This window comes from Paenibacillus eucommiae (genome assembly GCF_017874215.1).
GTDB lineage: Bacteria > Bacillota > Bacilli > Paenibacillales > NBRC-103111 > Paenibacillus_AI > Paenibacillus_AI eucommiae.
In genome coordinates, this window is the sequence record NZ_JAGGLB010000017.1 from 115,343 (window position 1) to 208,707 (window position 93,365).

Consider the following 93,365-nt stretch of genomic DNA (forward strand, 5'->3'; position numbering starts at 1 on the left):
GAGCGGAAGTCTGGCAGCATTGGGCTTGGTCTGTCCATCGTGCAGCACATCGTTCATCAGCATGGCGGAACCATCGAAGCGCAGAGCCGGCCGGGGGTGGGAACCACATTTGTGGTGCGGCTGCCGGACGAGTAGTAGGGAGATGCTAAGTATGGCGGTGTAGAGCAAGGATTTGCCGCAAGTGTATACAGCTTTCCCCAAAAGTGAGCGTTTGTCCCGAGCCGATCTGACCTTGCCAGAAGGCTCGCGCCCGCGCTTGCGCTCAGCGGTTTATAAGGCTATTTTTGTGTTGACCTTTAATTAGTGATTTGTTATACTTTAATTGGTTAGACCATAGTATGTTTATGGTTGGATTTGGATGGATTTGCAGTACGTTATAATCAATAACAGCAAGCGCAATCATATTTGTATAATGGGAGATGTTAACGATGAAAAACGGATTTTATCCGGCGTTAGGAACGCCACTGGACGAGAATGGAAATGTGATTGCATCAAGCTTAAGCTTGCATGTGGAGGATCAGATCAAGGGGAATGCAGCGGGCTTGCTGGTAATGGGATCCATGGGGAACCAGTCAAGTATTAAAAATAGTGAATACGCCAAAGTGGCACAAATTGCAACAGAAGCAGCTAAAGGGGCATGCCCTGTGTTTGTAGGGGTTATGGATAACTCCATTGATAGAGTGCTTGAACGTATTGAGAGCCTTAAGGGATTGAACATTGATGGCGTGGTTGCTACTACTCCTTTTTATTACGGGCTGAATCAGAGTGATGTGAAAAGATTTTTTGAAGGCATTGCCGCAGCATCACCGTTTCCGGTGTACATGTACGATTTGCCTGGAGTAACCAAAACGAAGATTGATGCTGGCACAGCAGCGCAATTGATGACCGTGAACAATATTGTCGGCATCAAAACTGGCGATCTGCCAACAGCAAGAGTGCTGCACCGTCTGCAGCCTGAGACGAATCCGAACTTCGACATCTTGTTTAGCGGCTTGGATGTATTTGATGCTGCTTACGGTTTTGGATTAACGAAACAGCTGGATGGTATGTTTTCTTCTACGACGCCGATCAACGCGAAGCTGTATGATAGTCTTGCGCAAGGTGATATGGCCACTGCCAGTCAATGTTTGGACGACATTTTATTACTGAGGAATACTTTTATCAGCGTAGGTGTGTTCGCGGGCTTCTCTTATTCGATGAATTTGCTAGGCTTCTCAGGCAGCTTTGCTCCTGATTATTCGGCTGTATTGGATGACGCGCAGAAAGAAACGGTTAAACAGTGCATGACGCAGTTAAAATTAATTTAATAATACGGTCTCTATGTACACACGAAGATGAAATTAACAAAAAATCCTTATCTGCTGATGGCCTTATTGTTAACGCTCTGGGGATCGTTTGCGGTTGCGAGTAAGTTCGCGCTGCAGTCCCTTGACAACTTTCAATTGCAGTTTTACATGTTTGGCTCGGCTATCATTGTGCTTACCCCGTTATTCATAATAAGCGGAAGAATGAAGCGGCTGCTTGCCCTTCCCCGCAAGGAAGCCGGCAAGCTGGTCTTGTATGGTGTACCCTCTTACTTGTACTATTTGTTTTATATTTTGGCGCTGAATCTGATTCCGGCCATCGAAGCTTCGATGCTGAACTACATGTTTCCGATTCTGATCGTCGTCCTGTCGGTTCCGATGAATGGGGAGAAGCTGACTGGTGCTATCGTGCTGGCAGCCTTGCTTGGCTGTGCAGGTATGATCTTCATTGTAACAGGCGGATCTTTGGCTGAGCTGCAGTTAAGTAATGTTGCCGGGGATTTGTTTGCTCTGGGGGGCGCGTTTTGCTGGGCGTTATTTTCTAACCTGGGCAAAAGAAACCACGTGGATGCCGACCTGAGCAACTATGTCTACACATTGACAGGCTTCGTATTATCAACCGTGACCTTATTGATCTTCTCGAAATTTACACTTCCTGACTGGACGTCGTCGGCATGGGTCATTTGGCTAGGTGTCAGCAATATTGTACTGGCTTATTATTTATGGTTTAGGGGGCTGCAATCTTCCTCGGCATCATTAATTGCCAGCCTTTCGTTCCTGGCACCATTCTTTACGCTGATGTTTATCGTTATTTTCCTTGATGAACAGTTAGCGGCCGGTCAATTTTTTGGCTTGCTGCTCATTATGACCGGGATTGTCATTCAGGTGGCGAGTGAGAAGCGGGGAAAACGAAGTGTTTCCATGTGACGGTAAGGGTAAGTGTTAAGGTTATTGGCTGTTTTTAGCCAGTAGCCTTTTTTTTATGAAAATAATGGGAAATAAGTTTGGGAAGAAGCCTGAAGTATGGGAGCAAAGTAGTGGCAAAGTGCGAAAGCTGATCGTTACGGACATGAGGGCCGTTATTTGTGTCAAATTCCCCTATTTAGGGAAGCTTACGGACCTCAGATCCTTTATTCGCCTTGGCTGGGGGTTTTTGGTCTCCTTTTGATTCAAATAAGGGATCTGATGTCCGTAGCGATCCCAAAAGGACCTTAATTATCACAAATAGCGCATCTCATGTCCGTAAGCTGCTTGGGCTTGCTTCCGTCATGGTCTGAACGCCTCCAGTCTCTTCGTTTTGTCCATTCCTACTGCATATCCTCACTGTGCAGTCTCCGGAATTCGCTGGGGGGAATGCCGGCGCATTTTTTGAACATGCGGATAAATGAGTTGGCATTTTGATAGCCGACTTGCGATGCGATCTCATGAATTTTATATTCGGACTTACGCAGCATGTCCTTGGCTTTAGTGATGCGTATATCATTCAGGAATGTGCTGAAATTTACCCCTTTTTTCTCCTTAAAATAAATCGACAGGTACCCGCTTGATAAGTTTAATTTGTTAGCAATCAGCTCCAGAGAGATATCTTCGCCGTAATGATTGATCAAGTAATCGGTGATATAATCGATGATCGGTTCTTTCTCCGATTTTTTGCTGGCTATCAATTGAACGGCCTCGGCCAGAAAATGTTCAAAAAATACTTTGTAATCCTCAATGGTAGTAAAATCTTTAATTTGTTGATAAGGCGAGTTAGCCGCGAGCAGCGAGCTGACCTGCACATTTTCCAGAATAAGCGTTTTCAACACTTTGGAGATGACTTCCTCAGCAAATTGATTGTATTGATAAGCAGACGCTTCCTTTTTACTCATCTTGTCCAGTAATTGCCCAACCAAATGCACTACATTCGCTACATTCCCCGCCTGTAAATGAACAGTTAATTCCTGCTCCTGAGCTGGTGTATAAAGCAGCTCGAAATGTGCCGGACTCAGCTCGGTCATGATTTGCGTTTCGTCGTTCAGCTTTCTTTGCCGGACGATCTGCACGCATTGCTCGTAAGATTCGCTCAGCTCCAGCGACTTCTTTTGTTCAGGATTAACAGCTATCGTCAGAAAGCAGTATTCCTTGTCTCTATCGAACATCTGCTTGAAGGACTGCAATGCCCCGATCATTTGTGCAGCGAGCTGTTCCTCAAAAATAAGCGAGACGACCTGATTTTTTTCGACCGGAAAAGTAACGGAATCACGAAAATGCTCGTTTATGTTCACATAAATGAATTCCCGGATAAAGTTGGATGCCTTGCTATGTTCCTCTGCTGTATGGCTAATCTTAAACTGTCGGGTGAAGGTTAGCTCGAACAAAATGATATAGAAAGGTTTTGTGTTACTAATCAATTCCTGAATCTCATGAAAGTTGGAGCCTATGCTCTTGATTTTGTTCATATAGCCGTAATGGATCAGCAAGGAGTTCTTGCGCTTCAGATCTTTACGGAGATCCTCGATGGAATGAATGATTTTCTGGACTGGATTGTTGAACTTCATGCTGAGCACTACAGAAATAACGATGCTGATAACCAGTGTAGCAATAAAAATAAGGATGAACACAAATTGCAGCCGAAACACTTCATCGGCGATTTTCTGGTTCGGGATAATGTTCATATAGGTGAACCCTGTGCTTGGTCCCGTCTTGTAAAAGTAGTAATGCTCATCTTTTTTGACATATCCAGATGGTTGGTTGGGCCAGGCTGCATCTATGCTGCTTCTGTTCCCGATCGGTTCGCTGGTCGAAGCAAAGAGGTAGTCGTGCTTGCTGTTCATAATAAAAAAACTGTCGCTGGATGAGATATGGAAATTAGTGAAGACATCTGAGGCGTCCAGCATGGCGATAATGGATACCCGGTTGTCGATATTATTCTTGATGAAGATGGGGAAAAGGGTTCCTTTGGCCAACTTTTTATCATATTTGATTTCACTGAATTCAGCTGCCGGAAACAGTTTAAGATGATAGTTTTCCTGGAATTGTTTTTCCCAGAATGAAATGTCATAGTCGGGAGTGACGTAATAGTTGCCAAACATTTGGCTGACGCTGCTCTTTCCGCCCTTATCAATGATAGAGTCACTTTCTTTAAAATAAATCAGAACATTGTCAAGGTACAAATAGGGATTGGATATGAGCGTGTTCAACTGATCAGTCAACTGGTTGATGAGTTCGGAATTAGCTGCATTCATTTCCCGGTCTGTGAGCAATTCGACTACCGGATTAAACTGGAGCCCCGTCAAGAGGTTGTCGATCAATTCCAGATGCCCCTCGTAGCTATCCACTGTTTTTTTTAAATTCAGGCTGTTTTGTTTAATAATTTCGTTTTGAATGTTATTTTTGAAGAAAGACAAGGAGAGGAAATTGAACGACAGCAGCAGGATGGTCAGAAGCAGAAAGCTGGACAGCAGCTTGACGAACAATCCATTTTTTTGAAAACGAGACAGGTGTGATTTGAGCATGCATTCCATTCCTCCCGATTGTTTATGCTTGCAGGGGGACCTAAATTGAATGTAATCGAAAAGCCTCTGTAATACAAGGGTGCGGTATATTCTTTTTCTTATGCGGTATACAATTTTTTATATTTATAAGTCACAGCTAGCCTTATAAAGAGATGCAACTATCTTTCTTCTGTGGATTTATATATATTGGCCTTGTAAGGAAATTCAGGAATTTAAAAGGAGGTCATTCAGTGTTTATTGACATTCATGCACACGCTTACAGAAAGCCGGACCCTTATTTTCGTTTTGGTACAGCAGAAGATTTAATAAGAAAGTATGATGAATTGGGAATTGAAAAAGGGGTCGTGCTCCCGATTGTGAGTCCGGAAATTTATATGCCTCAAGCTAATGAGGACATCCTGGACATGGCAGAAGCTTACCCGGACAGATTGATCCCGTACTGCAATGTGGATCCGCGCGCTTTGACCAATTCTGCGGATGCTCCGCTGGATAAGGTGCTTTCCTATTATAAGGAAAAGGGCTGCAAAGGCGTGGGGGAAGTGATGCTGAATCTTCCGCTGATGGATCCGCTCGTTCAAAATTTGTTTCGGCATGCGGAGAAGGTAGGGCTGCCGATCGTGTTTGACGGGACGGATCAGATTGGCGGCGACTTCGGCCTGTATGACGATCCCGGCTTGCCTCAATTAGAGCATACGCTGCAAAGGTTCCCGGATCTGCTTATTTTTGGCCATGGGCCAGTATTCTGGTCAGAAATCGGACGGCTGGAGACGCCAGGCGAAAGAGCTATTATTTATGATCTGAAGGGTCACCAAGTGGGGCGCTTGCCGGATGGTCCGATCAAGGAAGAAGGTGTCGTGCCGAAGCTGATGCGAAGATACCCGAATCTTCGCGGCGATCTGGCCGATGGCACAGCGTACAATGCGCTTAACCGCGATCACGAATACGGTCCGAAGTTTCTTGAGGAGTTTCAGGACAGAATTTACTTCGGCACCGATATTATTTCCCCCGGTTCAGTCGTTCATCTGGTTGATCTGCTTATCCAGTGGAGGGATTCTGGCAAGATCAGCGAAACTGTATTTAATAAGGTGGCCAGAGAGAACGCTAAAAAATTGCTCGGACTTGAGTGAACAAATTGCTGTGAGGTGATAGCCCATGATGGAAAGAAATTATGAGTTTCGACGACGGCTGAATGTGGTCCATCGGCCGGACCGCCGCGATTATGAGTTACATGCGCAGCCGGATGACATTGTCATTGATGGTACCTGGAGTATTATCGTTGACCAAAAGGCGAGTCCGCTTGTGCTGAATGTCGCCAAGGATTTACAAGACTATCTGTTCACCAGTATGCAGATATCTGTATTGCTGCGCAAAGTACCCGATGTTACGGTTGCAGCACATTCGCAGGCTAAAGTAATTGTGCTGGCGACCCGTGATGAGCTGCGGGAAACCGGCGCCGCACTCTCGGTATCCCGCAGCTATCGGGTGATCATTGCCGATGATCGTGTGCTGATATGCGGCTGCGATGCTCACGGAGCTGCACAGGGCAGCTACTACTTGGAGGATCTGATGAATTTGCGGGAAAGTCCGTTTCTGTCCCCGCAGGATGAGATACGCGAGCCGATTTTTTCCCCCCGCATGGTTCATTCCGGCTGGGGACTCGACCAGTATCCGGATTCGCATCTGAATGCGATGGCACATAGCGGCATAGATGCGATTCTGCTTTTTGTCAGCGGGGTGGATCGTACCCCCACAGGATATATGGATTTCAACGAGCTAGTGGATCGCGCTGAAACTTTTGGACTTGATGTATATGTGTACAGCTACCTGGAAAGTGCCCTACATCCTTCTGAGCCCGAGGCAGAAGCCTATTACAACAGCACCTATGGAGAGATATTCCGGCACTGCCCCCGGTTCAAAGGTGTCATTCTCGTTGGGGAATCCTGCGAATTTCCCAGCAAGGATGAGCATACAACGAAGGCGCTGCGGAAGCATGCTCCTCCGAACAGTTCCAAACCAAGCCCGGGCTGGTGGCCTTGCTACGATTATCCGGAATGGCTGGAGATGATCCAGAGAACGGTTCGCCAGCATCGCCCGGATGCGGATATCGTGTTCTGGACCTACAATTGGGGCTGGGCGCCGGAGAAGGACCGGCTGGCTCTGATTCGGCAATTGCCGCAGGATATTACCTTGCAGGTGACGTTTGAAATGTTTGAGCAGATCAAGCGTGAGCAAATTACAAGTGTATGTGTGGATTATACGGTCTCATTCGAAGGCCCGGGTCAATATTTCAGCAGTGAGGCCAAAGTGGCGCATGAGCGGGGGATTAAGCTGTACACCATGTGCAATACAGGCGGATTGACCTGGGATTTTGGCGTTATTCCGTATGAGCCTGTGCCCTATCAATGGGCAAGAAGGCATGAGGCGCTTCATAAAGCACACCAGGATTGGGGCTTGTCAGGTCTGATGGAATCGCATCATTTTGGCTGGTGGCCTTCCTTTCTGAGCGATTTTGCGAAGCAGGCCTATTGGAGTCCGCGCGCAACAGCGGAGGTAATTGACGAAGCGATTGCCTGCCGCGATTACGGTATCGCCGCGGCTCCGCTGGTGCTGGCAGCCTGGCAGGATTGGAGTGAAGCGATTCGGGACTATATTCCGACCAACGAGGATCAATATGGCCCTTTTCGCATCGGGCCGTCATATCCGCTTGTGTTCAAGCGGGAGGCTACACCACCCGCGGCCTGGCATGCGATGTTCGGAACTTTGATCCTGAATACCAATTATCAGCCGACGGAAAGTCCCCGGAAATCTCCCGGGGTACAGCGGATCGATGTTGAAATGAGCAGCCTGCAGCGGATGAAGGAGCGTTGGCAGAAGGGACTGCTTGCTCTGGAGCAGGCCGAAGCGGCTGCCGTGGCGAAGAAGAGGGGAGCGGTGCAGGAGCTCCACCGCCTGGGGGCTTTCATCCGGTGCTGTCTGCAAACGACCTTGCATGTGAAGCAGTGGTGGAAGCTGAAGCAGGCCCTGCCTCTGCAAACCACATCAGAAGCAGCGAACGGGATATTGGACGAGATGCAAGAGATCGCTGAGCTGGAAATCGCGAATGCGGAGGCTGCTATTCCTTTGGTAGAAGCCGACTCCCGTCTGGGATGGGAGCCCAGCATGGAATATATGACGGACGCCGCTCATTTGCATTGGAAAATAGAGCAGGTCCGTCATGTGATCGATACGGAAATTCCTGCTTATCGCCAATCGCTTCAGCTAAGCGATACTCACTGATGATGTTCCGAAGCCTTAGAATGTAGGCGGAAAACCAGGAGCCGTCTGCTGAGCGTACGGCTCCGAAAAATACATGTACCGGGAGGGCAACGATTTATGAAAAACCGTGTCATGCCAATCGTATTGTCGTTGATCATGGTGTTGACGATCCTGCTAGCCGCCTGTTCATCCAAAACTGCGGACCCGACAACAAACCCGACAACAGACCTGAACACAGTACCCTCAACCAGCACGAATTCCCCTGGAGGCGTGAAGGGGAAATATGACCCGCCGATCGAATTGACTACCGTTATGTACAATTTCAATTATCCCAAGTTCGGCGAAGGGGACAGCCTTAACAACAATCCGTGGACGCGATATTTGCTGGAGCAGGATGGCATCAAAGTGAATCATCTCTGGGATGTGGCATCCGCGCAATATGAGCAGAAGGTTAACCTGATGATCGCCTCAGGCAATATCCCGGATTTTTTTGCGGTTAGCCCTTTGCAGTTCAAGCAGCTGCACAATGCAGGGCTTATTGAAGATTTGACACATTCTTATGAACAATATGCGACAGAGGAAACGAAGCAGGTGATCCAGGATGCGGGGCCGGAGGTTATCCAATCCGCTATTATTGACGGAAAACTGATGGCCATACCATGGTCAGGTGAAAATCTGGTGTATTCGCCTTCGGTATTATGGGTGCGCAGCGATTGGATGGAGCAGTTGAAGCTGTCGCCGCCGCAATCGATGAACGATGTGCTGCATATTGCCGAGGCTTTCACCAAGCAGGATCCTGACGGCAACAAGCAGGACGACACCTTCGGACTGGCCATGGACAAAAATTTCGACATGATGACCGGCTTCTTGAATGCGTATCATGCTTACAAAGGAATCTGGATGGAGGATGGGGCCGGACGACTGGCTTACAGCAGTATTCAACCGGAAATGAAAACAGCATTGGCCAAGCTTCAGGAGATGTATGCAGCCAGACAGCTCGATCCCGAATTCGGCATCAAAGACTATGCCAAAGTGGAGGAAAGCATAGGTTCCGGCAAAATTGGCCTGATCTTCGGAAATATCGGCACCTCTGAGCTTACACAAAGGCTGACACCGGCCATCGACTGGATACCGTATCCTGTGCCCTCCATCGATGACAAGCCAGCGCTGATGCAGCATCCGCTTAACATTGCGGGTTACTATTGGGTCGTCAAAAAGGGTACTAAAAACGTCGAAGCGATCTATCAGATGATTCAAGTATGGCTGGATCTGTTCTACAACAATACTTCAGATGAGATGTACGCGCAGTACAACGCGACCAGCGACACCGGGTACTGGATGAACGCTCCAATCCGTATTTACAAAACGTTCAAGGATGTTGATATTTACCGTCATCTGAAGCCGCTGCTGGAAAGCAGTGATAAAGAACATGCAGATGTAAGCGAATTAACGCCTGAGGAGCGCGACTTCTACGCCAGGATTCTGGATTTCGAAAAAGGAAATTCCGACAACCGGTGGGTATATTGGAAGGAAGGGCTGAACAGCAGCGCCAAAGTGATCGATGGCTATATAACTAACAAACAGTATCAGCCAGATAAATTCATTATTACGCCAACACCTGCAATGATTCAAAAAAAGCCGAATCTGGATAAAATGGAAAATCAAATGATCAGCAAAATTATACTCGGCGGTTCTCTTGACGAATTTGATAAATTTGTGAGTGAGTGGAAAAAACTCGGAGGAGACGACATTACGAAAGAAGTCAACGATTGGTATGCCAATAAATAAAGGCCGCCATCGTCCTTACGTCACTTCTTAAGGAGGAGTCGGCTTTGAATAAACGTTTTACGTCTGAAATGCCGCTGCACCTGATGATTTTACCCGGATTTATCCTTGTATTTATTTATCAGTATATTCCTATGTACGGTGTGCTCATGGCCTTTCAAAACTATATACCGGCCAAAGGCATATGGGGCTCTGAATGGGTCGGGCTCGATAATTTCAAATATATCTTCAGTCTGCCTGATACCATCCAGGTCATTTGGAATACGATATTTATCGCAATGCTGAAAATTGTAGCAGGTCTGGTCGTTCCCATCGTTACTTCGATCATGTTGAATGAAATCGGCAGAGCGTACTTCAAGCGCATGCTGCAGACTTTAATCTACATTCCCCATTTCTTATCGTGGGTCATTTTGGGCGGCATTCTGATCGATTTGTTGTCGCCCTCCCAAGGGCTGGTCAATCAGTTTTTGACGGGGATTGGGCTGCAGCCGATTTTTTTCCTGGGTGATAATACATGGTTTCCGTATACCCTGATGATATCAGATACCTGGAAGGAGTTCGGTTTCAGCACGATTGTGTATTTGGCGGCACTGGCCGGTATCAATCCTTCCCTCTATGAAGCGGCAGTTATTGATGGAGCCGGGCATTGGAGAAGAACATGGCATATTACTTTGCCTGGTCTTAGGCCGATCATTGTACTGCTTGTTACTTTAAGTCTGGGGCAAGTTCTGAATGCCGGATTCGAGCAGGTTTTCGTCTTATATAGTCCTCAAGTATATGATAGCGGAGATATTCTGGATACTTTGGTGTATCGCATGGGCTTAGTGGACTTGAATTACAGCATTGCAACGGCAATTGGGTTGTTTAAATCTGTCGTATCGCTCTTGTTGATTGGTGCTTCTTATTGGCTGGCTTATCGCTGGGCGAACTACCGGATCTTTTAGAGAGGAGACCTGATCCGCCAATGGTTGAAGATACATCCTTATTGCGAAAACTGTTTATGGGGTTCAATTACACCTGGTTGTGCATCATGGCCTTTCTCTGTCTGTTCCCTATTATTCATGTGCTTGCCCTTTCACTGAGCTCGGCAACAGCCGTTTCTTCGGGAGCAGTTACATTCTGGCCCGTAGATTTCAATACAAGCGCTTATGAATATGTGACACGCAACAATGCATTCATAGCGTCATTCACGGTTTCGGTCAAAAGAGTTGTGCTGGGCAGCGGGATCCAAATGGTATTGATTGTGTTATTGGCTTATCCGCTGTCCAAGGAAACCAAAGCGTTCCGTTTTCGCACCGCATACGTCTGGTACTTTTTTATTACGATCATCTTTGGCGGGGGGCTTATTCCAGCTTATATGACTGTGCAGAAAACAGGTCTGATCGATTCGATCGGAGCCCTTGTTATTCCGACTGCGGTTCCAGTGTTCAGTGTCGTGCTTTTGCTGAATTTCTTTCGCGGGTTGCCTAAGGAATTGGAGGAGGCGGCCTTTATGGATGGAGCAGGCTATTTGACAACATTGCTGAAACTCTACATTCCTTTGTCCAAGCCTGCGCTGGCCACGCTGCTGCTCTTCTCCATTGTAGGTCATTGGAATTCCTGGTTTGACGGAATCATCTATATGAATCATACGGAGAATTACCCTTTGCAGAGCTATCTGCAGTCGATCGTCATTGCGGGCCGGGATGTTGCCTTGTCATCGATGGAAAGCAAAATTTACCTCCAGCTGACGAACCGTTCGCTGAATGCCGCACAAATATTTTTGGGAGCTTTGCCGATTTTGATCGTTTATCCTTTTCTACAGAAGTACTTTATGAAGGGGATCGTGCTGGGGAGCATCAAAGAATAGATCCTATAGGATCGTATAGGAACCGTTAATTAATGGGTATTGTTTGGGGATTGTTGGCCTAGCCATTATTGATGGCTGTGCGTAACGATCCCTTATGTGTTTAGCGGCGTAATCGCCGACTATACACTCAAAGCTCTTGACTTAGGCTCCAGTGAGATGATAAATTCATGAAAATAACCTTGAGCAGGAGAAGAATGATCATGATCAAGCAAGCGCTAAGAGTCGCTGTTCTGCATCCGGATAAAATTGAGGAATATGAGAGGCTTCATAACGAGATTCCTGAGCAAATTGAAAGGCATATGAAGGAAGCCGGATGTAAAAAGCTGCACATATTTCGTCAGGGCACGCATCTTTGGATGTATGTGGAGCTGGACGAATCAGAGGCAGTGGCCGGGAGAATCGTAGATGAAGAGATGGAACGGGAGTGGCATGCCCTGACCGGAGATTGTTTTGTGAATATGTGGCAGGAGGTGCCGATGGTTTACAGCTTTATTTCGGAACAACAAAGTGGCCATACCGATTAAGGGGGAAGCGCAATTGAATGAGAACCAAATGAATGAAAACCGAATGAATGAAAAACAAGAGATACAAGCTTTGAAAGAACGGATTTTTGCACTGGAAACAAAAGTGGATAGATTAAGTGAGAGCTCCAAAGAACGGCCGTTTTTGATCAATGTACTCGTTGGCTTTGTCGTGGTATTAGTTTTGATTCTAGTCGTCATTGGTGTATGGGAGATGTTCCCTTTTTAAAATCGCCTATATTCCAATTAAGAATTATAGTACGTCGTCGTTCCCAAGTATACCGGACGGTAATTACACCATCCGATTTACAGCTACGAATCCAAGTGGAAATCAGAAAATAAGGATGTGGTGATACGGGTAACAAATCTCTAAACTTTTCATAGGTACTTAATAATTCATCTCTTAAAACAGGCAAAACTCCATCATAATCAGCAGGATGTTCCAGATTTCCTTCTAAAAATAGCTGAGATTTAATGTTCATTTCCGTAAGAATTTCATGAACTAGACAATCGAAGCCAGTTCTATAACATAACTTATAACGTCTTCCTTCTTCGCACCATATTTAATCATACCCATGGTACCTCCATTCACTATTAGGAGGATAAGCAGGTAAGAATCAATAGAGCTGCTGTTTCCCACAAAATAAAAGTGGATCAAAAGTCATCCTTATGGGATTATTTACATACATATAAGCCAAAAAGCCACTCGTATTGATAGAGTGGTTTCTTTGGGTCTAAAAAAAATATATCATTAAATGATTAGGGTGGTAAAGTTTATTAATAGGCTCTATTAGATGGAGGGAAAATAATGGGTGAAAGCGAAAATATTAAAATTCTTCTATTAACAAATGCGATACTAAAAGATAATCAGCTTTCACTTAAAGCCAAGGGACTCTATTTCAATATGATTTTCTTAAACGAAGAACAGGATCTAACCATGGACATGATTAAGAAAATGAGTCAAATCGATAGTGATCGTTCTATTAAGATGGGCCTGACCGAGCTTGAAAAAGGTGGTTATATCATTCGAAAAACACTTCAAAATGGAGAAACTAGTTGGGATTTTAATAGTACAAGCAATATTATAAACAATTATGAAGCAACAGTGAAAACCGTAGAAGAAAAGAAAAAAAATCAAACGAATATGCCAATAAGAAAAAAGGTGCAACCAAAGAAGAAAACAAAAACAATGAAAAAAACAAAACAAACCGGCTTGAATCGTGCTTTGAGCAATTTCTTTAAAGAATTCTTTTGATACACAAAGGAGTGCATGCATCATGACGAATGTCTACCTCAACATGTATATCAAGTAAAGCTGGAAGGCAGTTGCTCCTTGTTTTCATTAAGCTAACGGGTAGTTTAACGCAAAACAAGAGGTTATCGTAACTTAGCAGCCGTTTTGTAAGGATAATTGAAACGGAGGTCAGACAGACGTGATAATAATAGAAAAGAGAGAAACAAAGTTACCCAAAACAAAGGGAGGCAGGAGAACGTGTCGAACACGGACAAGGAGAAACAGGCTCTAGAGAAAGCGGAAACGGTCTATGAAACAGGAGAGATTGTAACGACGAAAGTGTACAAGGTCAGTCCGGAGCAGAAAGAGGAACTCGATCGTCTATCAGCTGAGAGGCTCGAAAAGTTACGCGAGGAAGCAATACCGAAGATCCGCGAGCGGTACGAGCAGTTGGTCAAGCTTCGGCAGCAACAGCCGAAGGCCGACGATAATGGCAAGCCTCCAAGGGGATTCCGCTAACGTCTAACGATAGTTGAGGAGCTTGCATTGCCGCAGCTCCTTTTTCATTTATTAAGCTAACGGGCAGAATAGTTCCATACGAGGCTGCCGCAGGAAAGATCGGCAGCCCGCTAAGCTATTCGACAAGTTAAGCTAATCTAACGAAACGTTTGGAGATCTTCAGAAAACATAAAATGAACGAATTGACGCAGGTCGGATATGGCGTCCGATGACCGACCAATGAATTTAGTTAGATGCTGTTGAAGCCGTCGCGGCATTTTCAGACTTTCTGCGTGTTGCCGTTCACAAAAGCGATATCCGCAAGGATGCTGTTCAGACAAGTGTTTATGCGCCCCAACCGCTCCCGGTCGCCGATCCGGGCTTCGATTCCAAGGAGACGAGTTTGAATATTTATTATTTCTCTCCGATAGATTTCTCGGCCTGGGGCGTCCATAAAGGTCCACTGCAGCTCAGGTGAGTGCGCCAGATAGGTGGGTGCCCCCGGTTCGGTCCCGAAGAGTGATGTTATATGGAGCTGTCTTATTTCCCTCTTGGGCATCTCGGGCGTATCGTACCAGTTATCAAAATAGGCGGTTTCGGCTTGCTTGAAAAGAGCGGCCAGTTCATCCCGGGCATCCCGATCATCCGGCTGATACAATTCCGTGACGATCTCATTCAGAATGTCGTCAGGATCCCGGTCGACATCGGCCAGCAGCTTGCCGCCGAAGGCGATATTGACCTCGACCCCCGGGTTGAGGTCAGGTCCCATATAGTATTCAATGGCACGTCCCCCGTCTTCATATAACTCCTTTATATGGGCGGCTGTTCTTTGGGTATAGGGAAGAAACCAGCGCAGCCGGTCCCATCTTTGGGGAGGATAAATCCATATGCCGCCTGATGTTCCGTAATCGCAATGGAGTTCGGCCACAACGCGGCTCCTGGTCGATTCCTCGAAGAAATGGCCATAATGACCGCCATCGATCAAATAATCGATATGTTTGCTGAGTTCGATGAAATGCTTGATCTCATCGGACGCGATTTTTTGGTCGTAAGGCATGTATCCGCACAAGCTGACCATAACCAGATTGTTATTGTTTTTGCTGCGTAAATATTGAGCGGCCCGGGCATTGATGATGCAATGATACTCAATGTCGCCCAGAACGTCACAGGAGGGACAGTTGCAGCGTCCCTGATCCGCAGACTCCAAATGCAGACCGTCGAAGTTAAATCTTGTGAGCACAAAATCCATGATCTTCTTCACCCACTCCCAAGACTCATCGCTGGAAGCGCACATGGCATGGGGATTTGTTCCACGGACTCCGGGACAATGTTCAATGATGCTGTCGAACCCCCAGCTGTATATTCCGATGCCGGTAAGGATCCGGACCCCGCTATCCTTCGCTGCCTGTATGATCCGTTCGATCCGTTTCGCCCGCTCCTCATCCACAGAACTGACAAGGTCCAGCGACCAGGAGTAGGTGGCGAACAACCCCCACAGCACGAATTCGTTATACCCCGATTGGCTCATGAGCTGGATGCAGGCAATAATATCCTTCTCAGTTATTTCGTCAAGTCGGACGCTTGGCCATTCTTCGTAGGGAAGAGGGCTGTTTCTCATGTCATTAATCCATACGCCGTAGGCGGCGCGGTGCGTAAATTGACGGACCATTGCGGCATTCCTCCCTATTTGATTCAACTATAATGCATAATACATTATGTATAATATTAAATCATTGGTGGCGTGTCAACCCTTGCGCTGCAGGATCCGTTATCGAAGGTATATGAGGTCACTTTTCAGGTAAGCTATCAGAAATATGCACATTTCTCGCGGATTTTTCGTAAATATACCGGATATTCGCCAACGGAATACCGCAAGATTACAGGCAATAACTAATAAAGATGAGTCAAGATAAATCATCACTTTATAAAAAATATCATATCACCATTTGTATTCGCACCCCATAATAAAGTCAGGACATCCCGTTGGAGCAAGGAGCATTCATTGCTCATATGGCCCCCGCTTATTTCAGTCATATGTTCAAGAAAGAGGCTGGCTAAATATTCATCGACTTCGTCAATGAAGTAAGAATTGAAAGGGCCTTGGAGCTGATTCGACGCAATGCTCATACAATTACACAAATCGCTTTTCAGGTCGGATTCCATCATTTAAGCCACTTTATCTGTACATTCAAGAAGCGGACGGGCATTACACCCTCAGAATATAAGAAGACATTCAGTGATAACCAAGGGTAAACAGCTAGACTTTCGAAAATAAAATTGCATCCATTAATATCAGGAAGAGGTTGGAAATCGAATGAGCGCAAAAGTATTAAGAGTAGGGATTATCGGGCAAGGGCGCAGTGGACGCGATATCCATGGCAAGGAGCTAGCCAAAATGTCGGAGCAGTATATGATCCGAGCAATAGCGGATTCGATTGTTGATCGGCAAGAACTGGCCAAGAGGGAATATGGCTGCAATGCTTATGGCACCTGGCAAGAGATGGTGGAAAATGAAGAGCTTGATCTCGTTGTGAATGCTTCTCCGAGTCATCTTCATTATCAAATTACGCAGGAGCTGTTGGAAAGAGGGCTTAATGTGCTTTGTGAGAAGCCGCTTGCTAAATCGCCTGAAGAGGTTGACCGTCTAATAGAGCAGAGTAAGCTTTCAGGTAAGACGTTAGCTGTGTTTCAGAATTCGCGTTACCAGCCTGCATTTATCCAAATTCGCAAAATTATCGAATCCGGTATTCTTGGACGCATTGTCCAAATAGATTTCGATTACAATGGATTCGCTCGCAGATGGGATTGGCAAACGCTTCAAAGCAACAATGGAGGTAATCTAATGAATACGGGACCGCATCCAGTCGATCAAGCACTCCAGCTTTTTGGCACGGATATTATGCCTCAAATTACTTGCATTATGGATCGTGCGAATACGTTTGGAGATGCGGAAGATTACGTGAAGTTAATTTTGAGAGCACAAGGGCGGCCGACGATTGACTTGGAAATTTCATCCTGCAGCGTATTTTCACATGAAATATTTAACATTCAAGGAACACTTGGCGGTCTTCACGGCAGTACGGAAAAACTGGAATGGAAATATTATATCCCTGAAGAAGCACCAAAGCAGCAGCTTATCCAAGAGCCATTATTCAAACAGGATGGAACGCCGGCTTATTGCAGTGAGAAATTGAATTGGCATACAGATCAGTGGGAATTATCACTACCGCCAGATATTGAGGCATTTGATTATATGACGGGCAAGCTCTACAGCATGCTTTATCGGACATTGGTAAATGGGGTTCCGCTCGAAATTACAGCGCAGCAGGTACGGCAGCAAATGGCGGTAATGGAAGAGTGTCGTCGCCAAAATCCACATATATATACAGTTTAAATGAGATGATGGAGGCATATTTGACAACCAAAAGGATAAACATCGGAATGATTGACTAGACACATCACATGCTGTAGCTTTCACTAAGATTCTTAATGATGAAAAAACCCTTTATTATACTAAAGTTGGAACCATAATAATCCTCTTCTGTAGGAGATACAATATAAATTGTACTTACAACACGAAGGAAGGTTATTATGGTTTTAAACTTAGTTTATCTCGTTTACAGGTTTCCGCATGATAACCCCTCTTTTTTGGTTGATTTGGTTGGTACCTTAATTACACCAAAAACCGAGGTTTCATGCGGGAATTTCTATATTTTAGAGACTATTTCGGACCCTAAAAATGGCGGTTTTATTGGGTGCGAAACTTTAGCGGGATAAAGCCCCCACTTTGAAACAAAGTGAGGACTTGAATATGCTTACTACCTGCAGGATGGTGCGGCTGTGAGCTGATGATAGCTGAGAGCAGATGGAATTACACTAGATAGTTTAAATATTTATAGTAGGGGCGGCGGATTTCTGTGCCAACTGTTCCGATTTGGAAAGATTGATGTCGGCAATGGCGATCGCATTGAATCCCGCCCTCTTGGATAGTGCTGTAAATGATAATCTCCGATTGCACCTGCGCCAATTAATGCTATACTCAATTCCATATCTAGTTGTTCCTGCCCCCATAATTTTTATTAACAAAAAAATAACAAACTCCCTTGAATAAAGATAGATCTATAAAGTGTCTAAATATCAGTTACAGTGAATTCTGTTTGCGGGGGGGACGATTATGAAACGTGGGTTTCAATGGCAATTCTCGATTAAATCCAGGCTAGCTTGGTCAATTATTCTGTTCCTGTGTTTACCTTTTTTTGTGTTGGGAGTGATCTGGTACACTATCTCCAGCAACTCGATTACCAACAATGCGAAAGATTATAATACATTGCTTCTTCAACAAACGTTTAGCTATCTGGATTCCTATTTTTTTGATTTGGAACGCACTACGATTCCTCTGGTGATGAATTCTCCGGTCAGCAATCAGATTGTGAATGAGTTCATGAATATGGATCCCGAAAACTATTATGACAATTTTACAATCAAGACGAAGCTCCGCAGGGATTTTCTTGACAATATCATTTTTGGCAGAATGGATATTGAGAATATTACCTTGATTTCGAGTAAAGGCAATGTTCTGAGCTCGAGTAAAGGCAATGTCCTGAACTCGATAAAAGGCAATGTCACGAGCGGTGCAGTTACCCGGGAGTCGGAATTACAGCGTTATGAACACTATTATTCTAAAATCACCAAAGGAGGAAATGAGGAGCTTTATCAGATTATGGGCATCTCCATCATCCGGCAAAGTCCGCTGCTCTCGATCTATCGGTGTTATTGCACAAATACGGCTCAGAGCTCTAAAGGCGCGATTATCATTGATTTAAACCTGAGCTCCATCGCCAAAATTATGGAGAATATGCAGTTCGGCAAGGCAGGTTTGTCGTGGCTAGTGGATGATGAAGGCACATTTATTTATCATTCAGATCGAACTAAAATCGGAAAAAAAGCGGATGCTGCTTATCTTGAAAAAATCAACAGAGCGAAGGATGCGTATTTTATCGATCATACTGCGGCGGACCCAAGCTTGGTTGTTTTTCAAAAATCGGCAATAAACGGTTGGCTAATGGCATCTGATGTTCCCTTGCATGAATTGACGGCAAACTTAAACAGAGTAAAGAATTTGACCATTCTGATTATGGGTGTCATTGTGATCTTAAGCTTCCTGATTCTCGGCGGCTTTACCTATTATTTAACGAATTCTTTGTTGCTGTTGCAAAGACTGATGAAGCGCGCGGAGAATGGCGATCTGATTGTGCGTGCGCCAGAGCACAGGAAAGATGAAATTGGCAATCTGAACCGCAGCTTTAACAGCATGGTCAAGGAAATACACAGGCTCATTGAAGTAGAGCATCGGGCTCAGATCAGGGAAAAGGAAGTGAAGATCAAGCAGAAGGAATCGATGCTATTTACGCTGCAATCCCAGATTAATCCGCATTTTTTGTATAATTCACTGGAAGTGATTAATTCTTATGCCATTGTTGAGGGTGTGATGCCGATCAGCAACATGGCTGCCGCAATCGCAGACATCTTCCGCTACAGCATAAGCTCGCATAATATGGCTTCCCTGAAGGAAGAAATCCAATATATCCGAACTTATTTTGATATTCAGAAGGAGCGGTATGATTCCATTTGCATTGAGTTTACGTTTGATCTCCTTATTGATTTGGAGAAGATTAGTTGTCCCCGCTTAACCATTCAACCGATTATCGAGAACGCTTTTATTCATGGCTATGAGAAGAATCAACTGCAGCCTGAGTATTTTGCCTTGGTTGGAGAAGCGATGCTGGATTATTACGCCCTGCGTGTGATCGACAAGGGGAAAGGCATGCCTGCAGAATTAATCGAGAGCTACAATCTGGCCTTTACCCGGGATTATTCCGAGGAAAGGTTTGAGGATGAATGGAGCTCTCCTTTTCAGAGAATTGGCCTGTGGAATGTCCATAAGCGAATCCGTGTTACTTTGGGTGAGCCTTACGGACTGTATATTCTCAAATCGGACGAAAGCGGCACAGTTATGGAAATCAGATTGCCTTATGATCAATCGGAATTATTAATCTTGGAGGGATAACGATGTATCCTGTTTTATTAGTGGATGATGAAATTATGATCAAGAAAAGCATCCGTAAAATGATTGAATCCGGGCATGGCCCTTTCGTGGTCGCGGGCGAGGCGAAGAATGGTCAAGAGGCACTGGAGCTGGCAGAGCGCGTTTCACCCCGATTGATCATTACGGATATCCGCATGCCGGTGATGGACGGGCTGCAGTTAATCGAGGAAGCGCTGAAACGGTGGCCGCACATCGAATTTATTATTGTGTCCGGCTATAATGATTTTGCCTACGCTCAGAGAGCTTTGCAATTAGGTGCATTCGATTTTCTGCTTAAGCCCATTCGACCGCAAGAATTTATGGAAACCCTAGGCCGCATTCAAAGCCGCTTAGTACAGGAGCATAAAGAAATGGAGGAAAGGATTCTTTGGCTGAAGCGCTGCAAAAGTCATTGCCCTCAATTGGTAGAGGCCGTCTGGCTGTTGGATGAAGTTAACGCGCTCAGCAATTGGAAGCGAATCTTTAACGAATTCACTGCGGTGCAGATAAAATACTTGGCGGTCGAAGAAATTTTCATGCATCTGCAATCCTTTCTCGAGGAGGAACTAGCGTTAAAGAATGCTGAAGTATGGAGCCTGCCGACGGAAGGCGTATGGAATTGGTCGGGAGAATGGCAGAATAATGACTCCCTGATGGAAACCTTTTTATTGGAATTGATCAGCGGTCTGCGTAAAACAAGAAATTTCGGGACCAATCATTTTGTACGCAAGGCTCTAGAATATACGGCTGAGCATTACAACAAGCACTACCTGACCCTGCAAAGCGCAGCTGTGTTTATCGGGATTACCGCTCCCTACTTAAGCCGCTGTTTCCGCGAGGAAACAGGACAAACCTTTATCCAGTACCTCACGAATATTAGAATGGAGAAAGCAAAGCGGGCGCTGCAGGATCCGTTATCGAAGGTATATGAGGTCGCTTTTCAGGTGGGCTATCAGGAATATGCGCATTTCTCGCGGGTTTTTCGTAAATATACCGGATATTCGCCAACGGAATACCGCAAGATTACAGGCAATAACTAATAAAGATGAGTCAAGATAAATCATCACTTTACAAGAAATATCATATCACCATCTGTATTCGCACCCTATAATAAAACTTGTAAGCGCTGTTAATTAATATTGAGGGGGAAGAAAAATGCAACAACGAAAATGGTTTGTTCATGTATTAGTCCTGGTATTAGGTTTGTCCACTCTTCTTGCAGCTTGTTCAAGCAAGGAGAAAACACCTGCCGAGACCACAGCTGCGCCAAGCACATCCGTGGCTACCGAAGCTACGGAAGCACCTACACCGAAAGAGCCGGTTAAACTCAGCATTCTCACCACAAATGCCAACGCACCTTATGCGGCAACAGTAACGAATTGGGCAGAAGATCCCTATGTGAAGGAATTAAGTAAAATTTCCGGTTATGATCTAAGCTTTGATTTCTTGAGCTGGGACAACTTGGCTACCGATACTACGGCCCGATTTGCTTCAGGCGACCTGCCGGATATTGTCCGTACGGAGGGTATTGAATCCGCTAATCATCAAGGCGCCGTGGAAAATGGAGTATTCACGGATTTGACGGAATTAATTGATCAGTATGGTCCGAATTTAAAGAAAATGATTCCGGAATATGCCTGGAGATCACCAGATGTAAACAAAAATGGAAAAATATATGCAATACCGGGACTTGTACCAAATGCCAACACAAGAGCGTTATTTATTCGACAGGATTGGTTGGATAAATTAGGGCTTCCGATGCCCAAGACACTCGACGATTGGTTAGCTTACTTTGAAGGCGTCAAGAATACGGATATGAACGGCAACGGCAAGAAGGATGAATACGGCTTCCTTGTAAGACAGGAGCTGGCAAACAGTGAAGAGTTCATGTATGAATTCGGCGTATTCCCATATTGGTGGAAGATGGTAGACGGCAAATTCACACCGACGGTGATCATGCCGGAAATGAAAGAGGCAATTAAATTCTGGAAGAACCTGTATGACAAGGGTTATATTAATCCGGATGCCTTTACTACGGCTTCTGCGGATTGGGGTGCCAGCATTCAAAATGGGAAAGCCGGAAGCTGGGGCCATTATGTGGATAACTATGCTACCCACTGGAATGCCAGCTTTATGGTTAATCAGCCGGACGCTAAGGTCGCCTTCGCAGAGCCACCTGTAGCTAAAGACGGAACCCAAGCCTTTGGAAGCCAGGGCGCTGGGACATACTACGTCTGGGTCATTCCAACCAAATCGAAAAATGCGGTAGAGGCGATTAAATTCTTCGACTGGGCCTGGTCCAATCCGGATGCGCAAAACTTCTTTAAATTCGGAATTAAGGACAAAAACTTTACGATGGATGGCGATAAAGTCGTCTATAACCCGGATGATGCAATTAATAAGGAGAATTCGGCCTCTCAAGTCTATCAGCTTATCTTGAACATGACCGGACACGCCTTGAATTCTGTGGAAACTCTTCCAAAAACGCCAATTGGCGAGGAAATGAAGAAAGGCTTTGAAATTTCCAAGAAGGCGGTCTTTACCAATGATGTGATGTATATGCCACCGCTTCCGGCGATTACAGAGCATCCGGAGCTGCAAGTAGGCTTTACTTCGGGCTCCCTATTGCTGGATATGTTCGCTAAAGCGGTTACGGGAAGGGAAGATGTGGATAAAGCATTCGACAACTTCGTAGCGGAGTGGAAAAAACGCGGCGGAGACGAATGGATCGCACAAGCAACTGAATGGCACAACCAGAACTTTAAATAATCTGTAAAGAATGCAAGGTCAGCTTGTCTACTTCGGTTGGCCTTTTCTTACAAGTAAGGAGCTAAGATAATGAAAAAAAGCTGGAATCTGAGTAATGATGCTTGGATATTATGGCTGATGGCACTTCCTGGAGTCGCCTATTTTATCATTTTCAAGTATACGCCGATGCTGGGCAATGTAATCGCCTTTCAAGAGTATAATATTTTTCAGGGTATCTTCAATTCACCCTGGGTAGGATTCAAGCAATTCATCAAAATGTTTGAATATCCTGAGTTTATGCAAATTTTTAGAAATACGCTGATTCTCAGCTTTTATACGATCGTGTTTGGCTTTCCCGCCCCTTTGCTGTTTGCGCTTCTATTAAACGAAGTACGTTGGATGTTTTTCAAGCGGGTTACGCAAACGCTGGTTTATCTCCCGCATTTTTTATCATGGGTCATTGTCGGCGGGATTTTCATTAATTTATTGTCTTATGACGGAATAATCAATACAGTTCTTGCCGGTTTTGGCCTGGAGAAACCGATTGATTTTATTACACAGTCCCATTATTTCCGCGGAATTCTTGTTATAACGGATACTTGGAAGGAAGTAGGCTGGGGCACCATTATTTATTTGGCGGCGATCACAGCTGTCAATCCTAATTTATATGAAGCAGCTATGGTGGATGGAGCAGGCAGATGGAAGCAGATCTGGCATATTACGCTACCATCGATCATGAGCACCATTATCGTTTTATTCCTGCTCAAAATCGGGACGTTTATGGAGAGCAATTTCGAGCAAATTTATATTTTTCTCAATCCGCTGGTTCGGGATGTCGGAGAGGTGATCGATACGTATGTGTTCCGTGTAGGTTTTCAGGGCAGCAAGTTCAGCTATACCACAGCTATCGGCATATTTAAGTCCATCATTGGGCTCGTTCTGATTGTCAGTCTTAACAATATCAGTAAAAAAACAACCGGCGAAAGCCTGTATTAAAGGGAGTGCGGCATGCCTAACTATAACAAAGACTGGATATTTCAGCTTATTAACAACTCGCTGATCTTGATCCTTAGTGTTACTATGCTGGCCCCATTAATCCATTTGCTGGCGGTTTCCTTGAGCAATCCGCTTTATGCAAGCGCCAAATTAGTCTATTTCTGGCCCAAGGGGTTCCAAACCGATGTATATGAAACAATATTGGGCATGAAGCTGCTGTGGAGATCAATGGGCAATACGATCTACATTACCGTGGTAGGGACAGCCTTAACCCTGTTCATCGGAACCATGCTTTCCTTTGCTTTATCCCGGCCGGCTATGAAAGGAAGAAAGCTCATACTCAAGGCGATTGTGCTTACCTTTATTTTTTCGGCGCCGTTAATTCCTTCCTATCTGACCGTCCGTGAGCTGGGATTAATGAATACCCTTTGGGCTTTAATTATTCCCGGAGCACTCAGCGCATTCTATATCATTATCTTTAAGACCTTCTTTCAGGGAATATCCAGTGAGCTGTTCGATGCCTGCAAAATGGATGGCTGCTCCGAGTGGCGCATTTATTACCGCATCATCCTGCCCTTGTCCAAGCCGGTATTGGCGACCATTGGCATGTTCCATGCGGTAGGCCAATGGAATTCTTATTTCGGTGCGATGCTGTATATCAGGGATCTGGGGAAACAACCGCTTATGCTCGTGCTGCGCAGCCTGGTCGTGGAGGATGATATGAACAAGCTGGTCAATATCTCCAAAGCCGTGCAAATGGCTACGACGCCGACGCAATTAAAAGCGGGCATTATCCTATTCTCGATCCTGCCGATTCTATGTGTTTATCCCTTTCTGCAGAAGCATTTTGTGAAAGGCGCACAGTTGGGTTCATTAAAAGAGTAATGATACAGGGGTAACCACTATTTGCAAACAGATTTAACGGCACTTGGAAATTGGCTGCATTCCTGGGTTCAACCCAGCGGAGCACTATAAGGCTTTAACAACCATACGGTTTGGGTGAGCAATCCTTACCTCAATAGCAAAGCAAGAAAAGGGGAGTTCAAAGGCCCAGTGCCGCCATATGGCAAGGTGAAAGCAACAACAAGCAAAGCCTAAAGCAAAAAAAAACCTGTTTACCAGCTACTTACATTGTGCCTATCTAGGTACAGCAAGGAACTCGTGCGCGAAATGGTGTTCTACGACAAGCAAGATCCCGGATTCCAGCGACGGATCGGACAAATTTTGTGAGAGGCAAGGTAAAGCAATGAAACGAAAAAAACGAGTAGCGGTCATCATCACGGAGTACTGGGAAGATTCGCATGCCGATGTGTTTATTACCAAAATGATTAAAGGTTTCTCGGTTAATGGGGTGAAATATGAATCGACACTTGAAATTGCCGCCATGTATGTGGATCTGTTTCAGGAAACGGACTTGAGCCGCGATTTGGCCGTCCAGTACGGCATACCTATGTTTTCGACTGTGGAACAGGCATTAAAATGCGGCGGCGACACCTTTAACTTGGACGGCATTGTCATCATCGGCGAGCATGGAGAATACCCAACCAATGAATTCGGGCAAATGATGTATCCCAGACGGGAGTTTTTTGAAATTTGCTTAAACGTCATGCTGAAGGCAGACCGTATCGTCCCGGTTTTTACCGACAAAGGATTTGCAATTGTACGAGAGGACATCGAATGGATGTATGAGCAAGTCAATAAGCATGAAATCCCATTTATGTCCAGCTCATCCATTCCGTTCTGTTTCCAATATCCGACCCAGTTACCCATCCCGTCCGGGGCACCATTGCAAAGGATGTTCGGCTTTATTCTTACCGATGTGGAAAAGTACGGCTACCATACGCTGGAAATGCTGCAATCGATTGCGGAGCGGCGAGCCTATGGAGAAAGCGGCATAAAGTCCATTGTCGCCTATGAAGGGGAGAAAGCCATTGAACATTTATTGAACGAGGAATGGCTTGCCATTTACCGCGCTTTAGGCGGATTCATTAATTTGAACGATGTGGATGCATTCCCGCACTCGCTCGATCGCCCCGTATTCATCGTGGTCAACTATGCCGATGGATTGCAGGCCGGCATGCTCTATGCAAACGAGGAAATAAACAAATTTGCGGCCGCCTTTCAAATTTACGAAACCGAACAGCCGTTATGTACAGAATTTTACTGCCAGTGGCAAAAGCCATTTGTCCATAGCGCGATCTTTGTGTTGGAGCTGGAAAGGTTTATACACACGGGCCGCACCTTATATCCACTTGAGCGATCTTTGTTAACCACAGGTGCCAATGACGCGATTATGAAATCTTTATACTATAAGAAAGAAATCGAAACGCCGTATTTGCTGGTTAACTATTAAAGTGAAAGGAGGTATCAGCTAGCAAAAATAGATCTGCATTGCTACCGTATGAAGAACGGAAACTTAATAAATTAGGGATGGAAAGGATGAACAACAGATGCGGAAGAAACTCATCTTACTTATGATGATTTTGGTTCTCCTGGTTCATGGATTTTATTTTCCTTCGCCAACGGTCGAGGCAACTGGTGGTGGACAACCTGGGGGGGAACTGACTTTCGAGAGCAGTACGGTTGCGCCCTCCAACAGCTATACCTTGTCCTTGCCGGCGAAGCCTGACGGGGCCGATCAGCCGATCTCTCTCGGCCTGGACATGTTCCATGAACGTCCCAGTTATGCCGGGGCGAATTACAATGTGACTATCAAGGTCAATGGAACGGTAGTCAATGCTGTATATGGCCTCGATGTGCCGAGGCTGATGAACCGGGACCCGCAGTTTGAGCTGTTGAACAATCCCGGTCTTGTTCTGGATGTACATCGCACTGGAAAATGGCTAACGATCTTCGCCCCAGATGTGCCGACAGCGAACAGCGGCAGTCCGGATCACGATGCAGCCGAGTTTTTATTGTACATCTCCGATTTGCTGGATGCGGAAAATCCAAATGAAATTGAAATTATCAATGAGCATCCAAGCTTCGAAATGAAGATAAGCAATGTCAAGGTGACCGGTTATCCTACAAATCCCGAGGAACCGATTGACTATTATGATTTTGATGATCAAAACGTTTCCTTTTCTGATTCCTACATCATTTCCTTGCCCGCCATGCCTCCAAGGGGAGAGCAGCCGATCGTGCTCGCTTTGCGCATGTTTCATGAGGCTGTCATGTATAGCGGGGCTCAGTACAATGTGACGATCAAGGTCAATGGAACGGTAGTTAATGCTGTAAATGGCGTCGATGCGCCGCGCCTGATGAATCGGTATCCGCAGTTTGAGTTGTTGAACTATCCCGGGCTTATACTGGATGTACATCGCGCTGGAAAATGGCTAACGATCTTCGCCCCGGATGTGCCGACAGCGAACAGCGGCAGTCCGGATGGCGATGCAGCCGAGTTTGTGTTGAACCTTTCGGATTTGTTGGATGCGAACAATCCGAACGAAATTGAGATCATCAACGATAGTCCTGGCCAATTCGAGATGAAGTTAAGGGATATTCGCGTCAGTTGGTATGATCCGGATCAATCGCCTTTCAACAATTCGGATGGTTCCGGGGGGCCTGGAGACTATCCCGAACAGGGAGAAGGACCGGGAATTGTGTTGGAAGACGAGAGCACGCTTGCCGATCAAATTTTGAAGGGAGGGGAGACCAAAACCATCCTGTTTCCGGTGATGCCTGCCAAGACTGACAAGATCGCGGTGATGTCGTTTAATATGTATTCCAGATTTGAGGTTCAGGACGGAGCGAACTGGAATGCGAAACTGATGCTGAATCAGAACCCGATCAGACAGACGACTGCTTTTGGCGATGAGCGGTTAGTTGATCGAGACTCTTCTTTAGAATTGACGAATTATAATTTGACATTCAATATTTTCAACAACGATGCGATCATGACGGTGTTTGCCCCGAACATTGAACTTGCTAACGCCCATACCTACGACGGCAAGGGCTCTGAATTTGTCCTGAATGTTTCGGATTTGGTTCGCGGGGTCGATGGCAATGAGCTGACGATTCAAAATCTGATCGGCTCGGAGTTGATTATTCGAAACCTGTGCTTCGGCTGGCTTGACGTATCCAACCTGCCGCTACCGCTTAATGAAGTGCCCGAGCGCGGATCGATCGCCGACTCCGTAACGGTAGGAGAATTGACTCTGCTGCAAGGAACAGCCGGAGGCTTTGCCGTACAGCTTGGCAATGGCGAGATGGTACGGGTGGAGAGTGCCATCGGGATGCGGCTGCGGCCAGAGGCACAATCGATGATTCGGGCGGAGGATGGCGAGCCCGGCCCGGATATTTCCGACTTGACCGTGCAGAAGCTCACGGATCAGACTGGCTTCAGCCTGCAGGCGAGCTGGAATTCGTTTGAGCTGGAGCGAACGATACGGATTGAGCAGGGGCGAGTCGTGTGGCGGGAGACGTGGACGAACCACGGCGAGGAGAACGCAGGCTTGCCCTTCCGCCATCGGCTGTTTATGGAGGAGCCGGCAAGCTTTGTGCTCGGCGGAGATTTCAATGCTTCCGGTAAAGAGTCAATGTCGGCAAATCCAACCGTATTCATCGGCGAACAGCAGGATGGTTTCGGTTATGGATTTGTCGCCGAGAGCGATTGGCTGCGTCTGCTGCTGGAGTCGCGTACAAAGGGAGGCGTCGGAGAGCTGTATACCCGGACGCTAGCCTTGGCGCCGGACGATTCGATCGAGTTCGAGCTCTCTATTGTTCCGGTTCAAGAGGGGGGCTATTGGTCCATGGTCCAAGAGGTGCGTGAGCGCTGGGGGGTGAATGGCCTGGCGCTCGATGCCCCGACGATTTGGTATTATCAGGAGGCTGACGGAGCGACGCCGGAGGAACGTCTGGTCAATTCGCTGGGGAATTTGGGGCCGATCAACCTGGCTGTCTATCCGTGGCAAAGGCTGGAGTTTGACGGCGATACGATCCATGCCCAGGCCTACCCGAAGCTGCCTGAAGGCGCGCCGCCAACCGTCGGAGGAACGCCTGATCTCGATATCGATCAGTTTTTAACCTTCGAGCATCGGGAACCGATTTGGGACGATCTGAAAACCCGGGTCGATCGCATTCATAATACGCTTCCCGGTGTCAAGGTGATTCAGACCACGCACCCGGCGATGGAAATGATCTATAAGCCGCTGCAGCATATGTGGCCCTACGATCAGGAGAAGGTGCTGCTGCCCGACGGCTCGCCCTTCGAGTCGGCCGTCTACTCCAGCTCCTGGGCCGGAGGGATGGTAAACAAGGGCTGGGGTGTTTTGTACTACGTCCCCAGGGAAAACTCGCCTTACTTGGCAGATCGCTTGGATGACCTAACCTATTTCATGGACGAAATAGGGGGCGACGGGATTTATATGGATGAGTTTTCATGGGCGTTTACCCGAAGCGGATATAGTCGCTACGACTATCGAGGATGGGATGGCCGCTCGGCGGATCTCGACGAAAACGGGGCAATTATACGGCTGAAGACGGATAACGCTTATGTGACGGAGACCGCTCAACTGGAATTTGCGGAAACGGCAATTTCCCGGGGCAAGTTTTTTCTCCATAATTCATCGCCGGCGTTGAAAAGCGTCAATCAGCTGCCGACGGTCAATTTTGTTGAAGCAGGCAACGGAATCGGCCCGATGGGCGACACTCATTTGACCCGTGTACCGCTCGTGCTCGGCAATTTTGGAGATCGTTCCTCGACGAAGGGAGTGTTCGAAGCGACGCGTGTTGTCTTATCGCGAGGCGCGATGTATTCGCCGTATGATGTCAATCTGCATTTGAACTGGGAGGATAACTTCATCAGCCGGATGTATCCGATGACGGTGAAGCGGATCGGCGAAGGTTTTATCGTCGGGGAGGAGCGCGTCGTCACGATGAATTCCGGAACCTTCGATTTGCCGGCGGAGGACGGCAAGTCGAACATCCGTCTGTATCGTTATAACGAAAACGGCGCTTTGTTGGATAAAGAGGTGTATTCTCATCTGTCAGCCGAGGTGGCGATTGAGGTTCCGGCCGGCGGCCTCGTCATCGCGGAGCGAACCGAGGCGGAGCCGACGATCGGGGTCACCGGCATCCGGCTTGACGGAGGGATCTCGCCGGCCATGGCGGGTACTGCGGGGCAGTTGGCCGTCAGCGTGGTCGCGGCCGGGAGCGGACACACTGGCAACGGCTCGCAGGGCGCGGCTAGCGAGACCGACGTCACCGCCTGGGCGTCGTTTACGAGCTCAGACAGCTCGGTGGCGGAAGTGCTGTCCGGTGGCGTGATCGTGTACAAGGCGGCGGGCACGACGATCATCGGCGCGATATACGGCGAGCTGACGTCGGAGCCGATCACGGTCGAGGTGGTCGGGACGGCGGCGAGTTCGGCAGCGCCGGGCAAGCCGGTGCTGTCCGACGACAACGGCCATAATACCGGCTTGTTGGACGGCGATTACAACTTGACGATGAACCTGTGGTGGGGGAGCAACGGTACGGTGTATCGGCTGTACGAAAACGAAGTGCTCATCGAAACGAAGCTGCTGAACGATCAGTCGCCGGAGGCGCAAACGGTCTCGACGGCGATTAGCGGCCGGGCGAACGGCGTCTACACGTATCGCGCCGAGCTGATCAACAGTCACGGCATAACGACGAGCGATCCGCACGTTGTGACGGTGACCGACGCAGCGCCGGGGATTCCAGTGCTGTCGCACGACAACTGGGACGGCGGCGGCACGTACACCGTGACGATGAACCTGTGGTGGGGGACGAACGGAACGGCGTACCGGCTGTACGAGAACGGCACGCTGGTCGATACACAGCCTCTCGCCGCGGCAACACCCGGGGCGCAGACGGCTTCAACGGCGATTAGCGGCCGGGCTCCCGGCACCTACGAGTATCGCGTCGAGTTGGTGAACGGTGCGGGCGAGACGTCAAGCACGGTCATGGCGGTGAAGGTCACCGGGACATAAGGCGGCCGAAGTGGATCGACGGTATAGAGGGGCCAACGCCAAGCTTAGGGACGCGATTGCCAAAGAAGGACAATAAAATAAGATGAAGGTTTCGCTGGTAGAGGGCCCAGCCCTCTACCAGTGAACTTATAGACCGGAATGAATTCAGAAGTGGGCACTTACTTACCTGGAGATCAAACATCTTGTATAAGGACTTGAAGGAGAGAAGAGTGCAATGAGCCATACATTATTCAATAAGGTAATCCTTATTACCGGCGCCAGTGGTCAATTGGGATGTGCGGCAGCAAAGCTGTTTTTGGAAAAAGGTGCGATCTTGGTGGCCAATGACATAATCGATTTTTCCCAATCTGGAGAGATGCAGGAGTTAGCGAAGGAGTATGGAGCGGAGCGATTTGAATTTATCCAATCCGATGTGAGCTCCGAAGCGGATGTGGTGTTTCTGGCGGAGGAAATTCATCAAAAGTTTGGCAGACTGGACGGCTATTTTCATAATGCGTATACGGCAATCCACAAGTCGGTTTTGGAACAAACTTTGGCTGAGTGGGAGTCAGTTATTTTAGGTACATTAACAAGCACTTTCCTGGTTTGCAAATACATGCTCCCGTTGCTGATCAACTCGGGCGGTGGTTCGATCGTCAACACTTCTTCTATCATGAGTCAAGTTCCTGCGGCATCGAATGCTTCTTATGGAGCGGCAAAATCCGGTGTCAATCAATTTACCAGGGTCGTGGCACATGATTACGCACCCTTAAATATACGGGCGAATGCTATACTGCCTGGTTATTTTTTCTCACATAAGCAAGCAGCTGATTTATCAGATGAGACACGCAAGCTTGTCCGTGAAAATTGCTTGCTTGAGAGAAGCGGGACACCAGATGAAATAGCCGAGTTGGCAGCGTTCCTCTTATCGGATGCAGCATCTTACATTACAGGTGCGCTAATGCCGGTTGATGGTGGCTATCATATGAGAAATTAAGCGGATTGATGCGACTGAGCTGTAAAATGGCAGTAACCTTTGCTTACGCAAACGTATGCACGACGGCGAGAGGACATACTCAGATTGCAAGCTTTAAAATGTATGCATGGGAATGCTAAATTAATTTTTATCAGAATGAAATTATCGGAAGGGGTTTATGTTGAATGAATATTTTGGCAATCGTAGCGCATCCGGATGATGTGGAAATAAATTGTTTTGGTACTCTCCTGAAGTACTTCAAGCAAGGTCACAAAATTTTTATTGCGCTAACTACCAGTGGAAACCAAGGTTCCAATTTATATAATAGAGAAGAGATCGGCGCAATCAGGGAACAGGAGCAGATTGATGCGGCTAAATTCCTTGATGCGGAAATCAGATTTTTGCGGTTTGATGACCAGAGATTGATCGATTCGCTTGAACTCCGAAGAGACGTTATTAATGCAATAAGATGGGCAAATCCTGATGTTATTTTTACTCATTACATCAATGACGTCAGTCTGGACCACGCAGTTACGGGAAAGGTAGTGACCGAGGTCATGTTATCCTTGCCGGGCAAGAATATTATGGCCGATGAACCACCGATCAGCAAAGCACCGTCTTTATTTTTCTTTGATACGGATGTGGGTCTTAATTTTCAACCTGAAATATATGTAGATATTTCAAATGAGATGGAATCGAAGCGAGAGGCGTTTTCCAAACATAAGAGTCAGAATGAATGGATGGAAAACTTTATGAAAGATACAAGGTTTGACGCATTCATGGAACAACTTTCGGCATTTAGAGGACTCCAAGCCGGCTTCCCATATGCCGAAGGCTTCATCGGGCACAGGATACATGGATATTTGCCTAACTATAGGCTGCTTCCCTAGTTGATCAGCTTTTTTTCGTTCATATTTCGAACTTATAGGGGCTTTATGCTGCAGAGAGAGGAGTAGTGCGAATATGACAATAAGTCGAGCGGAAATAGATGATTTGCAACACAAGCGGAAATCGAAGGAAATCCGATGAAACGTTTGGGTATACCACAACAGATAGGGGATGCCGTTGCTTTTCTCGCCTCTGAAGGCGCGATGCAGATCAATGGTCATCTATTGATGGTGGACGGCGGCTTAAGCGTCAAAGCGGCTGAACCGGCAGATCATATGGCAAGAAGCTATTCCTAGACGAGTCCGAGAAGGGACTTCCGCCGATCGCGTCGCGAAGCTGCCGGACAACCTGGAGTTCCCGCAGCGCCATCTGCAAGCCAAAGCCGGTATCGGCATCGTTAGCGCGGCCTGTCGGGCAAAACCTTGGGCGTTCCTGTATACCGGCTGATCGGCGGCCAATACCATGCGGATCGCGCGCAAAGCGTGCGTCTAGAGAGCGGAGGAGAGCGATGGGAAAACAGGCTGTTCATTCCGGGCGGGTTCCGACCGCCTTCGGCAACTATTCAACGGCAATTCGGCATGGCAATATGCTGTTCCTTGCGGGTCAAGGGCCGTTCGATCTCGAGCGGCGGCTCGTCGGGGAGGGCGATCTCGCGGTGCAAATCCACCGGACGATGTATAATATTCGCTGTCTACTGGAAGACAACGGCTTCGGACTGGACGATATCGTGCGCTCGACGGTGTACCTGAGCGATATCGCCGATTGGAGCGCGTTTAACGAGATTTACGGTACGTATTTTACGCCGCCCTACCCGGCCCGCACCGTCGTTGCCTGTCAATTGAACGGTTTTCTGGTCGAAATCGAGTGCACGGCCATCAGAGATTGAGATGGTTTGCGTCTCACGAAAGAAATTGAATCGGCGATCCGGCGCAACGGCAGCCGGATCCAAGGAGGGAGACAACATTGATGTTCGACTGCCATACCCATCTGTTCGGTCCCGGCCAGGTCGACGGTCCGTTTATGGCCGCGGCGAGAAGCGCCTGGGGCGACCAATTCGAGTTGGTTGCGGAGCCTGCGGACAACCTGGAAAACGCGAAAAATGCCGCGGGAGCCATCGTGCTCGCTTTCGATGCGCCCGCCACCGGCGTGCAGGTGCCGAACGAATACGTCGCGGAGTACGTGTCGAGGCATCCGACGCGCCTCTTCGGCTTCGCCAGCGTCGATCCGAACCGGCCCGGTGCCGCCGGCTTGCTGGAACGGGCGATCCGGGAATTGAAGCTGTCGGGCCTGAAGCTCGGACCGATCTATCAGAATTTTTATCCGGACCGGCAGGAGCACTGGGAGCTGTACGCCCGCGCCAATGCGCTCAAAATTCCCATTCTGTGGCATCAGGGGACCTCGTTTATCCCGGAAGGCTTCCTGGACGCCTCCCGGCCGGCGGCACTGGATCCGATCGCGCGCGCTTTTCCCGAGCTGAAGATGATCATTGCCCATATGGGCCATCCGTGGGTCGAGGAGTGCATCGCGGTCGTCCGCAAAAACAAAAACATGTACATGGACATCTCGGCGCTCGGCGCGCGTCCGTGGCAATTTTACAACGCGATGGTGCTGGCCCACGAGTACAAGGTGACGCACAAAATTTTGTTCGGCTCCGACTTCCCGTTCTTCACGGCCGAACAGACCGCCGAACACCTCATGGGCATTAATCGGTTGACGGAAGGCACGGCGCTTCCCCGCGTTCCGGAGGACGTGGTGGAAGGGATCATTCATCGCAATACCCCGGAGCTGCTGGGTTTGCGGTAACTGGGGGCCCATTCCCCATCGTTCAGGAAGGAGAACGCCCATGCGATATATGGAATTGACCTGGGAGCAAATTGAATCGCTGGACAAAAGGGACAAACGGGTCGTGCTCCCGCTCGGCGCAGTTGAACAGCACGGCCTTCATCTGCCGCTTGGCGTCGATTATTTTCTGATTCATGCTCTGGCCGCGGAGGTCGAACGCCGTCTGCCGGATCGGCTGCTGCTGCTGCCGCCCGTATGGCTGGGCCATTCGCCGCATCATCTTTCCTTTGCCGGTTCCCTCTCCGTCGATCACGCTGCCTATGCGGAGATGCTGGTCGGCATCGTCCGTTCCGCCATCGGCGCCGGCTTCGTCAACTTCGTTTTGCTGAACGGGCACGGCGGCAACCAACTGCCGATGCAGATGGCGCTGCAGGAGTTGAAAAATCTGTATCCTTCCCGGGACGATTTGTCGATTTGCGGCTTCAGCTACTGGAACGTGGCGCGGGAAGAAATTGGCGCCATCCGCGAATCTTCCTTCGGCGGCATGGGGCATGCCTGCGAGCTGGAGACCTCGCTGATGCTGTACCTTCATGCCGCGCTCGTGCAGTCCGACCGGATTCGCCGGGACGGGCTTCAGCCCGCAATGCCGTCCCTACGCCTGGATATGTTCGGCGGTTCGCCAGTATCGACGGTCCATAACTTTCGGGAAATATCGGAGACCGGCACCTTCGGCGATCCGACCACGGCTTCCGCAGCCAAAGGGGAGCAATTTTTTGAAGCCATTGTCGCGGCGGTCACAAGCTTCCTCGAAGAGTGGCCGGTCCGAAATATTCGGCAGCGAATTTTACAGGATTGAAAACGTCATTCTGGAAAGGGGATTTTGTATGGAGTGGCAGCAACAACAACACGAACGAATGATTTGCCCATATGTGAACTTCGATCCGTTGGTTAGGGTTCGCCTGTCTTACGCTGAATTGGTCGACGTCGACACCGGTGGGCCGGTGAAGGAACCGACTCGTGTAAGAACATGCTGGGATGACCAAGCGATTTATTTCCGCTTCGAGTATCGGGATGATTATGCGGTATCACCGTACGTCAACCACGACGATCCATTGTACGAGCATGATGTCGTGGAATTTTTTATCGACAAGGCCGGGGAAGTCCCAGCGATTCCGTATGCCTGGAGTCCTTCGTCACGTATACCGGCAAAAGCTCGATGGAAGTATTCGTGAAGGTGATCGCCGAGGATTTAATGAGCGGAGAGCGGATGATTGCGGCTACCGCATTTCTGACTTTTGTGGCCAAGGATCGGCACAAGCATCCGATTGAAGTGCCGGATGTGATTCCGGAATCTGAGGAAGAGCGCAATCTGCACGAATCGGGACCACAGAGGGCGTTAATGCGCAAGACGCGCAGAGCGGAAAGCAAGAAGCTGGCCGCCTTCCTGACCACAAATGCTCCTTGGGAGCCGCGCTCGTATTGACACAGACGGCAGAAAAAAAGGCCGCTAAGCCGCTGCCAACCCACTACTTCAGGATCGGCCAGACGCGAAACCCAAAAGGAACGTCAGGGGCTCAAATCCTGATGCTTAACTCACAGATAAGGAAGTCGCGGCTAGTACAGTAAACCGTAACACCTTTACAGTAACAAGTGCAGACGTGCCGGTGTCTATCTCAAGTCAACGCGGAAAGTTCATGCGCAGTCGCCGACATAGGCAAGGTGCCTGTTTGATGCAGCAAGGAAACGGGAAGACGTTACTTGCACGGCCCATCGGCTGAATGCTGACGAACCCTCAATCCGCCTTTAAAGAGCGATAAGTTGTCTTTAAATCGGAAGGAAGTGACAGTATTCGGCTTCATGCGTTAAAGTGAAAGCATTGCAATGCCGCTATTCCAACTTATAACCCCCAGGAGGACATTGAAATGAGCCAAATAACGGTCAAAGAACTGAACATAGGTATGATTGGACTCGACACTTCCCATTGCGGAGCGTTTACGCGATTTTTCAACGACGCCAACTACGAGCACCCTATTTCGGGAGGCAAAGTTACAGTGGCTTACCCGGGCGGATCGGCCGACATGCCGAGCAGTATCTCCCGGGTGAACGATTATACGGAGGAGATGCGCGTGAAATACGGTGTGCGTATTGTTTCCGCCATCGAAGCCGTCGCCGAACAAGCAGATGCGATTATGCTGACCTCGCTGGATGGCCGAGTCCATCCCGAACAGTTCCTGCGGATTGCCCAATACGGCAAGCCGGCCTATATCAACAAACCGTTTGCGCTAAGCGTCAGGGATGCGGAGACGATATTCGAATTGGCCGACAAACATAAAATAGCTTTGCTAGGGTGTTCCTCGCTGCGGTATGCCGATCCGCTGACGCAGGCGCTGTTGCCGGACGAACGGGGTCAGGTGATCGGGGCGGATGCCTATTCGCCGATGCCGCTTGAACCGAATAACCCGGGTTGGTTCTATTACGGCGTCCACGCGGTGGAGATGCTTTATACGGCGATGTCCAAGGGTTGTCGCAAGGTGCAGGCGTTCACGGACGGCAGAAGCGAGCTGGTAGTCGGAACCTGGGAGGACGGTCGAATCGGAACGGCGAGGGGAAACCGTGAGAACAATCATGAATACGGGATAACGATCAGCCGGCAGAACGGCTCGACCTTCGTCAATCCGTTGGCGGGCAATCGACCGTTCTACATGCCGTTGATGGAAGAGCTGGTTGCGATGTTCCGCACGGGCGTCACTCCCCTGGATCCCGCGGAGACGCTGGAAATCATCCGTTTCATGGAAGCGGCGAACGAAAGCCGGGCAAGCGGCGCGGCGATTGTCTTATAGAGAAATTAAATATCGTCATGAGTAAATGACAAGGGAATTGGTTCAGATGCGAGCGATGCGTGGCTCCATGCTGTTGCCAGTTCTTTTTTTGTTTCCGAACTCAATGTGATCGTCGCGCACCAAGCGCAGGCAAACGATGCTTATTGGCCGTCATATACACCATGGCAATCAAATTATCGACGTTGCGGTAACCCCGCGCTCTGCGCTTGGCTGCCTGAACGAGGCCGTTGATGCCCTCCAAGAGACCGTTGGTCATTTTGCTGTGGAACCAGCGCAAGATGCCTTCCTCGTGCCGCTTCGGACAAAGCGACGATTATAAACGCCCAACTCGCCGATCATTCCCAAATGGACGTGCTGATTGACGAGAAGGATGCCACCTGCCTTATGGACCGCGGCAATCTGGACTACGGCAAGTACGACGACTTCTGTGTACGTGACATTCATTTTGTTTCACGGCTCAAAAAGCAGCTCAATACCTGGTTTGAGGTCTGGCTGTCGGAATGCCACCAGAACAAGCCGCACGCGGCGCTGAGCGGCGATCAAACACCGGAAATTGCCTATCGGAGCGATACCAAGGCGCTTCGACTCGTGGACGCGGAGCTGTTGGCTAGCGCCTTTCTGCACAGCGAGAATCGTAAAGTCGACAAGGCCGGGTGCATCAGCTTCATGGGTAAGAAATACGAAGTCGGCTTGCTATTCATCGGACGAATCCAGAACTGGTAATGTGAAATAAAATACGGTCTCGACGCCGGGCTCACTTCGAGCTCCGATGGATCCGCCGTGGTCTTCGATAATTTGTTTGCAAATGGCAAGCCCAAGCCCAGAGCCTCCGAGCTTGCTGGAACGGGACTTGTCGCCACGATAAAAGCGGTCAAAAATAAAGGGCAGATCTGAGTCGGCTATGCCCGTCCCGTTGTCAGCTATCGAGATTTGAATATAGTTGCCTATAACTGTTGTTGCAATGGTAATTCTGGTTTCTTGTCCGGCATACTTAGCTGCATTGCTCACCAAGTTATCGAATACCTGTGTAATACGGCTGCGGTCTGCTTTGATCGGCAAGGCATGGAAAGGCCTGTTGACGATCAGGCTGGCTGAGTGATCCATAAACTCCAGTTCCATAGGTCTTACAATGTCTTCCAGAAGCTCCTGGCTGTTCTCCAGTTCATAATGCATAGGCAGCTGGCCAGATTCCAGCTGAGAGAATTGGAACAAATCCTCGATCAGCCCGTCCAGTTTGTACGTCTTGTCTTTAATAACGGCGAGATAGCGGGCATGCTTCTCCTTGTCATGCACGATGCCGTCCTGCAAGCCTTCCACGTAGCCTTTAATAGAACTGATCGGCGTGCGCAAATCGTGTGAGATGCTTGTGATGAGCTCTTTGCGCGCCTGCTCGGACAAGCGCTGTTTGTTCAGCGATTCCTGCAGCTTCGAGCGCATCAGCTCGAAAGCGGTGCTGAAGCGTCCCATTTCATTATTTCTATGATAAGTTATCTGAAAGTCCAAATCGCCCCGCATAATTTTGTCTGCCGAGGCACTTAATTCCTTCAATGGATCAAGGATGTCCCGTGAGATGATTTTGGCCAGCAGCACAGCGAAAACCACTAGCGCCATGATCAGGCCAGCAATCACAATCATTATATTTGTGTACATGGCCGTTCGGGTGCCAGGCTGTACGGAATCAATAGAACCGAATAAGCTCAGTATAAGGAATGGCACAATGGAAACTACGGTTAAAGAGGTAATCAGTTTGAAACGCAGTCCTGTTTTCATCGTTCGCTCCCATCCAGCTTATAGCCAATTCCCCAGACCGTTTTGATAAAAGCAGGTACAGAGGGATCTAATTCAATTTTCTCTCTGATCTTCTTGATGTGCACGGTAATCGTGTTCATATCGCCGTACTGGTCATATCCCCACACACCTGCAAAAATCTGCTCACGCGTAAACACCTGATTCGGATGACGAGCAAAAAAAAGAAGGACCTCAAATTCTTTGGCAGAAAAATGAACGGGATTGTTTCTGACGATAACCTCGTATGCCTTGGAGTGAATTTCCAATTCTTTGAAGCTAATAACATCCGACTGTTCTGGCGGCCTTGACAGCTGGTTGCTTCTTCTTAATTGCGCCTTCACTCTGGCGACAACTTCACTGGGACTAAAGGGCTTCACCACATAATCGTCCGCGCCAAGACCGAGGCTTAGAATTTTGTCCGTGTCGCTTTTTTTAGCGCTTAGCATGATGATGGGGACGGAAGATTCGGCCCGGATCATTCGGCAAATCTCCATGCCGCTGAGGCTTGGAAGCATAATGTCCAGAATAACCAATTGGGGCTGCAGCTGTCTGAACAGGAGGAGAGCCTCCTGGCCATCCCCGATCAGCGCAACTTCGAATTGCTCTTCCTCCAAATAATCCTTCAGCAGCTCGGCAATTTCTTGCTCGTCCTCCACGATCAGTATGTTTGTGCCCTTCATGCAAACCACCCTCTTTGTGTATGGATCTCTCCTTATCATAAAAGATAGCGGTGTCGAAGTAAAACAGATCCATTATTTCTCGACCCCTATGAGTGTGGAAAGTAACAGCACAGTAGCAATGACAATAAGTCCAATATAAATCATGCGTTTGACCAATGCGTTCACCTCCCTGCTTCCCCTTATCTGAACTACTTAATCTCTTTCCTTTGAAAAACAAGCATGCCCCAAACCGCAAATACAGCAAAAGTTAAGATAGCTATGCCGATAGAAAGCAGAATCGCTTCGCCGGTCATTTGATATTCAAAGGACTGGAGAAACAGCTTGAACACGGAGTGGTCATAAAAGGTTTTGTAGACCGGGATACGGCCTGCCAGGGATTCGGAAATCGTATCGAAGAAAAGAAAGAACAGCAGCGAAATTCCAATCGTCGCACCAGCTTCTGTGAAATAAATCCCCAGTACAGCTACGATAGCAGCAAAGGCCGCAGCGAACAGAACGGTTAAAGAGAGCGTCCGGAACAAGTATTCGGCGGCGGCGACTTCCGTCAAACTGCCAAAGCCGTTCAGGATCGTACCCAGCAGGATATAAATGAGCGGACAAAGCAGGGAAAGGAACACAATGCCCAGCGTAAATGCCAGCAGCTTCGCCGTATAAATCCGCTTCCTGGTAAAGCCGGATGAGGACGTCACCTTCATGACACCGGAAGCATACTCCTTGGAGATAAAAAATCCGGCCCAGATCCCCAACGAAATTTTCAGCAATAACTGGTTGACCTGAACAGCATTACTGAAGGACCTCATGCCGGTCATAGGAGGCTTTGCACTGTCCAGAGTAAGGATATGGGTGATAACAAACAAAGCGATCGGTGTAGTGATCATTATGAGCATCAGCATCTGGAATATAGGATCCTTTCGGAGCTTGTACAGTTCAGAGCTAAAGAGATGATTCATGCACACCACCTCCAATCTTCTGGATGAAGTAGCGCTCCAGTTCTTCGCTTACCGGCATAAATTGCTCGATTTCCAGTCCTGAAGCTGACAGCAAGGAAGAGATGGTGCCCGGGCGTTCATTCGGATCATATAATCGGATGGAGTCGTCGGCCATTCTATCGATTCTGGCTGCTGCAAGCTGATTTCGGAGCAAGGCCTCAGCCTGATCAGCATTATTGACCTTGATGTGCAGATATTGGCGGCACTTCCCGTTCAGCTCTTCTGCGGTCAATTGCTCGAGCAGCCGTCCCTGGTGAATAATGCCGTAATGAGTGGCCAGCAAATGGAGTTCACTTAGAATATGGCTGGAGATCAGGATGGTCATGCCGGTTTCCTGGTTAAGCTTCGTCAGCAGCTGCCTCATTTCCATGACGCCAATCGGATCAAGCCCGTTGGTCGGCTCGTCGAGAATAAGAAACTCCGGATCTCCCAGCAGGGCAATGGCCAGACCAAGGCGCTGCTTCATACCGAGGGAGAAATCCTTGGCCGGCTTGCGGCCTGTATCCCGCAGGCCGACGATGTCCAGTGCAGCTTCGATGCTGGTCCGGCTGGCAATACCTTTTTGGAGCCGGCGGACCTCCATATTCTCCCATGCTGTCATGTGGGGAAACAGTGCAGGATTCTCAATGGTTACACCCATGCGCTTGCGGGCCTGGACAATGCCGCTGTCAGAGCTTCTTCCGAACAGCTCAATGCTGCCGGAGCTGGGGGATGCCAGACCTGAGACAATTCGCATCAGCGTCGACTTGCCGGCGCCATTTTGCCCCATAAAACCGTAGATACTGCCCTTGCGAATCGACAGGTTTACTTGATCGAGAGCGGTGTGAGTGGCATATTGCTTGGTCAATTGCCGGGTTTGCAGTACATAATCCTCCACTTGCAGGTATCGCCTCCACTTCTTTTTACGCTATAGACTCGCTATAACTTTCCTAATCATAAACGCCAATTATGAATGGACGACTTCGAAAAAATAAACAAAGAACAGGGATTTTATTAAAGTTTGATAAACAAGTCATTGGCTTTGTTGTGGTTGTCGTGGGATTAGTTTTGTGCACAACAAAAACCGCCAGGATTAAGTTTCCTGACGGTCTTTCTCAATATTAGAAAGTTTAAATGCCTCACAGCGCTAAAGTATATAGCAGGGGTTACCCTTGGGAAAGAGCAGTCCGTAGCAGTCCGCATCTACTGAATGGAGGAGTGTGTGCTTCACTTAACGATGTTTTTCATCATTAAAGGAAGTGTTTCCAGGTCAATCAGTCACTTTAATGATGATTTTCATCGCTAAAAGAGGCCAGATGGCCTCTCTAGATAGATAAAAGGGATTTTAAGATGTTTTTCATCGTTAAAGTAAGGATGTGGAGCGGACCTTAGGCTTTTAACGATGAAAATCATCGTTAAATCGCAGATCCTGTAGATCCTCACAGATCCTTTCGGTTGCGCGCGCTGGCGGCGTGTTATTCAGGCACAGCGGCTTGGACTGCGGGGAAATCTCTTCCAATCCAGAGAAAAACCCTTGCTGGAAGTAAGTTGGAGCCTGAGAAAACATCCATTACCTCCCAAGCACTGGCGTCACGAACATGCACCTCAAAGGACGCCACAAGGCGTTTTCCTCAGTGATATGGAATCCAGCTCATTCGCCGGCCTGGCGAACAGAGCCCATAAACAAAATCGAGGAAGTACGTTTATCGTGAATGGCAAAAAAGAAGGGCCGGTTGACTTCCATCTCAAAGGATGCTGCAGGAGGCTCGGCCGAGGCTGCTTTCGCTTCAATACTGGTCACAGCAGCTGCTTCGGTTCCTTTTTCCTGAACATCGATATAGGATTTGTGTTTAACCTCTTGGATGAACACATTATCAGATAGTGAGATCATAGCGCTGAAATCGGCTTGTTGGCGATCAAATGCGCGTTCCATACCGAGAGCTTTCAGGGTGTCATTCAAGGTTAACTCATATTCCATTTGAAAGCGGGGCAATCGCAGCTCACCCATTGCGGGCTTCATGGACCCTAGCCATGTATTCCAATTGTCAGGTGTCAACTGTTTAAGAAATTCTTCTAGTGTAGTCTCTTTATCTGGGAGAAATACAAGCATGCTGAGGTCATTTCCAACGTATGGAATTCGTACAGCTTGAAAGCCGGCACTCTCGCCGCTGCCTTCGTTCTCCAAGTAATCATATTTGCTTTTGCTAAACATCATTTGAACCTCAGACTTAGATTGATCCGGCCCAGTAAATGTTTTGGCCTCAGTAGCTGTCTCATTAAAGGGTACGGCCCAATTGGCATTGAAATAAATTGCGTTCAATAAAAATAAAATGGCATCTCTGTCTATTGGTTTCTCGATAATCTTGTCGATCTTTCCTTCCGTATGCTTCCGTACCCAGTTGTTGATTTGGTCCGCTGCTTCGGGAGCCTGCAAATTCAAGGAATTGATTTCAGCGCGATAATAATCTTTGTTTAATTGTTTGAAATCCTTGTTGAAGCTTAAGTCTTCTTTCGCCCACAGGGAGTTGGCAATCGCTAAGCGGATTTCTTTACCGCTGTGTGTGAGCAGGTCCAACATGACCTCATAGCCATGATTTCGCTCCTTGGCATCTATTCCTTGGAGGTGCAAAACCTTCTCCATAGCTTCGAGCGTTGCCCCGCTTGCTCCATTTGCAGTCATCGCTAAAGCAGTGGCAATACTGACGGGCGACAAAAAGTCGTTCTTCGCATCAGGGTCAGCCTGGGTCTTCTGAATTTCGCGATACAAATCAAAAGCGAAGGCAAGATGTGCCTCAGAGATTCGGGAATCAAAATCCTTCACAGTGAATTTGGATAATTCTACAGCAGCGTCATTGTTTGTAATAGGGCTGACCTCGCCTTCTTTTTCATTTAATTTTGCTTTCATGGAGCCACAGCCCGTTGCGAGCAGCAGGACGGATAGCCCTAGCATCATAATGAACCAACTGATTCCACCTGTTTTTCCCATGGGTTATTGTTCCTTTCTTATGCTTGGTTCTTTCATTGACGGGAACAAGGAGGGGGAAGTTGCAAAAGGGTTTGGAAAAATCCTTTATTTAGGTAAATTCACAATGGTTAGGAGTGAGAAATTAGGAGTGAGGAATGAGCTAGTGAGATGTGAGAAGTGAGAAGTGTAGGATTACCCAAATCTAACAAGAGAGAATAAGAGGATTAAAAAAAAGCAATAAGCGTAGTCCGACTTAACCGCGCTTAATGCTTCTGTTTGATTCATTTATTTGTATAATACTTTATCTACATTATATTTTGCCTTGAATTCATTAATGATATAGGTTTCATAAATTTCTCTATGAACGGGGTCCTCAATTAGACAAACATCAATTTTAGTGACTTCGTTTCTGTTCATTTTGATCGCGGATACTGTATCTTCAAAATGTTTTTTAATTCTTGGTCTTAGCTTCCTTGCTTTGCCGACGAACAATAGTTCATCCTTGTCATTGTAAAACATAAAAATTCCACCCATATCTCTAGGAATAAGGTGAAAATCCGTAAATCCATAAATATTGCTTAGCTCTGGAGCATCTTGTTTGGTTATGCTAACATGTGGTGCTGGTACGGTTATGCTTATCACTTTAGCTCACTTCCTCTTTCCATATAGGAGTAAATACTATCACAAATTCATGCGTAAAACCACCAGTAAAACTACCTTTGGAATAGGCAGCTTTAACATTCGCTTAGGGGCGCAAGGGGCTGCGCGGATCATAATTACGGACACTGTACCCCCTATTTGGATAAAAAGGAGCCTATTTCCCCAGCCTGGTGATTAACCTAAATGTTTATTTCCAATACGCTCAACCTGCTATGGGAACAAAAAAGATGTAAAAGTACATCATTTTTGGACCTGAAAGAACCCGCCAAAGGTAATTCCTGCAAATCTGCAGGATTTTAGGCGACTTTTGTCCGTTTGAGCGCTCCAAGTGACTATTTTCCTGCACAATTGCAGCAATTCTCGGTCCATACCCGATTTAAGGTGAAAAATCCTGCACTTTCGTAGGTTTTACTTCCGGTATATACTTTATATAGAAGAAAGATTTGAGCAAATGAGATGTTATTCATGCAAAGGAGGGGGAAGAAGTATAGAACCGGAGAATCAGCTCCATGGCTCACTGTTAAAACGATTCAGCGACGATATTCCCGATACGGAGTGGCAGTGGTTTTTAACGCAATTGCAAAGGCAAAAGCTAGGTAAAAATGATTATTTCATTCGTTCGGGAGAGCATGCGCGATCCATTGCTTTTTGTGTGGAGGGGCTGTTCAGATTTTATTATGACTCGGAACAGGGGAAAGAAGTCAATAAAAGTTTTTGTGGCAGGGGGGAATTCGTGGCCGCTTTCAGCGCGCTTTTGCTTAAGGTGCCATCCTCCTTGCATATTCAGGCGTTGGAAGACAGCGATCTGCTGATTGTATCCTATGATGTTTTTGTATCGCTGTATGAAAGACATATTTGCTGGGAGCGCCTCAAAAATAGGCTGGTGGAAAAGCTATTCATCAAGAAAGAGCAGCGTGAAAAGGAGCTTCTTCTTTGCTCGGCAGAACAACGGTATCATATATTTGTGGAGGAATATCCTGAGCTGCATGAGCGAATTCCACAGTATCACATTGCTTCCTACCTCGGTATTACACCAGTTGCTTTAAGCCGAATTCGCCGCCGTATGAACCTGGGTTAATGAGAAGAGGAGCCCTTTGCCTTATAGTTGTGACATATTCAACTTTAGGGGGAGAGACGGCGATGAGAACTTCAGGTCAAACGATATTAATTACAGGCGGGTCTGCAGGAATAGGATTAGCGCTAAGCAAAAGATTCATAACGAGCGGGAACCGGGTTATCGTTGTGGGACGGGATCCGCACAAATTAGTTCGTTTAAAACAGGATTTTCCGCAAATCGAAACCATCACCTGCGAGCTTGGCAACAGAGTACAGCGCCAGCAGCTTGTCCAGACTCTCAAGAATCAATATTCCGATTTGAGTGTAGTTATTAACAATGCGGGCGTTCAGTACAATTACTCTTTTCTTGAGGAACAGGATCCGAAAATTATTGAGGAAATTGAAATCAATCTGACTGCCCCTATCGAGCTGTGCTACAAGCTGCTCCCTATGCTTAAAGCAAAGGAGGAGGCAGCTATAGTTAATATTTCATCTGGATTAGCGCTGGTCCCCAAAACCTCTGCAGCTGTGTATTGCGGGACTAAAGCCGGACTTCATCTGTTTAGTAAGGTGTTCCGCAACCAGTTGGAAGGCACTTCTGTGCGTGTGTTTGAAGTGCTCCCGGCAGTTGTTGATACCGAAATGACGCGGGGAAGAGGGACGAACAAAATGTCCCCAGACCAGCTTGTCGATGAATTTATGCCTGCTTTTGCGAAAAACCAGTACGAAATTTCGATTGGAAAAGTGAAGCTGCTTAAATGGATGCTGCGGATTGCTCCGGGCTTCGCGGACCGCCTGTTTAAGCGGTCTTGAATTAAGATTACACAATCGCAGGTTCTCTCGCTCTATAGCGAATTTCCTCATTCAAATTGAAAGTTAAAAGCACATGACATATAATAAAAATGATATAATCTATCTATAAATTGTTAGCTTAATAACATTATTGGTTAATAACTTATAACTAGGATCCGCATGACGTGCTCGTGCGGGTTTTTAATTTCCCCCGCTACTACTAGGGGTTCCTCACTAGAGTTGGAGGCTGACAGCATGTTTATACGCAAAGTGAAAATAGCAGGAACAGGCATAGGGTTACCAAAAACGAAGATTAGTGATAGAGAGATGGATCATAGATTAGGCTTGCGGGAAGGCTGGGTTCGAAAAAAATCAAGCGTGGTTTCACGATATTTCATAGAGCATGAGACAGCATCGCAGCTAGGGGCCAAGGCAGCGTATGCAGCGCTTGAAGCCGCTGGTTTAACTTTTAAAGATATGGATTGTCTCGTGTGTGCAAGCGGAACGATGGAGCAGCCGATTCCTTGTACAGCCTCTCTGATTCAAGAAGCGATGGGAGAGGGAGAGTCAGGCGTTCCATCTTTTGACATTAATTCAACCTGCCTTAGCTTTGTCACCGGCCTGGATGTTATGTCCTATATGGTTGATGCCGGGAGATATCGCCGTGTGCTGCTGGTTTCAACAGAGGTCGCCTCCAAAGGGCTGAATTGGAAGCAGAAGGAAAGCGCCGCTTTATTCGGTGACGGGGCAGCGGCGGCTGTTATTGAACAGGCCGGTGCCCGCGAGTCCTCGCGAATTCTCCACGCAGCAATGGAAACTTATAGCGTAGGAGCCAGGCTCTCGGAAATACGTGGTGGCGGAAGCCGCTTGCATGCTAGTGAATACAGCGAGGAAAGAGCGGATGACTATTTGTTCGATATGCAGGGGGAGGCCATTTTCCGGATGGCGTCAAAGCTGCTGCCTGGTTTTTTGAACAAGATTCTTGAGGCAACCGGGACGGATATTCGCGATTTTAAGCTCGTAATTCCCCATCAAGGCAGCGCATTGGCGATGAAGCTGCTAAGCAGGAAGCTGGGTATCTCGGAAGAACAGCTTATGTTTACTACACCAGAGTACGGAAATACGATAGCTTCATCCATTCCCATTGGCCTGCACGAAGCGATTAGGCAGCAAAGAATCGAGCGGGGCGATCGTGTCCTCTTGCTCGGTACTTCGGCCGGGTTATCGTTGGGAGGCGTAGTGCTTGATTATTGAGCCAGGCATGGCAGCGGCGGGCACTTCAAGCAGCCCAAGCAGCCGTGAGCGCGAGGCTGCTGGCAGCAGGAAGGTGCTTATCACCGGCGGCAGGGCGCCGGCTGCACTGGAGCTGGCGCGGCTGATCGCCGCTGCGGGCTGGCAGGTATATGCTGCGGAGAGCGCAGCCCATCACCTGTGCCGCGTATCGCGGGCGGTCACCCGCAGCTTTGCCGTGCCAAGTCCGGCCAAGGACGTGGCCGGCTTTGTTGCTGCGCTCGCGGACATTGTGCAGCGGGAAGGCATCGAGCTGCTGATTCCGACGTGCGAGGAAATCTTTTATGTGTCGGCAGGACTGGAGCGGCTTGGCCGCTTGTGCCAGGTGTTTGCCCCGCCGCTGCAGCAGCTGCGGATGCTGCACAGCAAGTGGGAGTTCATCCGCCGTGCGGAGGAGCTGGGGCTTACGGTGCCTGCAACGAGGCTGATCCGTTCTCCGCAGGAGTGGGCCGAGGTGGCCGCGGCTGGAACGGCGACGAAGGTAAAGGCAATGGCCAAGGATTCAGGGACGACTGCGAAGGCAATGGAGACATTGGCAGTAGAGGAAGCGGCAATGGAGGCAGCCGTGGCAGCTGATGCTGAAACTGGCAGAGCAGCTTCGTTCGAGGGCGGATATGTGTTAAAGCCGGAGTTTTCAAGGTTTGCTTCGAAGGTCCGGTTTATGAATAAGGATACGAAGACAAAACGGAAGCCGATGTTGAAGTTGAAATCGAAGTCGAAGTCGAAGTCGAATCCTCTGCTGGACGGCCTGCCCGAGGCAGAATTTTCATGGGTGGCGCAGCAGTTTGTACGGGGACGAAGCATCTGCACGTACAGTGTTGTTCAGGATGGCCAGCTTGCTGCTCATGCGGCTTACGAAACCAAGTATTCTGCTGGTGGAGGCGCGTGTATTTATTTTGAACCGCTTTTTCACCAGCAGGTGCTGGATTGGGTCAGACGGTTTGTCCAGATGGAGCGGTTTACCGGACAAATTGCCTTTGATTTCATCGAGACGGAGGAAGGTCAGGTTTATGCCATTGAATGCAATCCCCGGGCTACAAGCGGGATTCATCTGTTTCGCCCAGAGGATGGGCTGGCTCAAGCATTTATGCAGTCCGGTATGTCAGATGGATCTGATGTGTATGATCGGTTTGAGTCTGCCAAGCCTGACAAGGTTGCTAAAGACTTCATCGAGCCGCAGCCAGGCATCCGGAGAATGTTATCACTGCCGATGCTGGCCTACGGGATGAGCGGGATCCGTTCTTGGCGGGAGCTGCTGCAGCGGGTCAAACAGTACGCGGCTGCCCAGGATGCTGTTTTTCGCTGGAACGATCCGCGACCTTGCTTCGAGCAGCTTTTGATGCTTCGGGAGCTCTGGAAAATAGCTTCATCGAAAAGAATAACCTTGATGGAAGCCTCCACGTTGGACATCGAATGGAATGGAGAGCCGTTATGAAAGCATTAGTTACCGGAGGGACAGGGTTCCTGGGCCAGCGGTTAGCAATAAGGCTGCAGCAGGCAGGCTGGGACGTTACCGCAATGGGGAGACAGGCTGCTATCGGAAATAAGCTGGAGACAGCAGGTATTCATTTTTTACAAGTGGATTTGAGAGACAAGGAAGGCATAGCTGCGGCTTGTGCCGGGCAGAATGCTGTCTTTCACTGCGGCGGATTATCAGCGCCATGGGGAGCGTACCGTTCCTTCTATGAGAGCAATGTTATAGGAACAGAGCATGTTATTGCAGGCTGTATACGCCATCAAGTGGAGCGTCTTGTTCATGTATCCTCACCAAGCGTGTATTTCCGCACTGCCCATCGGTTGAATGTGCATGAATCGGCTCAACTTCCCAGCAGGCAGGCAAGTTCTTATGCGGCTACCAAAAGATTGGCCGAGATCGCGGTACAGCGGGCTTGTGCCGAAGGGCTGCAGGGTGTCATGATCCGGCCGCGGGCCATTTTTGGACCGGGAGATACCTCTTTGGTACCGAGACTGATTCAAGCTAACGCCACACGGGGAATTCCCCTGATTAGCGGTGGCAGTGCGCTTATTGATTTGACTTACGTAGAAAATGTCGTGGATGCGCTGCTGCTTTGCCAGAGCGCACCTGCTTATATAGTTGGGCGTATGTATAATATTTCAAATGACGAACCCATGTCTTTTGCAGAAGCTGTGAGCAGGCTGTTTGGCAAGCTGGGTATACCGGTTCATGCCAAGCGGCTGCCTTTTGCCGCTGCATATGGAGCAGCAGCAGCTATGGAGCTTGCAGCTAAGGTATTGCCTGGTGATCGGGAGCCCTTGCTGACCCGGGCAATGACCGGGATGCTTGGGCGCAGCCAGACACTGGACATTCGTGCTGCACGTGAAGAGCTGGGCTATACGCCGCAGGTTAGCGTTGAGGCGGGAATGGATGCCTATGCCCAGTGGTGGAAGATGGAGAGGAAGGCACAATGAGCTATAAGAGACAGAACGACATCAGCGAGGGAGCTTCTATGAGCAAGGATGCGCCCAAAGTAAAGCTTCAATTGTTTGAAGCTGGTTATTGCAAGCATCCAGAGTGGGTAACTATGCAGGGAGGGTCGCTGAAGGCGTACCGGATTCCGGCGATTTTTGCTTGCATTGAGCATCCGGAGGCTGGCTATATTTTATTTGACACCGGGTATGCGGGCCGGTTTCTTCAAGCAACGGACCGTCTGCCTAACCGTCTGTACCGCTGGATCACACCTGTGTCTTTTCAGGAAGGGGATAGTGCGGCACAGCGGCTGCTTGCCCGGGGAATTTTGCCGGAGCAGATTGGCAAAATCATCATTTCACACTTTCATGCTGATCATATAGCAGGGCTCAGAGATTTTCCCGCTGCAGAGCTTCATTATGCACCTAATGCTTATGAAGCGGTTCGCCACCTCAGCGGGCTTCCCGCACTTCGCCGGGCGTTTCTCCCGGAGCTGCTGCCCGAGAATTTCGAGGAGCGTTCCCGTCCGCTGCGTGAGGAGCAGGAGGTCGAACTGCCGCTGAATGTTCCTTTTACTTCGGCTAATGACATTCTTGGTGACGGCAGCCTGCTGGCCGTTGACTTGCCTGGCCATGCGGATGGGCAGATTGGACTGTTCTTATCGACGGAGAGGCATCAATACTTACTCTGCGCTGACGCGGCCTGGTCTAGCCGTGCGTACCGGGAGAAGCTGCCGCCGAATAAGCTCGCAAGCCTTATTATGCCTGATTCCGAGGCGTATGCGGACAGCTTTCAACGGCTTGTTATTTTACATGAGCGTTATCCTGATTTGCGCATTGTGCCGTCGCATTGTCCTGAGGTATGGGCTGATTGGATATTAGGTGGTGAGCCACTTTAATGTGGACCGATAATCTGCGTATTATGTATCAATATGGGCTAACCCGGCATGGACGGCGCTTCCGAAGTCGTGAGGAGCTCGGGCGTTGGCAGGAGAGAAGGCTGCTGCACCATTTGGAAAAGGTAAGGAAAGGCTCACCATTTTACAAGGAGTTATGGGGAAGTCGCCCGGTTACGGATTGGCGTGATTTTCCGATGATCGATAAAAGCCTGATGATGGCTCATTTCGACCAGCTCAATACGGCGGGTATCCGCAAGGAGGATGCCTTCGCATTGGCGTTGGAGGCGGAGAGAACACGTGAATTCACGCCACAAATCGGCGGCATGACCATTGGTTTGTCTTCCGGTACTTCGGGCAATCGCGGGCTGTTTCTCATTAGTCCTGCGGAGCGAATGGCATGGGCGGGGGCGATTCTCGCCAAGGTTCTTCCAGGCTCCCTGTTTGCGCGGCATAGCATTGCTTTTTTCCTGCGGGCGAATAGTAATTTGTATGGTACTGTGGGAAGCAGAAGGCTGCGGTTCGAATTTTATGATCTGCTTGATTCCATGGAACAGCATCTTAGCTGCTTGAATGAACAGAAGCCTAGCTTGCTTGTAGCGCCTCCATCCATGCTTCGTTTGCTAGCCGAGCAGCAGAGACAGGGCCGTTTAAGGATTCATCCAGAGCGGATCTTATCGGTAGCTGAGGTGCTTGATCCGCTGGATAAGCGTTATGTGGAGGAGGCCTTCGGCCAGCCGGTTCATCAGGTGTATCAGTGTACGGAAGGGCTGCTTGCTGCGACCTGTTCGCACGGAACGCTGCATCTTAATGAAGACATTGTATACATTCAAAAAGAATACGTGGATCACAGCCTGCGAAAATTCGTGCCGATCATTACTGATTTTTCCCGATATGCGCAGCCGATTGTCCGTTATCGCTTAAATGACCTGCTGACGGAGCGGGAGCAAGCCTGCTCTTGCGGGTCGCCTTTTACAGCTATCGAAATGATAGAAGGGCGCTGCGATGATGTGTATTATTTCCCTGCTGTTTCTGGAAGCCAATGGATACCCGTATTCCCGGATTTTATTTCCCGTGCCATTATTGCTGCTTCCGGTGAAGTGGAGGCCTATCATGCCGTTCTTCATGCAGCGGACAGGCTGGAAATATCGCTGCAGGTGAAGGCTGATGAGCGTGCTGGTGCACAAACGGCAATTGCAGGGGCTTTGGAGGTGTTGTGCGCCCGTGTCGGGTGCAGGATGCCTAGGCTGGAATTCACATCTTATCAGCCGCAGGTTTCTGGCGGGCGCAAGCTGCGGCGTGTAGAAAGCCGGGCTGGACGTTAGTATCGAAAATGGTAGTGGAAATCGTATAGAAAATCGGCTCAACCTAATAATCAGTGCTTGACAGTCAAGCTAACCTTCGAGGCGGTTAAATGCTGCGAAAATGCCAGCTTTATAGCGGCCCGGTACTTGTCATAGCTATTTTCATATCGGCAAGGGTGGGTAACTCGTACACACGTACACACGTACACACGTACACACGTACACACGTACGCTAAAGGTCACTTCAGTCCGTTAGAAGCGGACATGCAGCGAAATGAGATTGTAACGGTCACTTTTGTCCCTTACCGGCTGAAAAGGGAGCGATTGTAGGGAAAACCGCCTTCTAAGGGTCGCGGATGTCCGTAAGAATCGTGAAAATGTAAAAATCAGCCTCTAAAGGTCAGCGGTGACTGCTAGAGACAGGTCCTTTCCATTTCTGAGGATATCTTCCGTCGCTATGATATACGGATTTTGCATCGGTCTATTCCTCTTTTGTTGTTGGGTAGGACTTTCAACCGTACAGGATTGGCAGATATTTTTCCAGTTTTAGCTATCCATTCATTTGATATAGAAAAGAGGACGTCCAACTGATGCACAGGATTCAATTATATGATAAGGATTCCATTGGTGGAATGAGCTGGCCGGACACTGAGGATGGCTCCTATGCGAAGCGCTATTTGCTTCCGCTGCTTGAGCATCCGACGGAAGCGATCATCCCAAATGTGTCTACCTCTCTACATGTGCTGCGGCTGAGCTCATGCGTGCTTCCGATTACCGTTAATGAAAAAGAGTACGCAAACTCCTACGTCTGCTCTCCTTACACCCACTATGTCAGCTACGCCAAACAGGAATTATATTTGCTGAAATCCCGGCCTGCTGAGGTGCTGCTGTCAGGTTTGCTTGATGCTGTCGGTCTGCTGCTGAAAGCCACCCGGTTCAACAAGGCTGTACATATCAACAACTGGCTGCTTTCCACGAATCTATTCCCGGACCTTCAAGAGCTTCCGGAGCAAGAGGTTGAGGATGCAGTCGCTCAATTGCTAGCCTCCTTTCCTCAGCATACTTTGATCATGCGATCATTGAACCGGGTAACGAGCGGGGCGCTGATGGACGTGTTGGAGAAAATCGGGTTTCGCTTCGTGCCGAGCCGTCAGGTATATATGTTTAACCCCTCAGAGGGCGGGGGAATGAACGCTAAAGCACGTTGGTTGATGAAAAGGGACCATGCTCTGCTGGAGAAGCATCAGTATGAGGTGTTGGGACCGGAAGAGCTGGGCGAGGAGGATGTTCCACGGCTGGCAGAGCTGTATCGCAAGCTTTATTTAGACAAGCATTCTTATTGCAACCCGCAGTTTGGCGAGCGCTTTTTCTCATTCGCGCTGCGGGAGAAGCTGCTGCAGTTCCATGCCCTGCGCCACCGTGATTCGGGGAGGCTTGATGCGGTGCTTGGTTATTTTTGCCGCAGCGGGGTTATGACGACCCCCATTTTTGGATACGATACATCACTTTCCCAGGAAATTGGTTTATACCGCATGCTGTCGTCTGTACTGATTGGGATCGCCCGGAGTAACGGTCACTTGCTGCACGAAAGCTCGGGCGCGGCGCAGTTCAAACGGAATCGTGGCGCAGTGGCCGCAATGGAGTACAGTGCCGTATATGATCGTCATCTTGCGCCTCACAGACGAATAGGCTGGAGTCTGCTGCAGCAGGTGCTGGACCGCATCGGCGTACCCTTAATGGAGAAGTATAAGCTTTAACAAGCTGCCGTGTAGTCTGCGTAACCATTTACCGGAATATTGTGAATGAATGCAGAGAAAACATGAATTGTCAGGCTGTGAGAATCCAAGTAATATGTAAAATAGGGATAATCAAGTGAACATAAATAGAAATGAAAGCGCTAACATTGAGGAGGAAGCACGATTCGAAGCATGCTGCATAATCTCAGATGGCGTCGGTGGCGCTTAATTCACAAATTGATTTTGTTTTATATGCCGTTGATTGTATTGCCTGTTGTGCTCGGCATGTATTTTGTCACGTCCAATTTTAACGGTACAAGCAAAGGAATTATGCAGCAAAATACAGAGGATCTGCTGGATCTTGTAGTAGAAAAGCTGGATCAAGAGTTTCACAGTTTTGAGAATTTGAGTTTGCAGTTTTTTGTTGACACAGATCTGGGCAGATTGTTGCAGGAGAATGCCCCTACATATTTGCAAAGTGCAAAACTTAAAAGCGATCTGGATAAACGGGTACAAATATTACTAGGCTCCTTCAGACCCTATATTTCAAGCGCGATTCTGACATGGGGAAATAACCAGTACGTTTTTGGACGAAAAGATCCGCACATATTGAGTGGAGAGTATGCCAAGTTCGTTAGCAATATCGAAGAAGGTGAGGGCAGCGTTTCATGGGAGCTAGAGGCGTCGAATGAGTCGGGGAAACGTGTGATATTGCTGGGTCGGGATATCAATCATATGGAGCGGTTTCATAAAATTGCCGAGCTTATTTTTGTTATTGATCCGGATACGTTTATGCGCACACTGGAAGAAACCAAGATCAGCAAGAACGCGGTATTCGAGCTTTATTCGGCGGGCGGGAATCTGATCTTGAGCACAGGCAAGTGGAATCCTTCCGACAAGGACAAGTATTTGATCACTGAAGTCAGAAGTCACCGTTATGATTGGACTTTGAAGACGATGATTCCTCTTCAGCAGCTGCATGATCAAATCGAAAGAACCATTTATATCTCTATTATAGTCACTATACTATGCGTACTGCTTGGCCTAGGAGTTACGCAGCTCATTGTGATGGATATCGTCATTCCAATCAAAAAACTGATGATGAATATGAAGCAAGGTGTAAGAGGCGTGGAGCCGCTGCGCTTGAAAAAATTTCGCGGCGCGCAAGAAGTAACCAAGCTGAATGACACTTTTATTTCCGTCTTGCTGGAGATTCATCAGCTTAACCATGAGGTAATGGCTACACAGCAGAAAAAACAGGCTGCAGAAGTCAGAGCTTTGCAAAATCAGCTGACGCCTCATTTTCTGTACAATACGTTAAATTCCATTCGCTGGATGGCGATTATTCAAAAGCAGGACAATATCAAGGAGATGGCAGATTCACTGTCCAGCCTGTTAGCGTATTCCATTCGCGACCCGGGTCAACGGGTTACGATTCAGGATGAAATAAATATTCTTTACGATTATATTAAAATTCAAAAGGTTCGCTATCAGGATTTCATATTAATTGTAGATATCCCAGAGTCCTTCTATGATCTTCATATGTTGAAATTTTTACTCCAGCCGATCATAGAGAATGCAGTCATGCATGGTATCTCTGAAGCCAGCCGAAGTGGAGAAATCAAATTGCATGCTTATAAAGAACTTAATGAATTGCATATTGTTGTATCTGATAACGGCTGCGGGATGAGTGAAGACAGGCTGGAGCAGATTCGAGACTTATTACATAGCGGAAAAGAAAGCAACCATTTGGGGTTAAAGAACATTCATGAACGAATTCAGCTGCATTACGGGAAGAAGTATGGGCTGCAAATCGAAAGTGATTTTGACGAGGGAACCCGGGTGGAATTGGTGTTGCCATGGATGTAATTCGCATCGCGTGCTGGGACCTTTGAGCTGTGAGTTGTGAGCTGTGTGCGGTGGGAAAACAAAGGATGGGGAGAATCACAGGATGAGAACAATCGTGATCGTAGATGATGAAAAGCTGGTCAGAGTTGGCTTGCAATCGATTATGAACTGGGAGCAAAATGGCTACGAGGTTATCGGCGTGTATAGAAACGGAGAGGAGGCCTGGGAAGCAATCCAGGGGCGATGCCCTGATATTGTCCTGACAGACATTCGTATGCCCAAAATGGATGGAATGGCCCTGATAGCTCTCTTGAAACAGCATTATGCACATGTCAATGTAATCATTTTAAGCAGCTACGAGGACTTTGAGTATACACGTAAAGCGATACAGATGAATGTGAAGGATTATTTGGTCAAACATGAATTGGAAGCGGAAGAGCTTGTGAGGGTGCTGAATAATCTGGATTACCCGCTGCAGAAGCATGCATCAGAGCCGGCTTCTTTGCAGATACAGGAAAAACAGAAGCTTTTGCTGCTGACCAGGCAGCCTGAGCACAAAGCCTGGCATAACGGAGCATTCCTGCAAAACGAAATTCCGATGATAGCGCAGCATTTCAACACTGCAGACGAGCAGCAGATTTTCTTTTGGTTTTCTTTTCGGGTGCTTCCGAATAAGCATGCTGATCTGGAGCATGAATGGAAAGCATTATCTGCGCTGCTGGACGAAGCTTTTGCAAGGTTTCATGCCTGTTTCATTGGTTGTGAGGCAGGGACCTACGTGGGTTTTATTCAGATGTCTGACCAGACATTGCCGGTGGTTAAAGGGGAAGTAGGCAAAATTACGGATGAAGTGCTGCGCAGCGCCAAAAATATTTTAAATATGGAGCTTTATTGCGGCTTGAGCGGCGCTTTCACACAATTGAAAGGCTTGCCTGAAGGAAGAAGTGAAGCGACAAAAGCGCTGGAAGGCTTTTTTTATCAGGGAAAGGGTGTGTATTGGTATGATGAGGCATCCCAGACAAGGAGCTTTTCGGAGGCGGAATGGATTGGATTGTACCGTCAAGTGAAGCAAATCCTGTGGAATGAACAATTTGATCAATTGTACCTTTGGATAGAGCAGCAATCCGATACCATTTTGCCTGAAATGAACATAGACGAGGCGATAAGGTTTGCGCAAATGATAGCGCAGCGGTTGATCGATTATTTACTGGAAAGATACCAGGTGGATCTCATCCATCAGAACAAGGATTTTCCTGTCGTATATGAACTGTTTCTGCAGCTCCATCATGCCAATTCATATGGGGAGCTGTCTCGCCTGCTGATTCAAGTGCTGCAAGCCGGTCAAGCTGTTATCCGGGAGTTGAAGGAGAAGAAAGGCTGGATTAAGAAAACATGCGAATATATCGAAGATAACTTCAATCAGCCCTTGCGTCTGGAAGAGATTGCCCGCCGGGTTAATTTCAGTGAAAACTACTTTAGTCAACGATTTCGCCAGGAGACGGGCTATTCCTTCTCCGATTATTTAATGAATTACAGGATTGAGAAGGCCAAAGAGCTGTTCTTGCTCGATCAGCTGTCAACAGAAGAGGTGGCTGAGCAGGTAGGATATGCCAATACGAATTATTTCACACGGGTATTCAAGAAGATCACGGGCATGACGATTTCTGACTATAAACGGAGAAAGTGAATACGATCTGAAAATAGGTAACAATCAGCTGTCAAACAACGGAGAATAGTGAATGAATGCCCAAGGAACGTACATTCATATTACATGAAATTAACTTTAAGATAAAAGGGTAAGCAATTGAGAAGAAGGGGAGAAAAGACGCATATGAAATTTGTGAAAACGTTTTTATTGGCTATGCTTGTTCTCTGTTTGACGATTGTAACAGCTTGCGGCAATTCGAACAATACGAATTCGAATACACCGAAGGCAACAAATACGGCTGGAGCTGAACAAGGAGGGAAAGAAGAAAACGCTGGTGGTGAACTGGAGCCCTTGAAGCTGTCCTTCTTTTTCCCGGGAAATCCGGACACCGTTATGCCCAGAGGTGAAGATGATTTTGTCCGGACCTATCTGGAGAAGAAGTTTAATGTGACGATCGCGTTCGATACTTTACCTTTTGGCGATGAATTCAATACGAGATTGAACCTGAAAATTTCATCAGGTGATGCACCAGACTTAATGGTAATATCTGGAACATCTACCGTTCAATTGTTTGCGGATGGAGTGATGGGAAATATAGGAGCGGGGCTGAACCCGGAGGTAATGCCCAACTTCTTTAAATGGGTGACACCTGAGGTGCTGGCTAACTATCAGATTGAGAAGGGATCCACAGCTCGCGGCTATGTTCCGGTTAACCCGAAACCGATCACCTCTTATTTTATTCGTAAGGATTGGCTGGATGCGTTGAAGCTGGATTATCCGACTAACTACGCAGAGTTGACTGAAGTAGTCCGTGCCTTTACGCAAGATGATCCAGACGGTAACAAGCGAAATGATACTTATGGATTTACAACGCCAGGGAATGGACAGATGGTAAGCTCCTATTTTCCACAATATAACAATCATGGCATATACCAAAGTATGTTCATTGATCCGAAAACAAAAAACTTCAGGACGGCTTATACCGATCCGGTTATAGGAGAAGTTCTGGATGATATCAGGGGATGGACTGACAAAGGCTATGTGGACCCCGACTGGTTCTTAAGCGATAATGCCACTTCAGAGCAGAAATTCGCGCAAGGAAGAATTGGCATCATATGGGGGGCTGCTGATCAGTTTGCCTTCGATTCCAATCCGAACAGTTATTTCAATCAATTGAAGCAATTGTATCCAAACGCAGATGTCAGAGCATTTAATCCGTTTCCCGACCATCCTGTCAATTTGAAGATCGAACCTGGATACAGCTGGTCCATTGCCCAAAGAACGATAGAGAAGTCCCCTGAAAAAGTAGATAGAATCATTCAGATTGTGGACTGGCTGTTTAGCGAGGAAGGCTACTTGATGACGCATTATGGCATAGAGGACAAACACTATACGCGCAGCGGCAATACCATTACACTGAATCCGCAAGCGTATAAGGAGGATGTCATCGATAAAGGGAATTTCCTGGTTGCCTGGCATGCCATGACACCGGAGCGTTATACCGAGCCGCTTGGTCTGGAGGTCGTGGATCCGACTTTGAGTAATCGTGACAAGGAAATGATGGCGGTTATTAATGATTATGGTATTTTGCAAAGCGCTACAGGCTATATTCCGCCGGAAGGATTTGACTGGGGATCTTTCGCTACCAAACGCGCAGAAATCCAGGTGCAATACTTGTTTGAGAAAAACAAATACCCGGAGTGGACGCCGCTGCTGCATGAATTCCTGACGAAATATGGTGCGAACGATCTGTATAATGCTTATGTGGAACAAACGCAGGCTACTGGCGTAGAAGTGAATGACTGGGTATCTCCAACAGGCCAATAAGGCTTGAAGAAACAGAAAGCGCAAAGGGGAACGGATATAGTTCCCCTTTCGTTACAGAATTGGAGTGGAGAAACTGTTATGGCAGCAACTTTGTATCGATACCGCTGGTATTACCTGATGATGCTTCCCGGTGTCCTTTATTTTATCATCTTTCATTACGGTCCCATGGGCGGGCTGATTATCGCTTTCAAGGACTACAATCTGGTCAAGGGCGTGTGGGGAAGCGAGTGGGCGGGACTGAAGCATTTCTACACGATCTTCGAGTCTCCTGATATTATCCGGACGCTGCGGAATACGGTAGTGATCAGTGTGTACCGGATTGTGTTCAACATGCTCCCTGACTTAATGCTGGCACTGGTCTTGAATGAAATTCGCATTCGCTGGTTCAAGCGGGCGATCCAGACGATAACCTATGGACCTTATTTCTTGTCCTGGGTGGTGGTCTATGGCTTGGCTTTTTCTTTCCTGGCTCCGGATTCCGGACTTCTTAATCAGACGATTCGTGAATTTGGCGGCACTACGGTCGATTTCCTGACTGCAAAAGAGTATTTCAGAAGTATTCTGATCTCGACCGAAATATGGAAAAATACGGGTTTTGGAGCGATTATTTATTTGGCAGCGCTGGCAGCGATCGATCCGAGTCTTTATGAGGCTGCTGTTGTGGATGGAGCAGGGCGCTGGCGTCAGCTATGGCATGTTACCCTGCCAGGCGTAGCCAATGTGTTCGTCCTATTATTGATTATGCGGATCGGGCATATATTGGATGCCGGTTTTGAACAGGTTTATATTTTCTACAATTCCAGAGTGTACGAGGTTGCGGATATTATCGACACCTGGGTGTTTAGGAGGGGGCTGGAGCAATTTGATTTCAGTGTAGCCACAGCAGTTGGTTTTTTTAAAGGGGTTATCGGCTTGCTCCTTGTGATTGGGGCTAACCAGTTAGCCAAAAAATTAGGCCAATCATCCATATGGTAGGAGGAATAGAAAATGTCACTCGTATTGCAACCTAGCAAAACAGACCGGCTGATTGACTCCGTTTTTATTACAGTTCTGAGTGTGTTTGGCTTGGCGACGTTGTTCCCCCTCTACTATGTGGTGGTCATGTCGGTTACCCCATTTATTGAAGTGATTCAAAATGGCGGTTTTGTTCTGCTGCCCAAAAGCTTTACCCTTGAAGCCTATAAACAAATTTTGAGCAGTGTGCGTATTCCCCGTGCGCTCGGGGTAACGGTCATACTGGCGGTTGGCGGAACTTTTCTAAATTTGCTATTCACGATGCTGCTGGCCTATCCGCTCTCCAAAAGAATGATTCCCGGCAGGAACTATGTACTGTTCATGATCGTGTTTACCATGCTGTTTTCTGGCGGCTTGATTCCCCTGTATCTAATTGTCAACGCGCTTGGCATGAACAATACGCTATGGGCGCTGATTGTCCCGGGTTTAGTGTCAGCCTTCAATATGCTGATCATGAAAACATACTTTGAAGGACTGCCCGAAGAGCTTGAAGAGGCTGCACGGGTAGATGGATGCGGAGAGCTGCGCACGTTGTTCCGGATTATTTTACCATTGTCGATGCCGATTATGGCTACATTGGGATTATTCTATGGCATCAATCATTGGAATACGTATTTTCATGCGATCATGTTTATTACAGACAAAGAGCTTCAGCCGATTCAGGTCGTATTAAGAAGTATGATTGTTACTCCTAATGTGAGCTCCGAGCTGCAGCTAACGAATCAGTTCCAGGCCTATCGTCTGCCTCCAGAAACGATGAAGATGGCCGCAGTAGTCGTCACAATTTTACCGATCATTGTAATCTATCCCTTCCTGCAAAAGCATTTTATGAAAGGGTTTTTACTAGGTTCGATTAAGGGCTGATTGTACACGCTTGGGACGGTTAAGGGGTAAACTGACCATTAATGATTTTGAGAGAGGGTTGTGTAAATGATAATAAAGCTATCGAAGAAAAAAATGCTGTATCGCGTTTTATCTTCTGTCATTATTTTTACAATGCTGTTCAGCAGCTTGACCGTCCCGGCAAAGGCAGCTGATCCGGATCCGGATCAGATCGTTTATGATTTCCGGAAAATCGCTTTTCCTGATGAAACAACAGGCTTTACTGGTCAAGAAGCGCAACCTGGCTGGAGCTTGGTGGACGCCCATGACGTTCCTCCTGTACTCGGCTATCAGCCTGATTATGGTTTGAACATCGGTTCTTTCCAAGTGGGGATGTCCCGGTCGTTTCTGTTTGATGTTCCAGAAACGGGACAATATTTGGTGAAATTCAAGGCACTAGTGCTTAATAGTGGCGGGATTGGAGAACTACAAATTGATGATCAGCCGATCGGAACGTATGACTTTTATTCAGCGACTACAGACTATGTAACCAAAAAGATGCGAATCATGACGTTGGCGAAAGGGACGCATACATTGAAGCTGGTCGTTGTCGGAAGGTCGCCAGGATCGGCAGAAGGTACGGGTGGACACCGGATGTCGGCGAGTGAGTTCACGATACAGAAGATGGAAGAGCCTCCTATGATTGAAAACCTCGTCATTAGTAGCAGTAACCCGGATCTGTATGTTGGTTCCGAGTCGCAATTATCCGCATATGGCATAGGAAATGATGGAACACCAATCGATTTGGGCGATAAGGAAGTAACCTACGTTAGCGAGAATCCCGCCGTTGTTAATGTCAATCACCAGACGGGCTCGTTAATTGCCGTCGATGCAGGAGAAACAATCGTGACAGCCTCCGTCAACAATAATGGGAGCATCGTATCACAAACGCTGCTGATTAAGGTGAAATCAAGGGCCGGGAATGACCCAATTGTCTATGATTTTCGGAATGTGGGATTTCCGGATCAACCCTTCTATGTGCAGCCGGGCTGGGGGATGGTAGGGCTGCCGACAGATATACCGGTACTCGGCTTTGATCCAAGCAATGGCATTAATATCGGTACTACGAGAATTGGCCAGAACCGCTCTTTTCATTTTGATGTGCCGGAAACGGGTATCTACCTGGTGGAATTTAGGGGGCAGAAATATTCTATCGGTGGGATCGTAGAGCTGCAAATCGATGGCCGGCCTATTGGCACATTTGATTCTTATTTACCCGCTTGGAGTCTGGTAACGGAGCCCATTCGACTATTGAAACTCGATAAAGGCCAGCACACCTTAACCTTGCAAGTGGTTGGCAAACATGAGGATGCGCCTGATGATCCGGCATATCGCATATCACCAAGTGAATTTGTGTTGGCCATGGTTGATGCTAGTCCGGCCTTGTCTGACGTTTCCCTATTCATTGAAGATTCCGAGCTTTACGTGGGCTCTACTTCACAGCTTAAAGTAAGCGGAACTACGGAGAACGGCATCCCGTCCGATGTGTTCGATACGCAAGTCAGCTATGGGAGCGATAACACGGGGGTCGTCATTGTCGATGCCCTGTCAGGTAAACTGAAGGCTGCAGGTGTAGGATCGACATTGGTAACTGTATCGGTGGAAAACAAGGGTCAAACATTGACAAGTAAGTTGCCAGTTGAAGTCAGAGCCGTCGAAAATGAAAAAACACGCAGTACATATTATACACAACAAAAGGTTGACACGGCTCGCGACAATATTAGTAAGTATGAGTGGGCTGAAAGCATGAAGAATGATGTCGTGATCAAGGCAAATCGGTATGTAGACCAAGGGCTGGATTTCTTCTGGAATTTGGTCACACCTCAAAGCTTGCCGCGAAGTTATGAGGTTAACGAAAGTTTGGGCAGTCCGCTGAGTGGCAAGGAAATCGATAAATACGGCAGTTATGCGTATACTTACGATCCGATTAACGATCCGTGGAAAATAGTCGATCCGACGGATGGTAAGAGATATCCAACGAATGATTTTGGTGCATTTTACAGAAGCGGCCTTAATGAGCACGGGGTGTTCGATCGGTCAAAGGCAGATAGATCGTTGTTATACAATGAAGAGTATCCTGATCCGAATCACCCGTTGCATATGTGGGGCGTGGATGATGGGCTCGGTTGGGTAGACAGTGCTGGCAATCGCTATACATTTATCGCCTATTATGTGCATTGGGCGATCTGGGGATACTCCGGGAAAAGCACGATCCAAGATGCGCTGCGCTCGCTTCGGGATGCGTATTTGTACACAGGCGATGTAAAGTATTCACGGGCGGGGACGGTGCTTCTAGATCGGATTGCTGACATTTACCCAAGTCTTGATGTCTCAACGTATTCAAGCAGTACTTACCTCAATTCTCATGGGGGTACGAATTTAGGCAAGGCGGTTGGGTCAATATGGGAGACGTTCATTGTTAAAGACTTCCTATATGCCTATGATGCTTTCTTCCCTGCGATGGAAGATCCGGAGCTAATAGCTTATTTGAGTGGGAAATCAGATGAATATGAACTTGGGCCGCTAAAATATACCGCTTCCGGAATACGTAAGAACATTGAGGAAGGTATTGTTAAGCAAATTTATCCGGCGATTAAAGCTGCTCAAATTCACGGCAACAATGGTATGCACCAAAGTGCTCTGGCATTAGCAGCGGTAGTCTATGACAAATTGCCTGAAACGCAACAATGGCTTGATTTCGTGTTTCAGTCGGGTGATTTTATGAGCGGTCCTTACAGGGTTACTGGTGGAAATGTAGGGGCGACTTTGATCAATGATTTGGACCGCGATGGACACGGCAACGAAGCATCACCTGGATACAACAGACTTTGGCTAAATTACTTTTTGGAAGCAGCGGATATTTTGAATGGTTACGATCTTTATGCGACTGCTGATTTGTATCAAAATCCAAAGTTCCGCAAAATGTTCCATGCCTTGTATCCCTTAACGTTAAGTGAGCGCTATTCTCCGCAAATTGGTGATTCAGGTTCGACCGGGAACCCAGGTCTTTATCTTGAAAAAGCGCAGATGGTCAGGGCATTCTCGCAGTATGGCGATCCTATATTTGCACAGATGGCTCATTTCTTAAACAATAATAGTACAATCGGGATTCGTTCTGATATCTTCACTCCCGATCCGGCAAAAATAGCAGCAGATATTCAAAGCGTGATCGACGAACAAGGATCATTAAATTTGAGCAGTGTGAATTTAACAGGATATGGATTTACAGCGCTGCGGGATGGCAGTCATCCGTTGGAAAGTTATGGACTCCTTTATCCATTTGTTCTTATGCCCGTGTTTTCCCAGACGGCAAGCACGGCCATACTTGATTTGAATGGGGCTTTGGAATTTCAAGCCAAAGGTCAGGGGGACAGCATTGATTTTACCTTCGACGTGACAGAAAAGAAGGAATATGAAATAGGGATCAAGCCTTTTCGTTCGATATTTAATGGAGGGTACGGGATCTATCAGGTATCGATCGACGGACAAAATGTTGCAGAAATTGACTTCTATGGAACGCTTTCGGGTTACGAAGCGCTGATTACAAAGGAGCTTGATGTTGGGACTCATCACATTTCATTTCAGAGTGTAGGCAAACATCCGGACTCCTCCGGGTATAAGATGGGGCTGTTCGAAGCGGTCTTGTTAGATCAACAAGAACAAATTAGAAGGGATCAGGGCAGCGATTTGAGTACGCTCCGTGACTTGTGGATGTATTATGGGCGAAATAACAGCCATGGCCACAGGGACACATTAAATATCGGACTGCATGCGTATGGTCTGGACTTGTCTCCTGATCTTGGTTATCCCGAATATACAAATTCGACTGATCCTCACCGTTTTGAATGGATGCATCATACTGTTTCGCACAATACGGTTATGGTAGATGAGAGCAAGCAACAGGTACAGTGGGTGGCCGATCCGAAGCATTATGACGACAATGGGCAAGTGAAATTGATCGATGTTGAGGCACCTAAGGTCTATCCGCAAACCGAATTGTATAAGCGGACAACGGCGATGATTCGAGTGGATGATGAGCATTCGTATGCGGTTGATTTCTTCCGGGTCAAAGGTGGAGACGACCATTTGTTCAGCTTCCACGGCGCCGAAGGAGAGGTTAGTACGGAAGGCTTGAGCCTTACGCCTCAGGTCGATGAGCAGGGTGAGTATGTCGGGACGTATGCCGGGCGGGACGTACCTTTTGAACAGCGGCCTGTTGATGATAGTGTGGCAGGAAGCGGTTATGCCGGGCCAGGTTATCATTACTTGAAAAACGTAAGACGAGACGATGCGCCAGCTTCACAGTTTAGTGTGGATTGGAAAGTAGTGGATACATGGAATGCTCTTTCGAAACCTGAGGATATCCATCTGCGGCTGACGATGCTTGGGGAACTAGATGACCTGTCTTTGGCGGATGGGGTTCCACCGCGGAATCAGCCAGGAAATCCAGACAGCCTTCAATATGTGTTGGCTCATCGCAAGGGCGCAGATTTGGATTCGCTGTTCACATCTGTGATCGAGCCTTACAAAGGGGAGCGTTACATTGAAGCAATTTCCCCAGCTGTAGTTGAAGTAGACGGCGTGGCAGTTGACAACACTGAGGTGAAAGCGGTCAAGGTGACCTTAAAGAATGGAAGAACGGATTACTTGATTCATTCATTAAATTCGGAAGTGATGTATACCATCGATGGTAAGCTTCAATTTAAAGGGATCTTCGGGGTTCTGTCCGAGTTGAACGGTAAAGCGGTATACAGCTATGTGAATGATGGAACAGTCATCGGTTTGATTGATTTGCCAGAAATCAGTGCAGAGCAGGGGAGCATTGAAGGAACGGTACTGGATTTCACCAAGAATTTACAGATGGAAAATAGCATTAAGGTAGAGATGGATCTCGGCGGGCTTCCGGCAGAAGAGCTAGTTAACAGAACCATCTATGTACAAAATGACGGTATCCGCAATGCAGCCTATTTAATTAAAGATGTCTCGTCTTTGGGTAATGGGGCATATGTGCTTAATATCGGAGATACGACATTCATACGAAATTATAAGGATGACCACGATTTCAGTAAAGGGTTTGTGTATGACATATCAGAAGCAGCCGCATATACCATTCCGCTGTCTTATGAGAAAGCCAGTCTAACCGAAATAAGGGCCACTATGGATAAAACAGAACTTGTCATTGGTGAAACAGCTCAATTGAGTATTGTAGGAAAACTGTTTGACGGGCAGACTGCTGATCTTTCTACAGCCCTGATTACTTATACAAGTAATCAGGAAGAAGTTGCCACTGTTTCTGCGGATGGACTAGTAACTGCACGCGGGAAAGGAAATGCGACGATTACTGTGCAAGTGGTGTGGCAGGGTGTCAGTCTCAGCGCAGATGTAACCATGAAAGTTGGCGCTTCTTTGAATGAACCCGGCAAGCCCAGTGAACCCCAGGGTGGTGCAAAGGATCAGGGAAGTGAAGTGGATAATAAGGTATTTGTTCTTACTGCCGGTAAGTTGAAAGCGGTATTGGACGGAGAGAAAAAATTGATGGTGCCAAGTGGTATGAAAGAGATCATTTTCCCTGTTAATGCGCATGAGTTATTAAAGAATGATCGCTTGGAACTTATGTTCGTTGAAGGTGATGGCGGGGGCGAAGGTGAAGCCCGTTGGAGCCTATTCGTATCGGCTGCATGGCTTCAATCCTTACTGGCCAACGAGGCGTCAAATCAGGCTAAAGATTTGCGAGTATCGCTTCAATTTAATATCATTCCTGATCAAGAAGCTTCAGATTTACTTGGCAAAGCAGCGAAGCGAGCGAGTGCAATGTTGACCGCTAGAAACGTATTGGTCAATTTGAACACGAACCTTGTAACCGTAGATGGGAAATATATTCCGATAAGCGGGTTGGATGCACCACTTACGCTTTGGTTCAAAGTTCCGAAGTCTGTAAACGAAAATATTTTGGGTGTTTATTTCATCGATACGGATGGGAATTTAGTGTATATCAATGGTGAAAGGAAGGGAGACGGCTTAGCCGCGCAACTGAATCATTTAGGTAAGTATGCGCTGCTAGAATACGATAAATCATATGTCGACGTTCCCCCAGTTCATTGGGCTGCGAACGTTATCCGGGAATTATCGGCTAAACAGATTGTACAGGGAGTCAGTCTTACGGAATTTGCTCCGGCGAAGTTAGTTACTCGTGCTGAATTCGCAACATTGCTCGTTCGGCTTCTTAAATTGAAAGTATCCGGTAAAGCGACGTTCGTTGACATTGCACCGGATGATTGGTATTTCGAGTCAGTATCCACGGCTGCTTCGCTCGGTCTGGTAGAAGGGATTGGAGACAATCTTTTTGAGCCTAATGACTCGATTACAAGAGAGCAGATGGCCACGATGTTATTAAGAGCCTATGAACTGAAAACGGGCTTGAAAGTAAATACAGACGAAGAAATAGAAGACTTTCAAGATGTGGAGCAAATTAGTGTGTGGGCACAATCCTCTGTAAAAGCAGCGAAGGGATTAGGACTGGTTCAAGGCAGAGAACACAATCGCTTTGTCCCCGAAGGATTAACCCAGCGGGTAGAAAGTGCTCAGGCGATTTACAATTTGCTACAAGTTGTCGAGTAAAAGAGGGCCATTATCTCAAGAGGCAGAGAGAGTGAAATTAAAGCCAATGATCATTATTTTGTATTTCCAAAAAAAGTATGTGTTATCGAGGTGCAAGGTAAAGAAGTGACTTCTTTCGTTTCTGTTTTGACATGTTTTTTTATGCTGATCTTTTAAGATAATCTTAATACAAATAAATGAGATGAAAGAATGGGAGAGAGACGGTATGGAGGCATTGCAATTTTTTGACAGCTCTGTATTTGTAGGCAAATCGGCCTATAAGCATCGTGAACAAATTTGGAAAACAGAAGCTATTGTCACTGAGCTTGACCGGGCAGGCATAGCGGGGGCACTCGTCTATCATGGTATGTCCCTATCGCATTCGCCCCAATACGGGAATAAGCTGCTTGATCAGGAATTGATGAAAAGCGGGCGGTTGTATGGCTGCTGGGTTGTATTGCCGGAACACGCCGGGGACTCTATGTCCCCGGGAAGTTTATTGGAGCAATTGCGCAAGCATGACATTCGCGCAGTCAAGATGTTCCCTGCCAGTCATCAATTCGATCTAGATGCACGTACGGTTGGACCATTGTGCAGTATGCTTGAGCGGGAGCAAATTCCGCTGCTGCTCGATGCGCAGGAAGCTCCATTCAGCCAGCTATCGCTTTTATTGGCTCATCACCCGGAGCTTAAAGTACTGCTGCAGGGATTAAACTGGAGTCAGGAAAGAAGATTGTTTCCAATGATGGATGCATACAGCAATCTGTGTGTAGATTTCTCAGCGCTGCAGAGCAACAGAATCATCGAGACGATGTATGCACGGTATGGAGCAGACCGGTTGTTCTATGGCAGCAATATGCCCCGCAGAAGTGCCGGAGCGGCCCGTGCATTAATTGATTATGCGGACATTCCTTGGGAAGCCAAGAAGCGGATCGCAGGCGGCAATCTTGCGGCTCTCTTGAATGTGAATCCTCCCGCAGCACGGATCCCTGATCAGGATACGGTCAGCCTCGAGGCCTCGAAAGGCGAGCCGTTATCGATTGAAGTGTATGATTCTCATACGCATTTGATAGAAGAAGGCGGCGCGACAGGGAGCGGCTTTCCGATGCTGAGAGCGGATATTCATGAGATGGTTGAGCTGTATAACAAAATGGGCATCCGCAAAATGTCGATTGCGCCTTGGGTCGGGATCAATGGCGGGGATTCGGAAGCGGGGAATCAGGTTCTGGAACAGGCGAGGGCACATTATCCTCAAGTTGTTGAAGGTTACGTGGTCATCGACCCGAATTATGTGGATGATGTAGCGGCAGCGGCCCGAACCTGGCATCTTGAGAAAGGCTTTCGTGGAATTAAGCCCTACTTCTATTTATCCCATATTCCTTATACGGATCCTGTCTATGCGCCTTGGTGGGAACTGGCTAATGAGCACCACTTGTATGCCCTTATAGATCCGGCCGGTCAAAGCGATCAAGTGTATGTAGACCAGATTGAACAACTGGCAGAGCGATATCCAAATGTAGCGATCTTTATGGATCATGCTGCCAGAAGCTTTGAAATCGCGGAATTGTACGCCAAGGTTGCGAAAAAGCATGAGCATGTTTACCTGCAGCTGACGTATACAACGGTAACACAAGGTGCAATTGAATACTTGGTACGGGAGGCAGGCGTACATAAAGTGTTCTTCGGGACAGATTCCCCGATGCGCGATCCGCGGCCTCAGTTCGGCTGGCTCGCCTATGCCGATCTGTCGATAGATGACAAGAAGGCGGTATTTGGAGGGAATATGAAACGATTATGGGATCGCTGCCTGATTTAGCCTGCTATAAAGCTCTTATAAATGAAAGGATAATTACTTCAATATTAAAGGGGAAATGACGATTATGACAGAGCAAATAAGAGCGCGTCATACTGAAGCCGTGAAGCGGAGCGGATATTGGCCGCTTCGCACGGATTGCAACGATAGGACGGAGCAAGAGCGCCATGGTGTGCCACAGTCGATACGATTTGAGGATGGCGCTGCCCTATTTAACGGCAATGACTCGACCATTGTGCTTCCCGACTTGACAGAAACGGATGGAACGCTTCCCTTTACCATGTCGCTGGAATTCCAGGTTGACGATGAGGGAGGATTTCTACCGGGTGGACTGGGAAGCCGTTTCTCGAATGAACGGATGGAAGGCTGGCACTTATCGGTGCTGACTCAAGCCGGAGTCACATCTTCCCAGCCGAACTGGCGCAATCTGCAGTTCGGCTGGAGCACCGGGAAAGCGGCCGATGTTTGGAAGGATTGGGGATCCCCGGGGAACAGCCGCTTTATAGGTGCGTTATGCGTTTATTCCGGCGATTTATACGCAGGTACGTTCGACGATGCGCGGGACGGGAAGGGGCGGGTGCACCGTCTTGACGAGGATGGTTCCTGGGTCGATTGCGGCAATCCCGATAACAGCAATATGGTTATGTCGCTAGTAGAATATAAGGGACGTCTCTATGCGGGTACGATGCGCTACAAAGCGGGCGGATCCCAGATAGACGGATCTGCCAATGTGGAACCCGGCGGACGCATATATCGTTATGAGGGCGGTCAATCGTGGACGTTGTTCGCCGAGCTCCCGGTCGAAGGCAACGATAGCGTAGGAGCGATGACGGTGTACGATAACCGGCTGATCGCCATGTCATTTTACCCGTACGGAATATTCGCGTTCGACGAGAATGGAGATTGCGAGCCATTAGGCGCTCCGGGGCCGGAGGGAACTACCCGGACACATACGCTTGCGGCTTTTCAGGGAAGATTGTTCGTCGGCTGCAATGAGAGCGCCGGCGTTTACAGCAGGACTTTGCAGGATCCTTGGGAATACTGCGGGAACGTACCCAATTGCGATCAAGTTTATTGCTTCTCCGTCTATCAGGATGAATTTCTGATGGGCATATGGAGAGAGGCCCGCATGTACAGTTATGATGGCGGCACACAATGGAGCGATCGGGGAATGATGGCATCGGAGCTTGAGGTGATGGGCGTCTCTGTATTTAACGGAAAGCTGTATGGAGGTACGCTGCCTGGAGGCCATGTTTACCGGTATAACGGGAATTCTGATTGGGAACTGGCAGGCGTACTTGAGCCTCAGGATCCCTCAATCAAATATCGCCGGGTGTGGTCGATGGCGGTCTACAAGGGCCAATTGTTCGCAGGAACGCTACCAAGCGGCAAGGTATGGAGCTTGCAGAACGAACCGCTGGCAACTTGCGATTCCAGTCTGTCCGGGCAGTGGCATCGGGCTACGGTTACTTACGATCTTAAACAGCTCTCCCTCTATCTGGACGGACAGTTTGTTTCTTCGGCTCCCTTCCCGGATAGTGACCGCCCTACATTGAGCGGAATCCCGCTTGTGCTGGGCCAAGGTCCGCAATGCCATTTCTCGGGCAAAATCCGGGAAGTGGAAATATACGATGGTGCCTTGTCTGCAGAGGAGATTGCGGACATGTATTCATGATAGTACCGAAGACGAGGCTTTATTACTGCGGTCTACGGGAAAAAGTGGGATAGCCGGCTAATGGGTCGCTATCCCCCCCATACGATGGCTGGGCCCTATAGCCAATGTCTCATAGATGTGATGGAAGCTGCGGCGGCGTTCTAGAGCAGTATCTCTGATGTGGCGGCGGTGACGAACACCGGGATCGATGAAGCACTGAAGGTTGGTAATGACGTAATCACGGCAACGTATGGGCTTTAACAGACAGCTGTATTTGAATTAAGCGTGCCGGGCGATGGTGAGCAATGCCCGTTTGATCATTAAATCTAGCACAAAGAACCTGGAGGGTTTCTCCGGGTTCTTTGTGCTAGGACTACAAGTTAGTTTAAATTTTTTAGGGAAGAGCAGCCGCGCAGCAGCCTGCCTCCCCCGAATTGAGTTTGTGCTTGACTTAACGATGTTTTTTTGATCGTTAAAGAAGTGTTTCCAGATCAATCAGTCACGTTAATGATGATTTTCATCGCTAAAAGAGGCCGGTGGGCGTCTCGGGGATGGAAAAAGGCATTTTAACGATGTTTTTCATTGTTAAAGTAAGGTTGTGGAGACGAACTGGTGTTTTTAACGATGAAAAACATTGCTAAGTAGCAGTTCTTTATCTCCAGCACCTTTGCTGGCTAGGAATCAGCTCCAGCCAAGAGAAAAGCCCTTGCTGGCATCCATTTGAGCCTGGTGTTTGAGCGATTGTAGCTGGATAAGCTCCAGCCATTCCATCCGCAGCGCACCCAAGTTTCGAACACGCTCATCAAGGACACCACTAGGTATAGGGCAAAGTTGAATCATGAAATCTTTGAGGAAGTCCGAATGTTCATTGTAGAAGAACTCAAGGTTACTTGTATATAGTATGATCTATGTGTTGGATATTGTATTATGGATAATGAACGACTGCCTCAATAGGTATTTTATATAGAACATAGGAGGATTACATGGCCTGGAGCAAATTGAAGCAACAATTGGAGAGTTTTCTCAGTCCTGCGTTACATGGAAGGGTAGAATACCGTTCAACCAGCTACCGTTACTTACCTGATAAAGCAGGGCATTGTTATATTGCGGTAGATAAAAAGAACGTACTCAATATGAGTGATACAACTACCATGATCAGATGGTATCAGACGGATTTGGAAATTAAGAATGATTCAACTATCCAAATTCCTATCTACAATGAAGAGATTGAAGCAGTCAGAAAAGATACCAAGGGGCTAGTTCCGGAGGATCGTCTAAAAGTAATTGCAAGAGGTAGAAAAATATCAGAATATGCAAAGGAGCTTTTGTCAGCACAGTCAGCATTAAGTAAATCAAATTTTATCGTTGTAGCTAATAAGTTTTTATCCACTTCTATAGAGGAAAGCATAGAGAGCAACGATATCTTATTGAATATTCTAGCTTTGGTGGACAGACGAGTTGGAAAAAAGCGAATTTTAAACATGACCGAGAAGATGAAGGTAAAGCATCCAATTGTGCAGTATTTTTATGAACTAAGATTTAGTACGTTATGAAAATAAATAATTCATTCACCTCCAATCGGGAGGTTTTTTTCATGAGCTTATTAGCAGAAAGTATAAGTTTTAGGATGCCTGGAGTGAAAGGAAATATTCGTATGGTGCAGCTTTACAGTGATGAAGTGATCGGTGTGACGGTTCATTCACCAAGGGAATCAGAAAGGAAACACAGATTTCCCTATCACTACTATCCCCTTCCCTCAGGAAGCAGCCTCTATGGGCAGTCCTTTTGAGCGTGCGATTCACTTGGGCGATGTTTTTCATCGTTAAAGTAGCAGGTCCTTCTCAGCTGCGTGCTCTTCATTCCTAGCGCTGCACCCGCTAGGAAATCTCCTCCAATCAAGATAAAAAGCCTTGCTGGCTGTCCGTTTGAGCTTGGTGTTCGTGTGATTCGTGCGATTGTAGCTAAAGAGAGGGAATGGCTGTGGGTGGAAGAGCGTTAGCGTCCGCCTTTAAAGATTTGTTCCCACCTCCTCATCGATTCCATTTAAGGGAACAAATCTTTAACAGCGGCTGGAGCCCACAGCCATTCCCTCCGCAATGCACCCAAGTCACGAACACGCACATCAAAGGACGCCGCAAGACGTTTTTTTCATTTGCAACTTCAAGTGCTGAGAAAACCCAAATAGTTGCAGACAAGGATACCCGCCGATATATACGAGGAAACAGCTGCATATCTTATAGTAGTAGTTGTATCGCTTGTAACAAATTTCAAAGGGAGAGGATGGGATATGGAAATATTTCCCGGATATCGAATTACGAGTCCGTATGGAATGCGGCTGGACCCGATTACAGGTGTACCGTCATTTCACACGGGTATTGATATGGTCAAGTTTCACAGGGCTCCTATCTTTGCTTTTGCCGCTGGTGAAGTGGTACATGCTAGAGAAGGGGTTACGGGAAGTGGTTTTGGAGGATTTGGTAATGTGGTTGCGGTGAAGGATGAGCGAGGGGCACTTCAATGCTATGCGCATTTGGACAGTATTTCTGTAAAAGTGGGACAAAAAATCGCAGAGGGGCTGGAGATTGGCAAGCAGGGTATGACAGGGCGTGTTACAGGCTCTCATTTACACTACGAGGTGCGGAAGACGTCATCTCCGAGCTATGGATTTGGGACGCATACGGACCCGTATCAATATTTGCTAGAGCTTGGAGAGGAGGAGTATAAAGTGACAGCGGAGGATGCCAAGAAGATTATCCCGTTCCTGAGTGCTGCTTATGAAGCGACGAATAGTAAGGAGGCACGTGCGGAGTTTAACAGGCTGGCAAACGAAGTGCGCAAGGTGGCCGGGCTGCCTCCTGAATAGGGGAAGTAAGCTATAGCGAGCAAGCGATACGAATTGAACTGAACTGTCTACTCGAAAGGGTAGGCTTTTCCTTAGCAAGGAGGAGGGCATTCGATGAGTTGGCTAACAGATATCAGGCCTATTTTAGAAACTCTGTCTTTTTTAGCAAGTATTTGTTTAGCGGCAACGATAGTTATTGGATTAAGGCAGCTTAAGCTTTTAAAGGAAGATATGTTTATCAAAAATAAAAGGGCTTCCGTTGAAAAAAGCATAGAATTTCTCAACTGGTTTGCTACAGATTTCCTTCCGAAGCATGATGAATATGTAAATGAAGTTAAGAAAAAAGAAGCGCCGCTATACGAGGGACCCAGAAATGAAAACTTTGTTTTTGATAGCAATTGTAATTTGAGCATGGAGCCGATTAAAGATCATTTGCAAAAAAGCATTGACAGCCGCGGGGCTGATTTGTTAAATCAATTGGAATATTTCAGTGCAGCTTTGCTCAGTGGATTGGCCGATGAGGAGCTGGCTTTCAATCCGCTTGCCCATATTTACTGTTCGATTATTGAAGGGCTGTATGTTGTCCTGTGCTACTACAGGGATGAGGAAAGTAAAACGATGTTCACAAATATCGTCACCCTACATAAAATGTGGAAAGATCGTTTGGAAAAAATGAAGATGGAAATAGCCAAAAACAAACTGATCGATGATATATCTAAAATCAAGGATACACGTATAAAAGGGATCGGGCTGTAAGCCAATTAAGCTGATCGGAGCGTGATTGTATGAAACAAAAGAAATTAGCGAGCGGAGCCGTATTGATTGAAGCATCAACGAAAAAAAAGAGCAGCACCACCAGCGGCCCGCCCTCTAAAAATAAATCCACCACGCAATTATTGTCTGATGCTTTTAAAGCCCTTGCAAAGGTAAAGTAAGTTTGTAAAATTCACTAGTGCTTGTTAAGCACATGGAAGATTCAGAAACAGATAGGGTGCGTTGGTGCGCCCTATCTGTTTTCTTTTTGTGCTGATCCGCCTTCAGAATTTGTATCACTATCAGATTGATAGGCGATCACGATGATATTCTCCGATGTTTGCTCCCGCAACTGATCCTCGAATGCTTCAAGCTGATTAATTAGGTTCGGATTTAACTCTGCTGGCTTGTAGTCCATACCTTTTCACACTCCTTATCATGATGATCTAAGTGTTAGCTGTATGCACGATAGTTATACACCTGTTCTATGCACCCGTTGTATGCACCGTTCTTTAGGGGCTGTCTTCATCCGGAAAAACATCGGGTTCGCTGCTGCCCATGCGGTATTGGGTCGGAGTCACTCCATGGGTTTGTTTGAACAGCTGTCCGAAATAACTGACATCGGCAATTCCTACTTTTTCCGCTACCGCGGCGATCGTCAGGTTGGGGTCAGGGAGCAGCTTGATCGCGAGCTTAATACGAAATTGGGACAAGTAGTTCATAATGGTTATCTGGTACGTATCTTTGAAGGTGCGGCTTAAATACTGGCGGCTGATGTTCAGCTTTTTTTCCAGCCAATCAAGCTGTATAGGCTCAGCGTAATGCTGATGCAGTTCATCGAGAATTTGGCGGGCTAGCTGTGCGCGGTTAATACTGACCTTAGACTGGGGGACGCCTACAGACTTAAGGACTTCCGGTTTTGAAGCCAACACATTGCGGATAATGCGCTCTACCTCGACAGCATCCACGGGCTTAAGCACGAAGTAATCGATATGCAGATCGATCGCCCTTTTGGCATATTGAAATTCATCGAAAGCGGTGACGATAGCAATGGCCGTGTCAGACATGCGCGACTTGATTGCCGCCGAAACATCCAGACCATTCAGGCCAGGCATACGGATATCCATAAAAATCAAATCGGGCAAATAGCGTTCGAACTGCTCCAGTGCTTCATTGCCAGAGCGGGCCATATCAACTACAACTGCCGGCAATTGGCTGTCCACAACAATTTTGTTTAACACTTTTCGCTCTATCGGCTCGTCGTCGGCAATCAGAATGCGCAGCATAATGGTTAATTCCTTTCCATAAAAACTGTACCTGATTCAATATTAATATATCTGATAACCATATGCATCTTAAAATCGAACCTACTATTATGAAAATAAGAAAGGTGAGCCGGGATACGGACTGAGAGGACGAGTCACTCTGCCGTACTCCGATTCCATTTAGGGTTAAGATATTAATGAAAACGGTTTCTATTTTCGGATGTAAATGAGTAAGAGATTTACTACAATGTAAGTACAATAAGTTTGTAAGTTAGTATTAGGAGCTCACATAACTTTAGATCTAAAAAAGAAGAGGTGCTGTTCATGACTGATACAGCTGCAAAAGTGGATGTGTTTAACTGGAATCTTCCACGGTTCATGCCGGTAGAAGTTGCTGTATCCGCAAATGGCGTTGAATTGAAATGCTGCGGAGAAGTGGTTGCTTTAAAAGGCGCGCTTTTTAAAACGCAGTCGGATTATGAACTTAACGAACTATGGAGGTTTGAAGAATATCTAGGACAAGAAGGACATCAGGGACAAAAAGGACAAAACTTCAGGGTGCTTTCCTTAGATTTAACTGCTGATCGGCAGACTATTTTACATAAAGTATCCTGGTTTGCAGGGGATTGGGAAGCTTACGATGAAAAGCTCGTTCATTCCACAGCGCTGCAGGATAACTTCTTGTTTCTCAGAAAAGGAAAAATATCCTTCTTTTTATCCTTGGATTTTCCAAGCAGTCAAATAAATCAAGACGGGATCTCCTATGAGCCTTGGGATCAGATCGCGGCCAATGAAACGTATACTTGTCATACTGTAAGTGTGGGCGCATGTGTATTGTCGGGCGTTAAGATCGGTGATTATGATCGTTCTGAGATTGAAGCTTTGAGCTCCTATATTGAGCAGCGTTTTCCACAAAAGTTCGAGCGTCCGGTTACGGGGATTACTTGCATTACGAATGGGATGACGGATGTTAGCGAAGGCCGGATTTTTTATTCGATGTATGATAATCCAACACTGCTGCTTGATCCGGATGTTTTGGAGCGGGAGATTGACCTATGCGCGGAAGCAGGCTTCGAGTATTATCAGGTATTTGAAGGTGTTTTTGATTGGCCTGATGATGATACCAAGATAGGTCATGCACTGCGAAATTTGGTCAAGTACGGTGCGGATCGGGGAGTGCGGGTTGGCGATTACGTACATCCGGGCGAGCTGTACTGCCCGCATTATAATTATGAGCACCGTCATTTGGACAAGCCGGAATGGCGTCAATTGAGCGCGGATGGGACGCGGGGGCAGCTTTGTCTGGGCTGTAAAGACTATGCGGATTTTTTACGGGATCAGGTTGTCTCTCATAATCGTAAGTATAATGAACAAATGGTTTGTTTGGATATGCTGGATATAGCGCCCTGCTACAGTACCACTCATAATCATCCTAAAGGCGATGTGTATCATCAAGTACGGGGGCTTGTTGATCTTATGGTATCGCTGGCAGCCCTTCATCCGGAGTACCTGATCTGGTCGAATAGCGGCAATTGGCTGGAGTTTATGCCTAAGCTGGTATGGTATAACCCGAATATTTATTTGACCGATCCTCATGTTCGGGAATACTCGCCTAATTTAAACATGTTGAAGCTTATGGGCGACACTCGGCGGGAACAGATGGTGACCTTTCACAATACTTACTTTGTACCTTATCGATATTACAGCAATTGCGAATATTATTTTGTTAAGCGCAGCCGGGTGTCAGATTTACTGTTTTTTGAATATAGCATTCTCCAGGGCCTTGCTGTGACGCCTAATATTTTTATGGGGGAATGGAGAACATTTCTGGAAAGAATCCCTTCGGGCAAACGTGCCGAGTGTGTTGCTTTTATGAAGAAATGGCTGTCCTTTATTAAAAGCAATTTTGATGTTTGGAAGCATACGAAGCAGTTTGGAGACGCGCCAAGTATCGGGGGAATGGAAGCCTACTCACATGTCGAAAAAGACAGAGGATTTCTTTGTTTCGTGAATTCAAATCCTTTTCCTGGAACGATTCGTTTTCAACTGGATGGATCTATTGGACTTGAGAAAGAAGCTTTATACGATTTATTTGAAATCTACCCCATGGAATGCCCACTAGCGGAACAGCCTTTACCGTACGCTGCGTTTGGTGACTTCATTACGTTTGAGCTTCCGGCCCATAGTGTGCGTTATATCGAGATAAAACCTTACGTGAAGCCTGACAGCTTGAAGGTATTGGGTCTTCCGGCTGAAATCACCCAAACAGAACAGGGGTATCGTTTATTGCTTAAAGCTCCTCAAGGAGAGCAAGTTCGGCTGGGGCTCATATTGCCTGACGGCGAAGCGGTGGAGCAGGTTTTTGCTCAGCAGGTGCCAACAGTTCCGATGTATACTTTTCCAGCCGCGGCACAGCTTTATGATGCTGCTGCTAGCACTAACCGTAACGTGGCTCAGGTGGAAGTTACCTTTCCAAGAATCAAGGCACCTCGTGAGCTGACAAATTGGGTCATGCAGCCTGGCAATATGGAGGTGAAGCTTCCGCAGATGGAGAAGTCACCCTTCCTGGGTGCGATAGTTCAAGGCGCGTATTCGGAAAATTATGAGGTATGGCTGGATGTTGTGGTGAAGCAGAATGATCCGGAGCCGAGCCAGTTGGAACATAGTGATTTGAAGGAGAATGATTCGGAGCCGGGCCAGTTGGAACATAGTGATTTGAAGGAGAATGATTCGGAGTCGAGCCGGTTGGAGCATAGTGACTTGAAGGAGAATGATTCGGAGTCGAACCAGTTGAAGCAAAATGAGCTGACGCAGATTCATGCACTTTCTATGCCTGAGCAGGATGAACAATTGTTTAGTGGCAAGACGCATACCTTCGAAACTGATTTTGATCTTCCGTTTATGGGGTGGGATTCTTTTTCGCCGGGCTATGGTGATGATGCTGTTATTGAATTGGCGTTTACCGATCCTGGGCGGGTGAGCGAAATTTCGGCTGCGATCAATGGGGAGCCCATCGAGGTGCGGCGTTATCCTTACGCTACAAATAAGGCATGGTATTCGTATTACATAGTGCTTACAGGCAATGTTAAATTGGGCAAATTGAAGTTATCCGTTAAGATCGATTGGGTGGATTGAGTCGCACTGAAAATTTCATAGGCAAAAAAAGAATTTTGTAATAAATAATAGCCCTGTCCATGTTTATGGTCCAGGGCTTTATCTATTTAGTGCCGAAGCAGCTAAGCAGCTTATGAAATCAAGCCTTCTGCTATTTTACCCATGGATAGTTGCGGTATGGAGTCATGTTCCAGCAGAAAGGGGCCCCTTCCATCCCCTTCCATACTTTTAATGATGAAAAACATCGTTAAAGAGCCAAATTTACAGTCCATACCTGCTTTAGCGATGAAAAACATCGTTAAAACTCCAGAAGTCAGCCGAAAAGCACGCTCATGGCACATTTAGTGATGAAAAACATCGTTAAAGAGCTAAATTTACAGTCCAAGCCTGCTTTAGCGATGAAAAACATCGTTAAAGGGAGGAGTGGGCAGGAGGCTGGGGCATTAACTGGTGGGGGCGTGGACTTGGTGGCAATTTTGGTAAGGATGTAAGGGCGCAAGGGTAGAAGGTGTAATATGTGTGATCATGATTGTCTAATGATGCATTGGTGCGCTGGTGTAATGAGGTGATTAGGTAGTAAAGTGCGGATATTATGCTTAAAACGTATGGATTTAGTCTGAAAAGTGACATGATTTGTGTATTGAAGAAACTCCCCGAGTCATTTTTCTCGGATTTAGCCATAAGCTATGTGAAACATAGATTTTCATCTCATCACTATCCCTAAGGCTCAGGATAAACACTTTACTGGCAGTCCGTTTAAGGTAGCAGTGTTCCTGCTCAGTAGGTTGAAAGAGAAAATGAACGATGGGTGGAGAGCGCCAGCATCCACATTTAAAGATGGGTTTCCTTCCGCTGCTTGGATATATTCAGGGAACCCATTGTTTATTTTCTCCTCCCAGCTCTAGGAGCCTTACAACAAAGGACGCCACTAAGTGTTATTTTTCATAAATGATCATGCTGTTCCCTGCGTTATGTGGCATAATTATATAAGAGCTACCATCATAAAATCGAATCTATTCTTATAATATAAGGAAGGTGCACCAGGATGGATGAGGAACTGATCAGGGAATGGACTGACGAGCTGTATGCGCTGACGAATGAGCCGGACAAGCCGGAGGATATCCGCTATCGTTTCGATATGGAGCTTTTTACCCGGCTGCGGCAAACCTTTGTGACGGCAACAGGTCTTAACGGCAATATTGTAGATTCGCAGGGAGACCTGATTACAACGATTATGAATGAACGGGCGCCGAAGTTTTGTCTGATGGTTCAATCCGTGCCGGAAGGCAAGCAGCGCTGCTTGGGTTCTGACCGTCGGCTGACTGCCCACTCGATTGCCAAAGGGGAAGCGGTAGTTTGCCGCTGTCATGCAGGGCTGTACGACTGTGCCGCACCGATCCAATTTCAACGAAGCGGCATGGGGGCGTTTGTTACCGGACAGGTGCTGCTGCAGCCGCCAACGGAAACCTTTGTGGCTGAGGTTGTGAGGAGGGTATCGGACCTCGGGCTTGATCCCGTGGAGTTAGCCAAGGCAGTCTGGGAGGTTCCGCAGATCAGTGAAGAGAAGCTGAAGGCGGCGTCCGAATTCATGCAGCTGCTTGCCGATTATATTGAGAAAAGTCTGGAGGAAGCAGAGTCGAAACGGAAGGAAGCGGAATGGCGTTCTCTGCTGCGTGAGATGGAAATGAAGGTCGTTCAGGCAAAGCTGCACCCGCATTTTTTATTCAACATTCTAAATCTGATTTCCGGACAGGCACTGCTTGAAAATGCTGTAAAAACACATGCAACCGTCAACCAGCTATCCAAAATGCTGCGGTATATGGTCAAATCCTACAAACCGCTTGTAACGCTGGAGGAGGAGCTGGAAAATTTAGATTCTTATGTTCTTTTGCAGGGATTGCGGTTCGAAGACAGGTTGACGCTACATCTGGAGAAGCCGGAACAAGCGCTGAGGAGTGTCAAGCTCCCAGGTCTGACGCTGCAAATTTTAATTGAGAACGCTATTAAGCATGGTATTGAGCCCAAGGAGGGGCCTTGCCGGATTGAACTGCGAATTCGGAGAAATGAAGACTATCTGGTGATCGATATCGAGGATGATGGGGTAGGGATGGATGCAGGAGAGCTTCTGCAGGTGAACAGCAAGGATGGCGATTTCTCCGGGATTTTGTCGGGAATCGGGATGATTCGCAAGCAGTTCGACTATTATTATGGCGACGATTTTGAACTGCGAATTGACTCCAGGGAAGGGCAGGGCACGCTCGTCTCGGTATCGCTTCCTCTTGTTATAAACGGATGAGTTCATATTTTTGGAGTTCATATTTTTGCAACAAGGATTAAATAAAAGCTGTTTGTTTGTAGTTGATTGTATTTTCAGAATATTGGTTTCGATTCTCAGATTGCAAGCGCTTCCCGGGCTGCTATAATCTAATCAACTCGAATTATTGATAGGATAGTCTGAGGTTGAAAACGTCGTGGAGGGATAAACCATTATGCTTACGAAAATTGCAGTAGCTTGGAAGCAGGGACCAATTCAAGGCCGAATTGATGTCTCGGACGGTGTTGTCATTAACGGTACTGTAAGCAGAGGGAATGGCAGCTGCTCGCAGGATAAATTTGAAATCCATGCCTTCGCGGAGAAAGCGGGGCAAGAGGCGGCGCAAGAGGCCGGGCAGGAAGCTGGACAGGGGCGGCTTGAGCTGGTGATCGAGACTGCCGGAGCACGTACAGACAATCCAACGCTGGTGATGATTGATAGTGATGTAACACCGTTCAGCTTTTTTCTGCGGGATGTAAATAAGGCGTATCCGATTTATATTCCTGCATACGGAATTATCGTAACGGACGCGGAGGATGAACGGTCATTTACGCAGATTGAGCAGGACATTACCAGTCAAGGACTGCTTACAGGACAGGGACAAATGGAGCTGGAGCCGGAAGAGAGCTACGAGGAGGCAGCCAAACACACACGGGATCTTCCCGGGCAGACGTGGCTCGGCTTATCCCGCGATATTCGCATCTTTGGTGTTGGATTCCGCGGCATCGGCGGTGAGGAGCGGTTATGGGATTGGGTGCAGCCGAGATTTCACGGCCATGAGGTGCCGCTGCCCGAAATGGCCGATGAGCCGGTCAAATACCGCTATTTGCTTGGCCGCGGTATCGGCTGTACGGACGATATAACTAGAAGGCTGGAAGAGGGCGTCCTGCCGATCTTGCATACGTCCATTAAGGACGACGATATTGTGTACAATGCGACCTCTTTTGTCTCCTATGAGCGCAGCCCGCTGAATGAACAGACCCTGCGCGGCACGCATTATCTTGTGGCCGATGGATATGGTCACGGGCATATGCTGACGGATGAGCAAAAGAGCAGTCGCGATGAGCTGCTCGCTTCTGAGATGAATCAGGATGAAGAAACGGTTCTGTACTTCCGTGCCGAAGCGGTTAATACGGCCAGGGTTCCCCGCTATGCCTGGTTCAAAAATATTGTGCCCAACGCTTACATCATGAATAATGACAAAACCTATACGTTTGACCGGGAATACGGCTATATACAGTTCTCCGAAGATCGGGTATGCGGTGTTTCCAAGCTTAATGGACAGCCGCTAGCTAATGAAGAAACAGCTATCCTTATTCAACCTGGAGAGACAGCGGTATTTGAATTTTCTTTGCCGCACCGTCCGATATCCAGAGAGCGGGCTGATGGTCTGGCAGCCCAATCCTTCACGGAGCGGCTGGCAGAATGCCGTGAATTCTGGCATGGCAAGCTTGCACAAGCAGCAAGAATAAAGCTTCCGGAAAAGCGGCTTGATGAAATGGTTAAAGCAGGCTTGCTTCATCTGGATTTGGTTGCCTACGGCCAGGAGCCGGCAGGGACGATTGTACCTACTATAGGGGTGTATACAGCCATTGGTTCGGAAAGCTCTCCGATTATTCAATTTATAGATTCAATGGGCTGGGCAGATATAGCGAAAAGGTCCTTGATGTTTTTTCTCGATAAGCAGCATGAGGACGGCTTTATTCAAAATTTTGGCGGCTATATGCTGGAAACAGGCGCAGCCTTATGGAGCATTGGCGAGCATTACCGCTATACGAGAGACGAAGCGTGGATTGCCGAGGTCAAGCCAAAGCTGATCAAATCATACCGTTTCATCGAGGCATGGGGCGAGAGGAACCGCAAGGAAGAGCTCAAGGGAAAAGGCTATGGAATGCTCGAGGGGAAAACGGCAGATCCGGAGGATCCCTTCCATTCTTTTATGCTGAGCGGCTATGCTTATATTGGCCTGAGCAGGCTTGCTGAAGTGTTTGCCGCTTCCGATCCGCAGCTGTCTGCTGAAATTGCAGCATCAGCGGATGAGTTGAAGCAGTATATTCGAACTGAATTTTTCGGTGTGGTTGCACGTTCGCCTGTTGTGCCTCTGGGTGACGGGAGCTGGGTTCCGTCCGCACCGCCTTGGGTGGAGCATCGCGGCCCGCTGTCTCTATACGCCGAAGGCGGCAAATGGCTGACGCATGGCTCGTTCCCTGCCCGCGATTCTCTGCTCGGCCCGCTGTATCTCGTGCTGCAGGAAGTATTGGCGCCGGATGAGCCGGAGACGGGCTTTATGCTGAATTTCCACAGCGAGCTTATGTGTACACGCAATGTAGCTTTCAGCCAGCCCTATTATAGTATTCACCCTTGGGTACATCTGAAGCGCGGAGAAGTAAAGCCTTTTCTCAAAGCTTACTACAATGGCTTTACAGGGCTTGCAGACAGAGAAACCTATACGTTCTGGGAGCATCACTGGCATGCCAGTCCGCATAAGACGCATGAGGAAGGCTGGTTCCTGATGCAGACGCGCTGGATGCTGTACATGGAAGAAGGCGAGACGCTCCATCTGCTGCCGGGTATTCCGAGAGTATGGCTGGAGCATGGCAAGGTGATTGAGCTGACAGAAGTAGCCACTTACTTCGGTGCTGTTACCCTGCGAGTTGAATCCCATTTGGAGAAAGGAGTGATTACAGCCACAATAAGCAGCTCTTCAGGACGGCTTCCTAAATCGGTAACGCTGCGGCTCCCCCATCCGGATGGTCTCTTGCCGGTACATGTAACTGGAGGTGCTTACGCAGAGGACAAAGAAGCTGTATGTATGGATGATTTCACAGGCTTTGCGGAAATTAGCTTGCAGTATTAGAGCATTTGCAGCCCTTATCAGCCCATATACAAGGAGGATCTAACATGAAAACAAGGAAAAGGAAATGGCTTGCCGGTATTACGTTATGTATGATGGTCATGTCTTTGCTGCTTTCCGCTTGTTCGTCTTCCAATCCAGATTCGAATTCAGGTTCCAACTCAAATTCCAATTCAAGTTCAAGTCCAAGTGCAAATCCTAAGGATGAAAAAGCGACCATTCGTTTCTCAACTTGGTACGGGGCTGGGGATATCGAAATCTGGAAGGAAGTCATCAAACGTTTTAATGTAGATTATCCGAATATTACAGTTAAATTTGAACCGCTGGATTTCTCAGCCTATTGGCAAAAGCTGCCTACACAGCTGGCCTCCAAATCGGCTCCGGACGTGATCGGGATGCATGTCGGTATCGTTTACGGCTATGTTGAAAAGGATCAGCTGGAGCCGATGGACAGCTATTTGAGCACAGGCGAGCATAAGATCGATGAGCTTCCTGAGGCGCTCGCTGCAGAAGGACAATGGCCTAAGGACAGCCCTAAGCAGTATTCGCTGCCATGGCGTTTTACAGGTGGAGCCCTGTTCGTGAACAGGACGGCGATGGAGGAAGCGAACGTTGCTTATCCGGAAAATGGCTGGACGATAGACGAGTTTGTTGCTGCCGCGAAAAAAATGACGAAGCCCGGCCGCTATGGCTTCCTCATTCCCGGATTTTCCATGAACGCCGGTTTGATGGGGGCGTTCGGCACGGAACCGACAACAGCCGATAAGCTGCACAGCAACTACAATTCTCCTGAAGTGCTGGCTTACAAAACGTGGCTGCATGATCTGATTTACAAAGACAAAGTGGCACCTAATCCGAAGGATGTAGATAGCAAGCTCGACCCGTTTGTATCGGGAAAAGTAGCTATGATGCTATCTGGCGCCTGGAATTTGCCCGTGTATCGCAAAATAGAAAACTTTCAATGGGACGTCGCACCTATGCCGACGAAGGATGGAAAGTCCAAAACATACGCCGGTCCGGACATGATGGCTATGACAAAGGATGGCAAGCACAAAGAGGCTGCCTGGAAATTTATCCAATTTGCTGTTTTTAATCCCAAGGCGCAGGAGCTGCTAAGAACGACAGGGCTGCCGATGCTGAAAACCGATTTGGCCAACGATCAATTGGTTGGTGAGATCGCTGCCCAGAAGCCTGAACATATCAAAACGTTTCTGGACGGTGCCGCGCAGGATGGGATTGGCTATGCGTTTACGAAAAAGTTTTTTGAAATCGGCGGCTTTGAAAATGATGCGGACGTGAAGATTTTGCAAAACGCGAATGCGGACATCAAGAAAGAGCTGGATAAGCTTCATGAGCAGGTGAACAAGGAATTCGAGAAATAAGTTCGGAGGTATTGATATGCAGAAGAGCGAGATAACGGCTCCTGTAATCATAAGGCAGCCGAAACGGAACAAATGGATCAGCGAGGATGCCAAATGGGCATTCTTGCTGCTCATTCCTTTGTTTGTGGGAATTGGACTGATTTATTTTTCCACGATCTTTGGCTTCGTGATGAGCTTTACGAGCTGGGATATTGTGCGCAAAGCAGAGTGGGTTGGCCTGGACAATTACCGTACTTTGGCGTCGGACGAACTGGTATGGAAGGCGATGCGGAATACCTTAGTATTTCTTCTTATTTCAACACCTGCGAAGCTGATTATTGGCCTCGCGCTAGCGATTTTGCTTAATCAGAAGCTGAAGGGCATTTCTTTTTTCAGACTGACTTATTTTTTCCCTACTGCTTGCTCCGTTGTGGCGATTGCGCTTGTATGGGGATATTTGTATGGTACGGATGGTTTCCTTAATACGCTGCTTCAGGATATCGGGCTTTCCAAAGTGTACTGGATGGACGAAAATCATGCGATGGGCTCCATTGCTATTATGAGCGTGTGGGGTGGAATGGGTTACATTGCGCTGCTGTTTCTTGCCGGTCTGCAAAATGTTCCGACGGAATATTATGAAGCGAGCTATGTGGATGGGGCCTCGAAGCTGCGTCAATTCTGGAACATTACGCTTCCTCTGCTGACGCCAACCACTTTTTTTATCGTGGTGACGCAATTGATTGCAGCCTTCCAGATGTTCGGTGAAGTGTACCTGCTATCCGGGCCTCTGGATTCTACCCTGACGATCGTCCAGTATATTTTCAATGAGGCTTTCCAAGGCTTTCGTATGGGCTATGCTTCGGCTTTGTCGTATGTATTGATTCTCATTATTTTTCTAATTACAATCGTGCAGCTGAAGCTGCAAAAAAAATGGGTGCATTACGATTTGTAAGGAAAGGAGAGTGTCATGGATAAAGCCAACAGCAGTATCGGTAAATGGCTGCAGTACGTGCTTCTTTACGGGGTAAGCCTGGTTATTCTGTTCCCGTTCGTCTGGCTGCTGCTTTCCTCGTTCAAAGACGATATCGAGATTATGTCCGGCAATCATTTGATTCCCAAAAATTGGACCTTCCAAAATTATGTAACGATTATGACGGATATTCCAATGCTCTCCTTTTTCAAGAACAGTATGTTTATCAGTGTGCTTGCGACGGCCGGAGGAATTCTGGCCAGTGCCATGTCCGCCTTTGTGTTTGCCAAGCTGATGTTCAAGGGACGCAACACACTGTTCACGATGGTCTTGGTCGTGATGATGATTCCTGGTGTTGTGACGATGATACCGTTGTTTATTATCATTAAATCAGTTGGCTTAATGGACAGCGTGTGGGCACTCATCCTGCCCAACTGGACAGGGTCGGCGTTCGGTGTGTTCTTTCTGCGCCAGCATATGCTGTCGATCCCGCACGAGTTGTACGAGTCGGCTAAATTGGAGGGCTGCAGTCCGCTTCGTGTTTTTGCCTCCATCTATCTTCCGCTTGTGAAGCCGGCGCTTGCCACACTTGCGGTATTGAATTTCATTGCTCATTGGAATGATCTCCTTGGACCGCTCATTTACTTGAATTCACCGGAGAAAATGACGGTTACTGTAGGGATTTCCTACTTTCGCGGGCAGTACGTAACGAACTATCCGGTTGTGCTTGCTGGGGTATTTCTCAGCTTGCTGCCGACTTTTATCCTTTTCCTCTTCGCGCAAAAGCATCTGACAAGAGGGATGCTAATCAGCGGTTTGAAGTGACCGTTGCAGCCGGCACAGGGCTGGGAAAACTAATTTATAATGCTTGATAGCGGCAGAGAGTCTGAGATTTAGAAAAAACTGTTATAAAGAGGCTATTTCAGAATGAGAGAGTCTTTGTCATCAAGCCTGCACTTCATCGTATGCTGGAGCCGCTAGGAAAAATTTAAACCACAATGCGACTTACCATCGTGTTGTGGTTTTCTTTTTGACCACGGTTGTATCTATTTCTTACTCGCTATCGTAACTATTTTAATGACGATGCACTATGGCCATAATAGCTTCACACTCGAGGTCATACCTTACAAAAAAAGCCCAAATAAAGTAAAAAAAAGAACTCGGGACAAATACCCACCATAAAATATATAAATCTAAAAATAAAGGAGGAAATGAAGATGTATTTTTGTAACATTCCCAATTCGTATTCTAATTACAATAAACATGATCTTTATAATGAATATTTAAACTACTTCTATCAGCGCCCAAATTATCACTACACACCTTATTCAAGTGATTCTTCATATAGACAATCACTAGGTGTAGTGTGGCATGAGAAAGAAGGTTCGTGGAATGGTGAATGGCGCCGGCGAGGAGATACTAATATATTTGATGCAAAGTGGACTTCGGGAGGATCAATGGTTACAGCTATTTTGACGGTTCACTTAGCTGGAGATTTTGTTACTATTCAACGCCGAAACAGTAGTGATGGAAATAACTGTGACTATACTGGTACTTTTAGCCATGATGGGAAGACCGTATCAGGTACTTATATTTGTCAAGGAAGACAATACCATTGGAATGCTAATATATATCACCGAGACTCAGACGTGCCCTTAGGAAGATACTGGGATGAACATGAAGGTTCATGGCATGGACAGTGGCAGCGGCGGGGAGAAAGTAATATTTTTGATGCCAGATGGACAAAAGGCGGATCAACTGTAACAGCTATTTTGGAGATGCATCTAGTTGGAAACTCTATTCATATCAGGAGACTAAGTAGCAGTGACGGAAATAATTGTGTATATCAAGGCTCCATTACTGGAGATGGAACTGTTAGTGGTAATTACAGTTGTGGTGGTCGAACCTACTCTTGGAATGCAACGATACATTACTAAGTTAATTGTTTTACAACCGCCGTTGCGCCTAAGTAACGGCTTTTTCCGTGGTTTATTAATTTATATTTAGATTTAAATGTAGTACCTACAGGAGAATTGACTCAAAGGGTTTCGATGAACCTTAAGGAGCATTATCTAATGAGTCGATATTGTATGAAGATGGGAAAATGAAAGCTGGAGATCGCATCAGCTTATCTTTTGAGCTATGTTAATATAATAGTAATAAAAAAGATACTTAGAAAGGGTAAATCCTTTCATGCGGCGTATTACATTTATGTCTAAATTATTCTTAAAAGAACCTCTGTGGTTTGAAATTCTAATTTCGACAACTTTGCTTATTTCGATTATATTCAGCAGTTCATTTTTTTCAGACACTTATTATCAAGTTGTGCCAAATTAGCTGCGGCTATCTTTTTTTTTTGTTCCTATGGGATTAAAATGCGGAGGAATCTTCGAATTTCTGTCATCTTTTTTGCCTTAGCCGTTTTATGTATTTATCTTACTTATGACAGCTTCAAATAACGGGCAGGTTTACGTAACAATTTCTATCTGCGTCTAAGAACTCGAATTAATTCTTGATTGCAATGAAAGGGCTGGATAACCAAATGTCGTACATTGTTCGTGAGTATGAGGAATGTGATTTGGATCAGGTTTCGAGCATTAGCCGCAGCGTATATGATAATAAAGCAGGGTCCTTTTCAATTGTTTCAAATTTACAGGATAAACGTATGCTTAGGAAGTATGTTGTTGCTGGTGAAGATGGGCAAATAATTGGGTGTGGTCTTTTATGGGAGCAATCAACGAAACCTTACTTAATACTCAAAGTAGAGATTTTATTCTCAGATAATGAGAACTTAATGGGTGCTGATAATTTGTATACATATATCGAGAATGATATTAAGATTATTAATCCCAATGTGCTTCAGGCTAGAATGTTTGATGACCAAGAACACTTATTGGAGTTATATAGAAATAAAGGATTTGCAAAAAATCATAGTATGATGCATGACTATTTAAATGTAACAGATTATGAACCTACGCCAAATGCAGAACTTGAGAATAGATTGCGTTTGCGAAATATCTTTCTCACAACACTATCAAAAGAACAGGTCTCTGACATCAATTATTTTCAGAAACTGCAAATGCTTAATACCAACACATGGGCTGACTATCCAACAGATCCACTGTTACCCCCATCATCTCCTAGTGATTATTGGCTGAGTCATGAGGATAATATTCCTGATGCATACTTTATTGCAAAAATAGGTCAATTATATATAGGCTACAGTCATCTTATGAAAATGATTTTTAATTCAAATGATTTAATTCAAGGCCTCACCGCTTCATTAAGAGAATTTCGTGGTATAGGGATAGCTACAGCCTTGAAAATTAAAGGGATTGAATATGCAAAGAGGAATGGATACAACGGTATCTTTACTTCGTACCGAAATACCAACATTTCGATGGGAAAGGTAAATAGAAAATTAGGTTGGCGCCCCAATTATTGTGAAGTCAGATTAGAAAAAATACTGCATATTAATTAAATCTAGGGGGAGAGGTTAAGTGGAAAATATGTTCCCAGTAACGCATTCGATTTTATCGCAGCACGCACTTGCTTCTGAAATATTACCATTGTATTTTAGAGAATCAACGCCTAGTTGCCGGCTACTTGTACGCGGTATGAACGATACTTATCTCATCCGATCCGGTGGATCTGAGTATATATTACGGGCGTATCGACATAATCATCGCAGCTTATCGGATATTTTACATGAACTTGATCTTTTACAATACCTTCATGGACAAGGCGTAGGGGTCTCTACCCCTTTGGCTCGATACGATAGCCAATTTTTAAGCGAAGTATTGGCGCCAGAGGGAAATCGATACCTCGCTGTATTTACATATGCCCCGGGTACTTTTAGACCGCTCACATCTGAAATTGCCAGAAGTTACGGGCAAGCTGCAGCAAGGCTCCACAGAGCAATGAAATTTTTCGAATCCAACTATCACCGCCATCACATCAATTTAAAGTACTTATTGGAGGATCGAGTGCCTTGGATTCTACCATTACTTAATCACCGACCTAAGGATCAATTATTTGTAAGTCAAATAGGGCACTTTCTTCAACAGCAAATAGACAAAATGTCTCCTTCTTTAAATTGGGGATTATGCCATGGCGATTTAAATGGTGGCAACTGTCATATCGATAACGACGGAAGAGTGACATTTTTTGATTTCGATTGCGAGGGGCCCGGATGGCCAGCTTATGATGTTGCTGTATTTAACTGGTCTGTTCGGGATATGCCCGATAGGAGCGTTGCACTTAAACTGTGGCAGGAATATTTGGATGCTTATCAGAGCGAAATGCCCTTATCAGCAGCAGACACTACCGCAATCCCTTACTTTGTTGCCGCTCGGCAAATATGGTTAGTGGGTCTACATTGTGAACATGCAGATGAGTGGACTTATGGAAACCTGAATGACGCTTACTTTGATCGTCGGCTTAGAATTCTTCAGGAGTTAGTTAAGGAACAAAAATGGGATATTATGGGATGGTGAGAATTAGGGTTCAGCTGATCTGCAAAACCTCTGTTGCCGCGAGAATGTTGACATTTGAATTCTAGTTAACTAAGATTAATTGAAAATAAATTTAGCTATACATAACGAATAACATTTTAATAGATAAAGATATCAGGTGAGGTGGCCAGTGGAATTTATTAAATTAAATTGCCCAAATTGTAATGGGAAAATTGAATATAAAGAAGGGCGAACATTCAAATGTCCTTATTGTGAAACTGAATTATTGTTGAAGGAGAATAAAGTCTATTTTGTTGACCAAACGATTAATAATTATTATGGGACGCCTCCAGCTCAAACAACAACACAACCAAAGGCGAATGTAAAATGGTTATTCATCGTTTCCCTCGTACTCATGTGTTCAATGGTTGGATATTTACTTTTGACTAACAATCGATCAGAAGAAAGCAACGATGTCAAATCATCTGTTCGAACAGTGCCTGAAAGTGAAGTCCTCCTGTTCTTTTTAAAAGATATTTTCAACAAAGGTGCAGCCATGCCTACAGATGAAGAAATCGCAAGTATACGTTATTTGTCTACTCGCTTGTACGAAGATCAGTGGCACTTTGCTTATAGTTTTGATGATCCATTTACGAATGAGCAAGCTCAAATGTCCGACTATGTAATTACGGATAAGATATTGAATACACAAAGAATTGAGCAAAAAGATCTTGAGGCATTTAGCGGTCTAACTGTTTTAAATCTGATGGAGGAATATGAAGTTTCGCAAAGTGAGAAAGTTAGTTTTCGACATATGCAAGGCTTAAAAAGTTATGGAGGCGGCTTTAACGAATCATTTAGCCGGTTTGCCCATTATTTTGGCGATAAAGCAAAAATAGTAGAACTCTCAACACAAATTCGAAGTAATGCTGAAATGGCCGTATTATTAGAGTTTCCGAATTTACAATCGCTTGAAATTACGTATGTCGATGAGTCTGTTACAGATTTTTATTTATTGAACCAACTGTCATTAAAATCATTATCTTTACAGTTTGTGAATGATTTGAAGTGGTTATCTTCATTAACTAGTTTGGAGTCATTAACAGTAAAGCATAGTGATGCAACAGATTTCAGTGCTCTCTATTCCCTGAGTCAGATGCAAGAGTTGAAGCTTTCGGCGGTAAAGAATTTAAAAACGCTTGATTTTATACAAAACATGCCTAACTTGCAATCTGTCGATCTTGAGCTTCCTAATATTACAAATTTAGAACGCCTTAGAAATAAGCTGTCATTGACGAAGCTACATTTATCTTCTTTAGGTCAATTGGGATCTATTGAGGTTGTGAATAGCTTGACTTCACTGACTGAATTATCGATAACCAGCTATTATGGATCTGTATCCTCATTCACATTGCCAAATTTAAAGAAAGCTGAATTATCTAATTCTTTCATAGTAAAGTTAAAGGCACCTGCTTTAAAATCTTTAACGGTTTACACACAAAGCGAAGATTTGAATGGGGCAGAGTTTGCGAAATACCCGCAGTTAGAACAGCTTTCAGTGATCGGGGGGACAGGATTTAGAGATATCCGTTCTTTGAATCGTCTGCCCAGTCTGCAAACCATAGATCTAAATGAGACATTTGTTTACGATGAAGCGGGTGCGTTATTCGATTTGCAGCATGTAAAAACGTTGAATTGTTATGCATGTAAGTTCGAATTAGATAGTCAGGATCCACCCTCCAATAATACACTAGAACATTTAACTTTAGATCAGGCATCTTTTCGAATAGGTAATGAATATTTAAAAGAAATGGATCAGGTAATGCCTTACTTTGCTAATTTGACAGCTTTACGTTCATTTACATTGCAAGACAGTTCCATTCAATCGTTAAATTTTATGAAAAATTGGCAACAAATTGAGGTGCTTCATTTAGAAAATAACGCTATTTCGAATGTAGAGCCTTTGGTGAATCTGCCCAATTTACAAAAGTTATATATTTTAGGGAATCAAGTGCAAAACAAGTCTGTTCTGGATAAGGGAATTTTGATTTATTGAGGTAACGAGCTTATCCAAAACAAGACGCTCTATGTGTTAAATTCTTTCATGTAGATGTTATCAGCGCTATTCAATGGGTGGGCGTAAATAGTACAACAAAGGAAGATGCTATCCCGGATCATGATTAAAATAATGCGATTCAACTAACGGAGAACGTTAGTTGAACGATACAAGGAGCAGTTTGCCGCGGCAGTTGCTCCTTGTTTTTATTAAGCTAACGGGCAGGATAGTTTTAAGAGTATGTTGAAAATTAATTGGTAAATTTATTTAGTCAGTTATTTAACTCATTCTTGGAGGTATCTGATGGAGCACCATGTACCTAATTTTCAGTATTTGATTCAAAGTACTTGACT

At 46.9% G+C, this 93,365-nt stretch carries 72 protein-coding genes and 4 pseudogenes (1 of these 76 cut by a window edge); 63 read left to right on the forward strand and 13 right to left on the reverse strand.

All coding sequences use genetic code 11. The features are described from left to right. The 3 genes from J2Z66_RS23080 to J2Z66_RS23090 all read left to right on the forward strand — a co-directional run. Positions 1-135 carry the 3' portion of a sensor histidine kinase gene (locus J2Z66_RS23080; protein WP_209974797.1) on the forward strand. The gene continues 1,245 nt to the left of window position 1, outside the view, so only the last 135 of its 1,380 coding nucleotides appear in the window; its start codon lies off the left edge, out of view; its stop codon occupies positions 133-135. Positions 136-428: 293 nt separating this feature from the next. After that, complete coding sequence (locus J2Z66_RS23085) at positions 429-1,307, forward strand: dihydrodipicolinate synthase family protein (RefSeq protein WP_209974799.1); 879 nt, start codon at positions 429-431, stop codon at positions 1,305-1,307. 27 nt (positions 1,308-1,334) lie between these two features. Then, on the forward strand, positions 1,335-2,231 hold the full coding sequence (locus J2Z66_RS23090) for a DMT family transporter (RefSeq protein WP_209974801.1): 897 nt from the start codon (positions 1,335-1,337) through the stop codon (positions 2,229-2,231). Between the two features lie 380 nt (positions 2,232-2,611). On the opposite strand, the gene J2Z66_RS23095 is transcribed toward J2Z66_RS23090, so the two are convergent. Then, the gene (locus tag J2Z66_RS23095; protein ID WP_209974803.1) at positions 2,612-4,798 is read right to left on the reverse strand and encodes a helix-turn-helix domain-containing protein; all 2,187 of its coding nucleotides are present in this window, start codon (positions 4,796-4,798) and stop codon (positions 2,612-2,614) included. Between the two features lie 230 nt (positions 4,799-5,028). Between J2Z66_RS23095 and J2Z66_RS23100 the strand changes: the two genes are divergently transcribed. The 9 genes from J2Z66_RS23100 to J2Z66_RS23140 all read left to right on the forward strand — a co-directional run bounded on the left by J2Z66_RS23100 (position 5,029) and on the right by J2Z66_RS23140 (position 13,961). After that, a complete protein-coding gene (locus J2Z66_RS23100) occupies positions 5,029-5,925 on the forward strand; it encodes an amidohydrolase family protein (protein ID WP_209974805.1) in 897 nt (298 codons plus the stop codon). 25 nt (positions 5,926-5,950) lie between these two features. Continuing rightward, complete coding sequence (locus J2Z66_RS23105; RefSeq protein WP_209974807.1) at positions 5,951-8,074, forward strand: hypothetical protein; 2,124 nt, start codon at positions 5,951-5,953, stop codon at positions 8,072-8,074. A gap of 96 nt (positions 8,075-8,170) precedes the next feature. Beyond that, the gene (locus J2Z66_RS23110; RefSeq protein WP_209974809.1) at positions 8,171-9,841 is read left to right on the forward strand and encodes an extracellular solute-binding protein; all 1,671 of its coding nucleotides are present in this window, start codon (positions 8,171-8,173) and stop codon (positions 9,839-9,841) included. A gap of 68 nt (positions 9,842-9,909) precedes the next feature. Continuing rightward, positions 9,910-10,782 carry an ABC transporter permease gene (locus J2Z66_RS23115; RefSeq protein WP_209974953.1) on the forward strand — a complete coding sequence of 291 codons (873 nt, stop codon included), beginning with the start codon at positions 9,910-9,912 and terminating at the stop codon, positions 10,780-10,782. Positions 10,783-10,802: 20 nt separating this feature from the next. After that, entirely contained in the window at positions 10,803-11,687 is an 885-nt protein-coding gene (locus J2Z66_RS23120; protein ID WP_209974810.1) for a carbohydrate ABC transporter permease, read from the forward strand. A gap of 200 nt (positions 11,688-11,887) precedes the next feature. Then, a complete protein-coding gene (locus tag J2Z66_RS23125) occupies positions 11,888-12,211 on the forward strand; it encodes an L-rhamnose mutarotase (RefSeq protein WP_209974812.1) in 324 nt (107 codons plus the stop codon). A gap of 13 nt (positions 12,212-12,224) precedes the next feature. Continuing rightward, entirely contained in the window at positions 12,225-12,437 is a 213-nt protein-coding gene (locus tag J2Z66_RS23130) for a hypothetical protein (protein WP_209974814.1), read from the forward strand. Between the two features lie 579 nt (positions 12,438-13,016). Next, positions 13,017-13,463 carry a hypothetical protein gene (locus tag J2Z66_RS23135; RefSeq protein ID WP_209974816.1) on the forward strand — a complete coding sequence of 149 codons (447 nt, stop codon included), beginning with the start codon at positions 13,017-13,019 and terminating at the stop codon, positions 13,461-13,463. Positions 13,464-13,700: 237 nt separating this feature from the next. Further along, positions 13,701-13,961 (forward strand): hypothetical protein, encoded by a 261-nt coding sequence (locus tag J2Z66_RS23140; protein ID WP_209974818.1) that lies wholly within the window; start codon positions 13,701-13,703, stop codon positions 13,959-13,961. A gap of 259 nt (positions 13,962-14,220) precedes the next feature. Here the strand turns inward: J2Z66_RS23140 and J2Z66_RS23145 are convergent, their stop codons facing one another. Next, on the reverse strand, positions 14,221-15,609 hold the full coding sequence (locus J2Z66_RS23145) for a hypothetical protein (protein ID WP_209974820.1): 1,389 nt from the start codon (positions 15,607-15,609) through the stop codon (positions 14,221-14,223). A gap of 72 nt (positions 15,610-15,681) precedes the next feature. Between J2Z66_RS23145 and J2Z66_RS23150 the strand changes: the two genes are divergently transcribed. The 3 genes from J2Z66_RS23150 to J2Z66_RS23160 all read left to right on the forward strand — a co-directional run bounded on the left by J2Z66_RS23150 (position 15,682) and on the right by J2Z66_RS23160 (position 17,334). Continuing rightward, entirely contained in the window at positions 15,682-15,834 is a 153-nt protein-coding gene (locus J2Z66_RS23150) for a helix-turn-helix domain-containing protein (RefSeq protein WP_209974822.1), read from the forward strand. Between the two features lie 170 nt (positions 15,835-16,004). Beyond that, positions 16,005-16,193 (forward strand): helix-turn-helix transcriptional regulator, encoded by a 189-nt coding sequence (locus J2Z66_RS44135; protein ID WP_376774462.1) that lies wholly within the window; start codon positions 16,005-16,007, stop codon positions 16,191-16,193. 61 nt (positions 16,194-16,254) lie between these two features. Then, complete coding sequence (locus J2Z66_RS23160; protein ID WP_209974826.1) at positions 16,255-17,334, forward strand: Gfo/Idh/MocA family protein; 1,080 nt, start codon at positions 16,255-16,257, stop codon at positions 17,332-17,334. Between the two features lie 491 nt (positions 17,335-17,825). On the opposite strand, the gene J2Z66_RS23165 is transcribed toward J2Z66_RS23160, so the two are convergent. After that, positions 17,826-18,026, reverse strand: a complete 201-nt coding sequence (locus tag J2Z66_RS23165; RefSeq protein WP_209974828.1) for a hypothetical protein — start codon at positions 18,024-18,026, stop codon at positions 17,826-17,828. An 88-nt stretch (positions 18,027-18,114) separates the two neighbouring features. Between J2Z66_RS23165 and J2Z66_RS23170 the strand changes: the two genes are divergently transcribed. The 16 genes and pseudogenes from J2Z66_RS23170 to J2Z66_RS23245 all read left to right on the forward strand — a co-directional run bounded on the left by J2Z66_RS23170 (position 18,115) and on the right by J2Z66_RS23245 (position 37,184). After that, positions 18,115-20,007: a sensor histidine kinase gene (locus J2Z66_RS23170; protein WP_209974830.1), complete on the forward strand. Its 1,893-nt coding sequence runs from the start codon at positions 18,115-18,117 to the stop codon at positions 20,005-20,007. 2 nt (positions 20,008-20,009) lie between these two features. Beyond that, positions 20,010-21,065, forward strand: coding sequence for a response regulator transcription factor (locus J2Z66_RS23175; protein WP_209974832.1), 1,056 nt, complete (start codon positions 20,010-20,012; stop codon positions 21,063-21,065). Between the two features lie 115 nt (positions 21,066-21,180). Continuing rightward, positions 21,181-22,794 (forward strand): extracellular solute-binding protein, encoded by a 1,614-nt coding sequence (locus tag J2Z66_RS23180; RefSeq protein ID WP_209974836.1) that lies wholly within the window; start codon positions 21,181-21,183, stop codon positions 22,792-22,794. Between the two features lie 69 nt (positions 22,795-22,863). After that, the gene (locus J2Z66_RS23185; RefSeq protein WP_245375766.1) at positions 22,864-23,769 is read left to right on the forward strand and encodes an ABC transporter permease; all 906 of its coding nucleotides are present in this window, start codon (positions 22,864-22,866) and stop codon (positions 23,767-23,769) included. Positions 23,770-23,781: 12 nt separating this feature from the next. Beyond that, positions 23,782-24,654 (forward strand): carbohydrate ABC transporter permease, encoded by an 873-nt coding sequence (locus J2Z66_RS23190; protein ID WP_209974838.1) that lies wholly within the window; start codon positions 23,782-23,784, stop codon positions 24,652-24,654. Positions 24,655-25,015: 361 nt separating this feature from the next. Beyond that, entirely contained in the window at positions 25,016-26,122 is a 1,107-nt protein-coding gene (locus J2Z66_RS23195) for a hypothetical protein (RefSeq protein ID WP_209974840.1), read from the forward strand. Between the two features lie 97 nt (positions 26,123-26,219). Further along, a complete protein-coding gene (locus J2Z66_RS44140) occupies positions 26,220-30,719 on the forward strand; it encodes an early set domain-containing protein (RefSeq protein WP_376774460.1) in 4,500 nt (1,499 codons plus the stop codon). A gap of 214 nt (positions 30,720-30,933) precedes the next feature. Then, positions 30,934-31,695 carry an SDR family NAD(P)-dependent oxidoreductase gene (locus J2Z66_RS23205; RefSeq protein WP_209974842.1) on the forward strand — a complete coding sequence of 254 codons (762 nt, stop codon included), beginning with the start codon at positions 30,934-30,936 and terminating at the stop codon, positions 31,693-31,695. A 164-nt stretch (positions 31,696-31,859) separates the two neighbouring features. Beyond that, positions 31,860-32,564: a PIG-L deacetylase family protein gene (locus tag J2Z66_RS23210; protein WP_209974845.1), complete on the forward strand. Its 705-nt coding sequence runs from the start codon at positions 31,860-31,862 to the stop codon at positions 32,562-32,564. Between the two features lie 117 nt (positions 32,565-32,681). Then, positions 32,682-32,858, forward strand: a pseudogene (locus J2Z66_RS23215) (SDR family oxidoreductase); the annotation flags it as partial. Between the two features lie 212 nt (positions 32,859-33,070). Then, complete coding sequence (locus tag J2Z66_RS23220) at positions 33,071-33,448, forward strand: RidA family protein (RefSeq protein ID WP_209974846.1); 378 nt, start codon at positions 33,071-33,073, stop codon at positions 33,446-33,448. An 80-nt stretch (positions 33,449-33,528) separates the two neighbouring features. Next, entirely contained in the window at positions 33,529-34,365 is an 837-nt protein-coding gene (locus J2Z66_RS23225; RefSeq protein ID WP_245375781.1) for an amidohydrolase family protein, read from the forward strand. A gap of 40 nt (positions 34,366-34,405) precedes the next feature. Continuing rightward, positions 34,406-35,200, forward strand: coding sequence for a creatininase family protein (locus J2Z66_RS23230; protein ID WP_209974850.1), 795 nt, complete (start codon positions 34,406-34,408; stop codon positions 35,198-35,200). 58 nt (positions 35,201-35,258) lie between these two features. Further along, on the forward strand, positions 35,259-35,576 hold the full coding sequence (locus J2Z66_RS23235) for a sugar-binding protein (RefSeq protein WP_245375782.1): 318 nt from the start codon (positions 35,259-35,261) through the stop codon (positions 35,574-35,576). Further along, positions 35,507-35,827, forward strand: a pseudogene (locus tag J2Z66_RS23240) (acyl-CoA thioesterase); the annotation flags it as partial. The gene J2Z66_RS23235 and the pseudogene J2Z66_RS23240, both read left to right, overlap by 70 nt. Positions 35,828-36,266: 439 nt before the next feature. Continuing rightward, positions 36,267-37,184 carry a Gfo/Idh/MocA family protein gene (locus J2Z66_RS23245; protein ID WP_209974856.1) on the forward strand — a complete coding sequence of 306 codons (918 nt, stop codon included), beginning with the start codon at positions 36,267-36,269 and terminating at the stop codon, positions 37,182-37,184. A gap of 100 nt (positions 37,185-37,284) precedes the next feature. Here the strand turns inward: J2Z66_RS23245 and J2Z66_RS23250 are convergent. Continuing rightward, positions 37,285-37,482 (reverse strand): annotated as a pseudogene (locus J2Z66_RS23250) (transposase); the annotation flags it as partial. A 164-nt stretch (positions 37,483-37,646) separates the two neighbouring features. Here J2Z66_RS23250 and J2Z66_RS23255 point away from each other — a divergent pair. After that, positions 37,647-37,892, forward strand: a pseudogene (locus J2Z66_RS23255) (transposase); the annotation flags it as partial. Here the strand turns inward: J2Z66_RS23255 and J2Z66_RS23260 are convergent. From J2Z66_RS23260 to J2Z66_RS23285, 6 genes are all read right to left on the reverse strand, one after another. Then, positions 37,878-38,954: a sensor histidine kinase gene (locus tag J2Z66_RS23260; protein WP_209974860.1), complete on the reverse strand. Its 1,077-nt coding sequence runs from the start codon at positions 38,952-38,954 to the stop codon at positions 37,878-37,880. The pseudogene J2Z66_RS23255 and the gene J2Z66_RS23260 overlap by 15 nt on opposite strands. Beyond that, positions 38,951-39,652 (reverse strand): response regulator, encoded by a 702-nt coding sequence (locus J2Z66_RS23265; protein ID WP_209974862.1) that lies wholly within the window; start codon positions 39,650-39,652, stop codon positions 38,951-38,953. The genes J2Z66_RS23260 and J2Z66_RS23265 overlap by 4 nt, the downstream gene beginning before the upstream one ends. Before the next feature lie 188 nt (positions 39,653-39,840). Beyond that, positions 39,841-40,602 carry an ABC transporter permease gene (locus J2Z66_RS23270; RefSeq protein WP_209974864.1) on the reverse strand — a complete coding sequence of 254 codons (762 nt, stop codon included), beginning with the start codon at positions 40,600-40,602 and terminating at the stop codon, positions 39,841-39,843. Further along, positions 40,586-41,518, reverse strand: coding sequence for an ABC transporter ATP-binding protein (locus J2Z66_RS23275; RefSeq protein ID WP_209974866.1), 933 nt, complete (start codon positions 41,516-41,518; stop codon positions 40,586-40,588). Before J2Z66_RS23275 ends, J2Z66_RS23270 begins: the two co-directional genes overlap by 17 nt. Positions 41,519-42,271: 753 nt before the next feature. Then, positions 42,272-43,606, reverse strand: coding sequence for a serpin family protein (locus J2Z66_RS23280; RefSeq protein WP_209974868.1), 1,335 nt, complete (start codon positions 43,604-43,606; stop codon positions 42,272-42,274). A gap of 264 nt (positions 43,607-43,870) precedes the next feature. Next, positions 43,871-44,227, reverse strand: coding sequence for a nucleotide excision repair endonuclease (locus J2Z66_RS23285; protein WP_209974870.1), 357 nt, complete (start codon positions 44,225-44,227; stop codon positions 43,871-43,873). A 469-nt stretch (positions 44,228-44,696) separates the two neighbouring features. Between J2Z66_RS23285 and J2Z66_RS23290 the strand changes: the two genes are divergently transcribed. The 21 genes from J2Z66_RS23290 (at position 44,697) to J2Z66_RS23390 (ending at position 74,806) form a co-directional block, all read left to right on the forward strand. Beyond that, on the forward strand, positions 44,697-45,323 hold the full coding sequence (locus J2Z66_RS23290; RefSeq protein ID WP_209974872.1) for a Crp/Fnr family transcriptional regulator: 627 nt from the start codon (positions 44,697-44,699) through the stop codon (positions 45,321-45,323). Positions 45,324-45,385: 62 nt separating this feature from the next. Next, positions 45,386-46,114, forward strand: coding sequence for an SDR family oxidoreductase (locus J2Z66_RS23295; protein WP_209974874.1), 729 nt, complete (start codon positions 45,386-45,388; stop codon positions 46,112-46,114). Positions 46,115-46,348: 234 nt separating this feature from the next. After that, on the forward strand, positions 46,349-47,347 hold the full coding sequence (locus J2Z66_RS23300) for a beta-ketoacyl-ACP synthase III (protein ID WP_209974876.1): 999 nt from the start codon (positions 46,349-46,351) through the stop codon (positions 47,345-47,347). Then, entirely contained in the window at positions 47,337-48,818 is a 1,482-nt protein-coding gene (locus tag J2Z66_RS23305) for an ATP-grasp domain-containing protein (protein WP_209974878.1), read from the forward strand. Before J2Z66_RS23300 ends, J2Z66_RS23305 begins: the two co-directional genes overlap by 11 nt. Next, positions 48,815-49,813, forward strand: coding sequence for an NAD-dependent epimerase/dehydratase family protein (locus tag J2Z66_RS23310; RefSeq protein WP_209974880.1), 999 nt, complete (start codon positions 48,815-48,817; stop codon positions 49,811-49,813). The genes J2Z66_RS23305 and J2Z66_RS23310 overlap by 4 nt, the downstream gene beginning before the upstream one ends. Continuing rightward, positions 49,810-50,709 carry an MBL fold metallo-hydrolase gene (locus J2Z66_RS23315; RefSeq protein WP_245375767.1) on the forward strand — a complete coding sequence of 300 codons (900 nt, stop codon included), beginning with the start codon at positions 49,810-49,812 and terminating at the stop codon, positions 50,707-50,709. Before J2Z66_RS23310 ends, J2Z66_RS23315 begins: the two co-directional genes overlap by 4 nt. After that, complete coding sequence (locus J2Z66_RS23320) at positions 50,709-52,031, forward strand: F390 synthetase-related protein (protein ID WP_209974882.1); 1,323 nt, start codon at positions 50,709-50,711, stop codon at positions 52,029-52,031. The genes J2Z66_RS23315 and J2Z66_RS23320 overlap by 1 nt, the downstream gene beginning before the upstream one ends. A 569-nt stretch (positions 52,032-52,600) precedes the next feature. Further along, on the forward strand, positions 52,601-53,767 hold the full coding sequence (locus J2Z66_RS23325) for a GNAT family N-acetyltransferase (protein ID WP_209974884.1): 1,167 nt from the start codon (positions 52,601-52,603) through the stop codon (positions 53,765-53,767). A 171-nt stretch (positions 53,768-53,938) separates the two neighbouring features. Then, positions 53,939-55,615 carry a sensor histidine kinase gene (locus J2Z66_RS23330; protein WP_209974886.1) on the forward strand — a complete coding sequence of 559 codons (1,677 nt, stop codon included), beginning with the start codon at positions 53,939-53,941 and terminating at the stop codon, positions 55,613-55,615. 82 nt (positions 55,616-55,697) lie between these two features. After that, positions 55,698-57,281: a response regulator gene (locus J2Z66_RS23335; protein ID WP_209974888.1), complete on the forward strand. Its 1,584-nt coding sequence runs from the start codon at positions 55,698-55,700 to the stop codon at positions 57,279-57,281. 144 nt (positions 57,282-57,425) lie between these two features. Beyond that, positions 57,426-59,069, forward strand: coding sequence for a type 2 periplasmic-binding domain-containing protein (locus J2Z66_RS23340; protein ID WP_209974889.1), 1,644 nt, complete (start codon positions 57,426-57,428; stop codon positions 59,067-59,069). Between the two features lie 78 nt (positions 59,070-59,147). Beyond that, on the forward strand, positions 59,148-60,044 hold the full coding sequence (locus tag J2Z66_RS23345) for an ABC transporter permease (protein ID WP_209974891.1): 897 nt from the start codon (positions 59,148-59,150) through the stop codon (positions 60,042-60,044). A gap of 12 nt (positions 60,045-60,056) precedes the next feature. Next, complete coding sequence (locus J2Z66_RS23350) at positions 60,057-60,947, forward strand: carbohydrate ABC transporter permease (RefSeq protein WP_209974893.1); 891 nt, start codon at positions 60,057-60,059, stop codon at positions 60,945-60,947. 66 nt (positions 60,948-61,013) lie between these two features. Next, positions 61,014-67,583 (forward strand): S-layer homology domain-containing protein, encoded by a 6,570-nt coding sequence (locus J2Z66_RS23355; RefSeq protein WP_209974895.1) that lies wholly within the window; start codon positions 61,014-61,016, stop codon positions 67,581-67,583. Positions 67,584-67,788: 205 nt separating this feature from the next. Further along, a complete protein-coding gene (locus tag J2Z66_RS23360; protein ID WP_209974897.1) occupies positions 67,789-69,378 on the forward strand; it encodes an amidohydrolase family protein in 1,590 nt (529 codons plus the stop codon). A gap of 64 nt (positions 69,379-69,442) precedes the next feature. Beyond that, positions 69,443-71,050, forward strand: a complete 1,608-nt coding sequence (locus J2Z66_RS23365) for a LamG domain-containing protein (RefSeq protein ID WP_209974899.1) — start codon at positions 69,443-69,445, stop codon at positions 71,048-71,050. Positions 71,051-72,012: 962 nt separating this feature from the next. After that, on the forward strand, positions 72,013-72,582 hold the full coding sequence (locus tag J2Z66_RS23370) for an SF0329 family protein (RefSeq protein WP_209974901.1): 570 nt from the start codon (positions 72,013-72,015) through the stop codon (positions 72,580-72,582). Between the two features lie 41 nt (positions 72,583-72,623). Continuing rightward, entirely contained in the window at positions 72,624-72,818 is a 195-nt protein-coding gene (locus tag J2Z66_RS23375; protein ID WP_209974903.1) for a hypothetical protein, read from the forward strand. Positions 72,819-73,316: 498 nt separating this feature from the next. Next, on the forward strand, positions 73,317-73,892 hold the full coding sequence (locus J2Z66_RS23380) for a M23 family metallopeptidase (RefSeq protein WP_209974904.1): 576 nt from the start codon (positions 73,317-73,319) through the stop codon (positions 73,890-73,892). Between the two features lie 93 nt (positions 73,893-73,985). Next, complete coding sequence (locus J2Z66_RS23385) at positions 73,986-74,627, forward strand: DUF4760 domain-containing protein (RefSeq protein WP_209974906.1); 642 nt, start codon at positions 73,986-73,988, stop codon at positions 74,625-74,627. Between the two features lie 29 nt (positions 74,628-74,656). Continuing rightward, positions 74,657-74,806: a hypothetical protein gene (locus J2Z66_RS23390; RefSeq protein ID WP_209974908.1), complete on the forward strand. Its 150-nt coding sequence runs from the start codon at positions 74,657-74,659 to the stop codon at positions 74,804-74,806. Between the two features lie 71 nt (positions 74,807-74,877). On the opposite strand, the gene J2Z66_RS23395 is transcribed toward J2Z66_RS23390, so the two are convergent. Both J2Z66_RS23395 and J2Z66_RS23400 read right to left on the reverse strand, forming a co-directional pair. Next, positions 74,878-75,042, reverse strand: a complete 165-nt coding sequence (locus J2Z66_RS23395) for a hypothetical protein (RefSeq protein WP_209974910.1) — start codon at positions 75,040-75,042, stop codon at positions 74,878-74,880. 94 nt (positions 75,043-75,136) lie between these two features. After that, positions 75,137-75,910 carry a response regulator transcription factor gene (locus J2Z66_RS23400; RefSeq protein ID WP_209974912.1) on the reverse strand — a complete coding sequence of 258 codons (774 nt, stop codon included), beginning with the start codon at positions 75,908-75,910 and terminating at the stop codon, positions 75,137-75,139. A 303-nt stretch (positions 75,911-76,213) separates the two neighbouring features. Here J2Z66_RS23400 and J2Z66_RS23405 point away from each other — a divergent pair, with 303 nt between their 5' ends. Continuing rightward, entirely contained in the window at positions 76,214-79,024 is a 2,811-nt protein-coding gene (locus tag J2Z66_RS23405; RefSeq protein WP_209974914.1) for an alpha-amylase family protein, read from the forward strand. A 110-nt stretch (positions 79,025-79,134) separates the two neighbouring features. On the opposite strand, the gene J2Z66_RS23410 is transcribed toward J2Z66_RS23405, so the two are convergent. Beyond that, positions 79,135-79,299 carry a hypothetical protein gene (locus tag J2Z66_RS23410; protein WP_209974915.1) on the reverse strand — a complete coding sequence of 55 codons (165 nt, stop codon included), beginning with the start codon at positions 79,297-79,299 and terminating at the stop codon, positions 79,135-79,137. Positions 79,300-80,048: 749 nt separating this feature from the next. Here J2Z66_RS23410 and J2Z66_RS23415 point away from each other — a divergent pair. From J2Z66_RS23415 to J2Z66_RS23455, 9 genes are all read left to right on the forward strand, one after another. Next, positions 80,049-81,299 (forward strand): sensor histidine kinase, encoded by a 1,251-nt coding sequence (locus J2Z66_RS23415; protein WP_209974917.1) that lies wholly within the window; start codon positions 80,049-80,051, stop codon positions 81,297-81,299. A gap of 193 nt (positions 81,300-81,492) precedes the next feature. Continuing rightward, positions 81,493-84,174 (forward strand): glucosidase family protein, encoded by a 2,682-nt coding sequence (locus J2Z66_RS23420; protein WP_209974919.1) that lies wholly within the window; start codon positions 81,493-81,495, stop codon positions 84,172-84,174. Positions 84,175-84,218: 44 nt separating this feature from the next. Next, positions 84,219-85,553 (forward strand): ABC transporter substrate-binding protein, encoded by a 1,335-nt coding sequence (locus tag J2Z66_RS23425; protein ID WP_209974921.1) that lies wholly within the window; start codon positions 84,219-84,221, stop codon positions 85,551-85,553. Between the two features lie 16 nt (positions 85,554-85,569). Then, positions 85,570-86,484 carry a carbohydrate ABC transporter permease gene (locus J2Z66_RS23430; protein WP_209974923.1) on the forward strand — a complete coding sequence of 305 codons (915 nt, stop codon included), beginning with the start codon at positions 85,570-85,572 and terminating at the stop codon, positions 86,482-86,484. Between the two features lie 15 nt (positions 86,485-86,499). Continuing rightward, a complete protein-coding gene (locus J2Z66_RS23435; protein ID WP_209974925.1) occupies positions 86,500-87,327 on the forward strand; it encodes a carbohydrate ABC transporter permease in 828 nt (275 codons plus the stop codon). Positions 87,328-87,719: 392 nt separating this feature from the next. Next, entirely contained in the window at positions 87,720-88,439 is a 720-nt protein-coding gene (locus tag J2Z66_RS23440) for a hypothetical protein (protein ID WP_209974927.1), read from the forward strand. A gap of 605 nt (positions 88,440-89,044) precedes the next feature. Continuing rightward, the gene (locus J2Z66_RS23445) at positions 89,045-89,983 is read left to right on the forward strand and encodes a GNAT family N-acetyltransferase family protein (protein WP_209974929.1); all 939 of its coding nucleotides are present in this window, start codon (positions 89,045-89,047) and stop codon (positions 89,981-89,983) included. A 28-nt stretch (positions 89,984-90,011) separates the two neighbouring features. Further along, positions 90,012-90,998 carry a phosphotransferase enzyme family protein gene (locus J2Z66_RS23450; protein WP_245375784.1) on the forward strand — a complete coding sequence of 329 codons (987 nt, stop codon included), beginning with the start codon at positions 90,012-90,014 and terminating at the stop codon, positions 90,996-90,998. Between the two features lie 148 nt (positions 90,999-91,146). Further along, a complete protein-coding gene (locus tag J2Z66_RS23455; protein WP_209974933.1) occupies positions 91,147-93,012 on the forward strand; it encodes a leucine-rich repeat domain-containing protein in 1,866 nt (621 codons plus the stop codon). The last annotated feature ends 353 nt before the right edge of the window (positions 93,013-93,365 follow it).

Bases quoted from the DNA above. Each gene is read 5' to 3' on its own strand.
- J2Z66_RS23085 (WP_209974799.1), top strand. From the start codon at position 429: ATGAAAAACGGATTTTATCCGGCGTTAGGAACGCCACTGGACGAGAAT.
- J2Z66_RS23090 (WP_209974801.1), top strand. From the start codon at position 1,335: ATGAAATTAACAAAAAATCCTTATCTGCTGATGGCCTTATTGTTAACG.
- J2Z66_RS23095 (WP_209974803.1), bottom strand. From the start codon at position 4,798: ATGCTCAAATCACACCTGTCTCGTTTTCAAAAAAATGGATTGTTCGTC.
- J2Z66_RS23105 (WP_209974807.1), top strand. From the start codon at position 5,951: ATGATGGAAAGAAATTATGAGTTTCGACGACGGCTGAATGTGGTCCAT.
- J2Z66_RS23110 (WP_209974809.1), top strand. From the start codon at position 8,171: ATGAAAAACCGTGTCATGCCAATCGTATTGTCGTTGATCATGGTGTTG.
- J2Z66_RS23115 (WP_209974953.1), top strand. From the start codon at position 9,910: ATGCCGCTGCACCTGATGATTTTACCCGGATTTATCCTTGTATTTATT.
- J2Z66_RS23120 (WP_209974810.1), top strand. From the start codon at position 10,803: ATGGTTGAAGATACATCCTTATTGCGAAAACTGTTTATGGGGTTCAAT.
- J2Z66_RS23125 (WP_209974812.1), top strand. From the start codon at position 11,888: ATGATCAAGCAAGCGCTAAGAGTCGCTGTTCTGCATCCGGATAAAATT.
- J2Z66_RS23135 (WP_209974816.1), top strand. From the start codon at position 13,017: ATGGGTGAAAGCGAAAATATTAAAATTCTTCTATTAACAAATGCGATA.
- J2Z66_RS23145 (WP_209974820.1), bottom strand. From the start codon at position 15,609: ATGGTCCGTCAATTTACGCACCGCGCCGCCTACGGCGTATGGATTAAT.
- J2Z66_RS23160 (WP_209974826.1), top strand. From the start codon at position 16,255: ATGAGCGCAAAAGTATTAAGAGTAGGGATTATCGGGCAAGGGCGCAGT.
- J2Z66_RS23170 (WP_209974830.1), top strand. From the start codon at position 18,115: ATGAAACGTGGGTTTCAATGGCAATTCTCGATTAAATCCAGGCTAGCT.
- J2Z66_RS23175 (WP_209974832.1), top strand. From the start codon at position 20,010: ATGTATCCTGTTTTATTAGTGGATGATGAAATTATGATCAAGAAAAGC.
- J2Z66_RS23180 (WP_209974836.1), top strand. From the start codon at position 21,181: ATGCAACAACGAAAATGGTTTGTTCATGTATTAGTCCTGGTATTAGGT.
- J2Z66_RS23185 (WP_245375766.1), top strand. From the start codon at position 22,864: ATGAAAAAAAGCTGGAATCTGAGTAATGATGCTTGGATATTATGGCTG.
- J2Z66_RS23190 (WP_209974838.1), top strand. From the start codon at position 23,782: ATGCCTAACTATAACAAAGACTGGATATTTCAGCTTATTAACAACTCG.
- J2Z66_RS23195 (WP_209974840.1), top strand. From the start codon at position 25,016: ATGAAACGAAAAAAACGAGTAGCGGTCATCATCACGGAGTACTGGGAA.
- J2Z66_RS44140 (WP_376774460.1), top strand. From the start codon at position 26,220: ATGCGGAAGAAACTCATCTTACTTATGATGATTTTGGTTCTCCTGGTT.
- J2Z66_RS23205 (WP_209974842.1), top strand. From the start codon at position 30,934: ATGAGCCATACATTATTCAATAAGGTAATCCTTATTACCGGCGCCAGT.
- J2Z66_RS23210 (WP_209974845.1), top strand. From the start codon at position 31,860: ATGAATATTTTGGCAATCGTAGCGCATCCGGATGATGTGGAAATAAAT.
- J2Z66_RS23220 (WP_209974846.1), top strand. From the start codon at position 33,071: ATGGGAAAACAGGCTGTTCATTCCGGGCGGGTTCCGACCGCCTTCGGC.
- J2Z66_RS23225 (WP_245375781.1), top strand. From the start codon at position 33,529: ATGTTCGACTGCCATACCCATCTGTTCGGTCCCGGCCAGGTCGACGGT.
- J2Z66_RS23230 (WP_209974850.1), top strand. From the start codon at position 34,406: ATGCGATATATGGAATTGACCTGGGAGCAAATTGAATCGCTGGACAAA.
- J2Z66_RS23235 (WP_245375782.1), top strand. From the start codon at position 35,259: ATGATTTGCCCATATGTGAACTTCGATCCGTTGGTTAGGGTTCGCCTG.
- J2Z66_RS23245 (WP_209974856.1), top strand. From the start codon at position 36,267: ATGAGCCAAATAACGGTCAAAGAACTGAACATAGGTATGATTGGACTC.
- J2Z66_RS23260 (WP_209974860.1), bottom strand. From the start codon at position 38,954: ATGAAAACAGGACTGCGTTTCAAACTGATTACCTCTTTAACCGTAGTT.
- J2Z66_RS23265 (WP_209974862.1), bottom strand. From the start codon at position 39,652: ATGAAGGGCACAAACATACTGATCGTGGAGGACGAGCAAGAAATTGCC.
- J2Z66_RS23270 (WP_209974864.1), bottom strand. From the start codon at position 40,602: ATGAATCATCTCTTTAGCTCTGAACTGTACAAGCTCCGAAAGGATCCT.
- J2Z66_RS23280 (WP_209974868.1), bottom strand. From the start codon at position 43,606: ATGGGAAAAACAGGTGGAATCAGTTGGTTCATTATGATGCTAGGGCTA.
- J2Z66_RS23290 (WP_209974872.1), top strand. From the start codon at position 44,697: ATGAGATGTTATTCATGCAAAGGAGGGGGAAGAAGTATAGAACCGGAG.
- J2Z66_RS23295 (WP_209974874.1), top strand. From the start codon at position 45,386: ATGAGAACTTCAGGTCAAACGATATTAATTACAGGCGGGTCTGCAGGA.
- J2Z66_RS23300 (WP_209974876.1), top strand. From the start codon at position 46,349: ATGTTTATACGCAAAGTGAAAATAGCAGGAACAGGCATAGGGTTACCA.
- J2Z66_RS23310 (WP_209974880.1), top strand. From the start codon at position 48,815: ATGAAAGCATTAGTTACCGGAGGGACAGGGTTCCTGGGCCAGCGGTTA.
- J2Z66_RS23315 (WP_245375767.1), top strand. From the start codon at position 49,810: ATGAGCTATAAGAGACAGAACGACATCAGCGAGGGAGCTTCTATGAGC.
- J2Z66_RS23320 (WP_209974882.1), top strand. From the start codon at position 50,709: ATGTGGACCGATAATCTGCGTATTATGTATCAATATGGGCTAACCCGG.
- J2Z66_RS23325 (WP_209974884.1), top strand. From the start codon at position 52,601: ATGCACAGGATTCAATTATATGATAAGGATTCCATTGGTGGAATGAGC.
- J2Z66_RS23330 (WP_209974886.1), top strand. From the start codon at position 53,939: ATGCTGCATAATCTCAGATGGCGTCGGTGGCGCTTAATTCACAAATTG.
- J2Z66_RS23335 (WP_209974888.1), top strand. From the start codon at position 55,698: ATGAGAACAATCGTGATCGTAGATGATGAAAAGCTGGTCAGAGTTGGC.
- J2Z66_RS23340 (WP_209974889.1), top strand. From the start codon at position 57,426: ATGAAATTTGTGAAAACGTTTTTATTGGCTATGCTTGTTCTCTGTTTG.
- J2Z66_RS23345 (WP_209974891.1), top strand. From the start codon at position 59,148: ATGGCAGCAACTTTGTATCGATACCGCTGGTATTACCTGATGATGCTT.
- J2Z66_RS23350 (WP_209974893.1), top strand. From the start codon at position 60,057: ATGTCACTCGTATTGCAACCTAGCAAAACAGACCGGCTGATTGACTCC.
- J2Z66_RS23355 (WP_209974895.1), top strand. From the start codon at position 61,014: ATGATAATAAAGCTATCGAAGAAAAAAATGCTGTATCGCGTTTTATCT.
- J2Z66_RS23360 (WP_209974897.1), top strand. From the start codon at position 67,789: ATGGAGGCATTGCAATTTTTTGACAGCTCTGTATTTGTAGGCAAATCG.
- J2Z66_RS23365 (WP_209974899.1), top strand. From the start codon at position 69,443: ATGACAGAGCAAATAAGAGCGCGTCATACTGAAGCCGTGAAGCGGAGC.
- J2Z66_RS23370 (WP_209974901.1), top strand. From the start codon at position 72,013: ATGGCCTGGAGCAAATTGAAGCAACAATTGGAGAGTTTTCTCAGTCCT.
- J2Z66_RS23375 (WP_209974903.1), top strand. From the start codon at position 72,624: ATGAGCTTATTAGCAGAAAGTATAAGTTTTAGGATGCCTGGAGTGAAA.
- J2Z66_RS23380 (WP_209974904.1), top strand. From the start codon at position 73,317: ATGGAAATATTTCCCGGATATCGAATTACGAGTCCGTATGGAATGCGG.
- J2Z66_RS23385 (WP_209974906.1), top strand. From the start codon at position 73,986: ATGAGTTGGCTAACAGATATCAGGCCTATTTTAGAAACTCTGTCTTTT.
- J2Z66_RS23390 (WP_209974908.1), top strand. From the start codon at position 74,657: ATGAAACAAAAGAAATTAGCGAGCGGAGCCGTATTGATTGAAGCATCA.
- J2Z66_RS23395 (WP_209974910.1), bottom strand. From the start codon at position 75,042: ATGGACTACAAGCCAGCAGAGTTAAATCCGAACCTAATTAATCAGCTT.
- J2Z66_RS23400 (WP_209974912.1), bottom strand. From the start codon at position 75,910: ATGCTGCGCATTCTGATTGCCGACGACGAGCCGATAGAGCGAAAAGTG.
- J2Z66_RS23405 (WP_209974914.1), top strand. From the start codon at position 76,214: ATGACTGATACAGCTGCAAAAGTGGATGTGTTTAACTGGAATCTTCCA.
- J2Z66_RS23410 (WP_209974915.1), bottom strand. From the start codon at position 79,299: ATGTTTTTCATCGCTAAAGCAGGTATGGACTGTAAATTTGGCTCTTTA.
- J2Z66_RS23415 (WP_209974917.1), top strand. From the start codon at position 80,049: ATGGATGAGGAACTGATCAGGGAATGGACTGACGAGCTGTATGCGCTG.
- J2Z66_RS23420 (WP_209974919.1), top strand. From the start codon at position 81,493: ATGCTTACGAAAATTGCAGTAGCTTGGAAGCAGGGACCAATTCAAGGC.
- J2Z66_RS23425 (WP_209974921.1), top strand. From the start codon at position 84,219: ATGAAAACAAGGAAAAGGAAATGGCTTGCCGGTATTACGTTATGTATG.
- J2Z66_RS23430 (WP_209974923.1), top strand. From the start codon at position 85,570: ATGCAGAAGAGCGAGATAACGGCTCCTGTAATCATAAGGCAGCCGAAA.
- J2Z66_RS23435 (WP_209974925.1), top strand. From the start codon at position 86,500: ATGGATAAAGCCAACAGCAGTATCGGTAAATGGCTGCAGTACGTGCTT.
- J2Z66_RS23440 (WP_209974927.1), top strand. From the start codon at position 87,720: ATGTATTTTTGTAACATTCCCAATTCGTATTCTAATTACAATAAACAT.
- J2Z66_RS23445 (WP_209974929.1), top strand. From the start codon at position 89,045: ATGTCGTACATTGTTCGTGAGTATGAGGAATGTGATTTGGATCAGGTT.
- J2Z66_RS23450 (WP_245375784.1), top strand. From the start codon at position 90,012: ATGTTCCCAGTAACGCATTCGATTTTATCGCAGCACGCACTTGCTTCT.